This is a genomic window from Streptomyces sp. VTCC 41912, from assembly GCF_045799175.1.
In the GTDB taxonomy this organism is placed as follows: Bacteria; Actinomycetota; Actinomycetes; order Streptomycetales; family Streptomycetaceae; genus Streptomyces; species Streptomyces albulus_C.
This window is the reverse complement of record NZ_JBJMAB010000001.1, coordinates 55,307-167,615: the sequence shown is the minus strand read 5'-3', so window position 1 is coordinate 167,615 and position 112,309 is coordinate 55,307. Positions and strand designations below refer to the sequence as shown.

At 73.2% G+C, this 112,309-nt stretch carries 99 protein-coding genes, 2 pseudogenes and 1 riboswitch (1 of these 102 only partly in view); of the genes and pseudogenes, 32 read left to right on the top strand and 69 right to left on the bottom strand.

The window, feature by feature from the left end:
- Positions 1 to 60: 60 nt before the first annotated feature.
- Positions 61 to 837 (top strand): hypothetical protein, encoded by a 777-nt coding sequence (locus tag ACJ6WD_RS00775; protein WP_407614929.1) that lies wholly within the window; start codon positions 61 to 63, stop codon positions 835 to 837.
- A gap of 184 nt (positions 838 to 1,021) precedes the next feature.
- Positions 1,022 to 2,401, top strand: a complete 1,380-nt coding sequence (locus ACJ6WD_RS00770; protein WP_233656626.1) for a cation:dicarboxylate symporter family transporter — start codon at positions 1,022 to 1,024, stop codon at positions 2,399 to 2,401.
- Between the two features lie 67 nt (positions 2,402 to 2,468).
- On the opposite strand, the gene ACJ6WD_RS00765 is transcribed toward ACJ6WD_RS00770, so the two are convergent.
- Positions 2,469 to 3,902, bottom strand: a complete 1,434-nt coding sequence (locus tag ACJ6WD_RS00765; protein WP_407614928.1) for a Gfo/Idh/MocA family protein — start codon at positions 3,900 to 3,902, stop codon at positions 2,469 to 2,471.
- 328 nt (positions 3,903 to 4,230) lie between these two features.
- On the opposite strand from ACJ6WD_RS00765, the gene ACJ6WD_RS00760 reads away from it, so the two are divergent.
- Complete coding sequence (locus ACJ6WD_RS00760) at positions 4,231 to 5,640, top strand: alpha-amylase (RefSeq protein ID WP_407614927.1); 1,410 nt, start codon at positions 4,231 to 4,233, stop codon at positions 5,638 to 5,640.
- Between the two features lie 42 nt (positions 5,641 to 5,682).
- Here the strand turns inward: ACJ6WD_RS00760 and ACJ6WD_RS00755 are convergent, their stop codons facing one another.
- Together ACJ6WD_RS00755 and ACJ6WD_RS00750 are read right to left on the bottom strand one after the other, a co-directional pair.
- Positions 5,683 to 8,631, bottom strand: a complete 2,949-nt coding sequence (locus ACJ6WD_RS00755; protein WP_407615102.1) for an FAD-binding and (Fe-S)-binding domain-containing protein — start codon at positions 8,629 to 8,631, stop codon at positions 5,683 to 5,685.
- A gap of 36 nt (positions 8,632 to 8,667) precedes the next feature.
- Complete coding sequence (locus ACJ6WD_RS00750; RefSeq protein WP_233656628.1) at positions 8,668 to 9,150, bottom strand: MarR family winged helix-turn-helix transcriptional regulator; 483 nt, start codon at positions 9,148 to 9,150, stop codon at positions 8,668 to 8,670.
- A 139-nt stretch (positions 9,151 to 9,289) separates the two neighbouring features.
- Here ACJ6WD_RS00750 and ACJ6WD_RS00745 point away from each other — a divergent pair, with 139 nt between their 5' ends.
- Positions 9,290 to 11,137 (top strand): ABC transporter ATP-binding protein, encoded by a 1,848-nt coding sequence (locus ACJ6WD_RS00745; RefSeq protein WP_020929374.1) that lies wholly within the window; start codon positions 9,290 to 9,292, stop codon positions 11,135 to 11,137.
- A 57-nt stretch (positions 11,138 to 11,194) separates the two neighbouring features.
- Here the strand turns inward: ACJ6WD_RS00745 and ACJ6WD_RS00740 are convergent, their stop codons facing one another.
- The 4 genes from ACJ6WD_RS00740 to ACJ6WD_RS00725 all read right to left on the bottom strand — a co-directional run bounded on the left by ACJ6WD_RS00740 (position 11,195) and on the right by ACJ6WD_RS00725 (position 15,474).
- Complete coding sequence (locus tag ACJ6WD_RS00740) at positions 11,195 to 12,373, bottom strand: SGNH/GDSL hydrolase family protein (protein WP_407615101.1); 1,179 nt, start codon at positions 12,371 to 12,373, stop codon at positions 11,195 to 11,197.
- A gap of 145 nt (positions 12,374 to 12,518) precedes the next feature.
- A complete protein-coding gene (locus ACJ6WD_RS00735; RefSeq protein ID WP_233656631.1) occupies positions 12,519 to 13,187 on the bottom strand; it encodes an LUD domain-containing protein in 669 nt (222 codons plus the stop codon).
- A complete protein-coding gene (locus ACJ6WD_RS00730) occupies positions 13,184 to 14,677 on the bottom strand; it encodes a lactate utilization protein B (RefSeq protein ID WP_233656632.1) in 1,494 nt (497 codons plus the stop codon). Before ACJ6WD_RS00730 ends, ACJ6WD_RS00735 begins: the two co-directional genes overlap by 4 nt.
- Positions 14,674 to 15,474 (bottom strand): (Fe-S)-binding protein, encoded by an 801-nt coding sequence (locus ACJ6WD_RS00725; RefSeq protein WP_233656633.1) that lies wholly within the window; start codon positions 15,472 to 15,474, stop codon positions 14,674 to 14,676. The genes ACJ6WD_RS00730 and ACJ6WD_RS00725 overlap by 4 nt, the downstream gene beginning before the upstream one ends.
- Positions 15,475 to 15,698: 224 nt before the next feature.
- Between ACJ6WD_RS00725 and ACJ6WD_RS00720 the strand changes: the two genes are divergently transcribed.
- A complete protein-coding gene (locus ACJ6WD_RS00720; RefSeq protein ID WP_407614926.1) occupies positions 15,699 to 17,039 on the top strand; it encodes an MFS transporter in 1,341 nt (446 codons plus the stop codon).
- Positions 17,040 to 17,590: 551 nt separating this feature from the next.
- Positions 17,591 to 18,361, top strand: a complete 771-nt coding sequence (locus ACJ6WD_RS00715; protein WP_233656635.1) for a GntR family transcriptional regulator — start codon at positions 17,591 to 17,593, stop codon at positions 18,359 to 18,361.
- A 79-nt stretch (positions 18,362 to 18,440) separates the two neighbouring features.
- Here the strand turns inward: ACJ6WD_RS00715 and ACJ6WD_RS00710 are convergent, their stop codons facing one another.
- From ACJ6WD_RS00710 to ACJ6WD_RS00685, 6 genes are all read right to left on the bottom strand, one after another.
- Complete coding sequence (locus tag ACJ6WD_RS00710; protein WP_407614925.1) at positions 18,441 to 19,619, bottom strand: NAD(P)-binding domain-containing protein; 1,179 nt, start codon at positions 19,617 to 19,619, stop codon at positions 18,441 to 18,443.
- A gap of 65 nt (positions 19,620 to 19,684) precedes the next feature.
- Positions 19,685 to 20,890 (bottom strand): LLM class flavin-dependent oxidoreductase, encoded by a 1,206-nt coding sequence (locus ACJ6WD_RS00705; RefSeq protein ID WP_407614924.1) that lies wholly within the window; start codon positions 20,888 to 20,890, stop codon positions 19,685 to 19,687.
- Between the two features lies 1 nt (position 20,891).
- Complete coding sequence (locus tag ACJ6WD_RS00700; protein WP_376436133.1) at positions 20,892 to 21,968, bottom strand: ABC transporter substrate-binding protein; 1,077 nt, start codon at positions 21,966 to 21,968, stop codon at positions 20,892 to 20,894.
- A gap of 171 nt (positions 21,969 to 22,139) precedes the next feature.
- Positions 22,140 to 22,952 (bottom strand): ABC transporter ATP-binding protein, encoded by an 813-nt coding sequence (locus ACJ6WD_RS00695; RefSeq protein WP_376436436.1) that lies wholly within the window; start codon positions 22,950 to 22,952, stop codon positions 22,140 to 22,142.
- A gap of 14 nt (positions 22,953 to 22,966) precedes the next feature.
- Entirely contained in the window at positions 22,967 to 23,839 is an 873-nt protein-coding gene (locus tag ACJ6WD_RS00690; protein WP_233656639.1) for an ABC transporter permease, read from the bottom strand.
- Between the two features lie 154 nt (positions 23,840 to 23,993).
- Complete coding sequence (locus ACJ6WD_RS00685) at positions 23,994 to 24,086, bottom strand: putative leader peptide (RefSeq protein WP_317623392.1); 93 nt, start codon at positions 24,084 to 24,086, stop codon at positions 23,994 to 23,996.
- Positions 24,087 to 24,255: 169 nt separating this feature from the next.
- On the opposite strand from ACJ6WD_RS00685, the gene ACJ6WD_RS00680 reads away from it, so the two are divergent.
- The 3 genes from ACJ6WD_RS00680 to ACJ6WD_RS00670 all read left to right on the top strand — a co-directional run bounded on the left by ACJ6WD_RS00680 (position 24,256) and on the right by ACJ6WD_RS00670 (position 25,210).
- The gene (locus ACJ6WD_RS00680; protein WP_233656640.1) at positions 24,256 to 24,678 is read left to right on the top strand and encodes a YjbQ family protein; all 423 of its coding nucleotides are present in this window, start codon (positions 24,256 to 24,258) and stop codon (positions 24,676 to 24,678) included.
- An 83-nt stretch (positions 24,679 to 24,761) separates the two neighbouring features.
- A complete protein-coding gene (locus ACJ6WD_RS00675) occupies positions 24,762 to 25,004 on the top strand; it encodes an integrase (RefSeq protein WP_376436128.1) in 243 nt (80 codons plus the stop codon).
- Positions 25,004 to 25,210 carry a hypothetical protein gene (locus ACJ6WD_RS00670; RefSeq protein WP_407614923.1) on the top strand — a complete coding sequence of 69 codons (207 nt, stop codon included), beginning with the start codon at positions 25,004 to 25,006 and terminating at the stop codon, positions 25,208 to 25,210. The genes ACJ6WD_RS00675 and ACJ6WD_RS00670 overlap by 1 nt, the downstream gene beginning before the upstream one ends.
- A gap of 842 nt (positions 25,211 to 26,052) precedes the next feature.
- Here the strand turns inward: ACJ6WD_RS00670 and ACJ6WD_RS00665 are convergent.
- A complete protein-coding gene (locus ACJ6WD_RS00665) occupies positions 26,053 to 26,499 on the bottom strand; it encodes a pentapeptide repeat-containing protein (protein WP_407614922.1) in 447 nt (148 codons plus the stop codon).
- Complete coding sequence (locus tag ACJ6WD_RS00660) at positions 26,465 to 26,908, bottom strand: hypothetical protein (RefSeq protein ID WP_407615116.1); 444 nt, start codon at positions 26,906 to 26,908, stop codon at positions 26,465 to 26,467. The genes ACJ6WD_RS00665 and ACJ6WD_RS00660 overlap by 35 nt, the downstream gene beginning before the upstream one ends.
- Here ACJ6WD_RS00660 and ACJ6WD_RS00655 point away from each other — a divergent pair.
- The 3 genes from ACJ6WD_RS00655 (at position 26,833) to ACJ6WD_RS00645 (ending at position 30,386) form a co-directional block, all read left to right on the top strand.
- On the top strand, positions 26,833 to 27,669 hold the full coding sequence (locus tag ACJ6WD_RS00655) for a M48 family metalloprotease (protein ID WP_407614921.1): 837 nt from the start codon (positions 26,833 to 26,835) through the stop codon (positions 27,667 to 27,669). The genes ACJ6WD_RS00660 and ACJ6WD_RS00655 overlap by 76 nt on opposite strands.
- Positions 27,670 to 27,673: 4 nt before the next feature.
- Entirely contained in the window at positions 27,674 to 28,066 is a 393-nt protein-coding gene (locus ACJ6WD_RS00650) for a M48 family metalloprotease (protein ID WP_376436113.1), read from the top strand.
- An 835-nt stretch (positions 28,067 to 28,901) separates the two neighbouring features.
- The gene (locus tag ACJ6WD_RS00645; RefSeq protein ID WP_407614920.1) at positions 28,902 to 30,386 is read left to right on the top strand and encodes a HEPN domain-containing protein; all 1,485 of its coding nucleotides are present in this window, start codon (positions 28,902 to 28,904) and stop codon (positions 30,384 to 30,386) included.
- 612 nt (positions 30,387 to 30,998) lie between these two features.
- On the opposite strand, the gene ACJ6WD_RS00640 is transcribed toward ACJ6WD_RS00645, so the two are convergent.
- Positions 30,999 to 32,213, bottom strand: coding sequence for a cytochrome P450 (locus ACJ6WD_RS00640; protein WP_407614919.1), 1,215 nt, complete (start codon positions 32,211 to 32,213; stop codon positions 30,999 to 31,001).
- Positions 32,214 to 32,622: 409 nt separating this feature from the next.
- Positions 32,623 to 33,525: a serine hydrolase gene (locus ACJ6WD_RS00635; protein ID WP_407615100.1), complete on the bottom strand. Its 903-nt coding sequence runs from the start codon at positions 33,523 to 33,525 to the stop codon at positions 32,623 to 32,625.
- 408 nt (positions 33,526 to 33,933) lie between these two features.
- Here ACJ6WD_RS00635 and ACJ6WD_RS00630 point away from each other — a divergent pair, with 408 nt between their 5' ends.
- A complete protein-coding gene (locus ACJ6WD_RS00630; protein WP_407614918.1) occupies positions 33,934 to 34,830 on the top strand; it encodes a DUF4190 domain-containing protein in 897 nt (298 codons plus the stop codon).
- A 56-nt stretch (positions 34,831 to 34,886) separates the two neighbouring features.
- Here the strand turns inward: ACJ6WD_RS00630 and ACJ6WD_RS00625 are convergent, their stop codons facing one another.
- Positions 34,887 to 35,921: an amidohydrolase family protein gene (locus ACJ6WD_RS00625; protein WP_407614917.1), complete on the bottom strand. Its 1,035-nt coding sequence runs from the start codon at positions 35,919 to 35,921 to the stop codon at positions 34,887 to 34,889.
- A 71-nt stretch (positions 35,922 to 35,992) separates the two neighbouring features.
- Here ACJ6WD_RS00625 and ACJ6WD_RS00620 point away from each other — a divergent pair, with 71 nt between their 5' ends.
- The gene (locus tag ACJ6WD_RS00620) at positions 35,993 to 36,571 is read left to right on the top strand and encodes a TetR family transcriptional regulator (RefSeq protein ID WP_331249066.1); all 579 of its coding nucleotides are present in this window, start codon (positions 35,993 to 35,995) and stop codon (positions 36,569 to 36,571) included.
- Here the strand turns inward: ACJ6WD_RS00620 and ACJ6WD_RS00615 are convergent.
- From ACJ6WD_RS00615 to ACJ6WD_RS00580, 8 genes and pseudogenes are all read right to left on the bottom strand, one after another.
- Positions 36,568 to 37,287, bottom strand: a complete 720-nt coding sequence (locus ACJ6WD_RS00615; protein WP_376436099.1) for a VWA domain-containing protein — start codon at positions 37,285 to 37,287, stop codon at positions 36,568 to 36,570. The genes ACJ6WD_RS00620 and ACJ6WD_RS00615 overlap by 4 nt on opposite strands.
- Before the next feature lie 90 nt (positions 37,288 to 37,377).
- Positions 37,378 to 37,926 (bottom strand): hypothetical protein, encoded by a 549-nt coding sequence (locus ACJ6WD_RS00610; protein ID WP_407614916.1) that lies wholly within the window; start codon positions 37,924 to 37,926, stop codon positions 37,378 to 37,380.
- A 122-nt stretch (positions 37,927 to 38,048) separates the two neighbouring features.
- Positions 38,049 to 38,777 (bottom strand): hypothetical protein, encoded by a 729-nt coding sequence (locus ACJ6WD_RS00605; RefSeq protein ID WP_233656649.1) that lies wholly within the window; start codon positions 38,775 to 38,777, stop codon positions 38,049 to 38,051.
- A gap of 118 nt (positions 38,778 to 38,895) precedes the next feature.
- Complete coding sequence (locus tag ACJ6WD_RS00600; RefSeq protein WP_407614915.1) at positions 38,896 to 40,077, bottom strand: serine hydrolase domain-containing protein; 1,182 nt, start codon at positions 40,075 to 40,077, stop codon at positions 38,896 to 38,898.
- A 165-nt stretch (positions 40,078 to 40,242) separates the two neighbouring features.
- Positions 40,243 to 40,596: pseudogene (locus ACJ6WD_RS00595) on the bottom strand (SAM-dependent methyltransferase); the annotation flags it as partial.
- A 139-nt stretch (positions 40,597 to 40,735) separates the two neighbouring features.
- Entirely contained in the window at positions 40,736 to 41,167 is a 432-nt protein-coding gene (locus ACJ6WD_RS00590; protein WP_038523582.1) for a PPOX class F420-dependent oxidoreductase, read from the bottom strand.
- A gap of 72 nt (positions 41,168 to 41,239) precedes the next feature.
- Positions 41,240 to 41,653, bottom strand: a complete 414-nt coding sequence (locus tag ACJ6WD_RS00585; protein ID WP_016579098.1) for a thiol-disulfide oxidoreductase DCC family protein — start codon at positions 41,651 to 41,653, stop codon at positions 41,240 to 41,242.
- A gap of 100 nt (positions 41,654 to 41,753) precedes the next feature.
- The gene (locus ACJ6WD_RS00580) at positions 41,754 to 42,140 is read right to left on the bottom strand and encodes a DUF5997 family protein (protein ID WP_233656650.1); all 387 of its coding nucleotides are present in this window, start codon (positions 42,138 to 42,140) and stop codon (positions 41,754 to 41,756) included.
- A 70-nt stretch (positions 42,141 to 42,210) separates the two neighbouring features.
- Here ACJ6WD_RS00580 and ACJ6WD_RS00575 point away from each other — a divergent pair, with 70 nt between their 5' ends.
- Positions 42,211 to 43,017: a LysR family substrate-binding domain-containing protein gene (locus ACJ6WD_RS00575; RefSeq protein ID WP_331249060.1), complete on the top strand. Its 807-nt coding sequence runs from the start codon at positions 42,211 to 42,213 to the stop codon at positions 43,015 to 43,017.
- Between the two features lie 66 nt (positions 43,018 to 43,083).
- Here the strand turns inward: ACJ6WD_RS00575 and ACJ6WD_RS00570 are convergent, their stop codons facing one another.
- Both ACJ6WD_RS00570 and ACJ6WD_RS00565 read right to left on the bottom strand, forming a co-directional pair.
- Positions 43,084 to 44,163, bottom strand: a complete 1,080-nt coding sequence (locus ACJ6WD_RS00570) for a chitinase (RefSeq protein WP_051661880.1) — start codon at positions 44,161 to 44,163, stop codon at positions 43,084 to 43,086.
- A gap of 168 nt (positions 44,164 to 44,331) precedes the next feature.
- Positions 44,332 to 44,961 (bottom strand): TetR/AcrR family transcriptional regulator, encoded by a 630-nt coding sequence (locus tag ACJ6WD_RS00565; RefSeq protein WP_407614914.1) that lies wholly within the window; start codon positions 44,959 to 44,961, stop codon positions 44,332 to 44,334.
- A gap of 464 nt (positions 44,962 to 45,425) precedes the next feature.
- On the opposite strand from ACJ6WD_RS00565, the gene ACJ6WD_RS00560 reads away from it, so the two are divergent.
- Complete coding sequence (locus ACJ6WD_RS00560; protein WP_233656653.1) at positions 45,426 to 46,166, top strand: hypothetical protein; 741 nt, start codon at positions 45,426 to 45,428, stop codon at positions 46,164 to 46,166.
- A 55-nt stretch (positions 46,167 to 46,221) separates the two neighbouring features.
- On the opposite strand, the gene ACJ6WD_RS00555 is transcribed toward ACJ6WD_RS00560, so the two are convergent.
- The gene (locus tag ACJ6WD_RS00555) at positions 46,222 to 47,112 is read right to left on the bottom strand and encodes a hypothetical protein (protein ID WP_407614913.1); all 891 of its coding nucleotides are present in this window, start codon (positions 47,110 to 47,112) and stop codon (positions 46,222 to 46,224) included.
- 21 nt (positions 47,113 to 47,133) lie between these two features.
- A complete protein-coding gene (locus tag ACJ6WD_RS00550; protein ID WP_407614912.1) occupies positions 47,134 to 47,463 on the bottom strand; it encodes a hypothetical protein in 330 nt (109 codons plus the stop codon).
- 172 nt (positions 47,464 to 47,635) lie between these two features.
- Here ACJ6WD_RS00550 and ACJ6WD_RS00545 point away from each other — a divergent pair, with 172 nt between their 5' ends.
- The gene (locus ACJ6WD_RS00545; RefSeq protein ID WP_407614911.1) at positions 47,636 to 50,920 is read left to right on the top strand and encodes a CHAT domain-containing protein; all 3,285 of its coding nucleotides are present in this window, start codon (positions 47,636 to 47,638) and stop codon (positions 50,918 to 50,920) included.
- Positions 50,921 to 51,063: 143 nt separating this feature from the next.
- Here the strand turns inward: ACJ6WD_RS00545 and ACJ6WD_RS00540 are convergent, their stop codons facing one another.
- Both ACJ6WD_RS00540 and ACJ6WD_RS00535 read right to left on the bottom strand, forming a co-directional pair.
- Positions 51,064 to 52,353: a cytochrome P450 gene (locus tag ACJ6WD_RS00540; RefSeq protein WP_233656656.1), complete on the bottom strand. Its 1,290-nt coding sequence runs from the start codon at positions 52,351 to 52,353 to the stop codon at positions 51,064 to 51,066.
- Between the two features lie 102 nt (positions 52,354 to 52,455).
- Positions 52,456 to 53,214 (bottom strand): TetR/AcrR family transcriptional regulator, encoded by a 759-nt coding sequence (locus ACJ6WD_RS00535; RefSeq protein WP_233656657.1) that lies wholly within the window; start codon positions 53,212 to 53,214, stop codon positions 52,456 to 52,458.
- Positions 53,215 to 53,442: 228 nt separating this feature from the next.
- On the opposite strand from ACJ6WD_RS00535, the pseudogene ACJ6WD_RS00530 reads away from it, so the two are divergent.
- The 3 genes and pseudogenes from ACJ6WD_RS00530 to ACJ6WD_RS00520 all read left to right on the top strand — a co-directional run bounded on the left by ACJ6WD_RS00530 (position 53,443) and on the right by ACJ6WD_RS00520 (position 56,665).
- Positions 53,443 to 54,136: pseudogene (locus ACJ6WD_RS00530) on the top strand (RraA family protein).
- A 533-nt stretch (positions 54,137 to 54,669) separates the two neighbouring features.
- The gene (locus tag ACJ6WD_RS00525) at positions 54,670 to 55,839 is read left to right on the top strand and encodes a PP2C family protein-serine/threonine phosphatase (protein ID WP_331249054.1); all 1,170 of its coding nucleotides are present in this window, start codon (positions 54,670 to 54,672) and stop codon (positions 55,837 to 55,839) included.
- A 385-nt stretch (positions 55,840 to 56,224) separates the two neighbouring features.
- Positions 56,225 to 56,665: an SRPBCC family protein gene (locus tag ACJ6WD_RS00520; RefSeq protein ID WP_233656660.1), complete on the top strand. Its 441-nt coding sequence runs from the start codon at positions 56,225 to 56,227 to the stop codon at positions 56,663 to 56,665.
- Positions 56,666 to 56,687: 22 nt separating this feature from the next.
- Here ACJ6WD_RS00520 and ACJ6WD_RS00515 read toward each other — a convergent pair whose 3' ends face one another.
- On the bottom strand, positions 56,688 to 56,975 hold the full coding sequence (locus ACJ6WD_RS00515; protein ID WP_016572397.1) for a hypothetical protein: 288 nt from the start codon (positions 56,973 to 56,975) through the stop codon (positions 56,688 to 56,690).
- A gap of 387 nt (positions 56,976 to 57,362) precedes the next feature.
- Here ACJ6WD_RS00515 and ACJ6WD_RS00510 point away from each other — a divergent pair, with 387 nt between their 5' ends.
- Together ACJ6WD_RS00510 and ACJ6WD_RS00505 are read left to right on the top strand one after the other, a co-directional pair.
- Complete coding sequence (locus ACJ6WD_RS00510) at positions 57,363 to 58,496, top strand: site-2 protease family protein (RefSeq protein ID WP_376436066.1); 1,134 nt, start codon at positions 57,363 to 57,365, stop codon at positions 58,494 to 58,496.
- 191 nt (positions 58,497 to 58,687) lie between these two features.
- On the top strand, positions 58,688 to 59,443 hold the full coding sequence (locus ACJ6WD_RS00505; RefSeq protein WP_016572395.1) for a PP2C family serine/threonine-protein phosphatase: 756 nt from the start codon (positions 58,688 to 58,690) through the stop codon (positions 59,441 to 59,443).
- A 190-nt stretch (positions 59,444 to 59,633) separates the two neighbouring features.
- Here the strand turns inward: ACJ6WD_RS00505 and ACJ6WD_RS00500 are convergent, their stop codons facing one another.
- A complete protein-coding gene (locus ACJ6WD_RS00500; protein WP_233656662.1) occupies positions 59,634 to 60,521 on the bottom strand; it encodes a phenylalanine 4-monooxygenase in 888 nt (295 codons plus the stop codon).
- A gap of 283 nt (positions 60,522 to 60,804) precedes the next feature.
- Here ACJ6WD_RS00500 and ACJ6WD_RS00495 point away from each other — a divergent pair, with 283 nt between their 5' ends.
- Positions 60,805 to 61,890 (top strand): sugar ABC transporter substrate-binding protein, encoded by a 1,086-nt coding sequence (locus ACJ6WD_RS00495; protein ID WP_233656770.1) that lies wholly within the window; start codon positions 60,805 to 60,807, stop codon positions 61,888 to 61,890.
- A gap of 57 nt (positions 61,891 to 61,947) precedes the next feature.
- Here the strand turns inward: ACJ6WD_RS00495 and ACJ6WD_RS00490 are convergent, their stop codons facing one another.
- On the bottom strand, positions 61,948 to 62,655 hold the full coding sequence (locus ACJ6WD_RS00490; protein WP_407614910.1) for an HAD family hydrolase: 708 nt from the start codon (positions 62,653 to 62,655) through the stop codon (positions 61,948 to 61,950).
- Positions 62,656 to 62,658: 3 nt separating this feature from the next.
- Entirely contained in the window at positions 62,659 to 63,141 is a 483-nt protein-coding gene (locus ACJ6WD_RS00485; protein WP_016572391.1) for an Lrp/AsnC family transcriptional regulator, read from the bottom strand.
- 188 nt (positions 63,142 to 63,329) lie between these two features.
- On the opposite strand from ACJ6WD_RS00485, the gene ACJ6WD_RS00480 reads away from it, so the two are divergent.
- Positions 63,330 to 63,884: a DUF6624 domain-containing protein gene (locus tag ACJ6WD_RS00480; RefSeq protein WP_407614909.1), complete on the top strand. Its 555-nt coding sequence runs from the start codon at positions 63,330 to 63,332 to the stop codon at positions 63,882 to 63,884.
- Positions 63,885 to 63,977: 93 nt separating this feature from the next.
- Here ACJ6WD_RS00480 and ACJ6WD_RS00475 read toward each other — a convergent pair whose 3' ends face one another.
- The gene (locus ACJ6WD_RS00475) at positions 63,978 to 66,293 is read right to left on the bottom strand and encodes a glycoside hydrolase family 3 N-terminal domain-containing protein (RefSeq protein ID WP_407614908.1); all 2,316 of its coding nucleotides are present in this window, start codon (positions 66,291 to 66,293) and stop codon (positions 63,978 to 63,980) included.
- A gap of 191 nt (positions 66,294 to 66,484) precedes the next feature.
- On the opposite strand from ACJ6WD_RS00475, the gene ACJ6WD_RS00470 reads away from it, so the two are divergent.
- Positions 66,485 to 67,012, top strand: a complete 528-nt coding sequence (locus ACJ6WD_RS00470; RefSeq protein ID WP_233656666.1) for a GNAT family N-acetyltransferase — start codon at positions 66,485 to 66,487, stop codon at positions 67,010 to 67,012.
- Positions 67,013 to 67,036: 24 nt separating this feature from the next.
- Here ACJ6WD_RS00470 and ACJ6WD_RS00465 read toward each other — a convergent pair whose 3' ends face one another.
- The 8 genes from ACJ6WD_RS00465 to sigK all read right to left on the bottom strand — a co-directional run bounded on the left by ACJ6WD_RS00465 (position 67,037) and on the right by sigK (position 74,690).
- Positions 67,037 to 67,714 carry an alpha/beta hydrolase gene (locus ACJ6WD_RS00465; RefSeq protein WP_233656667.1) on the bottom strand — a complete coding sequence of 226 codons (678 nt, stop codon included), beginning with the start codon at positions 67,712 to 67,714 and terminating at the stop codon, positions 67,037 to 67,039.
- Positions 67,711 to 68,526 carry a DUF1295 domain-containing protein gene (locus ACJ6WD_RS00460; protein ID WP_407614907.1) on the bottom strand — a complete coding sequence of 272 codons (816 nt, stop codon included), beginning with the start codon at positions 68,524 to 68,526 and terminating at the stop codon, positions 67,711 to 67,713. Before ACJ6WD_RS00460 ends, ACJ6WD_RS00465 begins: the two co-directional genes overlap by 4 nt.
- On the bottom strand, positions 68,523 to 69,818 hold the full coding sequence (locus ACJ6WD_RS00455) for a class I SAM-dependent methyltransferase (protein ID WP_376438307.1): 1,296 nt from the start codon (positions 69,816 to 69,818) through the stop codon (positions 68,523 to 68,525). Before ACJ6WD_RS00455 ends, ACJ6WD_RS00460 begins: the two co-directional genes overlap by 4 nt.
- Complete coding sequence (locus ACJ6WD_RS00450; protein WP_407614906.1) at positions 69,815 to 71,134, bottom strand: class I SAM-dependent methyltransferase; 1,320 nt, start codon at positions 71,132 to 71,134, stop codon at positions 69,815 to 69,817. Before ACJ6WD_RS00450 ends, ACJ6WD_RS00455 begins: the two co-directional genes overlap by 4 nt.
- The gene (locus ACJ6WD_RS00445) at positions 71,131 to 71,898 is read right to left on the bottom strand and encodes a DUF1365 domain-containing protein (protein WP_233656669.1); all 768 of its coding nucleotides are present in this window, start codon (positions 71,896 to 71,898) and stop codon (positions 71,131 to 71,133) included. Before ACJ6WD_RS00445 ends, ACJ6WD_RS00450 begins: the two co-directional genes overlap by 4 nt.
- Complete coding sequence (locus tag ACJ6WD_RS00440; RefSeq protein WP_331249605.1) at positions 71,895 to 73,217, bottom strand: FAD-dependent oxidoreductase; 1,323 nt, start codon at positions 73,215 to 73,217, stop codon at positions 71,895 to 71,897. The genes ACJ6WD_RS00445 and ACJ6WD_RS00440 overlap by 4 nt, the downstream gene beginning before the upstream one ends.
- Positions 73,218 to 73,359: 142 nt before the next feature.
- A complete protein-coding gene (locus ACJ6WD_RS00435; protein WP_331249606.1) occupies positions 73,360 to 74,106 on the bottom strand; it encodes an anti-sigma factor domain-containing protein in 747 nt (248 codons plus the stop codon).
- Positions 74,103 to 74,690, bottom strand: a complete 588-nt coding sequence (gene sigK / locus ACJ6WD_RS00430; RefSeq protein WP_407614905.1) for an ECF RNA polymerase sigma factor SigK — start codon at positions 74,688 to 74,690, stop codon at positions 74,103 to 74,105. The genes ACJ6WD_RS00435 and sigK overlap by 4 nt, the downstream gene beginning before the upstream one ends.
- A gap of 418 nt (positions 74,691 to 75,108) precedes the next feature.
- On the opposite strand from sigK, the gene ACJ6WD_RS00425 reads away from it, so the two are divergent.
- Positions 75,109 to 76,620, top strand: coding sequence for an FUSC family protein (locus tag ACJ6WD_RS00425; protein WP_233656672.1), 1,512 nt, complete (start codon positions 75,109 to 75,111; stop codon positions 76,618 to 76,620).
- 220 nt (positions 76,621 to 76,840) lie between these two features.
- On the top strand, positions 76,841 to 77,932 hold the full coding sequence (locus ACJ6WD_RS00420; protein WP_407614904.1) for a lactonase family protein: 1,092 nt from the start codon (positions 76,841 to 76,843) through the stop codon (positions 77,930 to 77,932).
- Positions 77,933 to 77,977: 45 nt separating this feature from the next.
- On the opposite strand, the gene ACJ6WD_RS00415 is transcribed toward ACJ6WD_RS00420, so the two are convergent.
- The 7 genes from ACJ6WD_RS00415 to ACJ6WD_RS00385 all read right to left on the bottom strand — a co-directional run bounded on the left by ACJ6WD_RS00415 (position 77,978) and on the right by ACJ6WD_RS00385 (position 84,796).
- Positions 77,978 to 78,331 carry a nuclear transport factor 2 family protein gene (locus ACJ6WD_RS00415; protein WP_016579184.1) on the bottom strand — a complete coding sequence of 118 codons (354 nt, stop codon included), beginning with the start codon at positions 78,329 to 78,331 and terminating at the stop codon, positions 77,978 to 77,980.
- 347 nt (positions 78,332 to 78,678) lie between these two features.
- A complete protein-coding gene (locus ACJ6WD_RS00410; RefSeq protein WP_233656674.1) occupies positions 78,679 to 79,614 on the bottom strand; it encodes a sirohydrochlorin chelatase in 936 nt (311 codons plus the stop codon).
- 72 nt (positions 79,615 to 79,686) lie between these two features.
- Positions 79,687 to 80,751 (bottom strand): N-acetylglucosamine kinase, encoded by a 1,065-nt coding sequence (locus ACJ6WD_RS00405; RefSeq protein WP_407614903.1) that lies wholly within the window; start codon positions 80,749 to 80,751, stop codon positions 79,687 to 79,689.
- On the bottom strand, positions 80,744 to 81,742 hold the full coding sequence (locus ACJ6WD_RS00400) for a phospholipid scramblase-related protein (RefSeq protein ID WP_233656676.1): 999 nt from the start codon (positions 81,740 to 81,742) through the stop codon (positions 80,744 to 80,746). The genes ACJ6WD_RS00405 and ACJ6WD_RS00400 overlap by 8 nt, the downstream gene beginning before the upstream one ends.
- Before the next feature lie 40 nt (positions 81,743 to 81,782).
- Positions 81,783 to 82,460 carry a uracil-DNA glycosylase gene (locus ACJ6WD_RS00395; RefSeq protein WP_233656677.1) on the bottom strand — a complete coding sequence of 226 codons (678 nt, stop codon included), beginning with the start codon at positions 82,458 to 82,460 and terminating at the stop codon, positions 81,783 to 81,785.
- A 55-nt stretch (positions 82,461 to 82,515) separates the two neighbouring features.
- Entirely contained in the window at positions 82,516 to 83,601 is a 1,086-nt protein-coding gene (locus ACJ6WD_RS00390; protein ID WP_407614902.1) for a WD40/YVTN/BNR-like repeat-containing protein, read from the bottom strand.
- Between the two features lie 91 nt (positions 83,602 to 83,692).
- A complete protein-coding gene (locus ACJ6WD_RS00385) occupies positions 83,693 to 84,796 on the bottom strand; it encodes an NADH:flavin oxidoreductase/NADH oxidase (protein WP_233656679.1) in 1,104 nt (367 codons plus the stop codon).
- 192 nt (positions 84,797 to 84,988) lie between these two features.
- Between ACJ6WD_RS00385 and ACJ6WD_RS00380 the strand changes: the two genes are divergently transcribed.
- Positions 84,989 to 85,360 carry a helix-turn-helix transcriptional regulator gene (locus ACJ6WD_RS00380; RefSeq protein WP_233656680.1) on the top strand — a complete coding sequence of 124 codons (372 nt, stop codon included), beginning with the start codon at positions 84,989 to 84,991 and terminating at the stop codon, positions 85,358 to 85,360.
- Between the two features lie 107 nt (positions 85,361 to 85,467).
- On the opposite strand, the gene ACJ6WD_RS00375 is transcribed toward ACJ6WD_RS00380, so the two are convergent.
- The gene (locus ACJ6WD_RS00375; protein WP_407614901.1) at positions 85,468 to 86,841 is read right to left on the bottom strand and encodes an FAD-dependent oxidoreductase; all 1,374 of its coding nucleotides are present in this window, start codon (positions 86,839 to 86,841) and stop codon (positions 85,468 to 85,470) included.
- Positions 86,842 to 87,036: 195 nt separating this feature from the next.
- Here ACJ6WD_RS00375 and ACJ6WD_RS00370 point away from each other — a divergent pair, with 195 nt between their 5' ends.
- Positions 87,037 to 87,843, top strand: a complete 807-nt coding sequence (locus tag ACJ6WD_RS00370) for a DUF6214 family protein (RefSeq protein WP_407614900.1) — start codon at positions 87,037 to 87,039, stop codon at positions 87,841 to 87,843.
- Between the two features lie 120 nt (positions 87,844 to 87,963).
- Here ACJ6WD_RS00370 and ACJ6WD_RS00365 read toward each other — a convergent pair whose 3' ends face one another.
- Entirely contained in the window at positions 87,964 to 88,611 is a 648-nt protein-coding gene (locus tag ACJ6WD_RS00365) for a TetR/AcrR family transcriptional regulator (RefSeq protein ID WP_376438286.1), read from the bottom strand.
- A 1,248-nt stretch (positions 88,612 to 89,859) separates the two neighbouring features.
- On the opposite strand from ACJ6WD_RS00365, the gene ACJ6WD_RS00360 reads away from it, so the two are divergent.
- Entirely contained in the window at positions 89,860 to 90,492 is a 633-nt protein-coding gene (locus tag ACJ6WD_RS00360) for a response regulator transcription factor (protein WP_407614899.1), read from the top strand.
- Here ACJ6WD_RS00360 and ACJ6WD_RS00355 read toward each other — a convergent pair.
- The 15 genes from ACJ6WD_RS00355 to ACJ6WD_RS00285 all read right to left on the bottom strand — a co-directional run bounded on the left by ACJ6WD_RS00355 (position 90,465) and on the right by ACJ6WD_RS00285 (position 107,398).
- Positions 90,465 to 92,198 carry a glycoside hydrolase family 13 protein gene (locus tag ACJ6WD_RS00355; protein WP_407614898.1) on the bottom strand — a complete coding sequence of 578 codons (1,734 nt, stop codon included), beginning with the start codon at positions 92,196 to 92,198 and terminating at the stop codon, positions 90,465 to 90,467. The genes ACJ6WD_RS00360 and ACJ6WD_RS00355 overlap by 28 nt on opposite strands.
- Positions 92,195 to 92,962: an HAD-IA family hydrolase gene (locus ACJ6WD_RS00350; RefSeq protein WP_331249613.1), complete on the bottom strand. Its 768-nt coding sequence runs from the start codon at positions 92,960 to 92,962 to the stop codon at positions 92,195 to 92,197. The genes ACJ6WD_RS00355 and ACJ6WD_RS00350 overlap by 4 nt, the downstream gene beginning before the upstream one ends.
- A gap of 5 nt (positions 92,963 to 92,967) precedes the next feature.
- A complete protein-coding gene (locus ACJ6WD_RS00345; RefSeq protein ID WP_376436008.1) occupies positions 92,968 to 93,636 on the bottom strand; it encodes a sugar O-acetyltransferase in 669 nt (222 codons plus the stop codon).
- Between the two features lie 41 nt (positions 93,637 to 93,677).
- The gene (locus ACJ6WD_RS00340; protein ID WP_233656687.1) at positions 93,678 to 94,553 is read right to left on the bottom strand and encodes an endonuclease/exonuclease/phosphatase family protein; all 876 of its coding nucleotides are present in this window, start codon (positions 94,551 to 94,553) and stop codon (positions 93,678 to 93,680) included.
- A complete protein-coding gene (locus ACJ6WD_RS00335) occupies positions 94,550 to 95,545 on the bottom strand; it encodes a methyltransferase (protein ID WP_016576035.1) in 996 nt (331 codons plus the stop codon). The genes ACJ6WD_RS00340 and ACJ6WD_RS00335 overlap by 4 nt, the downstream gene beginning before the upstream one ends.
- On the bottom strand, positions 95,542 to 96,723 hold the full coding sequence (locus tag ACJ6WD_RS00330) for a sugar MFS transporter (RefSeq protein ID WP_233656688.1): 1,182 nt from the start codon (positions 96,721 to 96,723) through the stop codon (positions 95,542 to 95,544). Before ACJ6WD_RS00330 ends, ACJ6WD_RS00335 begins: the two co-directional genes overlap by 4 nt.
- Complete coding sequence (locus ACJ6WD_RS00325) at positions 96,720 to 97,346, bottom strand: DUF1349 domain-containing protein (protein WP_233656689.1); 627 nt, start codon at positions 97,344 to 97,346, stop codon at positions 96,720 to 96,722. Before ACJ6WD_RS00325 ends, ACJ6WD_RS00330 begins: the two co-directional genes overlap by 4 nt.
- Positions 97,343 to 98,170, bottom strand: a complete 828-nt coding sequence (locus tag ACJ6WD_RS00320; protein WP_376435996.1) for an SDR family NAD(P)-dependent oxidoreductase — start codon at positions 98,168 to 98,170, stop codon at positions 97,343 to 97,345. Before ACJ6WD_RS00320 ends, ACJ6WD_RS00325 begins: the two co-directional genes overlap by 4 nt.
- A gap of 5 nt (positions 98,171 to 98,175) precedes the next feature.
- Positions 98,176 to 99,564, bottom strand: coding sequence for a glycosyltransferase (locus ACJ6WD_RS00315; protein WP_331249115.1), 1,389 nt, complete (start codon positions 99,562 to 99,564; stop codon positions 98,176 to 98,178).
- Positions 99,545 to 101,356 (bottom strand): 1-deoxy-D-xylulose-5-phosphate synthase N-terminal domain-containing protein, encoded by a 1,812-nt coding sequence (locus ACJ6WD_RS00310; protein ID WP_376435991.1) that lies wholly within the window; start codon positions 101,354 to 101,356, stop codon positions 99,545 to 99,547. The genes ACJ6WD_RS00315 and ACJ6WD_RS00310 overlap by 20 nt, the downstream gene beginning before the upstream one ends.
- Positions 101,353 to 102,678 carry an aspartate aminotransferase family protein gene (locus ACJ6WD_RS00305; protein WP_376435988.1) on the bottom strand — a complete coding sequence of 442 codons (1,326 nt, stop codon included), beginning with the start codon at positions 102,676 to 102,678 and terminating at the stop codon, positions 101,353 to 101,355. The genes ACJ6WD_RS00310 and ACJ6WD_RS00305 overlap by 4 nt, the downstream gene beginning before the upstream one ends.
- A 152-nt stretch (positions 102,679 to 102,830) precedes the next feature.
- Positions 102,831 to 103,976: an aminoglycoside phosphotransferase family protein gene (locus ACJ6WD_RS00300; RefSeq protein WP_376438264.1), complete on the bottom strand. Its 1,146-nt coding sequence runs from the start codon at positions 103,974 to 103,976 to the stop codon at positions 102,831 to 102,833.
- Between the two features lie 476 nt (positions 103,977 to 104,452).
- Positions 104,453 to 104,830, bottom strand: coding sequence for an effector-associated constant component EACC1 (locus ACJ6WD_RS00295; RefSeq protein WP_407614897.1), 378 nt, complete (start codon positions 104,828 to 104,830; stop codon positions 104,453 to 104,455).
- A 119-nt stretch (positions 104,831 to 104,949) separates the two neighbouring features.
- Entirely contained in the window at positions 104,950 to 105,681 is a 732-nt protein-coding gene (locus ACJ6WD_RS00290; RefSeq protein ID WP_233656695.1) for an MgtC/SapB family protein, read from the bottom strand.
- Positions 105,682 to 105,742: 61 nt separating this feature from the next.
- Complete coding sequence (locus tag ACJ6WD_RS00285) at positions 105,743 to 107,398, bottom strand: NRAMP family divalent metal transporter (RefSeq protein WP_233656696.1); 1,656 nt, start codon at positions 107,396 to 107,398, stop codon at positions 105,743 to 105,745.
- Positions 107,399 to 107,696: 298 nt separating this feature from the next.
- Positions 107,697 to 107,867, bottom strand: a riboswitch (M-box (ykoK) riboswitch).
- A 152-nt stretch (positions 107,868 to 108,019) separates the two neighbouring features.
- Between ACJ6WD_RS00285 and ACJ6WD_RS00280 the strand changes: the two genes are divergently transcribed.
- A complete protein-coding gene (locus ACJ6WD_RS00280; RefSeq protein WP_233656697.1) occupies positions 108,020 to 108,799 on the top strand; it encodes a DUF1345 domain-containing protein in 780 nt (259 codons plus the stop codon).
- Positions 108,800 to 109,247: 448 nt separating this feature from the next.
- Positions 109,248 to 112,309: the 5' portion of an epsilon-poly-L-lysine synthase Pls gene (gene pls, locus ACJ6WD_RS00275; protein ID WP_376435978.1), read on the top strand. The gene runs 898 nt beyond the window's last position; the window shows 3,062 of its 3,960 coding nt (coding positions 1–3,062); it begins with the start codon at positions 109,248 to 109,250; its stop codon lies beyond the right edge, outside the window.

Sequence of the window (112,309 nt, the reverse complement as noted above, 5' to 3'; positions counted from 1 at the left end):
CGTAGCACATCGCAGGGCCGGGGTGAGGGACCGTCAGGGCGCGGTGGGAGCATGGACGTCATGCGAACAGCGGGTGGTGCGGTGCGGGCGGCGGCGGTGGCCGCGGCGGTGACGGTCCTTCTGGCGGGCTGCGGCGCGGGCGGCGCGTCGGGCGTGGACGGTGGTGACGGTGGTGACGGTGGCGCCAAGGGGGACGGGGCCGGCGCGCGCAAGCACCCCGGCGGACCGACCGGTGGGGCGTCGGCGGCCACCCACCTCGACGCCGTCCCCGGGGTGGGCGGCGCCCTGCGGTCCCGGATCCCGGCCGACTCCCGGCAGGTCGTCGCGGTGTACGGCGCCGGGGTGAACTCCCCGGACGCGACGGTGGTGCTGTACGAGAAGGGTGCCGCCGGCTGGGACCGCAAGGGGAGTTGGCCGGCGCACAACGGCCGGCGCGGCTGGACGCCGGACCACCATGAGGACGACCAGCGCAGCCCGATCGGAGTGTTCCGGCTGACCGACGCCGGTGGGGTGCTCCCCGATCCGGGGGCCCGGCTGCCCTACACGCACTCGGCGGCCTTCACCCCGCCCTCTTACTGGTCGAAGAACACCCGGCACGACTTCGACTACGTGGTGGCGATCGACTACAACCGGGTGCCGGGGACGTCCCCGCTGGACCCCACCCGCCCCCAGGGGCAGTCCAAGGGCGGCGGTGTGTGGCTCCACCTGGACCACGGGACCGGGACGTCGGCCTGCGTGAGCGTGGCCAAGTCCGCGATGGCGACGCTGTTGCGCGCACTCGATCCGGCGCGGCACCCGGTGGTGGTGATGGGGGACCGGGCGCACCTCGCCGGCTGAAACCGGGGGCGGCGGGCGCCTCCGTGAGCGGGGGCGGGACGGGGGCGAGGTGCCTCCTTGGATCAAGCTCCAAGATTCTTGCGGAAGTTGCACCGCCTCTTTCGGGGGGAACGGCTACCGGCCATAGTGACGGACCGCGGAAATCCTCTTCCGTATCCCAGAATCCGTCCATGGAGGAGTGCCCGTGCCGCACGCCACCGGAAGTCTCGCCCGCCGCGCCGGGCGCCTGCTGCGCAAAAGCCTGTTCGTCCAGGTGCTGCTCGCCCTGTTGCTCGGTGTCCTGGTCGGACGCCTCTGGCCGCAGGCGGGCAGTTCGCTCCAACCGTTGGGCGACGGCTTCGTCCGCCTCATCAAGGCGGTCATCGCCCCGCTCGTCTTCTGCGTCGTCGTCGCCGGCATCACCAAGGCCGGTGACCTCAAGTCCTTCGGCCGGATCGGCGTCAAGGCCCTGATCTGGTTCGAGGTCGCGACCAGCATCGCCCTGGTCGTGGGCCTGCTGGCGGGCAACATCTTCAGCCCCGGCGCCGGGATGCACGTCGATCCGGCCTCCCTCGACAAGGGCGCGGTGGACGCCACGACCGGTGGCGGGAAACTGCCCTCCGCGGGCCAGTTCATCCTGGAGGCGCTGCCGAACAGCGCGGTCGGCGCGTTCGCCGAGAACTCCCTGCTCCAGGTCCTGGTGCTGGCCTGCCTGGTGGGCGCGGCGCTGCTGCACCTCGGCCAGCAGCGCGTGCCGCAACTGCTGCCGCTGATCGAGCAGGTGCAGGACGTGGTCTTCACCATCGTCGGCTACCTCATGAAGCTCGCCCCGCTCGCGGTCTTCGGCGCCACCGCCCACCTCGTCGGCCAGTACGGGCTGGGCGCCATGTCGACCTACGGCAAGCTGATCGCGGTCTGCTACGGCGTCGCCCTGGTCTTCCTCGTGCTGCTGGGGCTCGCCCTCAAGGCCGTCACCGGGCTCAGCCTCTGGAAGTTCGTCCGCTACACCCGGGAGGAACTGCTGCTGGCGCTGGGCACCGGCTCCAGCGAGACGGTGATGCCGCGGATGATGCAGAAGCTGCGGGCCGCCGGCTGCCGGGACGACGCGGTCGGCCTGGTGCTGCCCACCGGTTACTCCTTCAACCTCGACGGCGCGTCCATCTACCTCTCCATCGGGACGCTCTTCATCGCCCAGGCCATCGGCGTGCACCTCTCGCTCGGCCAGCAGATCACCGTGGTCCTGGTGCTGATGCTGACCAGCAAGGGCATGGCGGGCGTGCCCGGTTCGGCGTTCCTGGCGCTGTCGGCGACCGCCTCCGCGCTGGGCGTCATTCCGGCCGCGGCGGTCGCCCTGCTGCTCGGCGTCGACCGGATCATGGACTCCATGCGGGTGGCGACCAACCTGCTGGGCAACTGCGTCGCGGTGTTCGCGGTGTCCCGCTGGGAGGGCGCACTGGACCGGGTGACGGCCAAGCAGGTGCTGGCCGGCGCGGTCCCGGCCGGGCCGCAGCAGCCGCCGGCGGCCACCGCCCCCGCGGATGCGGAGGAGGCGGACGGCGCGCCCGTCGCGCCCGGCGAGAAGTGAACTGCGGGGCCCGGTGGCGGACGGCCTGCCACCGGGCCCCGGACGGCGCCTCAGGGGCGCACCCCGGCTACTGAGCGGGCTTGTCCGAATCCATCCCCGGACGGGCCTTCCGCCACAGTCCCCGGGTGAAGTCCGGGATCTCCTGCGGTGCGCCCTGCGCCTTGATCGAGCGGTCGCTCAGCGGCACCGGGGCGGACCAGGTGGCCGCGTCGTACACGTCGAAGTCCGGTACCAGGCCCAGCCGCAGGCACTGGGTGAGTCGGAAGACCAGCATGTAGTCCATGCCGCCGTGGCCGCCGGGCGGGTTGGCGTGCTCCTTCCACAACCAGTGGTCCCACTGGGCGTACTTCCCGAAGTCGCCCCACTCGTCGTTGCTCTGGTCCGGCTCCAGGTAGATCCGCTCGGGGTAGTCCTCGAAGAGCCCCTTGGTCCCGCCGAGGCTGTTGATCCGGCTGTACGGGTGCGGGGTGGAGACGTCGTGCTCCAGCCGGATCACCCGGCCCCTCGCGGTCTGCACCAGGCTGATCGTGCGGTCGCTCTCGACGTACGACTCCTTCCAACTGGGGTCGCCGGCGGGCATGTGCTGCTTGCGGTAGGCGGCCAGCCCCAGCGCCGGCGTGCCGAAGCTGGAGATCCGCACCACCCGGTCCCCGCGGTTGACGTCCATGTAGTTGGCGACCGGGCCGAAGCCGTGGTTCGGGTAGAGGTCGCCGCGCAGCCGGGTGTGCCACAGCCGGCGCCAGGGCCCCTCGTAGTACGCCGGGTCGAACATCAGGCCGCGCAGGTCGTGGACGTACGCCCCGGCGCCGTGCAGCAGTTCGCCGAAGAGGCCGGCGTGCGCCATCCGCAGCACCCGCATCTCGTTTCTGCCGTAGCAGCAGTTCTCCAACTGGAGGCAGTGTCTGCGGGTCCGTTCGGAGAGGTTCACCAACTCCCACAACTGGTCCAGGCGCAGTGCCAGGGGGCATTCGGTGCCGACGTGCTTGCCGTTGAGCATGGCGGTCTTCGCCATCTCGAAGTGCCAGTCCCAGGGCGTCGCCGCGTAGACGAAGTCGACGTCGGTGCGCTTGCAGAGGTTCGCGAAGTCGTGGTCGCCGTTGGTGTAGACGGCGGGTGCGGGCTGGCCGGCCTTGGTGACCTTCGCCGCGGCCTTGGCGACCTTGTCCTTCACCGGGTCGCAGAGCGCGACGACCCGCACGTCCGGCATGGCCAGGAACAGGTCGATCATGCTGCCGCCCCGGTTGCCGAGGCCGATGATGCCGACGCGGACCGTGCTGCGCGGCTCGAAGGGCACCCCGATCATGGTCTTGCCGCGCCGCTCGGGTGCCGCGGCGGAGTCCGTGCCCGCCGCGGGTGCCTGGGGTGCGGCCGCGGCCGCCGGTGAGGTGCCCAGACCGGTGAGTCCGAGTCCGGCGCCGGCCGCGCCGGCGGTCCACAGCACCGAACGGCGGCTGGGCCCGGACTCGTCGGGCTCGTGGTTCTGCGGTGTTGCCTCGTGCATCGGTCCTCCAGAGGAGCGGATCGTACGCGGGACAGTCGTGAACCTCGGTGAGGACCCTGACGGTTGGGTGGCCTGGGGCACAAGAGGGCCCATTGGACTCTTGGTGCGCGTACTTGGACTCTTCGTACACCTCGGGTGCCACCGGGACGTGGTGCCCCGCCCGCCCGTGCCGGTGTCTTTCGCAAGAGCCTGAAAAGCCTTGCCGAAGACCTTGACGTGTCCACGCACGAAACGGCAGGCTCCGAAGCGGAATCCCCCCATGGCGGCCTGGCGCGTGGCTGCTCTCGTGGGCGCGGTCCCCGTGCCCCATGACGAAGGAGCCGCAACAGTGCAACGACGAAGGAGCCGCGACCACGCAGCGACGGGGCGGCCGCACCGCCGGCCCCGCACCCGGGCGCTGGGCGGACTGCTGGCCGCCCTCGGCCTCACCGCCCTCGCCCCCTGGCCCGCACAGGCCACCCCGCCCGGCGACCGGACCGTCACCGCCACCCTCTTCGAGTGGAAGTACGCCGACGTCGCCCGGGCCTGCACCGACCAACTGGGCCCGGCCGGCTACGGCTACGTCGAGGTCTCACCCGCCTCCGAGCACATCCAGGGCGACCAGTGGTGGACCTCGTACCAGCCGGTCAGCTACAAGATCGCCGGTCGGCTGGGCGACCGCGCCGCGTTCGCCGCGATGGTCGGCAGCTGCCACGCCGCCGGCGTCAAGGTCATCGCCGACGCCGTCATCAACCACATGGCGGCCGGCTCCGGCACCGGTACCGGCGGCACCCAGTACACCAAGTACACCTACCCCGGCACCTACCAGGACTGGGACTTCCACGGCTGCCGCCGGAACATCTCCGACTACACCAACCGCGACGACGTCCAGAACTGCGAACTGGTCGGGCTCGCCGACCTCGACACCGGCAGCGACTACGTCCGCACCACCCTCGCCGCCTACCTCGACGACCTGCGGTCCCTGGGCGTGGACGGTTTCCGGATCGACGCCGCCAAGCACATCGCCGCCGGCGACCTCGCCGCCATCAAGGGCAAGATGAAGGACCCGGGGTACTGGGTGCAGGAGGTCGTCTACGGCGCCGGCGAGGCGGTCCAACCCGACGAGTACACCGGCACCGGCGACGTCGACGAGTTCCGCTACGGCACCCACCTCAAGAGCGCCTTCCAGGGCCGCAACCTCGCCCAGCTCAAGTCCGTCGCCGACGGCAAGCTCGGCAGCGACCGGGCCCGCACGTTCGTCGACAACTGGGACACCGAACGCAACGGCTCCACGCTGACCTACAAGGACGGCGCGACCTACGCCCTCGCCAACGTCTTCATGCTCGCCTCGCCCTACGGCTCCCCGAACGTCTACTCCGGCTACCAGTGGACCGACAAGGACGCCGGCCCGCCGGCCTCCGGCAGCTCCGCCTGGACCGGCGAACACGCCAAGCGCGAGATCACCGGCATGGTGGGCTTCCGCAACGCGGTGGGGTCGGCGGAGCTGACCGACTGGTGGGACAACGGGGGCGACGCGATCGCCTTCGGGCGCGGCTCCGCCGGGTTCGTCGTCCTCAACGCCGGGGACGGGGCGGTGAACCGGACGTTCACCACGCCGTTGCCGGCCGGGACGTACTGCGACGTGGTCGCCGCGGACCCGCCTTCGTGCGACGGGCACACGGTGACCGTGGGCGGCGACGGGCAGGCGCAGCTCACCGTGCCCGCCCACGGCGCGGTGGCCCTGCACGTCGCCCGCTGACGGCCGCCCGTCCCGACGGGCCGGGCGCCCGGACGCGCCGCCTCACGTGCCGTATGGAATCGAGGGGTTGCCGGGGCGCGTCGCCCATTCCAACGCCAGCAGGGCCGAGCGGTAGCCCCGGCCCCCGGTGGCGTGGTCCATGCCGATCTCGCAGGTGCGGTTCGCCGAGAGGTGGGCGTCGAAGGGGCGGGCGGTGACCTCGGCGGCCTCCTTCGCGGTGGCCGATTCGGTCAGTTCCCGGTGGAGCAGACCGCGGTCGCCGGCGAAGGCGCAGCACCCCGCGTCGTCCGGGACGACCACCTCGCGGGCGCACGCCTCGGCGACCCGCCGCAGCCGGTCCTCGTCCCCCAAGTGCTGCGTGGAGCAGGCGGGGTGGAGGACGGCGGAGCCGAGGGTACGGCGGACCTCCAGGCGGGGGAGGAGGTCCGCGGCCCACACGACGGAGTCGACGACCGTGAGCGCGGCGTGCAGCGAGCGGTTGAACGGGGTCAGGTACGGCACCACCTCGCGGGCCAGGCCGAGCGTGCAGGACGACGCGTCCACGACCAGCGGCAGCCGCCCGCCGGCGGTCCAGCGCCAGGCCGCCTCGACGATCCGGTTGGCCATGAGCCGGTTGCCCCGCTCGTAGCCCTTGGAGTGCCAGATGGTGGCGCAGCAGGTGCCGGCGACGTCCGACGGGATCCACACCGGGCGGTCGGCGCGGCGGGCCAGCGCCACCACCGCCTCGGGGAGGGACGGCCCGTGGTGGTCGGCGGGCGCGCCGAAGATGCGGTTCACGCAGGCCGGGTAGTAGACGGCGACCGCGGCGGTCCGGCGGGTCGCGGGCGGTCGCCGGGCCGCCGGACCGGGGATCTGCGGCAGCCACTCCGGCACCAGGTCGGGCCGGATCGCCCTGCGGGCGGCGCCCGTCGCCCGGGCCAGCAGCCGGTCGTCGAGCCGGGGCGCGACGGCCAGCGCCAGCCGGGCCGCGCGCTCGACGGCGGCGAAGTGCCGGGCGGCCCGCTCGGCGATCCGTTCCTCGCGCGGGGAGTGCCGCCGGTGCCGGAAGTCCTTCATCAGCGCGCCGGTGTCGATGCCGACCGGGCAGGCCAGTTGGCAGGTGGAGTCGCCGGCGCAGGTGTCCACCGCCTCGTAGCCGTAGGCGGCCAGCAGCGCGTCGTTGACCGGTGAGCGGGGTGGCTGGCGCAGCATCTCGCGGCGCAGCACGATGCGTTGGCGGGGCGTGGTGGTCAGGTCCTCGCTGGGGCAGGTCGGTTCGCAGAAGCCGCATTCGATGCACGGATCGGCGACCGCTTCGATCTGGGGGATGGTCTTCAGGCCGCGCAGGTGCGCCCGCGGATCGCGGTCGAGCAGGACCCGCGGGGCGAGGATGCCCCGGGGGTCGACGATCTCCTTGATCCGCCACATCAACTCCGTGGCGCGCGGGCCCCATTCGAGTTCCAGGAACGGCGCGATGTTCCGGCCGGTGGCGTGCTCCGCCTTCAGCGAGCCGTCGAACCGCTCGACGGTCAGCCGGCAGAAGTCGTCCATGAAGGCGGCGTAGCGGGTGACGTCCTCGGGGTCGGCGGCGTCGAAGGCGAGCAGGAAGTGCAGGTTGCCGTGGGCGGCGTGGCCGGCGACCGCCGCGTCGAAGCCGTGCCGGGCCTGGAGCTCCAGCAGCGCGGTGCAGGCGTCGGCGAGCCGGGCCGGCGGGACCGCGAAGTCCTCGGTGATCAGGGTCGTGCCGGCCGGCCGGGAGCCGCCCACGGCGGTGACGAACGCCTTGCGGGCCTTCCAGTAGCCGCCGATCACGGCCGGGTCCCGGGTGACGGCGTTGCTGACCGACGGCACGGGGGCGATGAGCGTCAGCTCCGCCAGCACCCGCGCCGCCGCCTCCTCGTGGGCCCGCTGCGCCGCCTCGTCGGGCGCCCGGAACTCCACCAGCAGGGCGGCGGTCTCCTTGGGCAGCTCCGCCCAGTCGGCGGGGACGCCGGGCACGCTGACCGAGGCGCGCAGGGTGTTGCCGTCCATGAGTTCCACGGCCCGCGCGCCGGCCTCGGTGAAGCGCGGGACGGCGGCGGCCGCGGCGGCGAGGCCGGGGAAGAACAGCAGGGCGGTGGAGGTGTGCCGGTCCAGTGGCACGGTCCGGAAGACCGTCTCGGCGAGGAAGCCGAGCGTCCCCTCGGAGCCGACCATCAGCCCGCGCAGGATCTCCACCGGGGTCCGCCCGTCGAGGAGGGCGTCCAGGCGGTAGCCGTTGGTGTTCTTGAGCGCGTACTTGGCGCGGATCCGGGCGACCAGGTCCGGGTCCGCCTCGATCTCCGCCTTCAGGGCCAGCAGTTCGGTGCACAGCACCGGTTCGGCCCGGGCCAGTCGGACGTCGGCGTCCGGGCGGGCGGTGTCGACGACGGTGCCGGACGGCAGCACGAAGGTCAGCGACTCCAGCGTCCGGTAGGAGTTGCGGGTGGTGCCGGCGGTCATCCCGGAGGCGTTGTTGGCGACCACGCCGCCCACCGTGCAGGCGACGGCGCTGGCCGGGTCCGGGCCCAGCAGCCGGCCGTGCCGGGCGAGGGCGGCGTTGGCCCGCAGCACGGTGGTGCCGGGCCGGATGCGGGCCCGGGCGCCGTCGTCCAGCACCTCGATGCCGGCCCAGTGGCGGCGCACGTCGACGAGGACGTCCTCGCCCTGCGCCTGGCCGTTGAGGGAGGTCCCGGCGGCCCGGAACACCACGTGCCGGCCGTGCGCGCGGGCGTAGGAGAAGACCGCGGCGACGTCCTCGACGGTCTCGGCGAGGACCACGACCTGCGGGACGAACCGGTAGGGGCTGGCGTCGGAGGCGTAGCGCACCAGGTCGGAGACGGTGTGCCGGACCTTCTCCGGGCCGAGCAGGGCGAGCAGGTCCCCGCGCAGCGGCTCGGGGGTGCCGGCCGCCAACCGCTCGGGCACCCGGTCCGGCGCGGGGTGGGTGGTGCGGGGCCGCAGGGCTTCGGGCGTGGGCTCCAGAAGGGGCACGGTCACCTCCGGTTGGCTGCGCGACGGCCCGTCGGGTCAGGCCGGTGCGGCAGAGCGGTGCGGTTCCCCCGGTCCGTCGACGAGGGTGGCGAGCAGGCCGCCGAGCACCTCGCGCTGGGCGGCGGTCAGGGGTGCCAGGATCTCCTCCGCGGCGGCCCGACGGGCGCCGCGCAACGCCCGCAGCGCGGACCGGCCGGTGTCGGTCAGCTCGATCCGCACCACCCGGCGGTTGGTCGGATCGGGCACCCGGCGCACGGCGCCGTTCGACTCCAGCGCGTCCACCAGCGTGGTCACCGCCCGGGGCACCACCTCCAGCCGCTCGGCCAGGTCGGCCATCCGGGGCGGGGCGTCGTGGCAGTGGCCCACGATCCGCAGCAGCCGGGACTGGGCCGGGGTGAAGGGGATGTCCAGGTGGGTCATGTGGCGCTTCTGAGCGCGCTGCATCCGGCGGGTGAGTCGCACCAGTTGTTCGGCGACGTTGGCCTCGTTCGCGCTGGCCGACGGCTCGGGGGAGGGCATGGCCACAGGGTACAGGACAAGATTCATTGTGAGTCTAGGTAACAATGAGCTAGGCTCGGCAAAGTTTTCGTCCTCCCGGCCGGCCAGCCAGCCGGCCGCCCAACGTCGTAGGTCCCGCCCTCCCCCTTCGAAGGAGCCCATGCGTCCCGAAGAACCGAACTGGACCCCGCCTCCCAAGGACCCCGACGCCCCGGTCCAGCTGCGGCGGATCCTCGCGCTGTTCCGCCCCTACCGCGGCCGCCTCGCCCTGGTCGGCCTGCTCGTCGCCGCCTCCTCGCTGGTGTCGGTGGCCTCCCCGTTCCTCCTCCGCGAGATCCTCGACGTCGCCATACCCGGTCGGCGCACCGGCCTGCTGACCCTCCTCGCGCTCGGCATGATCGCCACCGCGGTCACCACCAGCGTCTTCGGCGTCCTACAGACCCTGGTCTCCACCACCGTCGGCCAGCGGGTCATGCACGACCTGCGCACCGCCGTCTACGCCAAGCTCCAACGGATGCCGCTGGCGTTCTTCACCCGCACCCGCACCGGTGAGGTCCAGTCCCGGATCGCCAACGACATCGGCGGCATGCAGGCGACCGTCACGTCCACCGCGACCTCCCTGGTCTCCAACCTGACCTCGGTCGTCGCCACCGTCGTGGCCATGGTCGCCCTCGACTGGCGGCTCACCGTCGTCTCGCTGCTGCTGCTCCCGCTGTTCGTCTGGATCAGCCGCCGGGTCGGCAACGAGCGCAAGAAGATCACCACCAAGCGGCAGAAGCAGATGGCCGCGATGTCCGCGATGGTCACCGAATCCCTCTCGGTCAGCGGCGTCCTGCTCGGCCGCACCATGGGCCGCGCCGACTCCCTCACCAAGAACTTCGCCGACGAGTCCGAGCGCCTGGTCGACCTGGAGGTCCGCGCCAACATGGCCGGCCGCTGGCGGATGGCCACCATCGGCATCGTCATGGCCGCCATGCCCGCACTCATCTACTGGGCGGCCGGCCTGGTCCTCCAACTCGGCGGCCCGGCCTTCTCCCTGGGCACCCTGGTCGCCTTCGTCTCCCTCCAGCAGGGCCTGCTGCGGCCCACCGTCTCCCTGCTGACCACCGGCGTCCAGATGCAGACCTCCCTCGCGCTCTTCCAGCGCATCTTCGAGTACCTCGACCTGCCCGTCGACATCACCGAGCCCGCCGCACCGGTCCGCCTGCCCGCCCCGCGCGGCGAGATCCGCTTCGAGTCGGTGTCCTTCGCCTACGACCCGGAGGCCGCCCCCACCCTCGACGGCGTCGACCTGACCGTCCCGGCCGGCAGCAGCCTCGCCGTCGTCGGCTCGACCGGCAGCGGCAAGACCACCCTGAGCTACCTCGTCCCGCGCCTGTACGACGTCACCGGCGGCCGGGTCACGCTCGACGGCACCGACGTCCGCGACCTCGACTTCGACACCCTCGCCCGCGCGGTCGGCGTGGTCTCCCAGGAGACCTACCTCTTCCACGCCTCGGTCGCCGAGAACCTGCGCTTCGCCAAGCCCGACGCCACCGACGAGGAGATCGAACGCGCCGCCCGGACAGCCCAGATCCACGACCACATCGCGGCCCTCCCCGACGGCTACGACACCGTCGTCGGCGAACGCGGCTACCGCTTCTCCGGCGGCGAGAAGCAGCGCCTGGCCCTCGCCCGCACCATCCTGCGCGACCCGCCGGTGCTCGTCCTCGACGAGGCCACCAGCGCCCTGGACACCCGCACCGAACACGCCGTCCAGCAGGCCGTCGACGCGCTCTCCGCCGGCCGCACCACCGTCACCATCGCGCACCGGCTCTCCACCGTCCGCGACGCCGACCAGATCGTGGTCCTGGACGGCGGCCGGATCGCCGAACGCGGCACCCACGACGAACTGCTGGCCGCCGACGGCCGCTACGCCGCCCTGGTCCGCCGCGACACGCACCAGGTCGCGGTCGACGCCCCGACCGGCACCCCGGACGACGGCCGCGCCCCCGAGGTCCTGGTCTGACCGGACCCCGCGCGGCGCGGCCGGCTCGCCCCGCCCGGAGCACGGTCCGGGCGGGCCTCAGAGCGCGGCCGGATCGACCGCCCGGGCCATCACCCGGTACCCCTCGTCGCCCGGGTGCTTGAAGTCCCCGCTGTCGTAGGCGGACCGCAGCGCCTCCGGGTCGGCCGGATCCGCCAGCGCCGCCGCGAAGTCGGCCACCGCGTCGAACGCGCCCGCCGTGCGGATCCACTCGTTGACCGCCCGGCGCTTCGCCTCCGCGACCGGCGTGTGGTACTCCGACCCCTTGAACGGCAGGATGGTCCCCCCGACGACCCGCACACCGGCCGCGTGCGCCCGCGCGATCAACTCCCGGTAACCCGCCACGAGTCGCTCCACCGCGTTGTCCGGGTTGGGCTTGTACGTCGGCAGGTCGACCTCGCTGAAGCCGATGTCGTTCAGCCCGACCAGCACCACCACCGCGCGCACGCCCGGCTGCGCCAGCACGTCGCGCTCGAAGCGCGCCCCGGCCGACTCGCCGAACCACGGCGAGTCGTTCAGCAGCAGGTTCCCGCCGATGCCCAGGTTGAGGACGCGCAGCGGACGGCCCTCGGCCGCCAACCGCTCGGCCAGCGCGTCCGAGTACCGCCGGTCGGCGTCGACGCTCGACCCGAAGCCGTCGGTGAGCGAGTCGCCGAAGAGCACCACGGCGTCCCGCCGCGCCGGGCCGTCGTCCGCCAACTCCACCGCGGCCAGGTAGTACCAGGACACCGACGTCTCCCCGAAGACCGCCGGATCCACCTCCCCCAACTGCGCGCCGGCGGCCCGGTACGCGGTGGCCCACGCCTGCGCGTGGAAGGTGGCCGGTCCGGTCGGCCCGGCGAAGTGCAGCGAGACGGTCAACGACTCCAGCGCCGCCACGCTCACCTCCGCCGCGTCGCTGTGGACCTCGCCGCCGGCCGGGATCCGCACCGACGCCGCCCCGTCGAAGGTCAGCGGCCGCACCGACCCGGGCGCCACCGCCGCCCCGGCGCCGGCCCGGGCGATGCTCGCGCCGGACACCTCCAGCGGCGCGGTCCCGTACCGGTTGGAGAGCCTGATGCGGGCCCGGGTCCCGGAACCGGTGACCCGCACGGTCTGCCGCACGGTCTGGCCGGCGAACCCCTCCTCGGCCCAGTTCGCGTGGAAGCCCACGCTCGGCCGCTGCATGGCGCTGGCCCAACCTGCGCTCCAGGCAAGGGAGTTGTCGTTGCTGTTCATGGGGGTGGACTGCCTCTCGGTCATCTGCTCGGTGGCGATGACCAGGAGTCTGCCGACCGGCGCACGGCCCACCCAGACACCCGGCGTTGGTACCCACCGGGTGCCTACCAGCGCCGGGGTCACCCTCCGCTGCGGCCGCCCGCCGCTACCCGGCGCCCCCGTGCTCCGCACCCGCCCCGACCAGCACCACCTCCAGCGTCCGCGGACCGTGCACCCCCTCCACCCGGTCCAACTCGATGTCGCTGGTGGCGGACGGCCCCGAGATCCACGTCAACGGGCGCCGCGGGGACAGCCGCGGCAGCGCCTGCGGGACCGAGCCGACGACCTGGTCGGCCACCCGCACCACGCAGACGTGGTGGTCCGGCACCAGGGTGATCCGGCGCCGTCCCTGGTCCGGGCCGCCGTCCAGGACCAGCGTGCCGGTCTCCGCGACGGCCACCGCACACCCCGTCACCACACTGTCCACCGCGTCGAGGTCCCGCGCGGTGTCCGCGGCCCGGTCCGGTACGACGCTGACGTCGGCGGCGGACAGCCAGCGCGGGTCCAGCCCGGGCGGGACCACCACCGTCCGCGCCCCGCGCGCCGCCAACAACCGGCCGATCAGCGACGGCAGTTCGGCGGGCGCACAGCGGTGCACCAGCGCCCGGTAGTCCGCGAGGTTCACCGCGAGCAGCTCCACGGTCTCCTCCGGCGTCCGGGTCCCGTGCACCCGGCGGTAGTCGCGGGGCACCGGCGGATCGTAGGGGCCCTCGCCGCGCGGCACGTCGGCCAGCGCCCGCCGCACCCGCGCCAACACCACGTCCCTGCTGCTCACGTGCGACCTCCTCGCTCGGGCCCGGCGGCGCCGCCCCGGGTGCGTTGCCACCAGTCGCGGAACGATTCCGCGGGCACCGCCGGCAGCGCCCGGGTGTCGGACCAGGCGCGGCCCGGCCCCGGCAGCCGGCGCGGATGCAGCCGACGGGTCCGCGCGGCCAGGCGCATCCCGCCGCGCAGCGCGCCCGGATGGTCGAAGGCCCAGGCGGCGGCGCGCATCGCGGCCCGCTCCGCCGCGTGCCCCTTGGCGGGTTTGAGCACCACCCGGGCCCCGTGCCGGGTGACCGGGCCGCCCTCCACCACCCGCTCCCGCAGGTGCACCAGCACCTCGGGGATGTCGATCGCCACCGGGCACACCTCGTAGCACGCCCCGCACAGCGACGAGGCGTACGGCAGCGACTGCTCCAACGGGCCTGCCACACCGCGCAGTTGAGGGGTGAGGATGGCGCCGATCGGGCCGGGGTAGGGCGATCCGTAGGCGTGTCCGCCGGCCCGCTCGTACACCGGGCAGACGTTCAGGCAGGCCGAGCAGCGGATGCAGCGCAGGGCCTGCCGGCCCACGGTGTCCGCCAGGGTGTCGGTCCGCCCGTTGTCGAGCAGCACGAGGTGGAAGGTCCGCGGCCCGTCGCCGTCCGTCGTCCCGGTCCAGGTGGTGGTGTACGGGTTCATCCGCTCGGCCGTCGACGAGCGCGGCAGCAGTTGGAGGAAGACCTCCAGGTCCTGCCAGGTCGGCACGGTCTTCTCGATCCCGACGACCGAGATCAGGGTCTCCGGCAGGGTCAGGCACATCCGGCCGTTGCCCTCGGACTCCACGACCACCAGGGTGCCGGACTCGGCGACCATGAAGTTGGCGCCGGAGATCCCCACCTTCGCGGTGAGGAACTTCTCCCGCAGGTGCAGCCGGGCCGCCTCCGCCAGTTCGGCGGGGGAGTCGGACAGGCCCTCGGGCGCCGGGCGGCCCCACTTGCCCATCTCCCGGCGGAAGACGTCCCGGATCTCGGCGCGGTTGCGGTGGATCGCCGGCACCAGGATGTGCGACGGCAGGTCGTCGCCGAGCTGCACGATCAGCTCCGCCAGGTCCGTCTCGTACGCCCGGATGCCGGCGTCGGCCAGCGCCTCGTTGAGGCCGATCTCCTGGGTGGCCATCGACTTGACCTTGACGACCTCGCGCTCGCCGGTCTCCCGGACCAGCCGGGCCACGATCCGGTTGGCCTCGTCGGCGTCCGCCGCCCAGTGCACCCGGCCGCCCGCGGCGACCACCGACTCCTCCAACTGCTCCAGATAGTGGTCGAGGTGACGGAGCGTCCGGTCCTTGATCGCGGCGCCCGCGGCCCGCAGCTGCGCCCAGTCGTCCAACTCGGCCACCGCCCTGGCCCGCTTGTCGCGGATGGTGTGGGTGGCGTGGGCGAGGTTGGCCCGCAGCCGGGTGTCGCGGGTGGAGACGGCCGCCGCCCGGGGGAACGCCGGCATGCCCAGGAAACCTCGGCTCATCGCGCACCGCCTCGATCGCCGCCGCCCGGGAGCGCGCGGCCGGCCGGCCCCGCGTCGGCCTCCGTGCTGGCCAGGATCTCCGCGAGGTGCACCGGGCGGACCGGCGAACCCTGCCGGGCGAGCATGCCCCCGACGTGCAGCAGACAGGAGTTGTCGACCGTGCACAGCGCCCGCGCGCCGGTCCCGGTCACCGCGCGGACCTTGTCGGCGCCCATCGCGGCCGACACCGCCGGGTTCTTCACCGCGAACGTCCCGCCGAACCCGCAGCACTCCTCGGCACCCGGCAACTCCTTCAGCGTCAGCCCGCGCACCCGCTCCAGCAGCCGCCGCGGCCGGTCGCCGAGCCCGAGCACCCGCAGCCCGTGGCAGGTGGGGTGGTAGGTGACGGTGTGCGGGTAGTACGCGCCGACGTCGGTCACCCCCAACACGTCCACCAGGAACTCCGTCAGCTCGTACGTCTTGGGCACGGCCCGCGCCGCGGCCTCGGCCAACTCCCGGCCGCGCCCCTCGGCCGCGGCCTTCGCCGCGATCCGCGGGAAGTTGTCGCGCACCATCGCGGCGCAGGAACCCGACGGGGTCACCACGTACGCGTGGTCCGCGAACGCCCGGTCGAAGCGGCGCACCAGCGGCTCGGTGGCGTGCCGGTACCCGGTGTTGAACTGCGGCTGCCCGCAGCAGCTCTGCCCGGCCGGGAAGTCGACGTCGACGCCCAGCCGTTCCAGCAGCGTCACCACCGCCCGCCCGGTCCGTGGCCGGAGCGTGTCGTTGATGCAGGTGACGAACAGTGCTACCCGCACGGTGCCTCCTCCTCGCGGTCCCCTCCCGGCGCGCCGCCGACCCGACGGCGTCCCCGGGTGTTGCGGTCGTGTTGCCGGCGCATGGCCACCGCCTTTCGGAGTGCCGACGGCCGGACTTCGCGCGCCAAGTCCCTGGCGGCCACCCGCCTCGCCGGTACATGATCACCTGTCGGATCATCCTGCCCCAGCGACGGGCCCAGGAGAAGGACCGGGAGTGGAGGACCATGTCGAGCACATCGCCCATAGCCGAGGACCGGGCACCCGAGGGTGACCACCGGCCGTCGCAGCTGCGGCAACTGGCCGCCGCGTCCGTCGGCAACACCGTCGAGTGGTACGACTGGTACGCCTACTCCTTCCTGGCGGTCTACTTCGCCGACCAGGTCTTCCCCAAGGGCGCCGGAAACTCCCTGGTGCCGCTGCTGTCCTCCTTCGCGGTCTTCGCCGTCGGCTTCTTCATGCGCCCGGTCGGCGGGCTGCTGATGGGGGCCGTCGCCGACCGGCGCGGCCGGCGCGCCGCACTGACCCTGACCATCTTGCTGATGGGCGGCGGCAGCCTGCTGGTCGCGCTCACCCCCACCTACGCGGCGACCGGCGTGCTCGCGCCGGTGGTGCTGGTCATCGCCCGCCTGGTGCAGGGCCTTTCGGTGGGCGGCGAGTTCGCCGCGTCCACCACGTTCCTGGTGGAGTCCGCCGGGCCGGGCCGCCGCGGCCTGTTCTCCAGCTTCCAGTACGTCTCCACCACCCTCGGCCAACTGCTCGCCTCCGGCACCGGAGCGCTGCTCGCCGCGCTGCTCACCGAGCACCAGATGGGCCAGTGGGGGTGGCGGATCGCGTTCCTGATCGGTGCCCTGCTGAGCCTGCTCGGGCTGTGGATCCGGCGCGGCGCCCGGGAGACCCTGCCGCAGGCCCCCGGCGCCGACCCGACGGCACACCCCGCCGCCACCGAGCAGCACGCCGCCCGCCCCGGCCTCTTCGAGGGGCTGCGCCGCTATCCGCGGCAGTCGCTCCTGATCTGCGGCATCACCGCCGGCGGCACCATCGCCTACTACACCTGGACGACCTACCTGCCCACCTACGCCCAGGTCAACGCCGGTTTCGACAAGGGCGAAGCGCTGACCGTCGGCACCCTGTCGCTGGTCTTCTTCGCGCTGATCCAGCCGCTCGGCGGGCTGCTCTCGGACCGGATCGGACGCAAGCCGCTGCTGCTCACCTTCGCGCTGGGCTTCGCGGTGCTGGCCGTGCCGCTGCTCCACCTGGTCACCGACTCCTTCGCCGCACTGCTGCTGGTGCAGTGCGCGGGCATGGTGCTGCTCACCGGCTACACCTCGATCGCCGCCGCGGTGAACGCCGAGGTCTTCCCGGCCCGGGTGCGGGCCGCCGGCATCGGCTTCCCGTACTCGCTGACCGTCGCGCTCTTCGGCGGCACCGCCCCGTACGTCGGCACCTGGTTCCAGCAGGCCGGCCACCCGGACCTCTTCCCCTGGTACGTCGCGGTGCTGTGCCTGGTGTCGTTCTTCGTCTACCTGGCGCTGCCGGAGACCGCCCGCCGGCCCCTGGACGGGTAGCCCCCGCCGGCTAACCGGGCGGCCCGCCCGGGTACGCGGAAGGCGCCGCCCCCCTGGGACGAGGGGAGCGGCGCCTGGGGTGCTGCAAGTCCGTCAGACGAGCCAGCCCACGAAGTGGACGATGCCGGCAAGCAGGCTGGTGAGGAAGTTCATCTGGGTCTGTCTCCTAGCGAATTGCGTTGTGGGACCAACTCTCCGGCCCAGCAAGGGATGTCGGCCGGAGGCGCCGTGACGGTCTGCAGCCCGTCGCTTGCGCCCCGTAAGCATCACTCGCCGCCGGGGGAACGGGGAAGCCGTTCCGTGCTCGACCACGCTTTTCGGCGAACACTCGATCCGGCGTTCGCTTGTTCCCATGCGGGGCAGTGCGGCGGACTTCGGGGCACTTCGGCTGTCGGACAAGGTGCCCGGGCGCGGCGCCGACCCGGAGGGTCCGCCGTCGGTCCGGTTCCGGGGTGCGCGGCCCACCGGCGCCGCGCCGGTGGAAGACTGGCCGTACGCGCCCGACCGGGTGCGGTGCGGGCACGTCGGACCACGGACGCGGGGAGACGCGGATGGCTGACAGACAACAGGGCCGGGAGGGCGCTCCGGGCCGGCCCCAGCGCCGGCCGGTCGTCGCGCTGTACGAGCGGATGGTGGAGGCCATCCGGGGCGGCGCCTACCCGCCGGGATCCACCCTGCCGACCGAGCCCCGGCTGGCCGCCGAGTTGGGGGTGAGCCGGCCGGCGCTGCGGGAGGCGTTGATCCTGCTCCAGGAGGACGGCGTGATCACCGTGCGGCGCGGGGTGGGGCGCACCGTCAACCACCACCTTCCGCCACGCGGCTTCGAATTCCTCAAGCCGGTCGAGGCGCTGCTCGGCGAGGGGCGTCAGGTGGTGACGGCACCGCTGGCCCGCACCCGCGAGGAGCCGACGGACTTCTCCACCCAGCACCTGGTCCTGCCGGCCCACGGTGAGGTGCGCTTCTGGGAGAGCGTGATCGAGGTCGGCGGGCTCCCGGCCTGCCTGACCCAGGAGTGGGCCGCGGACGAGACGGTGGCGCAGCTGCTGCCGGACGCCGTGGCGGCGTTCGACGGGCCCGCCGCCCGGACCTCGTCGATGCTGGGCCTGCTCCTGGACGCCGGCCGCGGACTGCCGCTGACCGGCAGCAGCACCATCGTGGCGACCACCCTCGGCCGGCAGCGCGGCGCCCAGCTCGGGCGTTCCGCCGACACCCCCGGGGTGCTGGTCACCCAGGTCGTCCGGCTCGACCGCACGCCGCTGCTGGCGGCCAAGCACATGCTGCCGCCGGGCGCCCCGGCCCTGCCGGTGTGGCAGGCGCGCTGAGCGGCGCCCGAGGCCCGCACCCCACCCGGCGCCGGCGTGCGCCGGCCGGCTCCCGGTCGTCCGGCGCTGCGGTGGCGGCTCACCCCCGCCCTGTCCCGGGAGCCTGTCCGACAAGGTGAGGTCGTGTCCCTCGGCCTTCCGGAGCCTCGGCGTCACGGCCGGCCGCGGCGGACCGCGCCGGTCCGGTCGGCGTCTCCGCCAGGAGCCGGCGGATCCCGCGGACCGCGGCGCGCCCCGCCCGGTTGGCGCCGATGGTGCTGGCGGACGGCCCGTAGCCGACGAGGTGCACCCGGGGGTCCCGCACGACCTGGGTCCCGGCCATCCGGATCCCGCCGCCCGCCTCCCGCAGCCGGAGCGGCGCGAGGTGGTCGACGGCGGCCCGGAACCCGGTCGCGTAGAGCAGCACGTCGGCCGCGACGGTCCGCCCGTCGTCCCAGGCCACGCCCTCCGGGGTGACCCGTGCGAAGAGCGGCAGCCGGTCCAGGACGCCGCTCTCCCGGGCCTGCCGGACGGCCTCGGTCATCGGCAGTCCGGTCACGCTCACCACACTGCGCGGCGGCAGCCCCTGCCGGACCCGCTCGGCCACCAGCGCGACGGCCGCCCGCCCCTCGTCCGCGCCGAACGGCCCGGAGCGGAAGACCGGCGGCCGCCGGGTCACCCAGGTTGTCGCCGCCGCGACCGGCGCGATCTCGGTCAGCTGCTGGACGGCCGAGGTGCCGCCGCCGACCACCACCACCCGGGCGCCGCGGAACTCCACCGGGCCGCGGTACTGCGCGCTGTGCAGCTGCCGCCCGCGGAAGTCTCGCTGGCCGGGGAAGCGCGGCCAGAACGGCCGGTCCCAGGTCCCGGTCGCGTTGATCACCGCCCGCGCCGCGTAGTCGCCCCGCGAGGTCTCCACCCGCAGCCGCCCGTCATCGCCGTCCCGGACCGCGGTGACGCTCACCGGCCGGTGCACCCGCAGCCCGAACCGCCGCTCGTAGGCGGCGAAGTAGCCGCCGATCACCTCGGCCGACGGTCGCGCCGGATCGGCGTCGGTCAGCGTCATGCCGGGCAGCGCGTGCATGCCGTGCACCTTGTCGTAGGTCAGCGTCGGCCACCGGAACTGCCAGGCACCGCCCGGCTGCGGGGAGTGGTCGAGCACCACGAAGTCCACGTCCGGGCGGTAGCCGGTGCGCCGCAGGTGGAAGGCGGCGGCCAGGCCGGCCTGACCGGCGCCGATCACCACGACCTCGATGTCCCGCACCCCGAAGTAGTTCATGCTTCTACTAACTCGGGGTGGGGGCGGGATCTTCCCACCGACCCCACCCCGCCCCCCCGCGCCGGTCAGCGCCCGCCCGCGAGCAGCAGCGGCGCCCCGCCGGGGGCCGAGGCCGGCCGGCCGTTCGCCGCCGGCACCCCGGCCAGCGGGGCCGGCCCAGCGTCCACCAGCCCCCGCGCGGCGAGCTCCGGCCGAACGCCCTCGCCGAACCAGTACGCCTCCTCCAGGTGCGGGTACCCGGACAGCACGAAGTGCTCGACGCCGAGCCCGTGGTACTCCTCGATCCGGTCCGCCACCTCCGCGTGACTGCCGACCAGCGCGGTCCCCGCGCCGCCCCGCACCAGTCCCACGCCCGCCCACAGGTTGGGCGAGATCTCCAGCTTGTCCCGGGAGCCGCCGTGCAGCGCGAGCATCCGCTGCTGCCCGACGGACTCGCTCTTGCCCAGAGCCTGTTGGGCGGCGGCGACGGTGTCCGGGTCGAGGTCGTCCAGCAGCCGGTTCGCCGTTGCCCATGCCTCCTTCGAGGTGTCCCGCGAGAGGGTGTGCAGCCGGATCCCGAACCGGACCGTGCGGCCCTCCCGCTCGGCCAGGCCGCGAATCCAGTCGATCTTCTGCCGCACCTGCTCCGGCGGCTCGCCCCAGGTCAGATAGACGTCGACGTTCCGCGCGGCCACCGGCCCGGCCGCCGCCGACGACCCGCCGAAGAACACCTCCGGCAGCGGGTCCGGCGGCAGGGCCGTCAGCCCGCCCTCGACCTGGTAGTGCGCGCCGTCGAAGTCGAACGGCCGGCCGCTCCACACCCCCCGCACGACCTGGAGGAACTCGTCCGTCCTGGCGTACCGCTGGTCGTGGTCGAGGTGGTCCCCGAACCGCTTCTGCTCGGTCGAGTCCCCGCCGGTGACCACGTTCAGCAGCAGCCGCCCCCGCGAGACCCGCTGGAACGTGGCGGCCATCTGCGCGGCCAGCACCGGCGAGATCACCCCCGGCCGGAACGCCACCAGGAACTTCAGTCGCTCGGTGACCTGAGTCAGCGCCATCGTCGTCAGCCAGGCGTCCTCGCACCACGTGCCGGTCGGGGTGAGCACCGCCTCGAACCCCAACTGCTCGGCGGCCTTGGCGATCTGCGCCAGGTACTCGACGTCCGGGGCGCGCACCCCGCTCACCGGGGTGATCCGCTCCCGCCGGACGCCCCCGTCGGTGTACGCGTGCCGGTCGACGAGGGTCCGGCCGTCCCCGCCGGTCGGCAGGAACCAGTGCAGGTGTACGGACATGTCAGTGGGCCTTTCCGTAGGTGCGCGGCGCCGTTCCCGAAGGCGGCAGACCGCCGTTGAACCGGGGGTCGACCAACTCCCCGAAGTCGAACGAGCTCGGGATCAGCTTCAACGCGGCGAACGCGTCCACGATCCGCTGCTCGGAGGCGATGGCGGCCTTGTCCACGGCCACCGGCACCGCCGTCCCCCTCGTCCGCTTGACCGCGTCCAGTGCCACCTCCTCCGGCAGCCCGGTCGCCTTCGCCCACGCCTTCGCCCAGTCCGTCGGATGCTTGAACACCCAGTTCTGGGCCCGCCGCAGCCGTGTCGTGTAGTCCTTCAGCGCCCCCGCCTTCGCCTTGTCGTCCAGTGCGGCGGGCGCCGCGACCTGGAAGCTCAGGCCGTTCACCAACCCTTGACCGGTCGTCAGAATGCGGGCACCGGACTGGTCGAGCGCCTGCGAGGTGTACGGGTCCCACACCGCCCAGGCATCCACCTTCCCCCGCGTGAAGGCGGCCAGTGCGTCCGCCGGCTGGAGGTAGTTGAGCGTGACGTCCTTCGGCGACAGTCCCGCCGCCTTCAGCGACGCGACCAACTGGTAGTGGGCCGAACTGCCCTGCGCCACCGCGATCGACTTGCCCTTCAGCTCCGCCGGGCTCTTCAGCGGCGAGTCCTTCTTCACCAGGATCGCCTCGCCGTCCGACCGGCTGTGCGATCCCGCGATCACCTTGATCTTCGAATGCGCGGCCCCCGCGAAGACGGGGGGCGTGTTGCCGACTGCCCCGACGTCCACCGCCCCCGCGTTGACGGCCTCCAGCAGCGGCGGCCCCGAGGTGAACGTCGACCACTTGATCTTGTAGGGCAGGTCGTCCAACTCGCCCGCGGCCCGCAGCATCGCCTCCGAACCGCCCTTCTGGTCACCGACGTTGAGGGTCAGCGACCCCTTGCCGTCGGTGTGCCCGCCCACGCCGCCCCCGGCCCCGTCGGCGCGCGAGGCGCCCCCGCAGGCCGTCAGTGCCATGCCGAGGGGCAGCGCCGCCAGCGCGAGGGCGAGCCGACGGCGTCCCGCCGCCCGACCGCCGGTGAGTGCAGGTCTCATGAGAGGTCCGTCCGTTCTGCCGAGCTGTGGTGGGAAAGAGGGAGGGGCGAAGGGGGAGTGGGAGTGGGAGTGGGAGTGGGGTGACGGGGGTCGAGGTGGTGCCGGGGCGGTGACGGGGACGGTGACCGGGGCTCGGGGCCGTGCCGCACGCGGAGCGCGCGGCCGGACGCCTCAGGCAGCCACCGTCGTCCGCTCCTTCGTCGGTGCATCGGCCGCCCCCTCCCCGTCGCCGTCCGCGTCCGTGACGCCCAGACGGGCGAGCAGTCGGGTGCGCAGCGCGGCGCACCGCGGATCGGCGACATCCCGGGGCCGGGGCAGGTCCACCACCGTCTCGGACGTGATCCGGCCGTCCTCCATGACCAGGACGCGATCGGCCAGCAACAACGCCTCCTCCACGTCATGGGTGACCAGCAGCACCGCGCACCCCCGCTCCTGCCACACCTCGGACACCAGGCGTTGCGCCTTGATCCGGGTCAGTGCGTCCAGCGCGCCGAACGGCTCGTCGAGCAGCAGCAGATCCGGATCGCGCACCAGCGCCCGTGCCAGCGACGCCCGCTGCGCCTCGCCCCCGGAGAGCGTCTTGGGCCAGGCATCCGCCCGGTGATCGAGCCCGACCTCCGCCAACGCCCGTTCGGCCGCGGCCCGTTCGGGGCGACCGGGAAGCCCCAGCAGGACGTTCCGCCAGACCCGCTTCCACGGCATCAGCCGCGGTGCCTGGAACGCCACCGCCTTGCGCCGCGGGACCCACACCTCGCCCCGGATCTCCCGATCCAGCCCGGCCAACACCCGCAACAGGGTCGACTTCCCGCACCCACTGCGTCCCAGCAACGCCACGAACTCGCCTGCCTGTAGCTCCAGTTGAAGCCCGTCGATGACCGGTCGCCCGTCGAACTCCCGCACGAGTTCCGCGACCCGCACGGCGAGCCGCACGCCGCCCGGGGCATCCGCGGGCGGCGGCGCACCGGTTCCGCTCCCGTGGGGGATTCCTGCCTCGGGGCTCACTGCCCCGTGAACGTCGGTCGCCACTGCAACAACAGCCTTTCGAGGGTACGGACGAGGAAATCGGCGAGCAGCCCGAGGACCGCGTAGACCACCAGGCACACGACGATCACGTCGGTGCGGAAGAACTCCCGTGCCTGGTTCATCAGGAAGCCCAACCCGTCGTCGGCGTTGACCTGTTCACCGAAGACCAGCGCCAGCCAGGCGGTCGCCAACGCGTACCGCAACCCGGTCATGGCGCCGGGCAGCGCCCCGGGCAGCACCACGTGCCGCACCAACCCCCACCGGCCCAGCCCGAGCGCGTTCCCGGCCTCCACCAACTGCGCGTCCACGCCCCGAATGCCGGCGTACACGTTCAGATACAGATGGAACGCCACCCCGACCGCGATCAGCGCGATCTTCGGGGCCTCACCGATCCCCAACCAGATGATGAAGAGCGGGATCACCCCCACCCACGGGATCGACCGCAACATCTGCACCGTCGCGTCGACCAGATCCTCACCCAGCCGCGAGAGCCCCGACACCAACGCCAACGCGATCCCGACGACCGCGCCCAACAACAGCCCCACGAGCACCCGTTGCAGCGACACCCCCATCGCCGACGGCAACGTCCCGTCCGCGACCAGACCGCCGCCCGTCCGGGCGATGTCCACCGGCGACGCCAACAGGTCCGCCGGCAGCACCCCGCCGGCGCTCAACGCCTGCCACACCACGACCAGCCCGACGGGCCCCACGGCCCGCCGCACCCACCGCGGCACCACCCACCGCCGTCCCGACACCGGCACCACCCGGGACAGCTCGACGGCCCCGCCCGGCACCACCGACGCCCCGACCGCAACCCGCCCGGCCACGGCAGCCTGCTCACCGCTCATACACACCCCAGACACACGGGCACCGGGCGAGCACATCACGCCGCACCGCGAGGCCGCGTCATCGCGCACGCATCACGGATCCGGCGCCCGAGGCACCCGGCACGCACAGGAAGGAAAACTCAGCGAGAACCGCAGAACGCGAACGGAGGGAACGTCAGCAACAGCGGCCGCGCCGGCAACACGCGGCGGAGGCCACCCGCAGCAGGTCGATGTGACCGCGCGTGGTGAGCAGGGCTGACGTAGACATGCCGCCGAACGTAGCGCCGCCCGCAGAGACCGGTCAAACCCCCGTCTCGGCCACTGGACCTTTGTTGCCACAGCATTGCCCGCCCGCCACCACCACCCGCAACCGGCTACCCCCACTCCCCGCCGGTGGCGTCCGACGCGCGCCCGCCACCGTTTGGGAAGATCGCCGCATGGCTGCAACCTTCACGACACGAGAAATCGACGTACACACCGGCTCCACGGAGACGGTCCACGACCTGACCGCGGCGTGCCTGTCCTTCCTCCGGGACACCGCACAGGGCCGCGACGGCCTGCTCAACATCTTCACCCCGCACGCGACGACGGGCGTGGCCCTCCTGGAAACCGGCGCCGGCAGCGACGACGACCTCCTGTCCGCCCTCCGCGACCTCCTCCCCGCGGACGACCGCTGGCACCACCGCCACGGCACCCCCGGCCACGGCCGCGACCACGTCCTCCCCGCCCTCGTCCCCCCACACGCCACCCTCCCCGTCCTCGCGGGCGAACTCGCCCTAGGGACCTGGCAGTCGGTGTGTTTGGTGGACACGAACGTGGACAATCCGCGGCGGCGGGTGCGGTTGAGTTTCCTCGGCTAACCAAGATCGCCCTGGGGCGGCCGCGCTTTCTCCGTACCCTTCGCACCCGAGACGGGGAAGCCTTGCACGGTACGGACCAGATCGTGTTCGAACGCCCCTGTGTCGGTTGCGGAAAATGCCTGCTCGGGGTGCGCCGGCTCTCCTGCGTCAAGGCGGCCGCGTCCTCTCCCGAGCGCCAGCGGCAAGACGTGCTGGTGGCCGCGTCAGTCGGGGCGCACATCATCGGCTGGGCCGACGACTGGGAGGTGTCGGGCGCCACCGACCCGATGACCCGGCCCAAGCTGGCCCCTGGCTCCGTGACGAGCGGGGCTCGTACGACGGTCTGATGGCTGCCGCCGTCGACCGCCTCGGCCACAACGTCGTCGACTGCCTGAACACCGGCTACAAGATGCGTGACGAGGGCAAGCTGCTCGTCACGTACGGCCACGACGGCCCGTGGGATCTGGACGACCCCACCGACGAGAACCGCTTCACCATGGAGGCATGGGGCGTGCACTCCAGCGTGACGGCGCCCGGATCAAGGCTGAGGTAGACGAGAATCACCTCGTGCTTCGGGCGAAAGATCACCGATGCTGCGTTCACCAACCGCCGGTAGGGGATGTAGTGACGAAGGGGCGCCACCTCGACTTCGCCCCACGCCGTGAGAGCGTCGTCCAGCTCCGCGTACAGGTTCCGCAGGCAGTCCGGGACGAGGCCAGGCCCCGGCGATGCGGCAACCACCGGAACTGTCGGCACACTGTCGGCTGCTGCGTCCCGCCCCCTCCTCCGCCGAGACGAAGCAGCGCTCGGCGAACCAGGCGAGGAGTCCACGAGCAGCAGACTCAACAGGTCCCCCTCGAAGACGCGATAGCGCACCAAGTCGATCCGCTCGGGCAGCCGCTGCACGGCCACTTGATCGTGATGGGAGAAGCTGGCCGCGATGCAGACCATATGGGGACGACGCCAGTCGATGGACTCGGCATCCTCCGGGCCCAACACCTTCCGGACGAGCGCCTCGACCTCACGGTGCGCCGACTCCAACCATGACAGGGAGGAAACGGCCTGCGACAGCACGCCGCTGTCGGAACCCTCCTTGTACTCGATCACCACTGGGGCGCTAGCCGGGCGGGCCGAAGCCTCAGTACGCGTCAGCTGTCATCTTCCTGCTGGTCTTCCTGAGACGTATGAGGGCCTTCCAGGGGCTTTCTTGAGATAACGTTCACATTTCCACCCTTCTCCCGGATCCAACATTCAAGATCAGCACTGCTGACCTCCTGAGCTACCCCCGCTCTCCGATGAATTCGGCTGGTCCAAAAATTGAACCCGAGAATCCGTGCAGGATCGTTCTTTCGTCAACCCTGACGTGAAAAGAGGTTTTCTGAACTGCAGCATTCGTCAGGTCTGCTCCGCAGATACTCGCGTCCAGAATGGAGATGCGCCCATCAGTCGAGCGTCGCGGAAGCTTGCATCCGAAGCGTCCACCCCATAGAGTGATGCTTTTACGAAATCGGCTGCGTCTAGGTTTGCGCCCCGCAGGACCGCATCATCTAGATTGGTGCGAATTAGTGAGGCGCCAGCCAGATTGGCCCCTGAAAGATCGGCGCGGTAGAAGTCCGCCCCCGCAAGGTTCACATTGGTCAGTTTCGCGTCGGTGAACCACGACTCGCGGAAGCTGCCACCTGACAGGTCTGCGCCGCTGAAGTCCAGACCTACCGCGTCGAGTCCTTGTTCATCAGTCGCAAGCAGCCATTCCTGCAGGCGCTCCGAGGCAACGGGGTCGGCAGGAAGCGCGCGCGGCGCCCAGCCGTTACGGGTACCAGATGACATCATCTTCCCAGCCATTCTTCCGGACGATGGACTTAATGTCGTCGATCGCCCCTTGATGTGCATTGCGGGCGTCCAGGATAGAGATACGCCCCTTGTCGACGATCTGCTCGGAAAGCTTCTTTACCCACCTTCCGTTGTTGGATGGGTTATAGGCGCCCCTCAATGGCTGTGACTTATCTCGAACATTACTGAACGGTGGCCAGTCGGAATGAACTCCCTTGATGTCGTAGTACTTTTCAGGAGTCGGTGAGTGGAACTCTCCGCGATCAGCTTCTGTGGGACGCTGAATGTCGTCAGGAAGTCGGTCCTGCTTACGAAGGTCCAGCCCTGCCTTGGCTTCATCCTTCGATGGCTCTGAGATCCCGCCGTTCTTATCCGGGTCGCGCTGTAGGTGATCGAAATCGTCACGGTTGTGCTGCTCCACGACATCGAGGTGGCCCCAGTGGTCGGCCCGCTCTTGTGCCGTCAGTTCCGGAAGTGGCTCGTTCGGACGACCAGCATCATGGCCTGAGGGAGGCTGTTTCCCTTCGCTCCCTCGTGCTGCATCGGAGTCGATGCCCCCGGGCGATGGCTCATGCGGCGCATCTCCAGCACCTGGTCCAGCCACGGCCTCATGAACTGAACCACCGCTCTGGTGCGGGACAGAGGGCCCCTCACGGGAGTTGTGTCCGCCGCTGCCCGTGTGGCCCGCTTCAGCGGGGTGGCCGGCGCCGCTCGTGGAATTGTCCAGTCCACCTGCCCGATGTGGGGGTTCCCCGGCATAGGTTGGCTGGGGATCCTGCTCTGGCTTGCCTCAGGCGCCATGGCGTTTCACCGGCCCACCGAGAGAGCCTGGCCCGTCATCTGCTGAATCTCCGTCATCCCACCCCCGGAGAATTGAACCGGCTGGAACCGCTGTGGCGTGAAGTGACGGCGCGGACAGGTGTGGACGGCCGCGCCTACGAGCTGTGGATCGAGGACAGTGATCACCTCAACTCCCTGGCCGCGGCCAGTCATATCTTGGGCGTCACCCGGTTTTCACTGGAGCGTCTGTCTGATGGTCAGCTGGCCGCCGTCCTCGCTCATGAGCTGGGGCACCATGTCCGCGGTCATGCGTGGTCCTTCATTCTGGGGAGTGGTATGCGGCGCCGGGGCGGTTTGCGTGGCCGGGGGGCTGATCCGGCTCATCACCGTCATGGGCCGTGAGCGCATGAGCCTCTGGGCAGCAGCGCTGCTTCTTGCGGTGGGCGCCATCGTGCTGGCGGTCGCGTGGGAGTACTGGTTCCTCACCCTGACACTGGTGGCCGCTCCGTATCTGCTCGCTGCCGTGACCCGTCGGACCGAACTGAGGGCGGATCACCATGCAGTAGTGGCTGGCTTCGGGCCGATGCTCGCCGAGGTGTTGCACATGATGCAGGCGGCGGAGCGGGAGAGCGGGCATGCGACGGCTTCCGTTCTGTCCGGGTGCGGCAAGACGGTTGGGATTGACCCGGGAACTGCCGCTCGCGGCGGTAGCCGGAGTCTTTCGGGCAAGCTCCTGTCCTCGCACCCGGACTACCACACACGCCTGCACCACCTGGCACCGCATCTGGAGCGGCGATGAATCTACTCCAAGTCGGATTCTGGGCTGCGCTGCCACCGCACCCTCGCGGGCCCTGTGCTGCTCAGCCGACGGGTGGCTGCCGCAGGTGCCGTCTATGTGCGGGCCAGATCGACACCGGTCCTGGTGCACAACAGGGGCAGCTACTTCACCGGCCAAGCCGACTCGTGCACATGCGAAGGCGCCGGCGAGATCACCTACCAAGGCATCGACGGTGCCATGTGCGTGGCGGACGCCGCCGACAGCCGCACCTTTCGCGCGATCCAGGGCCTTCGGCAGCGGGTGTCTCGGACGCGGACGCCAAGCGGTTCTGGCCAGGGAAACGTTCTCCTACTACCGCGGCGGCCAGGACAGTCTGGGCGACCACCGTCCCGAGCCCCAGCTGACACGGCACGTGCTCGACGTGGTCCGACGGCTGGACGCTGGCGAGGTGTGAGGCGGCCCTCCATGAGTACGCCGTCGGGTACGGGCCCGAGCCCGTACCCGACGGCATCGTGTCAGCCCGTCGTCAGCCGGACCTCACACCACAGCTGACGCCCCGTCCCTGTCAGATCAACGGGACAGTGTGGCGGATGTCCAGGTGGAATGCTCCCACCTATCGAGTTCGAGATGAGGACGATCCCTGGATCGCACAGCGTCCAGCAAATCGAGTCCACGTAAGCCGGGACACAACCAAGCCTCTATCAGAACGGGAGTGGTTCAATCAGCGCCCGGAGCCGCGCCTTGTCGCCAGCCCAAGTTGATTTCTTCTGCGTGGCACAACCCAGGGATAAATTGGGTAGAGCACCGTGCGCGAACTTGCGAACGCACGCTTCTGTATGACAGGAAGGCGGTCACGATGGGCAGCGACCCGCTGAATCTCGATGCGTCAGGCGAGTGGGCTGGTTGGTGGTGGCTGCCGGAAGACCCTGCGGACCAGGTGCCAGGCGTGCTCCGCTACGAGCCCGAGTGCGGCTTGACACTCTCTTTGATCGGCGCGTTCGAGGACCGAGTCACGACGAAGCCCGCTCCCGGTGTGCTGATGGTTCATGAGGGCCGTCGAACGTGGAGTGTGATCCATGGCGCCGCAAATCAGCGTGAGATCAGTCTCTTCGGCTGTCTTCCCAGCGGTAGCCAGCGGACCTTCGGCGCGCGGGTGAAGACCCCCGACAAGCAGACCGTCTTGGCAACGACGGCACTCATCGGGGCGCACGTCGGCGGTGAAGACGAGGCGGCGTTCTCCACGACAGAGGTGTCGGTGGAGGACCTTGGACATTGGGCGGCATCGTCTGTTCTCGAGGGGTTCATCGGTGCGCCCGGCGGGTGTCCTGATGGGAGTGGCACCATTTCCGTTAAGCCCGTGGAGGCGCAGTCGGTCGAAGTCGACGGGACTGAGTTCGTGCTCACGCACCGCCACACGCTCCCGTTCTTCGACCAGCGTCGGGGCGGAACCGTTGGTCGCATGCGAGATACCGCGTACATGCAGATCACCCGGCGCGAGGCGTCCTCATTGAATGATGCCATTGGCTATGCCCGGTTGATGCAAGACCTGATCTCCCTTGCCACTCACCGTGCTGCAGGCATGATCTGGGTACGCCTGAAACTGGCCTCGGACGATGCTGCGTCGGAGTCCGGCGGGCCGCAGTTGGAGCGGAATGTTGACGTGCTGTACTCGCCCTTTGTGATCGGGAAGCACGATGCGAAGGCAGTCGCTCATCATCGTGTGTTCTTCACGTGCGAGGCTCTAGCCTTTGAGGAGATCATCCCTCGCTGGTGTGATATTCATGAGCAGCTGCAGCCCGCGATGAACATGGTTCTGGGGCTTCGATACGCGCCAGCACGGTATGTTGAAAACAATCTTCTGACGGCGGTAGGAGCGGCTGAGGTGCTGCACCGTGGCTTTGACATGGATGAACCGCCGATCCCACCAGAGGATTTCAAGCCGATGCGGGAAGCGATGCTGGCTCAAGTGCCTGAGGAGCACAGGAAGCGGATCCGCGGCTCCCTCCGCAATGACCCGACGCTTAGAGACCGGTTGTACGCACTCGCGGCCCGTCCCGACCAGGAAGCGTTGGCCACGCTCGTGCCTGACGTGGACCGGTGGGCCAGGCGCACGACTCGAGCGCGAAACGATCTGGCCCATGAGGGGCGAACCCCCAACCACGAGCTCGAAGAGCTGATCGCCATTGTGGACGTGACCACTGCGGTGGTTATTCTGAATCTGCTGAACGAACTCGGGTTGTCAGCCGAACGTCAACGAGAGGTCGTGCGTGACCACCCGCAGTTGCGCGCTACGGCCAGGAGTGCACGGGACTGGCTGAGCATATCCGGGGTGGACTCCTAAGCCGGCTCTTTCGACCCGCGGGTGGAGTAAACGTCCAAGCTGCCGGTAACTCATCCACTTGTTCCGGTCCTATCCCGTTGATATCGGCTCCCCAGTCACTGTCGCATTTGCCTCACGTACGTAGTCAGTCTTGTAGGTAGCCCGCGCCAGGAGCTTCATCGTGCTGATGTAAATCGGCCTTACTGCCTGGATCCGGGAAGATCCGGCAACCGCCGCCGAGTGCGGAACCTCGGGAGGCCATTGATCGCTCACCTGGCAAGCCGGATGGCCAGGTTGTTCAAGCCCACGGCAAAGTCCGCGTAGACATCGACTTCTCGCACTTCGGTAATGTCGCGAGACAGTCCGACGCCTCCTCGGCGGCCCACATCGTAGGGTGCCTTACCTGGGCGGGCGCCTACCAACTAAAGCGGCCTGCGTGTCGCTATCCTGGGGTTGCCCCAACGGAGCTTCACGGACACGAACGTGGACAATCCGCGGCGGCGGGTGCGGTTGAGTTTTCTCGCCTAGGTTCTGCCTGTTTGCTCGAAGCCGCGTCCAGTTCGGCCGGCCGCGGGAGCTTTCGAGTGTGTTGGCTGCGCTTCGTCGTCCGGTCGTCCTTCGTCGCCGGCCGGATCAAGGCGTGGTGTCGACCTCCACGACGCAGTGGCGTAGTTCGTAGCTTGCGATGCCGTCGATGAAGCCGATGGTGGGTGGTGTTGCCATGCGGAGTCCTGGCAGGGCGAACAGGCTGGTGAGGAGGATGTCCGTTTCCAGGAGTGCGATGTGCATTCCGGGGCACTTGTGCGGGCCGTCGCCGAAGGACAGGCCGGGAGGACGGGCGCCCTCGCGCATGGCGCGTCCGGGGCGGATGTGTTGGGGGCGTGGTCCGATGGTCCGTTCGTCGAGGTTGGTGTGGTCGAGGAGGATGTCGATGCGTTCTCCGGCCGGCACCGTCAGGGGCTCGTCGCCGTTGCGGGGCACGTCGAGAGGTCCGGTGGTGCGGCGGCTGAGGCGGCCGATGACCGGGTCGATGCGGAGGATCTCGTTGAGGACCGCGATCCTGCCGGGTTCGTCCGCTGCCTGATAGTGCGTCAGCAGTTCGGCGTCGGAGAACAGGTGCCAGGCGGCCGCGCTGATGAATTCGCGGGTGGTCACCATGCCGGCCGCGGCGAAGGTGAGGCATTCACCGAGGATCTCGCTGGTCGAGCAGCCCTCGTCGAGCAGGTGGGAGATGAGGTCGTCGCGGCGACGGCGGCGGCGGGCTCGCACGGCGGGTCGTACGTCTCCCAGGTGGACGCGCAGCCAGTTGGTGCTCTGCCGGATCGTCCAGTAGATGCCGTGCAGGCTCCTCAGCCCAGGCGTCCCGAACTCCTCGGGGAAGAAGCGTTCCAGCCGTTGCTTGATGCCGGGTCGGCTCTCGGTCAGGCCGATGACGGCACAGGCCACTTCGATCGCCACGTTGAAGGCCAGGTCGGACAGTGTGGCCCGGCCGGTGGCCGTGAGGCGGCCCAGTTGGGTCCGTGTGGCGCGGGCCATGACGTCGCGGTAGTGCTGGTCGACGTGGCGCGGTGTGAAGAAGCGGGCGGTCTGTCGACGGTGCTCACGGTGTTCCGGCCCGTCCCGGTAGAGCACCGGTCGCCGGATGCGCGAGGGGAGTCCCTCGACGCTCTCGATGCCGAGGCCGGCCTGCACGGTGGTGGTGCTGCGCAGCACGGCGCGCGCCTCGTCGTAGCCACGCACCTGCCAACTGCCGTCCGCCGCGCGCGATACGGGGCAACCCGTCGCCGGCGTCTCCCGCTCGATCTTGCGGCGACCGTAGTCCCTGTCCTCGCCGTCCACGTGCAGCACCTCCGTTGTCCGAAGACGGTGCCGGGCGCGCCGCCGTCCCTCCGCGGCTCCGTCCTTGGCCCCATGCCTGCGTGCCTGTCCCGTGCCTCGGCGTGAGCGCGGTGCGTCGGACGCCGGGGCCGTGCGGTCGGCTCGGTGCATCCTTCCCGCCGAGGGCCTTCCCGTACCCTCAGCGGCGCTCGGTACGCGCCGGGGTGATCCGTTGGTTCTGGGCGGTCGCGCCGTCGTGGGCGCCCAGATCGCCGTTCTGCGGCATCGAGGCGAGTGATGTCGGCCGGGCCGGCTCCTGGTTGGTGCCGGTGAGGGCGCCAACCAGGAGGTGTGGGACCGGGGTGTACGGGTTCGCTGCCCATGGAGGGCGGGCGGGTTCGTCGCACCGCTCGGTCTCACGTGAGGTGTGGCAGGTGGACTACCGGGCGTTCTCGGGGACGAGCGAGCCGTCGGAGACGGTGGGCAGGGTCCGGCTGCGCAGCTTCTGGCTGGTGATCACCCGGGTTCCGTTGAGGTCCGCGTGGACCTTGCGGGCGAGGTTCTCGATCACGTCCACGCCGGCCTGCATGCTCGCGTGGTCCGAGGTCAGGACGGCGATCCCGTAGTCGTGGCCCTGTCCCGTGAAGGCGCCCACGCTGTGCACCCGCCAGCCGCCGCCGGTGCGTTGCAGCCAGCCGTTCTTCACGTGGACCGTCGCCCCGCTCGGCGCGCCGGCCGGCACCCCCCAGCGCTGACTGGGGATGACCTTGTTCATCAGGTCCAGTGCATAGGTCCGGGAGTCGTCGACGAGGACGGGGTTCGAGGCTGTGAAGAGCTTCATCAGGGTGAGTTGGTCGGTGGCGTTGATCTGGGTCAGACCCCAGTAGCCGTCCGGATCGGGGACGGTGCGCTGCATGTCCGCCAGGCGCAGGAACTCCCTGATGCGGTCGAGGCCGAGTTGCTTCCACAACGTCGTGGTGGCGTCGTTGTCGGACTCGGTGATCATTTTTGTCGTGAGGGCGCGCTCGGTGTCCGTCAGCGCACGGTGCTCGTCCTGGGTCTGCCGCAGCAGGGCGCCCAGCACGATGACCTTGACGGCGCTGGCCGAGTCGTGCTGACGGTCGGCGTCGTAGGTGCAACTGGTCTCGGTGACCCGGTCGTACAAGGCGATCGAGGTGCTTCCCGTCACCTCCGGGGACGTCACCACCGTCCTTATGTCGTGGGTGAGTTGGTCGGCGAGGCCGGGCTTGGCGGAGGTGCAGACGACCTGCGGGCCCGCCTGGTCCTTCGTCGAGACCGGCGCTGCGCTCGCCGGGGTGGCGGCCACGAGGGTCGACGTCATCGCCGCGGCGAGGGCTGTCGCTGCCGAGGCACGCTGTAATCCGCGGACGCGGATCCGTATTCGGTTGGGCAAGAGTGTGGTTCCTTGTCGCTTCATGCCTGCGGGGCCCGGCCGGTCATGGGTCCGGGCCCCGCGCAGTACGGTCGTTCATGTGTTCAACACGCCTGGCGGTGGAAGGCGGTTCCATGGCTCGGAGGTGCACATGCGGTGCCACCTCCCGGTTGTGCCGCCCCTGGTTGTGCCACCCCCCGGTTGTGCGCCCCCCGGTTCTGTCGTCACCGGGGGCTTGGCGGGCTCCAGGAGTGAGGCGGCTGGCTGCGGACGCGCCCCCTCGCGCGAAGTAATGAGAAAGTAAAAACCCTGGTATGGTCTGACAATTCACCCAGAAGTACGGCTGAAGGACTCTGCATGACCACGCCCGTCTCCCCGGACGGTTCGCCGTCCGCGGACCCGCAGGTGCCGGAGCGCGACCCGTGGGCGCCGCCGGCCACCGAGGACGCCGCTGCGCCGGCGCCGGTGCCGGCGTACCCGGCACCGACCTGGGGCCGGCGGCCCTCCAACGGCATGCCCATCGCCGCCCTGGTGCTCGGTCTGGTGGGCATGGTGCTCGGGCTGTTCATCGTGCTGTTCTGGTTGTCGTGGTTGCCGGCCCTGTTGGCGGTGATCTTCGGTGGCGTCGGGCTGAGTCAGGTGCGTGCCGGTCGGGCCACCAGTAAGGGCATGGCGCTCGCCGGCGTGATCACGGGCATCCTGGGGTTGGTGATGGCGGCGGCCGCCGGGGTGTTCACCGTGGTGATCGTCAAGGAAGCCGTCGACGACGCCCGTCGGGAGGTCAAGGAGGTCACCGACGAGGCGAGCAGGAAGGCGGAGGCGGCCGAGAAGGAGGCGGCTGCTGCCGAGAAGGCGCGCCATCTGACCTTCGGTCAGTCGTATGCCTTCGGTGACGGCCTGAAGGTGACGGTCGCCAAGCCGGAGCCGTTCACTCCGGACGCCTTCGCCAACGGCCATGCCGAGGGCAACAAGGCGTTCCAGGTGACCATCACCGTGGAGAACGCCGGCAGCAAGCGGGCCTCCATCACCACCGGACTGCCCGACGTCAACGACGCGGACGGCGCGTCGACGCAGTTGGTGATCGACGGGAGCGGGCGGCAGAAGGTCCTCGACGGCTACCTCCTCCCCGGGCGGAAGGCCGTGGGCGTCTACGCCTTCTCCCTGCCGCCCGGCGCCGCCGACCGGATGGAGGTCGAGTTCACTCCCGACGTCGCGAAGTGGGATGACGCGTACTGGAGCGGGCCCACCTCCTGAGCGGGACGGCGGGGAACCGGGGTGCCGATCGGCGAGCGTCTGGCGCGTTGCGGCGTTCAGGACCGCTCGGCGGTGCGTGCCGCCTCGTCGTCAGCGCAGAGCGAAGGGGACTCCAGGCGGTAGAGGGCCTCGGCGTTGGCGTGGGCGATCCGGTGCCGGTCCTCGGGGTCGGGCAGCGTGCCGAGGAAGTCGGCGAGCGCCGCGGCGTCGAAGCGGTGGAAGGGGTAGTCGCCGGAGAGCAGGATCCGGTCGATGGTCGTGAAGTCCAGCGCGTGGCGGAGCAGCCGGGGTGTCAACATGCCGCTGGTCGCGAGGTGGACGTTGGTGCGGAAGTAGTCGGCGACGCGGCGGTCGAGGTGGGTCGCGACGTGCGAGAGGCCGTCCACGCGGTCGAGGGCGAACAGCACCATCTCGCCCCAGTGCCCCAGGATGATCTGCAGGTCCGGGTGGCGGTCGAAGGTGCCGCGCAGGATCAGTCGGAGCGCCGCGAGCCCCGCCTCGATGTGCCAACCCCAGCCGAAGGTGGCGAGCGCGAGCTCGACGGTCGGGTCGAAGCCTCGGTAGGAGGCGTCCCGGACCGCGTTCGGTGGGATCTGCGGGTGGAGGAACACCGGCCGGCCCAACGCGGCCGCGGTGCCCAGCAGTTCGTCGTAGGCGGGGTCGTCCAGCGGACGGTCGCCGCTGCGGCCGTAGGACATGATTCCGATGTGTGCGGCGCTGCCCGCGGTCCGCTCCAGCTCGCGCACGGCGGCGTCCGGATCCGACATCGGGAGCGTCGTCATCGCCCGCAGCCGCGCCGGATGGCGACCGACCGCCTCGCTGGCGAGGTCGTTGGCCTCGCGGCTCAGCGCGACGGCTTCGCGGGGCGGGAGTCCGTGGGTGCCCGGCGGGGCGAGCGAGAGGACTTGCAGGTCGATGCCTGCGGCGTCCATCGCGGCGATCCGCTGCTCGCCGATGTCGAACAGTCGGGCAGGGATGTCGCCGCGGTCGTTCAACGCCACGCTCTCGTCGCGGAACGCGGGCGGCTGGGTGCGCAGGGCCCGGTCGATGCCGGGGGTGGTCCAGTGCTCCTCGATGGTGATGACGCGCATCGACGCTCCTTTGGCTCATGCTCTGTTGAGTGAACGTAACAGACTCGCTCAACGACTGTAGAGTCAAATGTGTGGACGAACCGATGACACGCGCCGCCAAACGCGCCGCCACCGCCCGACGGATCCTCGAAGCAGCGCAGGCCGAGTTCGGCGAGCACGGACTCGAAGGGACGACCGTGCGCGCCATCGCGCAACGGGCCGGCGTCGACCCCTCCCTGGTCATCCAGCACTACGGCTCGAAGGACGACCTCTTCGCCCTCGCCATCCGACTGGACCGCGACAGCACCGACGACGACGTCGCGGAACACCTCGCCGACGTCCTCGACGTCCGCCTCGGCGGGCTCCCGCCGGAAACCCGCGCCCTGGTCCGCTCGATGCTGACCGCGCCGGAGGCGACGCGGACGATGAAGCAGTTCCTCGACGAGCGGGTCCGCAACCTCGCCCGCACCAGTGACGCCGGCGACGCCGAACTCCGCGCGGCGCTGACCGTCAGCAGCATCCTCGGACTCACGCTCGCGCGGCACTTCCTCGACCTGGAGGCGCTCGCCGACATCTCCCCGCGGCAGCGGGAGGAGGTGCTGCGGCCGTGGCTCACCACGGTCCTCGGCGCGGACCTGGCCGCCGCGGAACGGCCGCCGCACGCCCGCTAGTCGACGATGCCCCGCTCCCGGGCGGCGGCGAGCCAGCTGGGGAACTCGCCCAGCAGCCGGTCGTAGAGTTCGGCGTCCGGCAGCTGGCGGGGGGTGGCGCCGGCGGGGAAGAAGCCGGCGTTGTCGACGACCCGCCGGCCGGGCACCGGGAGTTCGTCGAGCCGGCGCAGGAAGTCGAACTCCCGGTGGTCGGGGTCGCCGAAGCCGATGAACTGCCAGAACAACGGCAGCGCGGCCGCCTTGCACAGCCACTTCTCGGCGGCGGCCCGGCTGGTGGGGCCGCCGTCGGTCTGGAACACCACCAGCGCCGGGGCGCTCGCCCCGGAGGCCAGGTAGTGGTCCAGTACGGCGTCCATCCCGGCCTCGTAGTGGGTGCGCCCCATGTGCCCCAACTGCTCGTGGCAGGCGGCCACCTGGCCCCGGTAGTGATCGAGGCTGATCTCGTGCACCCCGTCGACGTCGGTGGAGAAGAAGACCAGCGGGACGACCGCGTCGTCGTCGAGGTGCGCGGAGACGGCCAGGACCTGCTCGGCGAGGTGCTGCATCGTGCCGTCCTTGTAGTACGGCCGCATCGAACCCGAGCGGTCCAGCACCAGGTACACCGCGGCCCGCTGCCCGTGCAGCCCGTGCTTGCGCAGGCTCACCCCGGCCTGCTTGTAGAGGTTCACCAGCGGCGGCGCCGTCTGCTGCACCTTCTCCAGACCCAACGGACTCATCGATCGTGCTCCTTTCCCTCCCGGGAGCCTACGCACCCCGGGCGGCGCAGCGACACGGGGACGCCGGGCGGGGCCACCTCCCGGTGCGGCTCAGGGAGCGGCACGTCCGCCGGTGGTGCGTCGGTGGGCGAGCAGCTCCTCCACGGCCTGTTCCAGGACGGCGGCCCTGCGCTCCGGGGGGCTCCGCTTGACCAGGGCGTTCACGCGCTGGGCCGCCTCGGTCGTGGGCAGCAGACCCACCAGGAGGACCGGCAACAGCAGGCGCCTGGCGAGGACTTCGTCGGCGGAGCTGAACTGGGGCCGCCGCACCACCGAGACGTTGACCCGGACGGCGTGTTCGTTGCCCGGGACGACGCCCGGCCGGTCCGTTTCGATCGCGGCGTAGCGGAATCCGTGCGCCAGGTCGCAGGCGGGGCAGCCGACGGGGCCGCGGCTCAGGCGGTCTCCGCACGTCGAGCAGCGGAGCCGGTCGAGCGCGGCGTCCACCACCCGCCAGTCATGACGGTCGGGTTCCGACACCACCAGCTCCGCCAGTGCCACCTCGTCGTCGTGCGGCGCGCTCGGGTCGGTCGGGTGGTCACCGCCGAGGTCCCACCGGCGCAGGAACGCGGCCCACGCGGCTTCCAGGATGCCGTCCACCAGGTCGCGACAGGCACCGCAGGCCGGTGCACCTCCGTACGCGTACCCGCCGCACTCCGCGCAGCGCCGCGGGGCGGCCCCGACCGCCGGTCTGCCCGTCCCCGACGGTGGCTCGTACGTGCTCACTGCGGTGCCGGGGCGTCGCGCCGGCCGTCCGCCGGTGCGGTCGCGGTGGGGACGCCCGCGGCCGGTACGGGCGGGTGCGGCAGCCGGCGGGCGAGCGGGAGGACGACGGCGCCGACGGCGAAGCCGTAGCAGGCCACCAGGCCGTGGCCGTTCTCCTGGGCGAGCCACATCGCGAGTCCGGCCGCGGGCACCGCCAGCGCCAGCAGTCGTTCCTTGGCCCGGGGGCCGGTCAGCAACAGGCCCGCCGCGAGGGTGGCGGCCAGGAAGTACGTCGCGCCGGAGCTGCCCGCGAAGTTGCGCGGGTCGGTGCTGCGGGCGGCCTCGCCGAAGAGCGCGTCGATGCGTTGGGGCAGCAGCACGCCCGCGGCGAACAGCACCAGCATCAGCGGGCCGCGCCAGAACCACTGCGCCAGCGCGGCGATCACCGCCAGGGTGACGATGTTCCAGGCGCCGCCGGAGAAACCGCCGTTCTGAAGGAACACCGAGGTCACCACGCGCCACCAGCCGGACTTGCGCGGATCGTCGTCCAGGGCGTCCATCGCGCCGGACCAGGCCAGTTGGAGCACCACGGCGGCGACGGCCACGAGGGTGAGCGCGATCGCCGCCCACGGAACCGGCCGGCGGCGCACCGTTCCCTCACCCACCAACAGCAGGCCGCACTTGAACGTCAGCACCATCAGCGCCGCCGTCGTGAGGTTGAAGACTATGGCGTCCACGTCACGCATCCCCCGTTGAAAAACCCTGGTCACAGGCTGGCAGTCACCCTAGTCCACGGTGCGCGCGCCCGGTCCGGGGATGGGGGAGGCCGGTCACGGCCGGCACCGTGCGGCGGGCCGTCGGCCGCTAGGCGCACAGGGCGGTGTCCAGGAGGGACAGGGCGTGGTCGGGCGTCTTGGGGGCGGGAGCGGGGTCGGCGGTGACCGCGACCGTGACGGCCCGGCCGTCGTCGGTGACGCCGGTGCGCGTGCGGTATCCGGGGATGTCACCGCCGTGACCCCACATCACGCCGCCGCACCGCAGTGGCGTGCCGATCAGCCCGAGCCCGTACCTGGCGCCGGGCCACAGACCGGAGGCGGCGGCGACCGTGCGGCGCATCTCGGCGAGCTGCGCGGGACGCAGGAGTGCGCCGTCGAGCAGGGCGCGGAAGAAGCGGTTGAGGTCGCCCGGGGTGGAGACGAGCGCACCGGCGGCCCCGGCCCAGGCGGGGTCCTCCTCCGTGACGTCGGTCAGCGGGCCCGCGGTCCCGGACGGCTGGTAGCCCTCGGGGTGGGGCTCCCGGAGGCGTTCGTCGCCCGGGCCGGGGACGTAGGTGTGGCGCAGGCCGATGCGGTCGATGACCCGGTGGGTGAGCGCTTCGGCCAACGGGCGGCCGGTGACCCGCTCGACGAGCAGGCCGGCCAGGAGGTAGTTGGTGTTGCTGTACGACCAGCTCGTCCCGGGGGCGAACAGCGCCCGGTGCGCCAGGGCCAGGTCGAGCAGTGCGCGTGGCGGGAGGTGGGTGTGGCGGTATGCGGCGAAGTCGCCCAGGTAGTCCGTGTAGTTGGGCAGTCCGCTGGTGTGCTGCAGGAGCTGACGGACCGTGATGTGGCGGCCGTCGGCGGTTGCGCCGCGCACCAGCTTCGGCAGGTAGCGCTCGATGGGTGCGTCGAGTGCCACCCTGCCCTCGCCGACCAGTTGCAGGACGACCGTGGCGGTGAACGCCTTGGTGTTGCTGCCCGCCCGCACCTGGCCGTCCGCCGGCACCTTCGCCCCGGTCGTCACGTCCGCCACACCCGCCGCGTAGGTGTGGGCGCGGCCGTCCCGGTCGGTGGTGGTCGCCAGTGCGGCGGGGAAACGGTCGTCCTGCACCAGGCGGCGCAGTCCCTCGCGCACGACGTCGCCGGAGTCCCTGGCCGGCCCGGCCGGCGTGGGCAGCGCCCCGCTCACCGTCAGGGCGAAGGCCGCCGCCATCACCGTCGCGATCCCCCGGCGCCCGGTCCCGGACGGAACGCGGACCCGCGGGGCCCGCCGAAGACGCTCGGTCATCGCGACCCCTCCCGCGGCGACCCTGCGGCCGCGCCTCGGAAACCCGGACCCGCTCAGACTGCGCCGCCACGGCCCGCCGCGCCATCCGGGCAGCCGGCCCGGGCCCGGTGGGGACAGCCCCCGGTGGTCAGCCGGCGGCCCGTCCGCGCGGCGGCTCCGCCCCGGTCACGCTCCGCGACGGGCGATGCGGAGTTGGGTGAGGTAGCGCTTGGTGACCGTGCCGCCGTGCCGCCGGTCGATCAGGTCGCCGATGCACTCCAACAGGCCGTCGCGGGCGGCGGCGGGCAGGGCGCGGTGTCCGGAGTAGGTCCGCAGGAGGTCCAGGTACTCCTGGGTGGAGTAGGTCAGTTCACGTGCGTAGCGGCGGAAGCGGGCCGGCGCGAAGCGGCTGGACGCGGCCAACTCGCCGCCGTCCTCGGGGACGTCGCCGGCCGACGGCAGCCGCAACCCCGGTGGCGTGGCCGGGTCGAACCGTTCGTAGCAGTCCTGGACCCGGGCGAAGAACGACGCGCTGCCGCCGGCGGGGCGGACGCGGTCGTAGAGGTCCGCGTCCTCGGTGAACGTTCCGCGCAGCCGCTCCCGGTTCGGTTCGGTCACCCGCCCACCCTCCGAGGACGGCCGTCGGGCACGGTGGCGGTCGCCGGCCGCGGCGTCCCGTTCAGCGCAGCTTGGCGCCGTACACGTGGTCCACCGGCATGGTCATCAGCACCCGGCGGTCGGACACCATGGCGGCGCGGTACTCGTCCCAGTCGGGGTGCTCGCCGGCGGCGCGGCGGTAGTAGCGCACCAGCGCCTCCACCTCGGGGCCGTGCGGGTCCGTGCCGGGGCCGATGAGCGTGGCGGTGCCCTCGGCCGTGGCCCAGGAGGCGCCGTCGGCGCTGGTGACCTCCAGGGTGGCGCGGGGGTCGCGGCGCAGGTTCGCCGTCTTGGCCCGTCCCTCGGTCATCGAGACGTGGAGGAGGCCGGTCTCCGGGTCGTAGAAGGGCATGACGGGGGAGAGCTGCGGCCGGCCGTCCGCCTTGATCGTGGCGAGCACTCCGAGCCGGCTCTCCGCGAGGAGGGCGCGCGGGTCGAACGGGGTAGCGGTCATGTCTGGGCAAGGCCCGGCCGCCGCCGTCTATTCCCGACGGACCGCCCCGCCGTCAGCGGCCGCCGCGGGCCGTCAAGCGCCCGGCGCCGGACGGTCGTTGGCGGGCAGGGCGCAGGCCGGCGTGCCGCCGGGCATCCGGTGCCGGTTGTCGGCGATCACGCGGTAGACGGCGTGCGCGAGCCAGCGCACCGGGGGGAGGGTGAGGACCGCGCCGGCGACGGCCCAGGGGCCGCCCGCGCTCAGCAGGAGCTTGGCGACGGCCTGGGCACCGCCGTGAACCGCCCCGGTCGGGGTGATCCACAGCACTTCGTGCTCGGCGCGCTGCTGGGTGACCCCGAGTTCCGCCAGGTCAGCGAACTGCCAGGCGGTGATCCGGCAGCGGGGCCGCAGGTGCCGTTCGGCGAAGTTCACGGAGGTGGTGCAGAAGCCGCAGTCGCCGTCGTAGACGAGCACGGGGCGGGTCCTCGGGTTCTTCGGGGTCGGCATGTGCCCATCATGGCGGAGGGGCCCGTCGCCGAGTGCGACGGGTGGCGGTCGGTGGTCGTGGGGGAGCGGCGAGACGGCGTCGCCCGCCGTCGCGGAGTGGTTACGCCGCGCCGTCGGTGCGCTTCTTCTCCTTGATGCGGACGGTCTCCTTGCGGACCTCCGACTGGGTGGCGCGCTCCTTCTGCAGCCACTCGGGGTTCTCCGTCTTGAGCGCGTCGATCTGCTCGGTGGTGAGGGCCTCGGTGACCCCGCCACGGGCGAGACCGGAGATGGAGACGCCCAGCTTCGCCGCGACCACCGGGCGCGGGTGGGGGCCGTTGTCCCGCAGCTCGCGCAGCCACGCGGGCGGGTCCGTCTGGAGGGCGTTGAGCTCGGTGCGGGAGACGACGCCCTCCTGGAACTCTGCGGGCGTGGCCGGGAGGTACACGCCCAGCTTCTTCGCCGCGGTGGCGGGCTTCATCGTCTGGGCGGTCTGGTGCGACTTCATGGTTCCAGGGTATCTAGCGTGCGCACCGCCGCTGACCACGGCCTCCGGCCACGGCGGGTAACCTGGCGGGGTGACAGGCTCGGATGCATCCCCTTCGTTCCGGCTCGCGTACGTCCCCGGAGTGACACCCGCCAAGTGGGTGCGGATCTGGCACGAGCGCCTGCCGGAGGTCCCGCTCACCCTGGTCCAGGTGTCGGCCGGCGAGGCCGCCGACGCGCTGCGGGACGGCGGCGCCGACGCGGGATTCCTGCGCCTGCCGGTCGACCGCACGGACCTCAGCGCGATCCCGATGTACACCGAGACGTCGGTGGTCGTGGTGCCGAAGGACCACCTCGTGGCCGCCTTCGACGAGGTGTCCGTGGCGGACCTCGCCGACGAGATCATGCTGCATCCGCTCGACGACACCCTGGACTGGGCGCAACCGCCGGGCCGGCCCGCGTTCGAGCGCCCGGCCACGACACCGGACGCCATCGAACTGGTGGCGGCGGGCATCGGGCTGCTCGTCGTCCCGCAGTCGCTCGCGCGCCTGTACCACCGGCGGGACCTCACCTACCGGACGATCACCGACACCCCGCAGTCCCAGGTCGCACTGTCGTGGCGCGAGGACCGGACCACCGACCAGGTGGAGGACTTCATCGGGATCGTCCGCGGGCGGACCGTGAACAGCAGCCGGGGCCGTCGTCCGGCCGAACCGGCCAAGCAGCGGCCGGCCGGCAAGAAGGACCAGCAGTCCGGGAAGAAGGACCAGCCGGCCGGCAAGGGCGGCGGGGCGGCGCGGGGCAAGGCGCCGGCCGGGCGGGGCGGCGCGCGGCGCGGTGCCGGTGCCGGTGCCCCCAAGGACGCGGGCCGGCGCGGTCGGCCGCGCCGGCGGTCGTAGCGCACCGCGGGACCGTCCGTGGTCCGGCGGCTGCCCGCCGGACCACGGGGTTCAGTGCCCCGGGGGTCAGCGTCCCTGGGCGGCCTTGACGTTGTCGCCGAAGGTCCAGCCCTTGGCGCCGTCCCAGTTCAGGGACCACGTCATCAGGCCCTTCAGCCCGTTGTGGTAGGTGTTCCACGCCTGGGTCACCTGGCCCGGGGCCAGGTAGCCGCCGCCGGCGCCCGGCTGGGCGGGCAGGCCGGGGACCTGCTTGTCGTAGGGGACCTTGATGGTGGTGCCCTGGACGGTCAGCCCCTTGTCGAGGCAGTCGGTCTGCCGGGTGAAGCCCTCGACCGTGCCGGCCTCGTAGGAGTCGCCGGAACACCCGTACATGCTGCCGTTGTAGTACTGCATGTTCAGCCACCAGAGGCGGCCGTTGTCGGCGTACTTCTTGATGATCGGCAGGTAGGCGCCCCAGATGGAGCCGTAGGTCACGCTGCCGCCGGTGACGTAGGCGGTCTCGGGGGCCATGGTGAGGCCGAAGCCCGCCGGCATCTGGGCGAGGATGCCGTCGATGATGCGGATGAGGTTGGACTGCGAGGGCGACGGCTGGTTGATGTTGCCGCTGCCGCTGAGGCCGGTCTCGATGTCGATGTCGATGCCGTCGAAGTTGTACTTCTTGAGGAGCGGCACGATCGTCGCGACGAAACGGTCGGCCACGGCCGTGGAGTTGAGGTCGATGCCGGCGGTGGCGCCGCCGATGGACATCAGGATGGTGGCGCCGTCGCTCTTCGCCTGGCACATCTCGGCGGGCGTCGGCACCTTCACCGTCGCGTCCATGCCGTCCTCCCAGAGGGCGGTGCCGTCCGAGCTGATGACGGGGAACGCGGCGTTGAGGACGTTGTAGCCGTGGGCGCGGATCTGCGGGTCGGTGATCGAGGTCCAGCCGAACGGCGGGTGGACGCCGTTGGCCGCGCCGTCCCAGTTCTCCCAGTACCCCTGGAGGACCTTGCCGGTGGGCTTCGGCTTCACGGCGCAGGTATCGCTCCGCGGGGCTGCGGTCGCGGGCGCCGCGACGCCCAGCATGGGCAGGAGGCAGGCGGCCGCCAGGCCGGTTTTCAGCAGACGCGCTATCCGACCGGTCACGCTGTGCTCCCTTCGAGCCATGACGGGGCTTCGTCAGTGGCGGGGGATCGGGGGGTGGTGCGCACACCGTAGATTGGTCCATACCTTTCGTCAATGGGTCTGGACCGTAGGGGAGTTGGTCGCCTGAGCGCTCGGGGAGAGGTGCTTCGAGGCCGGGTGCTGAGGGTGGGGCGCTTCGCCCGTAGGGGCTCAGGAATCCGTGCGGCGGGTGCGGCGGGCGCGGGAGGCGGCGTGGATCACCAACGGGAGGTAGGTGCCGGGGAGTTCTCCCGGAGGGAGCTGGTCCGGTTCGACCAGGCTCTGGGCCAGGGAGCCCTCGTGGAGGGCGGTGACCAGACGGGCCAGGGAGTCGAGGTCGACGGTGGGCCGACGCCCCAGTCGGTCGAACAGCACGGCCAGGAGGCGCGCGATCTCCTCACGGAGGCGGCGGTCGTGGGCGGCGAGGGTGCGGGCGGTGTCGGGATGGCGGATGGCGTGGAGGGTGAACTCCGTCGACAGCAGGTACCAGCGGCGCTCGGCCTCGTCCAACGCGCTGGCGCGGGCGATCAGTGCGCGCAGCGGGTCCTCGGCGTCCTGCATCTCGTCGACGGCCGCCGCCAGTCGGTCGACCACGCGCCGGGCATGCAGGTCGAAGAGGGCGAAGAACAGCTCCTCCTTGGTGCGGTAGTTCGAGTAGAACGCACCCCGGGTGAAGCCGGCGCGGTCGCAGATCTCCTCGATGGAGGCACCGTGGAAGCCGCGCTCGGTGAAGGTCTCCAGCGCCGCGTCGAGCAGCCGCGCGGTGGTCTGCGGGCGGCGTTTGGTCGGTCCCTTGGGCAACGCATTCCTCCACAGGCCTGGACACGCCGACGTGACCTGCGCACGCTACAACACCGTATGCGATGCATATCCACATCCGATACGGATCCGCATCTGATACGGATCGGTGTCCGCTACGCATCGATGTCCGCCACGGAGCAGGGCCGGGGCGGGGCTGGTGGCTGCGGAGGGGTGGGGCTTCCGGCGACGTCATACCGGTGGACGGCTGCCGTACCTGGGGTCTACCGGCACGGCCCGGCAAGTCCCCACCACGGGTTGACGTCGGATGTCCGCCGCGTCGGGCACCGTTGAGGCATGAACACAGCGACTCGACAGACCAAGTCCCCTCGTCGGCGACGGCGACCGTTGACTGGCGCGCACCGGCCGCCGCCGACGCCCCGCACCGGAACGGGCGCCCCTGCCTCCGCGCGCATCGGTACGACGCGGGCGGCGCCGGACGGCTCGGGCGCGGGTAGCCTCCCGCCATGGGCCTCTTCCGACGCAAGCCCCGCCCGGCCGCCGCCCCGCCGTCGACGCCGGACGTTGCGGAGTCCCGCGACGACGTGTTCGCCGGAGGGCTCGAAGCGGTGCGGCCGTTACTGATACCGCGGTTGCGGCGCGCTGACCAGTTACCTGACCGGCAGGACTGCGTCGTCCGTGAAATCGGCGGGGGCTTCCTGGCCGTTCTGGGAGCGCGCACCCCCTCGGGCCTGTACTTCCTGCGGACCGGGCAGATGCACCAGTGGGGCGCCGACCCGGCCGAGCTGTGGTCGGTGGGGTTGCACAACCTCCGTCGCGAGCCACGGGAAGTGACGGTGTTTCAACCGGATGCGGGGCCCGTTTACCAGGTCAAGGGTGGCGCATGGACCGCGACCCAGCTCCTGAGGGCCGAGGAACTGATCGAGGTGGCGACACCGCACGGCTGTGTCGTCGCCATGCCCGGCGAGAACCTCCTCGTCCTCCACCCGCTGATCGACGTCAACAGCTATCTGCGGATCATGGAGTTGCAGAAGATGCTGCCGCGGCTGTGCGGGCCGCAGGGCGGGTTCAGCGACGGGCTGTTCCATTGGCACCGGGGCGTGCTGGCACCGCTGCGGGTCGTTGAGCAGCACGATCCGGACGGGACGCTCGTGCACAGCATCCAGGGCGGCGCGGAGCTGGCCGCGATCCTGCGGGCGTTCGGCAAGGTGCCCGGACCGCCGCCCGGCCGGGGCGACTCGGCCTGACGGGCACCTCGGCCTGACGGGCGGTCCCGCTCGACTGCGCGCCACCGCCCTGGCGTCAACTGCCCTTCTTCATGAGGCGGGTGAGCGCCGCGCCCCGCTCCGTGGTCCACTCCGTCCCCTCCGCGGCCTTGGCCGCCAGTTCGCCCGCATAGACGTCCACCGCCGATTCCAGAAGGAGGGCATAGGTCGCCACCGCCGCCCGGCCGCGCCGCCAGCCGGACACCGCGGGCACCGCCGCCACCAGCAGCGCGGGCCACCAGGCGAGCGCCACGGCCGCGAACAGCACCGCCCAGGTGGCGAGTTGGGCGGCCGCCTCGATCCGACGGCGGGCCGCGGTGACCTCGTCGCGCACCTCCTGCGGGAGCACCAGCCACAGTCTCGGCCACACCGCGGCGAGGTCCAGTCCGTACTGGTGCAGCACGCGGAGGTCGGCGCCGGCGACGCGGTCCCCCATCCAGGTCGGTCGGGTCGGCCGGGCCGGGGCGATCGCCTCCCGGTCCTCCGCCGCCTGGTCGATCGCCCGCGCCTCGGCCGGTTCCCGGGGTGCCGGCAGCGCGGCCCGGAGCTCCGTCACCCGTCGCTGCGCGCTCTCCCAACGAGCCTCGCGGCGGGCCGCCAGCACCCGGGCCGGGCGGTTCAGGGCCTGCGGCCACTGCCCGAGCCAGAGCCGCAGCGTGCCGCCGGCCGCCGACTCCACCGCGACCCCGACCGCCGCCACCGCCAACAACAATCCACCGACGTAGAGGAGTTGCACCGATGAAGGACGGGTCGCGAACGCGTCCGCCCACGGGACGACGCGCTGCGCCAACCGCGCACGGTCGAACGGATGCCGCTGTCCGAGCGCCAGTCCCAGCAACGCGGTGCCCGCCAACAACAGCCCGGGCAGGGCGAGCCGGCCGACCCACCGCTGGGCGAGCTGCCGGCCCAGATCCCCCAGTACCGGCATCACAGGAGGTGGTCCATCGGATCAGTCCGCCAGCAGCCGCATGGCCGCGCCGAGCACCAGGCAGTGCGGCCGCTCGCCGCCCGGCTCCCGGACGACCGCGCGCCCGCACCGGCCCGCCGGGCAGCCGTACCGTTCGTCGTGACTGTGTCCGGAACCCAGCCCCGCGACGGTCGCGGCGCCACACCAGGCGTCGCGGTCCTGACCGGCCGGCGCGATGCCCAGCCGCGCCAGCAGCGGTGCGGCCGGCGCCCCGTCGCGCACCGCGGTCAGGCCGTCCGCGAGCGCCTCCGCCAGCGGGGTGCCGTGCACCGCCCGGCGCAGCGCGCCGAGTTGGGAGCAGAGGGCGGACATATCGGGATCGTCACGACCGTCCGCGAGTGACGTCGAGGCCATGGGCTGCCCTTCCGGTCGGGCTTATGCTGTGCTGCCTGAAGAGGCCGTCGGGACCGCACGGGGGAGGAACTCCCCGCGGGACCGCAGGGGTGAGAATCGGACACCTCATTCTCGGGCCAACGGGGGCGTGATGCGAGAGCTTTCACGGGATCCGGCGCGTGATCCCTCACGGAACGGTTCGCGGGACCAACTGCTCGTCGCGGTACGGCAGGGCATCGCCGCCGCCCGCGACACCGGTGACCTCGGCCCCCTGCGGGCCCTGGAACGCCAAGGGGCCCTCACCCGCCTGGTGATCAGCATGGACGATGCCCGGTGGCCGGACCTGGCCGCGCTGCACGCCGTCGGCATGGCCCGCTGGCTGCAGTACGTCACCGGGGCCGAGGGCGCTCACCAGGCCGAATGGGAGGCGTCCCTGCAACCGCTGTCCTGCGTGTACGCCGGCGAACGGGACGCGGTGCCGCCGGAGGCCGCCGCCGTCCTGGAAGCGGTGCGGTCCGGGCGCCGGTTGGGCGGCCCCCGGATACCGCGGGAGGTGCGCCGCTGGGTGCTGTCCGGACTGCGGCTGCGCGAGGAGTTGTCACCGGACTTCGTCGAGGTGGTCCGCGGGCTCGATCCGCGCGGCGGCCAGCCGCACCGCGACGCCCGCGCCCTCCGCCCCTTCCTCGACCGGACACCGCGCCACCTGCCGTCGCGGGTGCGGGCCCTGCGCCTGCTGACGGTCACCCTCCAACTGGGGTACCGGGCCACCGGTGACGCCGCGACCTTGGCCGAAGCGGTACGGCTCGGCCGGGAACTCCTGCTGCTCGTCCCGGCCGGCGGGGCGCGTTGGGCCGACGCCGTGGCCCAGCACGCCCGCGTGGTCGGCGACCACTACCGGCACACCAACGACCGACGGGACGTCGACGAGGCGGTCGACTGCGGCCGCGAAGCGCTCCGGCACACCCCGCCGGACAGCGAGTGGCTGGCGTCACGGCTCGACGAGTTCGGCCTCCACCTGTCGCTGCGGTACGACGTCAGCGGCGCCGCCACCGACCTCAACGCGGCGATCGACGCCAGTCGCGGTGCGGTGCGGGCCACCCCCGCCGGGGCTTCGGACGCGACGTCCTACCGGGCCCGGCTGGCCGGTCTGCTGGTGAAGCGCCACCGGGTCACCGGGGACGGGGCCGCGCTGGACGAGGCGGTGCGACTGGTCCGCGGGGAAGCCCAGCCGCTTCCGCCGCAGGGCCGTGGCGGGGTGCTGCTCGACCACGCCGAGGTGTTGCACGCCCAGTACCGACGGACCGGGTTGGCGAGCGTGCTGCACGACGCCCTCGCGCTCTACCGCGAGGCGGTCGACGACCGGCGGGCCCGCGGCGGCAACCCCACCGACCTCGCGATCGCCCTCAGCCACTGGGGAAACGCGCTCTACGACCTGTACGCCGACTTCCCGGGGGAGGACCGCCCCGCACCCGGCGGGCCGCCCCCGGCAAAACCGTCCGCCCTGGGCGAGGCGGTCGCCGTCCACCGGGAGGCGGTGGCGGTGAGCGCGCCGGACGACCCGCAGCGCCCCGGCTACCTGAACAACCTCGCCCGCACCCTGCGCGAGCGGGCCCGCCGGGACGACGACCCGGACGCCCTCGACGAGGCGATCTCCCTGCTGCGGGAGGCCATCGAGAGCGCGCGCCCCGGGCACGTCTTCCGCTCGGCCATGCTCTCCCACCTCTCCGCAGCCCTGCTGGAACGGCAACGGCACAGCGGGGCCGACGAGCCGGAGCCCAAGCTCATCCGCGAGGCGTACGCCTTCGCCGAGGCCGCCACCCGGAGCGCTGCCGGGCCGCCCGGCGAACTGATCCGGCTGCACCGCGCGCTGGCGGAGTTGGCGAGTTCCACCGGCCGCCACCGGGAGGCCGCCGCGGCCTACGCCCGCGCCGTCGCCCTGCTGCCCCAGGCGGTCCCGCACCAACTCCACGGCAGCGAATCGGAGACCCAACTCGCCCGCCACGGAAGGGGACTGGCGGCCGACGCCGCGGCCGCGGTCCTCCAGGCGGGCGGTCCCGACGCCCCCGCCCGCGCCTTGGAGATCCTCGAACAGGGCCGTGGCATCCTGCTGGCCCGCACGCTCGGGCTGCACGGAGAGGAGGAGGCGCTCCGGGACGCCGCCCCGGCCCTCGCGGACCGGCTGGCGGCCCTGCGCGCCGCCCTCGACACCGCCCCGACCGGTGCGGACCCGGCCGACCGCCGGCACCAACTGGCCGACGCGTGGGAACTGGTGGTCGCCGAGGCCCGTCGGCTCCCCGGCCTGGAGGGCTTCCTCAAACCGCCACGGCTGGCCACGCTGCGACCGGCGGCCGCCGGCGGGCCGGTGGTGACCGTCAACACCAGCCCGTTGCGCTGCGACGCGCTGATCCTCACCAGCGGGGGAGTGGCCGCGGTCCCGCTGCCCGCGCTCACCCACGCCGAGGCCGCGTCCCGTGCGGAGCGGTTCGCCGAGGCACTGCGCGCCGCGGAGGCGCACGGCACCGCACTCGTGGACCGCCTCGCGGCCCAGACCTCCCTCCGCGAAACGCTGAAGTGGCTCTGGGAAGCCGCCGCGGCCCCCGTCCTCACCCACCTCACCCGGACCACCACCCTCCCCCCTCACACCACGGCCACCACGGCCATCACGGCAGCCCCACCCCACCCGCCCCGCATCTGGCTCTCCACCACCGGGCCCCTGGCCCAACTCCCCCTGCACGCCGCCGGCGACCACGACGACCCCAGCGGCACCCGCTCCCTCCTCGACCACGCCGTCCCCTCCTACACCCCGACCGTGGCCGCCCTCGCCGCGGCCGTCCGCACCGCCGCCCGCCGCGGCGCACGGCCCCAGCGGCCCGTTCCTCTGGTCGTGGCGATGCCGCGCACGGCCGGCTTCGCCCCGCTGGCCGGCGCCCTCACCGAGGCCCGCGCCGCCGCCGACCGCTACGGGACGGACACGGTCCTGCTGACCGGTGACGAGGCCACCCGCACACGGCTGTTGGCGGCCCTGCCGGCCAGCACCCACGTCCACTTCGCCTGTCACGCGGTCGCCGACCCGACCAGTCCCTACGGCAGCCACCTGATCCTCGACGACCAGCCGCTGACCGTGTCCGAGATCTCCCGACTCCGGCTCGCCCGCGGCGAGTTCTGCTACCTCTCGGCCTGCGCGACCGCCCGGTCCGGGCGGCTCCCCGACGAGTCCGTCCACCTCGGCGGCGCCTTCCACCTCGCCGGGTTCGGCCAGGTCGTCGCGACCCTCTGGCCCGTCGAGGACACCACCGCCGCCGAGACCGCCCGGCTCTTCCACACCAGCCCGCACCCCACCCCCGCCCACGCCCTCCACCAGGCCGTGTGCAGCCTGCGGGCGAACGCACCCCTGTTGCCGAGTCGATGGGCGGGCCATGTCCACATCGGGCCGTAGCGCACAGCCACGAGAGGGCTCGGCGACGCCCCACGGGCGACGCTCCACCGGGCGACGCCCCCCCGCGAGGCGCCGCCCGGCACTGCCGGCCACCGCCCTGGTCCGCCGGGCGCCACCCCGTGCGGACCCGGTGCGGTCGCCTCTCAGTTCAACCGCAGCGGCAGCGAGGCCAGCCGCCAACTGCCCGGCAACGGGACCCGCCGGAGGTCCTCCGGCGCCACCGCCAGCGCCACGTCCGGATAGTGCGCGAGCAGCTTCCCGAAGGCGACCTCGGCCTCCTGACGGGCCAGGGTGGCGCCCAGGCAGTAGTGCATGCCGTGGCCGAAGCCGACGTGGTTCTCGGCCCGGCCCGCCGGCTGGCGGGTGAGGTCGAGCCGGTCAGGGTCGGCGAAGTGGCGCGGATCGTGGTTCGCCGCGACCAGGACGGGCGTGACGGCCTCGCCCTTCTTGATCCGCACGCCGGCCAGCTCGACGTCCTCGGTGGCGTACCGCATCTGGGTCAGGTGCACCGGACCGCACCAGCGCATCAGCTCGTGCACCGCACGGGGCAGCAACGCCGGCTCGGACTTGAGCAGTCGCAGCTGGTCGGGATGGGTGAGCAGGGCGGCGACGCCGTTGGTGATCAGGTGGGCGGTGGTTTCGTGACCGGCCAGGACGAGGGTCAGGACCAACGTCACCATCTCGACGTCGCTGAGGCGGCTGCCGTCGTCGTCGTGCACCCGGATCAGCTCGCTGAGCAGGTCGTCGGTGAGCGCCGCCCGCCGCTCCCGGATCAGCGCGTGGATGTGGTCGATCATCTCCGGGAACGTCTCGGGGTGCAGCTCCGGCCGCAGGGAGACCAGGTGCGTGCTCCATTCCCGCCACTGCGGCCGGTCGGCCTCCGGAATCCCCACCAATTCGCAGATGACGGTGATGGGCAGCGGATAGGCGAAGTGCGGAATGAGGTCGACGACGCCGTCCACGGCGTGTTCGGGCAGCCGGCGCAGCGCGTCTTCCGCGATGTCCGCCACCCGGGGACGCAGATCGGTGATCTTGCGGGCGGTGAAGGCCCGGGAGACCAACCGCCGGAGCCGGGTGTGGTCGGGGGCGTCCATGTTGAGGATGGTGCCGGAGAGGTATGCCCGGTAGTGCTCGGGCAGTCCCATGATCTCCAGCAGCCGGTCGATGGGGGTGTCCGCGCTCCCGCCGCCCGCCGAGTGCGCGGGACTGTTGGCGAACCGCTGGTCGCGCAGCACCTCCCGGGCCTCCTCGAAGCGGGTGATGAACCACACCGGCGTGTCGTCCACGAACCGGCCGCGGACCACCGGGCCCTGCTCGCGCAGCGCGCCGTAGCCGGCGAACGGGTCCGTGAGCAGGGCCGGTTCCATCACGTTCGGTTCGCCGGGGTGCTTTCCGACGAACTCGCTGAACGGGGAGTCCGTTAGTTCGGTCATGTCGCTCTCCTGTGGCGTGCAGTGAAATGAGCTGGGCTCGAAGACGAATCGAGGGTGAATCGAAGGCGTGACGGGCCGCGGTCGTGCGCGCCGGCCGGTACTTCAGCCCCGCAACTGCCGGCGCATCTCCCGTGCGCCGTACTCCTCCGCCTGCTCGTACAGCGGGAGGACGTCACGCCTGGCGGCCACCAGCGCCTCCTCCACGGTCCTGGCCCGGGGAGCACCGGAGCGGCCCGGCGGCCCGACGGCCCGCGCACCGAACCCCTCCACGGGCATGTCCACCGCGCTGCGGATCGTCGCGGCGAGCAGGTCGGCCCGCACCTCCGGCGTGTCGGGCGCGTGGTCCGCCAACATCGCCTCGGCCATGAAGAATCCGGTGGCCGTGGACATCAGCACGTACTGCTGGTGCCGCACGTCGATGTCGGTGCGCACCAGCCCGTGCTCCCGCAGCACCGCGAGATAGCGCAGCAGGATCCCGTCGTTGAACGCCATGAGTTCGGCGAGTTCCTTCTTGGCGACGTCGTTGAGCCGACCGAGGACGTCGACGTCGTCGGTGTAGAGGGCGCGCAGCACCGGTTCTGCCAGGAAGTCCAGGTAGTAGCCGCGCATCATCCGGCTCGGCAGGATCTCCCGCGGATCGGCCCGCATCCTCGCCAACTGGGCATGCAGACTACGGGATTTCGCCCTCAGCACCACGGCCAGCAGCAAGGCGTCCTTGGTCTTCCAGTGCAGGTAGACGGTGCCCTTGCCGACCGCGGCCCGGCGGGCGATCTCGTCGATCGTCACCCGCCGATAGCCCCAGGCGACCAGGAGTTCCCCGGCGGCCTCCAGGATGCGCTCCCCGCGCTCGGCACGCTCCACGCGCTCTCTCCCTCCCTGTGCGTGACCAGATTTCGAATCTGGTCACGCGGTCAAAGGTAGGGACCGAGCGGCCGTCGAATAAGGCGGTTTCCGGTCACGCGCGGCCGACGGCACCGCAGTTGGCCGATGGCTTGTCCGGGCCGCAACGGCGGGAGATCATGACCTCGTTCGCCGCTCCCCGCGCCGACCGCTCCCCGGCGGTGACGGGACCGAATCGAGGAGAACGCCATGCTCAGGACCTTCGCCGAGCTGTCCACGCCCCTGGTGGCCGACGCCTGCGTGCGGCTCGGCGTACCACTGCGCACCGCACCGCCCGGCATCGGCGCGGTGGTTCCCGGCCACCGGATCGCCGGGCGGGCCCTGCCGACCCGCCACTACGGGAGCGTCGACGTCTTCCTGGAGGCGTTCACCGACGCCCGACCGGGCGACGTCCTGGTCATCGACAACGGGGGCCGCCAGGACGAGGCGTGCGTCGGCGATCTGCTGTGCCTCGAAGCACAGGCCGCGGGGCTGGCCGGCGCGGTGATCTGGGGGGCTCCACCGGGACACTCCGGAACTGGTCGGGATCGGACTGCCCGTCTTCAGCTACGGCCGCACCGCGCCGGGCCCGGTCCGGCTCGCCGAACGGGAGCCGGACGCCCTGGTCAGCGCGCGCTTCGGCGCCCACCTGGTCACCGCGGACGACCTGGTCTTCGGCGACGACGACGGGGTGCTCTTCGTCCCCGCGGACCGTGCCGACGAGGTGCTCGCGACGGCACGCACCATCTGGGCGACGGAGCGCGCACAGGCCGACCGGATCCGCGCCGGGCAGACCCTGCGTCGGCAGGCCGCCTTCGACGACTTCCTCGCGCGCCGCGCCGCCGACCCGTCGTACACGTTCCGTCAGCACCTCCGGCGCATCGGCGGCGCCGTGGAGGAGTAGCCGGAACGGGCACGACCCGGTCACGGGGCGGTCGAGCCGGCCACGGGCGTGGGGCGGACACGGCGCGGGCAGGGCGCTCCGAGGCCCCGTAGACCTCCGGCATGCGCCGCTGCCTGAGGTCGTACCTGGGGGTGATGTCGGGGTGCACCCCTCGGGTTGATGCCGCCGGGCGCTGGATGGCGGACAGTGGAACACGTCACGACGTGGCACGGGCCCGCGTCGGGCACACACAGTCAACTGTTCGGAAAGAGGGGGCGTCATGAGGAGCAGGTTCAGCGGACGACGGGCGGTGCCGTCGACGGCCCTCGCGCGGTGGCTGCCCACGGGCGGGGAACATGCTGCCGATGGCGTAATCGTCGGGTTGGCTGCCCGGGCGCGTCAGGCTGTGGGCCTTGAGCACGGTCGTGACAGGAGTCCGTGAACGGGAGCCCGAGTGAACAGGTCGCGTGAGTGGGTCGTTGAGCGGTGACGCTGAGGACGAGGGGCACGGGGCCGGCCGGCCCGGTCCCGACGGCACGGTGGGAGCCGCCGCCGTGAGGCCGCCGGGCCAAGCCCGCCCGGGCCAGCGGCTCACCGGACTCGTGGACAGCAACGGGTTCGAGGCGCCGCGGGTCCCCCGGTGGATGCGGTGGCTGCCCGGCCTCTACGTCCTGCTGGTGCTGCTGCTGGAGTTCGTCACGCCCACCCAGTGGGCGGTCAGTTCGCTGCTCATCGCGGTGCCCGTGCTGGCGGCCTTCACCCACGGCCCGATCGGCGTCGCCGTCGTCACCGCCTTCGCCGTCGGCCTGGAGGGCGTGCTCGCGGGGACTCCGTGCTGCACGGGCCACAACATCCATCAGTTATGGGGGAACCACTATGTCGCGACGTACATCTCCACCTTGATCGTGGGGATCATGGGCGTGGCCCTGGCCGGGTACCGCCAGCGTCAGCAACGACGCCTGGTGCAGGTCAACTCGGTGGCGGAGGCGCTGATGCGCACGCTGCTGCGGCCGGTGCCGCACCGGGTCGGCGGGGTGCTGGCGGCCGGTCTCTACCGGTCGGCCGAGGTCGGCACGATGGTGGGCGGCGACCTCTACGACATCCGGGCCACCCAGGCCGGCGAGCGGGCCATCATCGGTGACGTCCGGGGCAAGGGGCTCCAGGCGGTCCGTACCGTCGCCGACATCCTCGGCAGCTTCCGCGAGGCGGTCTACGACCCCGGGGACCTCCTGGCGGTGGCGTCCCGGATGGAACGGCGGCTGGCCCACGAGGCGTCGGAGATCCCCGACGACGAGCTGTTCGTGACCGCGGCCCTGATCGAGTACGACGCCGGCGCCCGCCAGCTGACGATCATCAACCACGGGCACATCGAGCCGGTGCTGATCTCGGACGGAGAGGTGGTCGCCCTCACGGGGCCGCCGGCCCTGCCACTGGGATTGGGCGGGCTGGCGGCCGAAGTCCCCGTGTCGTACACGCACCCCTTCGGTGAGGGGGACGTGCTGCTGCTCTGCACCGACGGACTGATCGAGGCCCGCGATCAGACGGGAGCGTTCTATCCGCTGCTTGACCGGCTGACCCTCCGGTTCGGGGGCCGGCCCGCGCCCGGACCGGTCGACGTCATCGACTTCCTCAACACCGACCTCCCCCGCCACACCCGCGTACTCCACGACGACGTGGCGATCCTCGCCGTCGCCCCGTGCGGCCGGGAATCCGAGCCCGCGTAGAGCGGCTGACCCGTACCGCGTCCGGGGCGGGGCCGCCAGCGCGGCAGCAACGGAAAGACGGGGCGGGCACGGTCTACGGCAGACGAGTCCAACAGCCTCCAGCCTCGCCGAAGCGGAAGGAAGCAAGGAGAGCGGGCGAGCAGGGGGAAGCCGCGGGGAGCAGCAGGGAGAGAGGAGGGGAGGGGGAAGGAGGGAGGGGGGAGGGGGGAGGTGGGGAGGGGCGATGACGGTGCGGCCAAAAGCACGGACCGCAGAGGAGCGCGATCCGGTGCCGTCGGCACGGCCGGGGCGCCCTGGGAGACCGGGGGACTCGGGTCGCTTACGGGGGCGGGGCGGAGGACCCTGGAGACGTGGTGGGGGTCGGGTAGAAGTTGTGAGGTGTCCGATGAGCACGCTCGAAGAACACATCGACATCAACGTTCCGCTGGAGACCGCGTGGGCTTGCCTCCATCGTGCGGAGACCTATCCACGGTTCCTGAACGGCGTCCGCCAGGCCCGAGCGGCGGGTGAACGGCGGGCGCGCCTGGACGTCGACGCGGGTGGCCGGGCGCAGGAGCTCCAGGTCGAGATCGTCGACCGGGAGATGGAGAACGTGATGACGTGGCAGACCACGAGCGGTCCTGATCTGGCGGGGACGTTCTCGCTGCTGCCCATCGACCGCGGGCACACCCGGATCCAGGCCCGGTTCGAGTACGACCCGGGCACGATCAAGGAGACCTTCGGCGGGCCGCAGGGCTTCGCGCAGGCGGTCGCCATCGAGCGGGGCGTCCGCATCGATCTCCAACAGTTCAAGGAGCTGGTGGAAGCCGAGCGCGCGGCCACGTGAGCCGGGCGCACGCTGCCGGACGTCAGACGAGGTGGCGTTCGGGCATCGGGCGCTCCACCCCGTCCAGTTCCAGGGTGCAGCGGGGCGCGGTCGGGACGAGCCGTGGCTCGCGGACGCGGACGCGGAAGAGCCGGACGGGGTCGTCGGGGAGTTCGCCGGTGAGGAGGTTCAAGCCGGTGTCGTGTGCCTCCTGGTAGGCGACGACCTTGCCGTTGACCAGGAGTTCTATCTCGCCGTCGCGCCCCGGGCCGATGTTCACGGTGATCGAGTGGCCGCCCTGATCGAGGTGGAAGTGGTGACTGCGTCCCATGGCCCTCGCCTCCCGTGGCCAGGCGGTGCGCGGTGCGACCGGCGCCCGCGTCCGACGGCTGCGTGCCTCGGGACGTCGGGTACGTCCCGACGTCCGCACTTCCAGGTTAGGGCGTGTCCGATGGGTCAGGGTCGGCGAGGCCGCGGTGTCCGGTGCGGTGCATCGCAAGGCGTTGTGCCGAAGCGCGTGCCAGGGCGCCGCGGACGGCCCGGCCCTGACCCGTCGGACACGCCCTAGTCGTGTTGCTCGGGCCGGTCCGGTTCGAGGGCGAGGAGGAGGGGAAGGCGAGTGACAATGGGGGGTGAGTGCCGTGCCGGGTGGTTCGCGGAGTGCGGGGCGCGAGGCCCCGCCCGGAGGAAGCACCGTCCGGGCCGGCGGGAGACGCTGATGAACGGCTCGGTCCGGATCGGGCGTGTGGTCGGGGTGCCGCTGCGCATGCACTGGAGCGTGCCGCTGCTGGTGGTGCTGTTCGCGTACGGCCTCGGGCGGCAGACGCTGCCGGTGATCGCTCCGGGGCGCTCCGCCGTCGTCTACGCCGTTGCCGGGGTCGTCGGGGCCGCGCTGCTCACCGGGAGCCTGCTGCTGCACGAGACGGCGCACGCCGCGATCGCGCGGCGCAAGCAGATCTCCGTGGAGGACGTGACCCTGTGGGCCTTGGGTGGGATGACGCGGATGGGCCGGCCGCAGACCGCGGCCGCGGCGTTCGCGGTCGCCGTCAGCGGTCCCCTGACCAGTCTGCTCATCGGGGGCGTCGCGCTGGGGGCCGGATTCGGACTCAGTGAGTTGTCGGGGTGGGCGGTGCCCACGGTCGTGCTGGTGTGGTTGGGCTGGGCCAACGTCTTCCTGGGGGTGTTCAACCTGCTGCCGGCCGTGCCCCTGGACGGGGGGCGGGTGGTCCAGGCACTGATGTGGTGGCGCACCGGCGACCGGGACCGCGCGGACCTGGTGGCCTCCCGGGGCGGTCAGGTGATGGGCGGGTTGATGGTGGCCGCCGGCTGGTTCCTCGTCCTGCGCGGTGCGGCGAGCGGGCTGTGGTTGGCGTTCGTCGGGCTGTTCATCATGGTGGTCGCCGGGGCGGAGCGTCGCCGGGCGACGCTGGAGGCGTCGCTGCGCGGGTTGCGGGTGAGCGAGGCGATGTCCAGTCCCGTGGTGACCGGCGCGGACTGGTTGACCGTCCAACGCTTCATCGACGAGGTGGCCGTGCAGACCGGGCACTCCGCGGTGGCGCTGCTGGATTTCGAGGGGCGGCCGAGCGGCCTCGTCCAGCTCCGCAGGCTCGCGGCGATACCGCTCGCCCAACGCGCGGAACTCCGCGTGCGGGACGTGGCGACGCCGCTGTCGCAGTGCGCGGTGGCCGCGCCCGACGACCTGCTGATCGAGGCGTTGGAGAAGCCGTCCCTGCGGACCGGGATGCGGATCCTGGTCGTGGACGCGGGACACCTGGTGGGGATCGTCACCGCCAAGGACGTCTCCCGGATGATGCAGCGGCGCACGCTGAGCGGCCGGACGGGCGCCGGGTGAGCGCGCGGGCCCCGGCAGGACGGCGCACCCACGGCGCAGCTCCGTCGGGCGTCGGCAGGGACGGCGGTCACCGCTGCCGGCAGTGACCGGCCGGCGGCGACCGGGACAGGGACGACCGGAACAGGAGCGACGGGGACAGGAGCGACCAGGACAGGGACGACCGAGACGGGAGCGACCAGGAAGGAGCGACGGTGAGGGAGACGGCGACGCGGTACGTCACGGTGACGGCGCTCAGCCACACCGGTCTGGTCCGGGAGCACAACGAGGACAGCCTGGTCGCCGGTCCCTGGACGCTGTGCGGCACGGTCACCGCCAACCCGCAGACGCTGCTGTTCCCGCTGGGCAGTCCCCTGGTGGTGGCGGTCGCCGACGGCATCGGCGGGCAGCCCGGCGGTGAGGTGGCGAGCGCGCTGACCGTGGCGCACCTGGCGGCGCTGGGGCCGTCGCTGGACAGCGAGGAAGCCGTGCGGGAGGCGCTGACCCGCTGCAACCGGGCGGTGTACGCCGCCGCCGAGCGGAACCGCGCGCTGCTCGCGATGGGGACCACGGTGGCCGGCGCGGTCGTCCTGCCCGACTCCCTGCTGGTCTTCAACGTCGGCGACAGCCGGGTCCTGGAGGCGGAGGGCGACGGGCTGCGTCAGGTGAGCGTGGACGACAGCCCGCCGCTCCAGGCCGGGCAGCGGACCACGTCGCTGGTGACCCAGGCGATCGGTGGCGCGGCCCGGTTCAGTGCGATCGCACCGCATGTGCGGCGCGTCCCGTTGGACCGTGAGCGGCGGTACGTGGTGTGCACGGACGGGCTGACGGACCCGGTCCTGGAGGAGGAGATCGCCGCGATCCTGCGCGCCCACGACGGTGCCCGGGCCGCCTTCGAGCTGTGGAAGGCGGCCATCGAGGCCGGCGCCCCGGACAACATCACGATGGCGTTGGTGGGTGTCGGGGAGTGACGCGGGTGCGCGCGTCCAACTCCCCTGCTGCCGCGTTCTTTTGAGGGGAATGCGGCTGCGCGGGGAGCACCGCGGTGTCGGCCGGTTCGCGCGGGTCCACCACCGCCGCGCCTCGATCCTCGGGCCGAGACGGCGGCGCGCCGTGCATCGGGCCACCGGCGTACCGGGGGCCGCCCGCGTCGCCGCCGGGCTATCCCCGGTCGCGGGGGAGCGACGGCAGCCGCAGTCGATGTCCGGTGTCGTCGTCGAATTCCGCGCAGAACGCGCCGAGGGCGTCCTCCAGATGGGAGAAGGAGCGCGCGGCGAACAATACGGGCTGATAGCTGGAAATGCGGTACTGAGTGCTGGCTGCGGCACACATGTCCAGTTCGCGGACTTCCCGGCCCTCGTGCGCGGCGATCTCCCCGTACGAGGACAGCAATGCCGCGCCGAAGGCTTTCGGGGCGCCGGATTCGGTGATCAGCCCGAATTCGAGGGTGTACCAATACACCCGGCTGAGGATGTCCAGCGCCTCAGGGCTCCGGACCCGGTTCGCGGCCCGCCCGATCACCCGGTACAGCTCGGCGATGCGTGGCGACGACAGGTGGATCCCGTGTCCGAACACGTCGTGCAGCACGTCGGGTTCGGGGGTGTACAGCGGCACGGCCGGATGGCGGACGAACTGCACCGCGTGGAAGTAGCCGTGTTCCATCGCGCCCAGGAACCGCTCGTTGGGCACCACCCCGCCGGCCAGCGTGAGCGCGAAACCGGTGCGGGCCCGCAGCCCGACGGTCACGTCGGCGTGCTGCGGCACCCGCTCGGCCGGGACGTCCGTGTCCTCGCCGGCCTCCAGCACCGCCCGGCAGGCGTGCGCCCGGTGCGCCGGGGCCAGCGCGTCGTGCACCGTCCGCCACGTGCGGTCCTCGTCCTCGGTGTACGCGACGTCCGCGTACGGCGCCCCCACCGGATGGTTCTCGGCGCGGGCGGCCAGGGCGTCGCGCCGCCGCCGGTACTCCCGGTCGCAGCGCCCGGGGTGGTCGTTCGCCCGGCCCAGCCGCCCGTCGGCGGAGAGGGGGGTCCGCTTCCGCATCGTGCTCATGGCCCTGTACCTGCCCCGCGGCCGGACGAAGATCACCTGACGTGGCGGACGTTTCACGCTGCGCCGCGGACCGGGCTCCGCAGGGGAGGCGAACGGCCGTCGGGCCGCCCTCGCTGCCTTCGACATCTCAACGCTTACCGCGCAACCCGTGGCGTTATTGCTTCGTTTCTTGACGATTCCGCCTCTGGTGACGTTCACTCAGCCCTTCATGGGCCGAGTCAGGGCGGCCCCTGTGGAGGTACTTTTCATGAGGCCGATGAAGGCAATGGGCGCAGTGAACGTGATGAATGCAACAATACGTCGCCGCGTCGTCGTCAGTGCGCTGACGCTTTCCCTCGCCGCCCCCTTGGCGGCCTGCGGAAGTGATCATCAAGAAGCGTCCGAAGGGAAGGACCACATCGGCCTCCTCCTTCCCGAGAACAAATCCACCCGGTACGAGAAATTCGATCACCGCATCATTTCCCGACGCATCGCGGCGCTCTGCCTCGCCTGCAAGGTCGACTACGGGAACGCCCAGTCCAGCGCCGAGACCCAGCGCACCCAGTTCGAGGACATGGTGAAGAAGGGCGTCAAGGTCATCATCCTCGACCCGGTCGACGCCCGGGCCGCGAAGGACTGGGTGGACTCCGCCGCACGTCAGGGCGTGCAGGTCATCGCCTACGACCGGCTCGCCGAGGGCGACGTCAAGGCGTACGTCTCCTACGACAACGAGAAGATCGGCCGCCTCCAGGGCGAGGCGATCCTCGCCGCCCTGGGCCCGCGCGCCGCCAGCGCCAACGTCGTCATGTTCAACGGTTCCCCGGACGACCCGAACGCCCCGTCCTTCAAGAAGGGCGCGCACGCCGCCCTGGACGGCAAGGTCCGTAAAATCGTCTACGAGAAGGACGTTCCCGAATGGTCCGCGGCGATCGCGAAGAAGGACATGACCGACGTCATCAACTCCCTCGGTCCGCAGGGCTTCGACGCGGTCTACTCGGCGAATGACGGGATGGCCGACGGAATCACCGAGGCGCTGAAGTCGGCCGGTCTGAAGAATGTTCCGGTCGGCGGTCAGGACGCCGAACTCCCCGCATTGCAAAGGTTGTTGAACGGCACTCAGGCGTTCACCCTCTACAAGGAGGTGCGGCCGGAGGCGGAGACCGCCGCGCAGCTCGCCTTCCGCCTGCTGCGCGGGCAGAGCATCACCTCGCTCACCTCCACCACCGCCGACAGCCCGAGCACGGCCCACGTCCCCGCCAAGCTCTTCAAGGCCACGGTGGTCACCAAGGAGAACCTCAAGGACACCGTCGTCAGCGACGGCGTGGTCCGCACCGACTGGCTCTGCACCCCGGCCCTCGCCGCGGAGTGCGCCACCCTCGGCCTCACCTGAGCCGTCCCCGGGGCCGGCCGGCGCACCCCGCCCCGGCCGACCCCGAGCCCACCGCGGTCACCCGGACCGGTCGGCCCGCCCGATCCACGCGTACGCCGTCCGCGCGCTGAACTCCCGCTGGCCGCCCGGGAACACCAGGCCCGCCCCGGCGAAGCCCGGGTCGTCGGCGCCGCCGGCCACGTAGGGCACCGCGATGCACCGCATCCCGGCCCGGCGCGCCGCCACGACCCCCGGCGCCGCGTCCTCCACCACCACGCACGCCGCCGGTTCGACCCGCAGTCGGCGCGCGGCCGCCAAGAACACGTCGGGCTCCGGCTTGCCGTGCGGCACTTCCTCGGCCGACACCACCGTGGCCAGCAGCGCGTCCAGCCCGGTGCCGGCCAGCACCGCCTCGATCGCGGCTCGGGACGACCCCGACGCCACCGCCATCGGGTGCCCGCCCGCGGCCAGTCGCCCCACCAACTCCCGCATCTGGGGGAAGACCGCGGTCCCCGCCCGCGCCAGCTCCAGGTAGAGGCGGTTCTTCCGGGCCAGCAACTCCTCCACCGGCGCGTGGAGCCCGTACTCCCGCGCGAGGATCTCCAGGGTCTCGCGGGTGCCGATCCCGATGAAGCGGGCGTGCCGCTCCCAGGTGAAGTCCGTGACGCCGTACTGGGCCAGCAGGCGCCGCCCCGCCTCGAAGTAGGTGGGCTCGCTGTCCACCAGCGTCCCGTCCAGGTCGAACAGGACGGGCGCCGGGCCGCCGCGCGCCGCCCTGTCCGGCACCGTTCAGCCCGCCCGGCCGGCCGTGCCGCCGACGGCCTCGACCAGGGGCAGCATCCGGTGCGGCACCCGCTCGCGCAGCGCCATCTCGGTCCGCGTGCGGACCACCCCGGGCAGGCTGATCAGCCGCTGGATGACGTCCTCCAGGTGGGCGGCGTCCCGGGCCACCACCCGCGTCAGCAGGTCCCCGCCGCCGGTCGTGGAGAACGCCTCGATGATCTGCGGCACCTCGGCCAGCGCGGTGGCGACCTCCTCCAGGTGCCCCTGCGTCACCTCGATGTGCACGAAGGCCAACACCGGATGGTCCAGCGCGGCGGGCGAGAGCCGCGGGCCGTAGGCGGTGATCACGCCGTCCCGCTCCAGGCGGTCGAGCCGGGCCTGCACCGTCCCGCGGGCGACTCCCAGCACCCGGGCGTACTCGCGCACGCTCGTGCGGGGTTGCTCCAGCAGCAACCGGAGGATCTTCGCGTCCAGCGCGTCCACGGCCATCGGCGCACGGCCTCCTCGCGGTCCGGGGTGTCGGAAGGACGGTCGGAGCGTCCCGGGCATAGATCCATTATCCAGGCGCGAGGCCCCTCCCGTCACCGCCCTCAAGAACGATCTTTCGTGGTGATTCATCCACTTACCGTGGAGGCCGCCGACCCGCCGCAGGGTCACCACCGACGTCTGGAGCCCGGATGACGCACGACGCGCAGCAGCGCAGCACCGACCACGGCGACGGCCCCGGCCGGCCGGCACCCGAACTCGCCGCGGTGGCGACGGAACTCGTCGCCATGGCCGCCGTGGACCAGCAGGCCGCCCCGCGCGCCAACGCCGCCGACTTCGCCGACCAGTTGGCCTGGCGTCGGCTGACCGCCCGGCACGCCGACCGGCTCACCGAGATCGTCGACGCCCACGGCTGGCCCACCGCGGACCGCTTCGGCGCGGACGCCGCCCGCGGCGCCTGGCTGATAGCCCAGCACGCCGACCGGCAGCTGGAGGTCCAGCGGCGCGCCGTGCACCTGCTCGAACGCGCCGTCGCGGACGGCCTGGCGAGCCCCCGGGACCTGGCCTTCCTCACGGACCGCACGCTGGTCAACGACGGGCGCGAGCAGATCTACGGCACCCAGATCGCCGGGGTCCGCGACGGTTCGCCGGTGCCGTGGCCGTGTCGCGAACCGGAGCGGATCGACGAGCTGCGTGCCGAGGTGGGCATCCCGCCGTTCGACGAGTACGTCGCCCGGTTCGCCTGAGTGGCGGCCGGCACCCCGGCCCGGCCCGTGGGCCCGCGGGGAGTCCCGGACGGCGGTACCGGCGGCCCGGGGCTCCCCCCGTTCGGGACCGCCTCAGGTGAGGGTCAGCGTGGCCTTCTGGTCGGCGGCCGAACTGCCGCCCACGTAGAGGTCGATGGCGCCCGGCTCCAACCGGAACTCGCCGTGCGGGTCGTTGCTCCAGAAGCCGAGGTCCGCGGCGGCCAGCCGGAACCGCACCGTCCGGCTCTTGCCCGGCGCCAGCGCCACCCGTCGGAAACCCCGCAGGCGGCGGACCGGCTGGGCGATGCTGGCGACCCGGTCGTGGACGTAGAGCTGGACCACCTCGTCGCCGGGCCGGGAGCCGGTGTTGGTGACGGTCGCGGCCACCTCGACGGTGTCGCCCTCGCGCAGGGCGCCCACCGCGATCCGCCCCGTGCTCAACTCGGGCGCCCCGGTGCGGAAGGTGGTGTAGCTCAGGCCGTGGCCGAACGGGAACTGCGGGCCGTCGGGCAGGTCGAGGTACTTCGAGGTGTACTTGTCGTCGGGGGAGTAGGGGCGGCCGGTGTTCTCGTGGTTGTAGTGGACGGGGATCTGACCGGCCGACCGCGGGAAGGAGACCGGCAGCTTGCCGCCGGGGTTGACCGCGCCGAACAGCACGTCGGCGAGGGCGGGGCCGGCCTCGATCCCGGGGTGCCAGGCCACGAGCACGGCCGGCGTGCGCTCCACCCAGTCGGCCACCGTCAGCGGCCGCCCGTTGACCAGGACCACCACGAACGGTTTGCCGGTCCCCGCGACGGCCTCGACCAACTGCCGTTGCGCGCCCGGCAACCCGATGTCGCTGCGCGCGGCGGCCTCCCCGCTGAGCGCCGGGGGTTCACCCACCACCACGACGGTCACCTCGCAGGCTTCGGCGGCCGCGACGGCCGCCGGGATGCCGCTGGTGTCGTCGCCCTGCGGAGCGACGCCGCGGGCGTGCCGCACGGTGCTGCCCGGCGCCGCCCGCCGCACCGCGTCCAACACCGTGCCGGCCGGGAACTTCTCCGCCGCGGGCGGCATCACCCACGTCCCGAGCAGGTCGGTGGAGTCGCCGAACGGCCCCACCACCGCGAGCGAACCGACCGAACGGGCGAGCGGCAGCACCCCGCGGTCGTTCTTCAGCAGCACCATCGACCGGCTCGCCGCCGCCCGGGCCGCCGCCCGGCTCTTCGCGGACGGCGCACCGATCGCCCCGTCCTCGTCGGCGTACGGGTGCGCGAACAGCCCGAGCGCGAACTTCAGGCGCAGCACCCGGGCGACCGCGTCGTCCACCCGCCGCGCGCTGATCCGCCCCTCCCGCAGGAGCCGCCTGCCGTGGGTGACCAGATGGGTGCTGGTCATCTCCATGTCGACCCCGGCGTTCAGCGCCAGCCGCGCGGCGTCCGCGCCGTCCTCGGCGACCCCGTGCGGGATCAGCTCCTGCACGCCGTTCCAGTCGCTCACCACCATGCCGTCGAAGCCCCACTCCCGCCGCAGGAGGTCGGTGAGGGTGTGCGGGTTGGCGTGCGCCGGGACGCCGCCGATCGTGTTGAACGCGGCCATCACGGTGGCCGCCCCGGCGTCCAACGCGGCCTTGAACGGCGGGAGGTAGAGGTTCCGCAGCCGGGACTCGGAGACGTCCACGGTGTTGTAGTCCCGGCCGCCCTCGGCGCCGCCGTACGCCACGAAGTGCTTGGCGCAGGCCGCGATCCGGTCGCCGGCGGACAGTCGGTCCCCCTGGTAGCCGCGGACCTTGGCGGCGGCGAACGCGGCCGTCAGGTACGGGTCCTCGCCGTTGCCCTCGGCGATCCGGCCCCAGCGCGGTTCGTGCGTCACGTCCATCATCGGCGCGAAGGTCCAGTGCACGCCGTTGGACCGGGCCTCGCGCGCCGACACCTCCGCGTCCCGCGCCGCGACCTGCGGATCGAAGCTCGCCGCCTGCGCCAGCGGGATCGGGAAGGTCGTCCAGAAGCCGTGGATGACGTCGAGCCCGAACAGCAGCGGGATGCCCAGCCGCGACTCCTCGACGGCGATCCGCTGGAGCGCGTTGCAGGTCCGTGCGCCGAAGATGCTGAGCACCGAGCCCAACCGCCCGGCCCGCGCGGCCTCTTCGACGGCCTTGGTCCCCGGCCCGCCCGGCCCGGTGTCGTAGGCCCAGGGGAGCTGCTGCAACTGCCCCAGCTTCTCTTCGAGAGTCATACGCGCCAGCAGTGCGTCGACCTTCCGGTCGTACGGTCCCGGCCGGCGCCCGGACGGTGCCGGTGCCTCGGTGGCACCCGCCGCGGCGGCGCGCGGGACCGCCTGTGCCGGGGACGGCCCGGTGCTCGTCAGGCCGGCGGCCGCTGCGGTACCACCCGCGGCGGCCAACAGGGAACGACGTCGCAGCCCACCCATGCCTTCACCTTTTTCATCCATCGAGGGGTAAAGGTTCTCTCAAGGCGCCAAGAGCTGAAGTGACGGTAAGTGGCAGGCAGTTGGTCGTCAAGGAGGCGTGCACGGGCCCGTCCACCGCATCGTGCCCCGGCCCGCAGAGCCCGGAGAGCCCGGAGTGGCCCCCGGCCGGTGCGGCGGCGATGATGCACGGCATGACCGATGTCTCCGCTGTCCCCGCCGCCGTACGCCTCGACGACTTCACCGGCGCCGACCTGACCGAGATCCTCGGTCCCGGCCCCGACCCCTTCGGTGTCGCCGCCACCGGCCTGACCTGGCTGCCGAAGGAGGAACACTTCGGCATCCGGCTCGGCGGGCGGTTGGTGGCCCACGCCGGTCTGCGCAGGCTGCCCGTCGACCTCGGCGGGACACCGACCCCGGTGATCGGCGTCGGCGGGGTCGCCGTGGCGGCCGACGTGCGCGGCCGGGGGCTGGCCCGACGGGTGGTGGCGGCCGCCCTCGACCACGCCCGCACCATGGGGCCGCGGCACGCCCTCCTCTTCTGCCGCCCGGCGCTCCTCCCGCTCTACCTGCGGCTCGGCTGGCGCGAGGTGCCGGCCGAGGTGCGGGTCGAGCAGCCCACCGGACCCGTCGTCATGCCGCTGCGCACCCTGTGGACCCCGCTGCACGACGCCGCCACCTGGCCGCCCGGCCCGGTGCGGGTGCGCTCGCTGCCCATGTGAGGCGCACCGCCACGGGGCACCGGGTCACGGCCCTTTGCCGGCGAGCATGGCGCGGGCGAGCCGGGCCGTGGTCCGGTGCCACTTCCCGGCCTCCTGGAGCATGGTGTGGCGCCCCCGCGGCATCGTGAGGAACTGCACGTCCGCGCCGGCCAGTCGGGCACGCTCACCGTACGCGCGCGAGCCCTGGTAGTCGGTGACGCGGTCGTGGACGTCGTGCAGCAGCGCCAGGGGTTTTCCCCGGAGGTGGTCCACCGGGTCCTCGGGCGGGCACCAGGGCGCGAGGGCGACGATGCCGCGGACCGCGGGGTGGCCGCCGGCGTGGAGCGCCGCCCGCCCGCCCATGGAGTGGCCGACGAGGACGATCCGCAGCCCGGGGTGGTCGGCCACCAGTGCCTCGATGGCCCACCGGGCGTCGCGGGCGGCGTCCGCCGCCGCGCCGTTCCAGCCGCGGCAGCGGTAGCGCACGGACGCGAGCAGCGGCACTTCGCCCGCCGCCGCCCGGGCCACCGCGCGGCGGAACGGCCGCATGCGCAGCGCGGGGAGGTTCAGCAGCGGCGGCGGTCGGGTGCCGTCGGCCTGGCCGCCGTGGAGGAACAGCACCGCGGAGCGCGGCGCGGCCGGGCTGCGGTGGACGACGAGCGGCCGGTGTGCCGGGTCCGCCGACGGATCGTGGGTGCGGGTGGCGCGGTCGGCGGTGGTCATCGGTGCGGTCCCTTGCGTCGCGGGGGGAGCGGGAGGAATCCACTGGTGTGTGCCCGGTAGGCGGCGTAGCCGGGACGGTGCGCCAGGTGGTTCTCCAGCAGGCGTTTGCCGCTGCCGCCGATGAGAAGGTACGACATCACCAGCGGTGACGCGCACGCGACGGCGGCGGCCTGCCAGTCGCCGCAGGTCAGGGCGAACAGCCCCCACCAGACGAGGAAGTCGCCGAAGTAGTTGGGGTGGCGGGTCCAACTCCACAACCCCCGGTCCATGATGAGCCCGCGGTGGCGCGGATCGGCCTTGAACCGGGCGAGTTGGAAGTCGCCGACGGTCTCGAAGACGAACCCCGTCGTCCACAGCAGCACGGCGACGACCGCTTCGCCGCCCAGCGGCGCGGAAACGTACTGCGCGGCCTGGACGGGGAGGGAGACCAGCCAGACCAGGCCGGCCTGGAGGAGGTAGACGGTGCGCAGGGCGTACAGGGCGGGGTTGCCGCGGGCCCTGGCGAGCATCCGCGCGTAGCGGGGGTCCTCGCCGTGGCCCCGGCCGCGCCAGGCGATGTGGCCGGCCAGCCGGGCCCCCCACACCACGGTGAGCACGGTCACGACGAGGCGCCGCGCCGCGTCGCCGTGCCCCGCGGACAGGCCGTACGTGACGAGGGCGACGGCGGCGAACGCCGTGCCCCAGGCGACGTCCACCACCCGGTGCCGGCCGGTGCGGAGCCCGACGGCGAAGGTCACGAGCAGCACGGCGAGCGCCGCGCCGGCGGCCGCGGCGAGGTTGCCGCCGAAGGCGCTCCAGGCGAATCCGTTCACCGGGCGCTCTCCGGTCGCGGTCCGTGGGGTGGTGCGGGCGGCATCCCGGAGTCGCCGTCGGGGGTGGGGCGCACCGCGAGGATCTGGTCGACGCCCATCCGGCGTTCGCGGAAGGCCAGCCCGCCGCCGGCCAGGTAGAGCCGCCAGACCCGGGCGGTCGCCTCGCCGCCCAGGGCGACGAACTCCGCCCAGCGGCGCTCCAGAGTGGCGTGCCAGGCGGCGATGGTGCGGTCGTAGTGCTCGCGCAGGGACTGCACCGACCGCACCTCCAGCCCGGCGCCCTCCAGCATGCCGACGGTCTCGCCGACCGGGCGCATGTGCATGTCGGGGGCGATGTAGGACTCGATGAACGCGCCGCCGCCCGGGGCGTTCGCCCCGCGGGACATCTGCTGGACGAGCAGGCGTCCGCGGGGGCGCAGGAAGGAGTGCAGGCGGGCGGCGAAGTCGGGGTAGGCGGTGTCGCCGACGTGTTCGCCCATCTCGACGGTGCTGACCGCGTCGTAGCCCCCGCCGGCGAGGTCCCGGTAGTGGCACAGCTCGACGTCGACGAGCCCGCCCAGGTCCCGCTCCCGGACGCGGGCCGCGACGAAGTCCCGCTGCGCGCGGGAGAGGGTGACGGCGGTGACGTGGGTGCGGTGGTGGGCGGCGGCGTGCAGGGCGAGCGCGCCCCAGCCGCAGCCGACGTCCAACAGGCGCTGCCCGGGCGCCAGGTCGAGCTTGCGGCAGATGAGGTCCAGCTTGTCCCGTTGGGCCTCGGCCAGGCCGTACCCGGGGTCGTGGGGGCGGGTCCAGTAGGCGCACGAGTAGGCCATGGACGGGTCGAGCAGCAGGCGGTACCAGTCGTTGGACAGGTCGTAGTGGTGGCTGATGGCGGCCCGGTCGCGCGCGGTGCTGTGCTTGTCGCCCGCCAACTGGGCCAGGGGCGCCGGGGGAGCGGGCGGGCGGGGGCCGAGCGCGCCGAGCCGCAGTGCGGTGGACGCGGCCCGGGCCCGGTCCGCCGGGCGGGGGGCGGCGGGGCGCAGGCCGCGTTCCCGCACGGCCTGCCACACGCTGCGCAGCCCCTCCGTCAGATCGCCCTCGACGTCGAGGTCGCCGGCGATGTACGCCTGGGCCAGGCCCAGTTCGTTCGGCTGCCACAGCAGGCGGCGCAGGGCCCGGCGGGAGCGCAGGACGACGACGGGTGCGTCGTCGGGACCGGTTTCGCTGCCGTCCCAGGCCCGCAGTCGGACCGGGAGTCGGCCGGTGGTGAACTGCTGGAGCAGTCCTTCGAGTTGGGGGGCGACGGGGGTCAACGGGAGCCTCCGTGGGGTGCGGCGGGGTGGGCGGCGGTCAGGGTGAACTGGCGGACGTCGAGGTAGCGGGCGCGGAATCCGGCTTCGGAGTAGGCGAGGTAGAACTCCCACATCCGGCGGAAGGTCGCGTCGAAGCCCAGCGCGGCCACCTGCGGGGCGCGCGCGGTGAAGCGTTCGCGCCACAGGCGCAGGGTTTCGGCGTAGTGCGCGCCGAAGCCGTCGTCGGTCGCGACCCGCAGCCCCGCGGCGCCGGCGTGCTGGGCGATCGCCTCGGTGGAGGGGATGATGCCGCCGGGGAACACGTACTTGTGGATCCAGGTGTGGGTGCGCCGGGTGGCGAGCATCCGCCGGTGCGGCATGGTGATGGCCTGGAGGGCGATCCGGCCGCCGGGGGCCAGCAGCCGCGCCAGGGTGGCGAAGTAGACGGGCCAGTACTCCGCGCCGACGGCCTCGATCATCTCCACGCTCACCACGGCGTCGTGGGAACCGGTGGCGTGCCGGTAGTCGCAGAGTTCCACCGCCACCCGGTCCGCGCATCCGGCGTCCGCGATGCGCCGCCGGGCGAGGTCGCGCTGCTGGTCGGAGAGGGTGAGGGTGACGACGTCGGCGCCGCGCCGGGCGGCGCGCAGGGCCAGTTCGCCCCAGCCGGTGCCGATCTCCAGCAGCCGGGTGCCCGCGCCGACCCCGGCCAGGTCCAGGAGCCGGTCGATCTTGCGGTGCTGCGCGGCCGCCAGCCCCTCCCGGTCACCGGGCAACCCGTCGAAGACCGCGGAGGAATAGCTCATGGTCTCGTCGAGGAAGGCCGCGAACAGGTCGTTGGACAGGTCGTAGTGGCGGTGGATGTTCTCCCGGGCGCCGGTTGGGGTGTTGCGCTGGGCAGTGGGATGGCGGCGGGCCCAGACGCCGCGCAGCCGCTGGGCGGGCTTCGGCACCAGCTCGGTGACGTGCGAGGCGAGCACCGTCAGCACGCCGACCAGGTCGTCGGCGTCCCACTCCCCGGCCATGTAGGACTCGCCGAACCCGATCAGTCCGTCCCGCCCCAGCCGGCCGAGGAAGGCCCGCGGCGCGTGTATGCGCAGCAGCGGCCCCTCCCGCCCGGTGATCGGCCCGTCCTCCCACCGGACCCGCAGCGGAAGCGCGGCGAGGGCCCGTCGGACGACGAGACCGGCCACGGCGGTGCGGGCCGCCGACGCCGGTGGCGGGCAGAAGACGTCGGGCCACCGGGCGGAGTCCTTCCCGGCGGCCGGGGACGGGCCGGCGGGGCGCGGCACGTGGTCGAGGGGCCGGTGGCGGGGGCCGGTGGCAGGGGTGTTCACGTCATGCCTTCCTGGGATCGGTGGCGCGGGCGGGCGTGGACCGGCAGACCGCGCAGGAACAGGGCGATGCCGTGGCGCCGGATCCCCACGCTGACGGCGGCCGTCGACCACGGGTGCCGGAGGGCGGCCCGCAGCAGTGCCGCGGGGGTGGCCGGGCGGCGGACGCCGCGGACCGTCGCGGTCAGCGGCCGGGTGTCGCCGCGGCGCAGTTGGACGGTCACGTCGAGGCGGTCGCCCGGTTCGGGCAGCCGCATCCGGTAGGAGCCGTCGACGGGGAAGAACGGCGAGACGTGGAACTCCTTGGGCGTCCGCGCCCGTCCCGCCTCGTCGGTGCGCAGGACGTAGCAGTGGCGCTCGCCGTAGGTGTTGTGGACCTCGGCCACCACGCAGACCGGTGTGCCGCCGGCGTCGTGGCACCAGTACAGGGTCAGCGGGTTGAAGACGTGTCCCAGGACGCGGGCGTGGGCGAGCATCACCACCCGCCCGCCGTCCAGGTGGACGTCGTGGGCGGCCAGCAGGCGCTCCAGTCCGGCGCGCAGCGTCCCGGCGGTGCCGGCGAAGTGGTCACGGGCCTCGAAACGGGCCAGTGGGCGCAGCAGCCGCGGCAGCCGCGGCGGGTGGTCGATGTCGATCAGCCACAGGTAGGTGCGGTGCCGCAGGGAGTACGACACGGGGGCGGTGCGGGTGTGGCCGACCGCGCACTCGTACAGCGCCGGCGTGCGGATTTCGGCGGCGGGGGCGCGGCGGCGGCCGTCGGCGGTCACCAGCGCACCCCCAGCGCGGCCGCGGCCGCCACCCCGGACCGGCAGCCGTCCTCGTGGAAGCCCCAACCGTGGTAGGCGCCGGCGTAGGCGGTCACGGCGGTGTTCAGCAGCGGCAGGTCCTGCTGCGCGGCCACCGATGCGCGGGTGTAGACGGGGTGTTCGTACACCATGCGTGCCAGGACGCGGTCCGCGTCGATGCGGTCGGTGGCGTTGAGGGTGACCAGGAAGTCCCGGCGTGCGGCGAGCCGTTGCAGCCGGTTCATGTCGTAGCTGACCTGGACGGTGTCCACCGATGCGCGGCAGGACGGCAGCAGGTAGTTCCACGAGGCGCGCGCTCCGCGGGCCCGGGGCAGCACCCCGGGATCGCTGTGCAACACGGTGACGTTGCGCGCGTAGGCGAACGCCCCCAGCACCCGGCGCTCGTCCTCGGTCGGCTCGGCCAGCAGCCGCAGCGCCTGGTCGGGGTGGACGGCGATCACCACCGCGTCGACGGCCCGTTCGGTGCCGTCCTCCGCCACCACCCGCGCGCCCCGCCCCGACCGGTGCACCGCCCGGACCGGTGTGCCGGTGTGCACGCGGTGGAGCTGTTTGGCGATCCGGTCGACGTACTGCGCGGAGCCGCCGCCGACCGTCTTCCACTGCGGCGAGCCGCCGACCGACAGCATCCCGTGGTGGTCGAGGAACCGGAAGAGGTACCCGGCCGGGTACTGCATGGCCGTCTCCGGCGGGCACGACCACACGGCGGAGACCAGCGGGATGACGAAGTGCGCGACGAAGTACCGCGAGAAGCCGCCCTCGGCCAGGAACGCGCCCAGGGTCCGCGGGTCGTCACCGCGGTCGCCGGCCAACGTGGCGCGCGCCGCCCGGTGGAAGGCCCGCACTTCGCTCAGCATCCGCAGGTAGCGGCCGCGCAGGACGTTGCCCGGGCGGGCGAACAGCCCGACCGGGCCGCGCGCCCCGGCGTACTCCAGCCCGCATCCCTCGCACCGCACCGACATGCTCATCTCCGCGTCCTGGGTGGTCACCCCCAGTTCGGCGAACAGGCGCAGCAGCAGCGGATAGGTGCGTGCGTTGTGCACGATGAAGCCGGTGTCGACGCGGACCGGCCGACCGTCGACGTCGGCCGTGTCGTGGGTGTGCGCGTGACCGCCGAGGCGGTCGTCCGCCTCGTACAGCGTCACCTCGCAGCCACCCCGTTGCAGCACGTGGGCGGCGGTCAGACCCGCCACGCCACTGCCCACCACAGCGATTTCCCGGTGATGCACCCGTGCCCCTTCCTCGTCGGCCGTCGCGGACGCGAAGCCGTCCTCACCAGGCATTCGGAGCAGTCGGATCCACGGATTGGCGCGCGGGTCGCGGAAGTCGGAAATCCGGTCCGGGCGGTGGCGGGCCGGCCGGCGTGGTGGGGCCGCTCGCGGCGGAGCGGCCCCACCGGGGCAGGGCATCGGGCCGGCGCGTGCCCTAGACGCCGAGCAGGCCCAGCGGGGCGCTCGTCGGGCGGGCGGAGCCGCCTGGCGGTTCGGTGGTCACCCCGACGCCGTCCGCGCCGCCCACGCCACCAGTCAGCAGCAGCGCACCCGAGGCGCGGCCGGTCTGGACGAGTCCGGCGGGCACCATCGAGCCGCCGCGGCTGTACCAGAGCTGGTAGACCTTGCCGCCGGGCAGCTCGGGCAGTTGGTGGTAGACGAACGCGGCGCGGCCGATCGTCTTGGAGGCGACCACGGTGGCGCTGCCGCCGCCCTTGAGCGCGGCGGTGTGGAAGGTCGCGTCCGGGGCCGCCATCAGCGCGTTGAGGACACTGGCCTGGGCCTCGGCGCGGGCGGTGCGCGCCCGCTCCTGATCGGCCTGGTGCCGGGCGTCGACGGCCAGCCCCCCGGCGACCGCGGCGAGGACCAGGCACGCGGCCGCGACGAGGTGGGGCAGCCGCCGCCGCAGCCGGCGGGCCAACGGGATCACCGGGGTCGCCGGCTGTATCGGGGGCAGTTGCCGGACCTCGGGCAGCGCCGTCATCACCCGCTCCCGCAGCCCGGCCGGCGGCACCTCGGCGACCGCCAGCGCGAGCCGGGCCGCGGTCTCCTTGAGCTCCCTGACCTCCTGTGCGCACGCCGGGCACTGGGCCAGGTGCCGGGCGAACTCGCCGGCCTCGTGCCCGGAGAGCGCCCCGAGCGCGTAGGCGCCGGTCAGCGTGTGCAGGTCGACGGCGCTCATGCGGTCACCCCCAGGCAGTCGCGGAGTCGGATGAGGCCGTCGCGGAGCCTGGTCTTGACCGTGCCGAGGGCGGCGCCGAGCATGTCGGCGGTCTCCCGGTAGGTGTAGCCCCGGTAGTAGGCGAGGGTCACCGATTCCCGCTGGAGGTCGGTGAGTTGTTCCAGGCAGCGGCGGACCTGCTCGCGTTCCAGGCGCCGCTCGACCTGTTCGCTGACCTCGTCGAAGGGGGCGGTGTACTCCCCGAGGCCGGCGCGGTGCTCGCGGTCGGCGGCCGCCTGCGCGGAGCGGACGCGGTCCACCGCGCGCCGGTGGGCGAGCGTCATGATCCAGGCCAGTGCGCTGCCCCGTCCGGCATCGAAGCGGGCGGCCGAACGCCACACGTCGATGAGGACCTCCTGGGCGACCTCCTCGGACTGGGCCGGGTCCCGCACCACCCGCCGCACCAGGCCCACGACGGCGCCGGCCACCGCGGTGTAGAGGTTCTCGAACGCCTGCTGATCGCCGCGGGCGACCCGGTCGAGCAGGGATTCCAGGGCGCCGGGCTGGGGCGCCGGGGACGGTTCGCCGCGGGCTGCGACGTGCATGAACACCTCCGGGGAGAGACGGGGTCACCCTTGGTTCGGCGCCGGGCGCAGCGTGGATTGGTCGGGAACGGACGGGGGTGCGGCCGACGCTAGCGGCGAACCGCGGAGGCGTCGCGCAGGCCCGACCGGCGGGCCGCCGCACGGGGCCTTCCCGGCGCGCGGGACGGCCACGCGCGCGGGCCGCGTGGCCGACGCGCTCGCACCCGCTCCGCGCGCCACGTGCGACGGGGAGTGCTCCATTGGCCTCCCGGTGGCAGTCCAAGAAGATCCAAAACTGTGCCATTGGCCCAGTTATTTAGTTGACTGTTGAGCAATCGGCCGTGTCGATGCTGAGATGTACGAGTCGATGGCGCTGCGGGATCCCCGCGGCGCCTTTCTCATGTCGTGGTGCACCTGTGCACGGAAGGGGCGGGGCAACTTGCTGAAGAAGGCGTTCGTGGCGCCGGATCCGGGGCGGATCCGGCTGCGGTTCGCGGTCCGGGGCGTGATCGGGATCGGCTGCGCCGTGGCGTTGTGCGGAGCGGCCGGACACTCGCTGGTCGCGGCGATCACCGGCGGCCTGGCCGCGCTGCTCGCCTTGTTCACGGTGACCGATCCGACGGTGCGCGGCCAGGCCGCGACGACCGCGCTGCTGCCGCTCGTCGGGCTCCCGGTGCTCGGCCTCGCGGCCCTGCTGCACGACGTGCCCGTCGCACGCGACCTGGCGTTCCTCGCCGTCGTGGGGGCCGGGGTGTACGCGCGGCGGTGGGGGCCGCGCGGGCACGCACTGGGCGTCTTCGCCTTCATGATCTTCTTTGCCGCGCAGTTCCTGCACACCGTCCCCGGCCAGCTCCCCGAGCTGTACGCGGCGGTGCTGCTCGGCCTCGCGGCGTCGTCGGCGGTGCGGTTCGCCGCCTGGTGCTACGAACGGCGGTTGCCGGCCCCCGTCGCGCCGCCCGTGCCGGCCGGCGGGACGGGGTTCGCACGGATCACCACGCGGCAAGCGGTGCAGGCGACCGTGGGCGCCGCCCTCGCGCTCGGCGCCGGGCAACTCCTGTCCGACCAGCGCTGGTACTGGGCCGTGGGCGCCGCCTGGTGGGTGTTCGTGAACACCACCTCACGGGGCGAGACGATCGTCCGCGGGTTCCGGCGGTTCCTGGGCACGGTGCTCGGGGTCGCCCTCGGCTTCGCCGTCGCCGTCCCGCTGCACGACGAACCGGTCGCGGCCGCGGCGGTCCTCGCCCTCAGCGTCTTCGGGATCTTCTACGCCGCCGCCGTCTCCTACACCTGGATGATGCTCGCCGTCACGGTGCTGGCGAGCATGCTCTACGGGCTGCTCGGCGTGCTCGACCCGGCGCTGCTGGCGCTGCGGGTGGGCGAGACGGCCGTCGGCGCGCTGGGCGCCCTGCTCGCGGTGCTCCTCGTGCTGCCGGTGACCACGCACGCCGTCACCGACGACCGGGTCGAGCAGGCCGTGCGGTGCGTGCACGCGTGCACGGCCGCGGCCGCCGCCCGGCTGGCCGGCGACGCGGCGGCCGACCCGGCCCCGCGGGTCGCCGAACTGGAGGCGATCCTCGCCCGCGTGCGGCTGTCCCTCGTCCCGCTGCTGCATCCGCTCAGCCCTTCGCGGGCGCGCAAGCGACGGGCCCGGCAGATCGTCGCACTGCTCGACGCCTGCGCGCGCGAGGTGCGCGGGCTCGCCTCGATCGCCGCCGACCCGGTGGCCTCGCACGACGCCCGGCTCGTCGCGGCGTGCTGGCGGGTGGAAGCCGCCGTCGAGGCCCTCACCGACGCCCCGATCGACGCGCGCCGTCGGCAGGCCGGAGCCGAGACCGTCGCGCACGCCACCGACGGCGAACCCGTCCTGGCCCACCTGCACGCCCTGGAACAGGCGCTCCTCGCCCTCGCCGGGCCCCTCGGCAGGTCCGGCCGCGTGACGGCGGGGGCCTGACCTCCCACGGCCCCGCGACGCGGACGGCGACACCCGCCCGCGTCGCGCCGGCCGGCCGGCCACGGTCCACTCCCGGCCACTCCCGGCCACTCCCGGCGCCGCACCCACCCGTGCTGTTAGCGTCGCCCGGACAGCGCGAGGCCGTCCCAGAAAGAGCCGCGGCGGGCACGCCGCCCCTCAAGGACGGCCCGACGGGCAGGCGGACGAAGGGCGGCGACCCATGGCGACGACGCAACCAGGGACCGGGCGGACCACCGGCGGACCCGCCGACGGCGCGGGCCTCCGCGCCTACCTCGGCTCCTTCACCGCCGCCGGCGGCCACGGCATCACCACCGCGGCCGTCGACCCGGAGACCGGCGCGCTGACGCCGCTGCGCTCCACCGACGCCGTCCCCAACCCCTCCTACCTGGTGCCCGACCGGGCCGGCCGTCGCCTCTACGCCGTCAGCGAGACCCCGCACGGCGCCGTCGCCGCCTTCCGCCTCACGCCCGAAGGGCCGGACCTGCTCGCCCCGGCCGTCCCCGTGGGCGGCGCCGACCCCACCCACCTCACCCTGGCCGCCGGCCACTTGGTCACCGCCAACTACAGCTCCGGCGACGTCAGCACCCTGCCCGTACGGGACGACGGCACCCTCGACGGCCCGGCGCGGATCCTCGCCCACCAGGGCAACGGCCCCCGGACCGACCGCCAGGAGGGACCGCACGCCCACGCCGTGCTGCCCGACCCCAGCGGTCGCTGGCTGCTCGGCGTCGACCTGGGCACCGACTCGGTCCGCACCTACGCCCTCGCCCCCGCGAGCGGCACGCTCACCGTGCACGACGAGGCGCCCCTGCGCCCCGGCAGCGGCCCCCGCCACCTCGCCTTCCACCCGGCCGGCCACCTCGCCTGCGTCATCAACGAACTCGACCCGACCCTGACGCTCTGCCGCTGGGACGCCGACCGGGGCACGCTGACGCCGCTGGGGGAGACCTCCCTGCTGCCGGTCGGCGCCGAGGGCACCGACCCGACGTTCCCCTCCGCTCTCGTCATCTCCCCGGACGGCCGGTTCGCCTGGGCCGCCAACCGCGGCCACGACAGCATCGCGGTGCTCTCCCTCGACGCCCGGGCCGGGACCGCCACCCTGCACGCCACCGTGCCGTGCGGCGGCCACTGGCCGCGCGACCTCGCGCTCCACCCCGACGGGCGCCACCTCTACGCCGCCAACGAACGCTCCGGCGACGTCACCTGGTTCACCGTCGACCCCGAGACCGGCCTCCCCGTGCGCGGCGGCTCCGTCGAGGCACCGGCCGTCTCCTGCGTGGTCTTCGCCTGACGGGACCCTGCCGGGCGCACCCCGGACGGCCGGTCGGCGCGGCCGTCACCCCTCGGGGAAGCGCCCGCCGAAGTACACCTGGGTCTCGGTGAGCCGCCCGTCCCGCACCGTCATCACCTCGACGTTGCGGTGCCGTTCGCCGCTCAGGAGCTCGTACGCGTAGCGGACGAAGACCTGGCCGTCGCCGAACGGGACGGCGTCCAGGACCACCTGGGAGCGGACCCGGTCCGCGGTGGGGAAGCAGACCTCCAGGAACGCGGCCCGGTCGATGTGGTCGTCCTGCGGACTGGTGAAGACGAACTCCTCGGCGAGCAGCCGCTCCATGGCCGGCCGGTCCTGGGCCAGGTACGCGGCGAAGCAGGCGCGGGCGACGTCCTCGGGTGCGGTGGTGTCCGGCATGGTGTCCTCCTCGTGGTGCCGACGGGCGGGCCATGACGGTAGACGGGGCGGCGCGGCCCGTTTCATCGGCCGCGCGGGAACGGGGACCGCCGGGCGGAGCACACAGGGGCGCACGACGGCCGCTGAGCGCCCCTACGCCGCCCGCGGCCGGCCTGCCGCCGCTCCCGGCCCACGCCGCCCGCCCGGCCCGCCCAGCGGGCGTCTGCGCCGCTCAGCGGGGGTGCGGGTGGCGGACCGGGGCCGGAGCGCGCGACGGGCCGCCCCGCGCGTGCGGCGCGGGACGGCCCTCGGTGAACGGGTGCGGGGCTCCGGTCGTCCTGCCGGTGCCGCGCGACGGTGACGCGGCCTTACCGGACGGCCGCCCCCAGCCCCTGGCCCGGCAGGGTGATCCCCATCTTGGCCGCGTAGTTCGACAGCACCAGCCGGCCCACCGCGCCGTACGCGCCCAGCGCCTCGGCGGACGCGCAGCCCGCCTCCGCCGCGGCCGCCCCCAGCAGGCCGTCGGCGAGTTCCGGGCCGATCAGGTACGGGGCCAGCGCCAACTGCTGCGAACCGGAGGTGCGCAGCTGCTCGGCGGTGCGGGCGATGGCGCCCTCCTCGTCCAGGCCGGCGGCCAGCACCGGCACCGCCAGCCGGGCGGAGAGCAGCATGCCGGTGATGCCGGCGGCCTGCACCGCCTCCTCGCCGCCGACGGTGGCCAGGATGATGCCGTCCGCGGCGGTCGCGACGGTGAACAGCCGCGCCCGGTCGGCCCGGGCCAGACCGGCCTCGGACAGCCGGACGTGCAGCGCCTCGGCGAGCAGCGGGTGCGGGCCGAGGACGTCGGTCAGTTCGGCCCCGGAGCCGCTGTTCATGATGGCCTGACGTATCCGGCGCAGCAGGGCGCTGTCCGGCCCGGCCAGCAGCGGGACGACGACCGCGCCGGGACCGGGATCGGGCTGGCCGGCCTCGACCGCCCGCGCCTTCTGCTCGGCGGCGGCCTGCGTCAGCACTGCCTCCAGCGACGGGAACGCGTCGTCCCCGCCGTCGACGTAGCCGATCCGGGCGTCGAGGCCGGGCAGTTCGGACCGGGCGATGCTGGAGACCTCCTCCGCCAGGCTGCGCGAGGCGGAGGAGGGTGCGCCGGGCACGGCCAGCACCAGGGCGGGTGCGCCCTCGGGTGCGGCGAGCGGTTCCGGCTTGCGGTGGCGGCCGGGCTGACGGCGCGGCATGCGGACGGGCAGGCCGGGGGCTGCGGCGTCGATACGGGGCGAGCCAGGTGCGGGCCCAGTGGGGGAACTCATGGCGCCGCATGCTAACGCCTCGTCGTGCCCGGCTGCCGAGGGAGGGTTCCGCCACGAGGTATCCGTCCCGATTTATCCCGCGCGTCGGGGTGGCGAGTCCGCCACATGCCCTGTGATCTGCAACAACTTCCCGTCGACCGGGAGCGCCAGCCGGTCCTCGGCCAGCGCCGCGGCGATCGCCAGCGCACCGTCGAGCGGGCTCCCGAGGGCCTCGGCGGGCCGGGCGTCGGGGAGCCGGGCGGCGAGCGCCGCGCGCAACGGGTCCCGCAGCGGGGCGCCGAGCGCCAGCAGGCCCCCGGTGAGCGCGACCGCCGCGTCCGGGACCGGCGGGCAGACCGCGGCCGCGGCGTCCGCGATGTGGCGCGCGGCGTCGGTCAGGATGCCGGCGGCGACCGCGTCCCGCGCCGCGCACCGGGCGACCTCGGGGGCGAACGAGGCCAGTACGGCGGGCCGGTCGGGCCGCGGATAGAGCGCGGCGGGCAGCCCGGCGACCGGTCCGAACACGGCCTCCGCCCGGGCCAGCAGCGCGCGTGAGCCGCCGGGACGGCCGTCGTGGGCGCGCAGCGCCGCCTCCAGCCCGGCCCGCCCGATCCAGGCGCCGCTGCCGCAGTCGCCCAGCAGGTGCCCCCAGCCGTCGGCCCGGCGCCAGCCGCCCGACGGCGTCAGGTCGGTGCCCAGGGCGACCAGGCCGGTGCCGGCGGCGACCACGACGCCCGGCCGTTGGCCGAGCGTCCCGGCGTAGGCGGTCACCGCGTCCGCGGCGAGGGCGAGGCGCCGCACCCCGAAGGCGGCGGACAGCGCCCCGGGCAGCCGGGCGCGCAGGGCGTCGCCGAGGGTGCCCATGCCGGCGGCGCCGACGCACCCCGCGGCGAACCCGGCCGCCCCCACCTGTCGCGCCAACTCCGTTGCGGCCGACAGGAGTTGTTCGAGCATGTGGTCCGCGTCGATGCCGGCCGGGCCGGTGCGGACCGGTTCGTGCGAGGTGAACGTGGCGGCCGGCCGGGGCCGTCCACCGTCCGGCGCGATCCGGGCCACCGCGATCCGCAGGCCGGACCCGCCCGAGTCCACGCCCAGCACGTGGTCGCCGTCGCCCGCGCCGTCGCTGTCGCCGTCGCCGTCGCCGTCGGGCTCAGCCAAGGCCGCGGGCGTCCTGCTTGAGGGCGGTGTCGACGGTCAGCGCGGTGGCCACGACCAGGCTCAGCAGCGGGTCGGGCAGCTGCCGGTGGATCTGCAGCACGTAGTTGTCCGCGGTGGTGAACATCGTCTTCGCCAGGCCCTCCCAGGTCTTGGTGATCCGGGCGATCTCGGTCTCGGTGTGGTCGACGATGGCGAAGTTCCAGGCGCGCCAGTTCTCCGCCTTGATGGCGCCGACCTGCTGGCCGTTGACCTGCATCGCGAAGTTGATCTTCCCGATGGCGTTCTGCTGGACGATCTCGCCGACCGGCTGGCCGTCCGGACGCGCCACCAGGACCTTGGACTTGATCAGCTTCGCGGGCCGGGTCAGCACCAGCTGGGGCTGGCCGTAGGCGTCCCGGATCTCCAGCTTGTGGGTCATGTACTGGTCCAGGCTGGAGACCACCCGGAGCACCTTCCTCGCGGTGCTCTGGCCGATCTCGACGACCGAACCGAGGGCGTTGCCGTGCTGGTCGTAGACCGCGTACTCGTTGCTCACCTCGATGAGCTTGGCCTTCTGGTTGACCACCAGCACGGGCTCGGTGAAGAGCGAGCCGCCGCCCGGCCCGGTGGGGGCCACGCCGGCCTGCTGCTGCGCCTGGTGCCGGATGCCGGCCTGCTGCTGCGCCTGGTGGTGCGCCTCGGCGGAGTGCGCGCCCGGCTGACCGGCCTGCCCCGGCATCTGCTGCGGGTACCCGCCCTGCTGACCGTACGGGGCGCCGCCGGGCTGCTGGCCGTACGCGGCCTGGGCCGGCTGCTGCTGCGGTGCGTACTGCTGGGGCGCCTGCTGCTGGGCGGGCAGCGGCTGGCCGGGGTGACCGGCCTGTGCCGCGGGCTGGGCCTGCTGACCGGGGTGTGTGTGACCGGTCCACTGGGCGCCGTCCCACCAGCGGAGCAGGTGGGGGGTGCCCTGCGGGTCGGCGTACCAACCCGCAGGGATGTTCGCATTCGTCATGCGGGGAACACTATCCCCCGCCCCCAAGGCCCGCTCCGGCTCAGGGCAGGCGCCAGTCCACCGGCTGGGCGCCCTGCCCGACGAGGAGCTCGTTGACCCGGCTGAACGGCCGTGAGCCGAAGAACCCGCGGTCGGCGGACATCGGGGAGGGGTGGGCGGACTCGACCGCCGGGAGGCTGCCCAGCAGCGGTCGCAGATTGCGCGCGTCGCGTCCCCAGAGCACCGCCACCAGCGGGCCGCCGCGCGCCACCAGGGCCCGGATGGCCTGCTCGGTGACCTGCTCCCAGCCCTTGCCGCGGTGCGCGGCGGGCTTGCGCGGGGCGGTGGTCAGCGCTCTGTTCAGCAGCAGTACGCCCTGCTGGGTCCACGGGGTGAGGTCGCCGTTGGCGGGGCGGGGCAGCCCGAGGTCGGAGTGCATCTCGCGGAAGATGTTCTCCAGGCTCCCGGGCAGCGGGCGGACGTCCGGCGCCACGGAGAAGCTCAGCCCGACGGCATGGCCCGGGGTGGGGTAGGGGTCCTGCCCGACGATGAGCACCCGCACCTCATCGAAGGGTTGCTGGAAGGCGCGCAGCACATTGCTGCCGGCGGGGAGGTAGGTCCGGCCGGCGGCGATCTCCGCCCGCAGGAAGTCGCCCATCGCGGCGATCTGTCCGGCGACCGGCTCAAGTGCCTTGGCCCAGCCTGGTTCGACGATGTCTTGGAGAGGTCGTGCAGCCACGGGGTCACCCTACTGGCCGAGGCCCGCCCCCCTTCAACTTCCGGCCGACCGCCGCTCAGCCCACCGCCGCCGCCCGCACGCACAGCACGTCGGGTAGGTGGGCGGCGAGTTGCCGCCAGCTGTCGCCGTCGTCGGCGCTGGCGTAGAGCTCGCCGTTGCGGTTGCCGAAGTACACCCCCGCGGGGTCGGCGTCGTCGACGCAGAGGGCGTCCCGCAGCACCGTGCCGTAGTGGTCCTCGGCCGGCAGCCCGGCCTCCAGCGGCTCCCAGCTCGCGCCGGCGTCGCAGGTGCGGAAGACCCGGCAGCGGTGTCCGGCCGGGACCCGGTCGATGTCCGCGGTGATCGGGAAGAGGTAGGCGACGCCGGACCGGTGGGGGTGCGCGGCCACCGTGAAGCCGAAGTCCGAGGGCAGTCCGGAGCCGATGTCCGTCCAGCTCGCCCCGGCGTCGTCGCTGCGGTAGACGCCCCAGTGGTTCTGGAGGTAGAGCCGGTCGTGCTCGACCGGATCCGGCGCGATCTTGTGGACGCACTGCCCGAACTCGGGGTGCTGGTCGGGCAGGAAGACGGCCTTGACGCCCTTGTTGGACGGCGCCCAGCTGGCGCCGCCGTCGTGGCTGCGGAACACCCCGGCCGCGGAGACCGCGACGGTCACCGCGGCGGCGTCCCGCGGGTCGGTGACCACGGTGTGCACGGCCAGCCCGCCGCCGCCCGGCACCCACTTCGTGCGGCTGGGGTGCTCCCACAACGCCCGGACCAGCTCGAAGGTCTCGCCGCGGTCCGCGGACCGGAAGAGGCCGCCGGGCTCGGTGCCGGCGTACACCACCTCGGGCGCGGCGGGGCCCGCGGGGTGCAGCTGCCACACCCGCTCCAGCGAAGTGCCGGTGTGCTTCGGGTACGTGACGGCCGGTCGGGCCGGCTCGCGCCAGCTCTCGCCCAGGTCGTCGGAGTGGAAGACCGACGGGCCCCAGTGCGCGCTGTCGGCTCCGGCCAGCACCCGTGGCCGCGGACCACGGGTGTCGATCGCGAGGGAGTACACCGCCTGCGCGGGGAAGTGCGGGCCGCCCAACTGCCAGCCGCCGCGCCGCCGGCGGCCGAGGAACAAGCCTTTGCGGGTGCCCACCGCGAGGAGCACGTCTGTCATGCCGGAACACCTCCAAGACGCCGTTGTCTCAGCTGGTCGTCAGTGTGCACCCGGCCACTGACAACGGCGCGCCGGTCGGTGTCCGCGCAGGTCAGACGGCCCGGTGGTACTGCTGCGGGAGGTGCGTGGCGGCGCCGAGTTCGCGCGCCGCGTGCTGGGCGAAGCTCGGCGAGCGCAGCAGTTCCCGGCCGAGCAGCACCGCGTCGGCCTGGCCGTCCGCGACGATCTTCTCGGCCTGCCGGGCCTCGGTGATCAGGCCGACGGCGCCCACCGCGAGGCCGGCCTCCTTCTTGACCCGCTCGGCGAACGGCACCTGGTAGCCCGGTGCGACCGCGATCTTCGCGTCCGGGGCGTTGCCGCCGGTGGAGGTGTCCAACAGGTCGACGCCGTGCTCCCGCAGGTCGCCGGCGAACCGCACGGTCTCGTCGGCGGTCCAGCCCTCGCGGTCGTCGCTGGCGTCCTCGCTGAGCCAGTCCGTCGCCGAGATCCGGAAGAACACCGGCAGCTCGTCGGGCCAGACCGCGCGCACCGCGTCGACGACCTCCAGGGCCAGCCGCGTCCGGTTCTCGTACGAGCCGCCGTAGGCGTCGGTGCGCCGGTTGCTGTACGGGGAGAGGAACTGGTTGATCAGGTAGCCGTGCGCGCCGTGGATCTCGGCCACCTGGAAGCCGGCGGCCAGCGCCCGGCGAGCGGTCTCGGCGAACTTTTCGACCAGCTCGGCGATCTGCTCGCCGGTCAGCTCGGCGGGCGTGGTGTACCGCTCGTCGAACGCCACCGGGCTCGGGCCGACCGGCCGCCAGCCGTACTGCTCCTCGGGGCGCAGGGCGCGGCCGCGGTCCACCCAGGTGCGTTCGGTGGACGCCTTGCGGCCGGCGTGCGCGATCTGGATGCCGGGAACGCTGTTCTGGGCCTTGATCGCGTCGGTGATCCGACGGAACGCCGCCGTCTGGGTGTCGTTCCACAGCCCGAGGTCGTAGGGGCTGATCCGGCCTTCGGGGCTGACCGCGGTCGCCTCGGTCAGGATCAGGCCGGTGCCGCCGGCCGCCCGCGCCGCCAGGTGCTGGAAGTGCCAGTCGCCGGGCGCGCCCTCGGCCGGACCTTCGGGAGCCGCCGAGTATTGGCACATGGGCGCCATCCAGAGGCGGTTCGGGACGGTCAGCGACCGAAGGGTGAGGGGCTCGAAGAGTGCGCTCACGGCAGGCTCCTGTACCTGGACGGGGCGGGGCCGATCGACCCCACGTTCATACGATAGGCATCGTAGTACGGCAGGTGTCAAACTACGAAGGGTCTCGTACAATGGGGGCTTCGGAGGCTGCGGCGACCCCCTTCGGGCGCCTCACGTGCGAGCGCGCCGCCGGCCCAACAGAACCGCAGGTCAGGAGCCACCATGTCGACCGATACGCCAGCCGCCGGGCCCGTCTCGGGCGCCCGGTCGCTCCCGCATCCGGCCCGCGAGGAGATCCGGCTCGCCCAGGTCCTGCACGCCCTCGCCGACCCGATGCGCCTGCGGATCGTCTGCGCACTGGCCGCCGCCGAGGGCGAGTTGAACTGCGCGGACATCGAGCTCCCGGTCAGCAAGTCGACCTGCACGCACCACTTCCGGGTGCTGCGCGAGCACGGCGTGATCCAGCAGTTCTACCGCGGCACCGCCAAGATGAACGGCCTGCGCCGGGGCGACCTCGAAGCGCTGTTCCCGGGCCTGATCGACGGCGTGCTGCGGGCCGCCGGCCTCCAGGAGCGCCGCCTCGGCGAGCTCTGAACGGGCCGGCGCCCGACGCGCCGTCCCCGAGGCGCGCGTGCCTGCCCGCCCGGACCTGCCCGGGCGGTGAACTCCCGCCCGGCGGGAGGGAGTTCACCCGGGGCGACTCAACGCCCCACCATCACCGACCGCGCGGCACGCAACAGCTCCGTCCAGTCCGCCAGCTTGACCGTGCCGCGCCCCAGGCCGCGCCCCCACTGCGCTTCCGCCGCCTCGATGGCCAGCCACCCCCGCCAGGGCACCGGCCGCGCCCCGGCCCGCTCCAGTGCCGCCACCGGGTCCACCGCGACCGTCCGCCGGGCCAGTCGCGCCGCGTCCGCCAGCAGGGAGGTCGCGGTCTCCTTCGCGCACGGGCGGTTGGTGCCGATCACCCCCGTCGGGCCGCGCTTGATCCACCCCGCCACGTAGACCCCCGGGTACGGCTCCCCGTCCCGCAGCACCCGCCCGGCCGCGTGCGGCACGGTGCCCGTCGTCTCGTCGAACGGCAGACCCGGCTGCGGCGAGCCCCGGTAGCCGACCGAGCGCAGCACCAACTGCCCCTCGATCTCCTCGTACTCGCCCGTTCCCGTGACCCCGCCGCGCCCGTCGGGCACGGTCCGCTCGAACCGCACCGCGCGCACCCCGGCGGCCGGATCCCCGAGGAGCTCCACGGGCCGCAGGAAGAACCGCAGGTGGATCCGGCGGGCCCGGCCCATCCCCGCCGCCCGCTCCACCGGCCGCTCGGCCCAGTCGCGCAGCACCTCGACGTTCCGCCGCACCGGGGCCGGCAGCCCGGCCGGATCGCGAAACGCCGGGTCCAGCGCCAACTCCTCGGGGTGGACGAGTACCTGCGTGCCGGGCAGCGCCCCCAGCTCCCGCAGCTCCTTGGTGGTGAACTTGGCCTGCGAGGGGCCGCGCCGCCCCACCATCCACACGTCCTCGACCCGGCTGTCGGCGAGCGCCCCGAGCGCGCCCTGAGGCATGTCGGTGGCGGCGAGTTCGGCGGGGCCTCGGGACAGCATCCGGGCCACGTCCACCGCCACGTTGCCCACCCCGATGACCACCGCCGAACGGGCGGTCAGCGCGAAGCCGTCGGCCGCCGCGTCCGGGTGCGCGCTGTACCAGGCGACGAAGTCCGTCGCCGGGTGGCTGCCCGGCAGCTCCTCGCCGGGGACGTTCAGGTGCCGGTCGGTGGCGGCCCCCACGCAGAACACCACGGCGTGGAACAGCTCCCGCAACTCCCGCAGCCCCACCCCGGCGTCGCCCACCGCGACGTTCCCCAGGAAGTGCACCCGGGGGTGCTCCAGCACCGTCCGCAGGTTGTTCTGCAGCGACTTGATCTTCTCGTGATCGGGTGCCACGCCGTAGCGCACCAGGCCGTACGGACAGGGCAGCCGGTCCAGGACGTAGACCTCGATGTCCGGGACGGCTTCCTGCTCGACCAGCGTTTGGGCGGTGTAGACACCGCTCGGTCCGGAACCGATCACTGCGACACGAAGCACGGGTGGCCCCTTCCGCGGAGTACCCCCAGCATCGCACCGGCGGGCGTGCGGCGGGAGAGCTGCGCTATCGGGGTTGCTCCCGGTCCGCTGAGCGTGCCGCGCCCCGTGGCCGGGTGAGCGGGGGGCTAGGTTTTGTTTGTGTCGGAAAGTGAGTTTTATACCGATAACCACCGATATAAAGCGCAGGGCGGGGCATTGGAGTGGCCCGATTGGGAGCTTCAGGCGCATGGCTCGGCCGCGTCCGAACTGGGCCCCTGGTTCAGCGCCCGGCTGACCTTCCCCCACGGGGCCCGCGTCGACGTCCTGGTGACGGCCACCGGCGACCGCCTCACCGTCGAGGACGTCCGCGCCGACCCGCCCCTGACACTGGACGCCCTCGCCTCCCTCGCGCACTGGATCGAGGGCCCCCTCGACGACGCGTGCCGCGCGGCCACCGGACGCCCGCCCAAGGACCGCCCCGGCGCCGTCGCACCGTCGGGCCCGGCACCCGGACCGCCCCCCCGCGCCTCCGTGGGGGAAGCCGGCCCGGCCCGGCCCCGGGAGGCCCGCGCGGAAACCGCCCCACCGAAGGGCGCGGTCGTGCGCGGCGCAGGCCGCCTCTGCGGTACGGACGCCGCACCCGCGGTCGGGAGCCCGGCGGCCGGGACCGCCGAGGCGCCGGCGACCACCCCGACCGACGGCACCTCCGACGCCGTCGCGCCCCCGGCGCCGGACGCCGCAGCGGCGCCGGAACCCGGCCCGCCCGCCACCGAGGACGGCCCCGCCGCCCAGGAACCGGCGGCGACCCCGCCGCCCGCCGCCCGTTCGGCCGTTCTCGTGCGCTCGCGCGCCGGCGAACGCCGCAAGATCGCCGCGGCCGCCTACCGCGAGGCCCAGCAGGAGGGGCGGGACCCCGTCCTGGCCGTCATGAACGCCACCGGCCGCAACCGGCGCCGGGCCCTCCGCCTGATCGCCGGCGCCCGCGACGCCGGCCTGCTGACGCCGCGGCACAACAAGCGCTAGCGGGGCCGGTCGCGGCCGGTCCGGCGGCGGACGGCCGGGCGTGGCGTGCCGGCCCACGGGCGGGGCGCGACGGGCGGAGGTGCGACGGCGGGGCGGTGCCCGGTTCGCCGTCGCCGCGCCTCATCCGGCCGGACGCCCCTGCGTCACCGCGTTCTCGGACGGCGGCTCGCCCGGTGGCACGCCCATCTCCCAGGCCAGCCCGTACCGCTGGAACAACTCGGTGCGCAGCCGTACCCGGGGCATCTGCGCCCCCGGGAGCAGCATGGGCACCACCGACCCCATGAGCAGGGCCCGCAGCAGCGGGTAGTCGGTGTCCGGGTCCGCCGACCCGTAGGCCACCACCGTCTCGCGCAGCAACTCGGCGAGCCGCTGCTGCTCCGGGCATTGGATGAACCCCGGGGACGTGAGGATGCCGGCCATGTGCGTCCGCATCAGCAGCGGCTCGTCGTGCGCCAGCCCCAGGATCGCGTCGATGGCCCGGGCCATCAGCTCCCGCCCGGCGTCCGGTCCGGTCGGCCGCGGCTGCCGCTCCAGCGCGGCCTGGAGGGTGCGGTGCATCAGCCGGTGCACCGCCGACTGCAGCAGTTGGTGCTTGCTCGGGAAGTAGTACGAGATCAGACCGCGCGCCGCCCCCGCGCGCCGGGCGATGTCGCCGAGCGTCGTGGCCTCGTATCCGTGCTCGCCCACCAGCTCGACCGTCGCCTGTAGCAGTCGCTCGCGGGAACGCCGCCGCAATTCTTCATTGACCGATGCGCTGCGGGGGGACATCCTGTAACTCCTGCGTTGACTGGCTGAGAGCCAATATACTCAGCACAGGATCGGATGCCCGCCCGCCAGGGCGGCAAATCCGGTCAGGCTGCCTGATTCGGGCGACGCGGGGGATCGCCCGAATCGGGTGGACGCGGGGCCGGGGTCGACCTCGTGGCCGGCGTCTTCGCAGGCCGAGGGGCCGGCCCCGGTGCGCGTCGGACGGCGGCTTCTCCACGGAGCCCCGCCTCGTGGGGCGGACCGGTGCTGACGAAGGGTTGCCGGTGCGCGCCCGCGTCGTACGTTCCCGGGTCCCGGTCGGTGGTTCCGGCAATTGTCGGAGAGCGACGGCCCGCATCCGTGGTTCCGTCGGGAGTGCGTTCCCGGGCGCTGTTCGAGAGGGTCCCGGACGCCGCGGGCGTCCCTGCGTGGTGCGCCCTGTCTTCCACGTCCTCCCGGCGCACGCGTGCGCGCGAAAAGCGCGCAAGTCCTCCCCGGCGTCGATGAGGGCGGAGCGTGCCGAGGTCGCTGCGGGACGGACAATCCCGTGCCCGTGGAGTTCTGCGGAAATTACCAGTCGGACGGCTGGTATTGGCGCGGATCGACGGGCTTCCGTAATGGCTGACGGTGATGCCCCTTCTCGGGCGGGTACTTCGGCCGTTCTTTGGGCGGGTGGGGGTGCGAGGGAGGCTTGGTGTCCTGCGCGCCAGTGGCTCGTTTTTCTACGGGCGGGGTGCGGCGCGGGGGCGGTGTTCCGCGGATAGGCGGGGTGTCATGTCGACGGCGGTTTTATGCCGGCGGGTTGTCGGCTCGGGCCTGAGGTGCGGAGCGTGCCGGACCAGGGACACGGTCGGGGCGAGAAGGGCGCCGAGGGTGTGCTCGGCTCGGCCGTGGACGTGCCGTAACGGCGGGCGTGGAGCGCGCCGCACGTCCCGGGCCCGCGCTGTCCCGAATCAGCCGAAAGCGGAGAGCGAGGCGGGCGGGAAATCCCCTGGGAGACTTGCCGCTTTGCGGGGCGCGGAGAAGAACGAGGGAACGGATCGCGCCAGTTGGACGTGAGTGACTTGACCATCTCTTGATCATTATCCGGAGTCCGGAGAGAATCACGTCAGCATCGTCCCACCGCGTCGGCCTTACCAGAGGTGTGCCCTACCCCATTCCCGCCCCCACATTTCCTACTGGTTCACCGACGGTTTAGCCGACCGGAAAATCCTTGCCGCATCGGTTGTTCCCGCGCTCACCCACGGCGTGGGACCTGTCAGGAAACCCATGCCAGTGAAGCGCATATCCGTAACCGTCCACACGTCCGATCCGCTGACCGAAACCGGAATTCTCAGTTTCCTACGCGACGATCCCTGCCTCGAAGTCATCGGCCGCGAGGAGACCCCTGCCGGTGGCGTCGCCGTCGTCCTCACCGGCCGTCTGCACGAGTTGGCGGCGACCAAACTGCGCCGGTTGTCGCGCAGTACCGACCAGGCCGTCGTGCTCATCGCCGAACGACTGCGGGAGCCGGAGATGATGGCCGTCGTCGAGTGCGGGGTACGGGTGGTCGTCTGGCGTCACCAGGCCACCGCCCCCCGGCTGGTGGAGGCGATCCACACCGCCGCGCGCGGCGAGAGCCAGATCCCGCCGGACCTGCTGGGCCGCGTGCTGGCGCAGACCAGCCGCCTGTACCGGCACACGATGAGCGACGGCGACCAGCCACCGACGCTGGGGCTCACGCCCCGGGAGGTGGACGTCATCAAGCTCGTCGCGGAGGGGCTGGGCACCCGTGAGATCGCGGACCGGCTGGCCTATTCGGAACGGACGGTCAAGAACGTCCTGCACGCGATGATGACCCGCATGCACCTGCGCAACCGGGCCCACGCGGTCGCCTACGCCCTCCGGGAGGGCCACATCTGAGCGGTCGTCGATCCCGGTTCGCCGGGGCCGGGGGCGCGCAGCCAGGCGGCGGTGTCGGGCGGCAGGCCGCGGTCGGGAACGGGACCGCTGGCGAGGAGCAGGGCGTGCTCCGCGGGCAGGGCGACCGGCCGCTCCCCGAAGTTGACCACGCACAGCAGGTCGCCGCGCCGGAAGGCGAGGACGTCGGGCCCGCTGGGCAGCCACCGCATCGGGGCGTCCGGCGCGGCCGGGCCCGTGCGGCGCAGCCGCAGGGCGGCGCGGTACAGCTCCAGCATCGAATCCGCGGCACCGTCCTGGGCCGCCACCGTCAGGTCGCTCCACCGCTCGGGTTGCGGCAGCCAGGGCTCGGTGCCGTCCGGGGCGAAGCCGAACGGCGGGGCGGTGCCGGACCAGGGGAGCGGGACCCGGCAGCCGTCGCGCCCCGGGTCGGTGCCGCCGGAGCGGAAGTGGATCGGGTCGCGCAGCCGGTCCGCGGGGAGGTCCTCGACCTCCGGCAGGCCCAGTTCCTCGCCCTGGTAGAGGTAGACGGAGCCGGGCAGGGCCAGCGTGAGCAGGGCGGCGGCCCGGGCGCGGCGGGTCCCCAGGGACAGGTCGGTGGGGATGCCGTGGGTCTTGGCGGTGAGGTCGAACGAGGTGTCGGCGCGGCCGTAGCGGGTGACGGTGCGCGTCACGTCGTGGTTGCACAGCACCCAGGTCGCGGGGGCGCCGACGCCCGCGTGGGTGGTGAGGGTGGCGTCGATGCGGGCGCGCAGCGGTCCGGCGGCCCACGGGCTGCTCAGGAAGTCGAAGTTGAAGGCGGTGTGGAGTTCTGCGGGGCGCAGGTAGCGGGCGAACCGCTCGGGGGCGTCGGGCAGCCAGAGCTCGCCGACCAGGACGCGTGGGTCCGGGTAGGAGTCGGCGAGGGCGCGCCACGAGCGGTACAGGTCGTGGAGCTCGTCGCGGTCGATGTAGGGGTGCGGCCGGGGGGTGTCCGTCAGGTCGGGCAGGTCCGGGTCCTTGGCCAGGGCGATCGCGGTGTCGACGCGCACGCCGGCGGCGCCCCGGTCGAACCAGAAGCGCAGCACGGCCTCGTACTCCGACCTGACCTCGGGGTGGCTCCAGTTGAGGTCGGGCTGCTCCGGGGTGAACAGGTGCAGGTACCACTCGCCGGGGGTGCCGTCGGGGGTGGCGGTGCGGGTCCAGGCGGGGCCGCCGAACTCGGAGGTCCAGTTGTTGGGCGGCTCCTGGCCGCCCGGGCCGCGGCCCGGGCGGAAGTGGAACAGGGCGCGCTCGGGGCTGCCGGGGGGCGCGGCGAGCGCCGCGCGGAACCACGGGTGGGCGCTGGAGACGTGGTTGGGCACGACGTCGACGAGGGTGCGCAACCCCAACTCGCGCGCCGCGGCGATGAGCCGCTCGGCCTCGTCGAGGGTCCCGAAGTCGGGGTGGATGCCGCGGTAGTCCGCCACGTCGTAGCCGCCGTCGGCCATCGGGGAGGGGTACCAGGGCGTGAACCACAGTGCGTCGACGCCCAGTTGGGCCAGGTACGGCAGGCGGTCCAGGACGCCGGCGAGGTCGCCGGTGCCGTCGCCGTTCCCGTCGGCGAAGCTGCGCGGGTACACCTGGTAGATGACCGCGTGGCGCCACCAGCCGGCCCCGGGGGCGGACCCCGTCGGGAGGGCGTCCTGCGCCGTGGTGGTCGGCGCCCCGGGCGGGGTCCCGGGGCTCATCGGGCGGTCCACGGCGGGCGGCTCAGGTCCACGGCCCACAGGCCGGGCAGCACGTGGTCGGCCGCGGAGTAGTCCAGGGAACGGGTCAGCCCGGTGGGGACGGCGGTCACGGTGATCCCGGCGGCCCGCGCGGCGGCGACCCCGGTCAGCGAGTCCTCGAAGGCGACGCAGCGCGCCGGCGGTACGCCGAGCCGGGCCGCGGCCGCCAAGTAGACGGCGGGATCGGGCTTGCGGCGCGGCACCTCGTCGCCGCCCACCACGGTGTCGACGTACTCCTCGATGCCGAAGTGGCCCAGCCAGCGCCGCACCCACTCGGCGTCGGCGGCCGAGGCGACGGCCACCGGCAGCCCGGCGGCGCGCAGCCGCGTCAGCAACTCCCGCACGCCCGGCAGGAGGCGGACGTGCTCCGGGGTCATGAAGCGCTCCCACAGCTGCGACAGGCGCTCCTGGAGCGCCGCGTGGCCGCCCGGACCGGTCGTGCCGCGGTCCGCGGAGTGCGACGGGCCCGATCCGGCCGGTGCGCCGACGGAGTCCAGCAGGACGTCGAACAGGCGCGGGTAGCCGTCCGGCCGCCCGCACACCTCCTGCGCCCACATCCGTGCGGGCAGGGTCGCGCCGTGCTCCTCGAACAGGGCCGAGCAGGCCAGGTAGTCGGGCCGGATCGTGTCGACCAGGATGCCGTCGTGGTCGAAGACGACCGCCTCGGCCGCGTACCGCGCGGACGGCTGCGGAGCCTCGGGGGAGGGCGTGGGGGAGTGGGTCACGGCGGTCACAGCTCCCGGACGATGCGGGCGGGGTTGCCGACGGCGAGCACCTTCGGCGGGAGGTCCTTGGTGACGACGCTGCCGGCGCCCACCACGGTGTCCGCGCCGATCGTCACGCCCGGCAGGACGGTCACGCCGCCGCCGAGCCAGACCCGGTCCCCCACGGCGATGGGCTTGGCGTACTCCCACATGGTGCGGCGCAGGTCGGGGTCGAAGGGGTGGTTGGCGGTGAAGAGCTGGCAGCGGGGGGCGACCAGGACGTCCGCGCCGAGGGTGATGGGGGCGCAGTCCAGCATCATCACGTCGAAGTTGACCCTCGTCCTGGGGCCGAGCTCGATGAAGAACCCGAACTCGCACAGGAAGCGGGGCATCACCCAGCCGCCCGGTTCGATGCGGCCCAGCAGGTCGCCCAGGAGCCGCTCGCGGGTGCGGACGTCGCCGAGCGCGGTGCTGTTGACCTGGTCCAGCAGCTCCATGCAGCGCTGGCGGTAGGGGAGCAGGTCGGGGTCGTGGGCCGAGTACAGCTCACCGCTGGCGAGCCGGGCCTTGATCCGGTCCAGTGCGGCGTCCTGGGCACCGGTGGACGGCTCGGTGGCCGTGGTCGGCCCGGGGCGCGCCGCCGGTGGCGTGGGGAGGCCGGGGGCGGGCGGGGTGTCGGGGGGCGTCGGTTTCATCGGGTGCGGGGTGCCTTTCTGCGGGCGGGCGTCCGGGCCGCTCAGTGACGGCGCAGCCGGAGGGTGATCGGCCGGTGGTCGGAGGCCGCCGGCCGCTCGCCCTGCGGGTGCAGCCGGGGGTCGTCCAGGGCCCGGTACGCGATCAGGTCCGGGGCGAGGGAGGGGGTCAGCAGGAACAGGTCGATGCGCCGGGGCGCCTCGCCCGGCGGGTGGAAGCCGAACGTCGGGGACCGGTCGCCGCGGTGGGCGCCCGCGTCGACGAACAGCGGTTCCTCCGCGGTGCCGAGCAGGCGCCGCAGCGGGGCCCGGTCCGCCTGGTCCTCGCCGGGCACCGTGTGGTCGGCGCGCCGGTGGCGGGGCGCGGTGGACCAGTCCGGCTCGGGGTCCCCCGGCGGCACCGTGTTGGCGTCCATGGCCAGCAGCGTGGGGTGGGGCGCCTCGGGGTCGGCGTACTGGCGCAGGTGGTCGGATTCGATGCGCCGGTTCGTCGCGCTGAACGGGTCGAGGTGGGCCACGACGAACCGCACGGGCGCCGACCGGCCGGGCAGCCGCAAGGTGGCGCTGCCGTGGCCGTGCCACTGGGCGAGTTCCGGCGCGACCTCCTCCACCGCGACCAGGTCCACGTCGTGCTGCCAGAACACGGCCAGGTTGCAGCCGGTCTTGGCGGGGAAGAGCACGCCGTCCATGTCGAGGGCGGACTTGGCGTCCTCGAAGAAGGCACGGTCGTTGAACTGCCAGGCCCACCCCTCGGTGGTCATCAGCACCCGGGGGCGGTGCTCCCGCACCAGGTCCCGTTGCAGGTGCCAGCGTTCGTCGCGGCCGTAGTGGCGGTCGACGCCCGCTTCGTAGAGGTTCCAGAACATCACCAGGTCGTCGGCGCCGGCCGCGTCCCGGCCCGGCTCTTCGGGGTGGCTCATTTGATGCCCACGACCATGGACTCGGGGCCTTCCAGGTGCTCGACGTACGTCTGGGAGAAGCCCGCCTCGCGCAGCCACGCCCGGCACTCGGCGCCGGTGTAGTCGAAGCCGCCGGGGACCTCGGCGTGCATGATGAGGCTGAGGATCAGCCCGATGGCGTTGCTGCGCCGCTCGTCGTCGATGAGCGTCTCGTAGACCAGTACCGCCCCGCCGTCCGGCAGCGCCCGGTGGGCGGCGCGCAGCAGCCGCAGCTTCTCCTCCTGCCCCCAGTTGTGCAGGACGTGGCCGAAGACCAGCACGTCGGCGGAGGGGAGCGGGTCGTGGAAGAAGTCGCCCTCCTGGAAGGTGACGCGGTCGGCGACCCCGAGGCGTTCGGTGTACTCCGCGAAGCCCGCCCGCGCCGGGGGCAGGTCGAAGCCGACGGCGGTCAGGTGGGGGTGACGGGCCAGGACGTGGCCGGGCAACGCGCCCTCGGCGCACCCGATGTCGGCCAGCGAACGGTAGCGCTCCCAGGGGAACTTCTCCGCGATGGCCCGCGCCGGGCCCATGCTGAGCGCGGTCATGTCCTTCTGGAAGGCGCGCACCGAGTCCGACGCGGCGTACATGGCCCGGTAGAAGTCCCGGCCGTCCCGGGCCTGACGGGCGGCCCGGCCGGTGCGCAGCACCTCGGTGAGGTCGTCGGCCAGGCCGGCGCACTGGGTGAGGAAGCTGCCGCCGAGGTAGCTCGCCGGCCGGTGGCGGTCCAAGTACTCCGCCGCCTCGGGTGCGTTGGCGTACCGGTCGTCGGAGCGCACCAGCAGCCCGAGGGCCACCAGGGCGTCGAAGAAGTCGGTGGCGGGCCGCGGGTGCAGGCCCAGCCGGTCGCGGAGCACGGGGCCGGGCAGCGGCTCCTTGGCCAGTTCGGTGAAGACCCCGACCTCGACGGCGCTGAGCATCGTCTTGGTCTTCCAGTGGGCCCACATCAGGTCGGTGACGGGCTGCGGTGAGGTCATGGGGAGGTCTCCAGTTCGTTGTGGGGCGCCGGTCGCGGTGCCGGGGGCACGGGCCTGCGGGCCAGGCGGGCGGCGACGGCGATGGTCAGACCGCACAGCAGCGTCAGACCGGCGAGCGCGAGGGGGATCGTGGCCCGGCTGCCGGGGGCCGCCGCCAGGCCGATGAGGTAGGGCAGGACGGTGCTGCCGACGAGGTTGGCCACCAGCAGTGCGGAGTTGACCCGATGGGGATCGGGCAGCAGGGCGTTCGCCCAGGCCAGCGCGGTGGGGAAGACCGCGGCCAGGGCCAGCCCGGCCAGTCCGTACGCCACCGGCGCCAGGGAGCCGAGCAGGGTGGCGGCCAGCGCCCCGGTGGCGGCGAGCAGGCACAGGCCGATCAGCCGGGGGTGGTGGAGCCGGCGCGCCGCCACCGGCAGGACCAGCCGGCCGACGGTGAGCCCGGCCCAGAACAGTGCCGTGGCCCGCGCCGCGTCGGCCGGTGCGTATCCGGAGGAGGTCAGGTGGGTCGACTCCAGCGCGCCGATCCCGGCCTCGACGCCCGCGTACAGCAGCGCCAGGAGGGCGAGGACGGCGAGCAGCGGGCCCGACGGGCGCCGGGCGGCGGCCCCCTCGGGACGGTCGACGGGCTCCCCGGTGGCCGCCGCGGCCCGGAACAGCAGTAGGGACAGTGCGCCGGCGACCAGCAGCAGTCCGGACGTCCCGCCCCACTGGCCCACCAGCAGCGGGCCGACCGTGGCCCCCGCGCCGAAGCAGGCGTGCAGCACGTTGAGCAGCAACGCCGGCCGGGGCCGGGAGGGGTGGGCGAAGTAGCTGTTCAGGTGCAGGATCAGCCCGCCGTAGCCGGCACCGGCGACCAGGGCGAAGCCGCACAGCAGGCCCCAGGTCGGCGCCAGGGCCATGCCCGCGCTGCTGCCCGCGAACGCCAGCAGCAGGGCGGGCGGCAGCGCCCGGCCCAGCAGGCGGCGGGGGCCGATCCCGCAGAGGACGATGGCGAGCAGCGCGCCGAGGTTGTAGAGCACGACCAGTTCGGTGCCGCTGCCGTCGTCCAGCCCGTAGGCCGACCGCAGCAGCGGCAGCGCCGCCCCCAGCGCGCCGGTGACCACACCGAGGAGCAGGGAGAGCGCCAGCGCCGCCGCGATCAGCGGGTCGCGCCCGGGCCGGGGGGTGCGCCGGGTCACCGGCGGTCGCCCAGCGGCACGGGGCTCAGGTGCAGCGGCCCGAAGAGGGCCGCCGCGGACGGCGAGAAGGGCGCCTGGACGAACACGCCGAGCCGCAGCTCCGGGTCCGCGAAGCCGTGGAAGGTGCGGACGAACCGCCAGTCCTCCTGCGGCCGTTGGCGGAAGAGGACCGCGTGCCGACGGCCCTCGCGGGTCACCAGCAGCTCGGCGGCGGGGCCGTCCAACGCGGGGCCCATGGCCTCGTCGGACGCCGGGCGGGACAGTACGGTGACCACCGCCCAGCCACCGGCCTTGGTGCGCTCCACGCACACCTTCAGCCAGCCGTCGCCGCCGTGCAGCGCCAGGCCCGCCGCGTCCCCGAACGCCGAACCCTCGACGCTGATCCGGGTCCGGGCGGTGAAGTCGCCGGTGACGGTCCGTTGCAGCAACGGCAGGGAGTCGGCCTGGTACGAGCCGGGCAGGGCGTACAGGTCCGCTCCGCCCGGGGCCTCGATGTGCAGGGACTCCCCGGTGCGCGACCAGGACCGCGGCCGGCCCCGCCACTGCCAGCCGGCCCCGGCCCCGGCGTCGGAGGCGTCGCCGACTCCGACGCCGGGCCACGGTGCTGTGGTGCCGAGCGTCACGGGGCCGTCATCCCGCCGTCGACGCTGATCGCCTGACCGGTGACCTTGGTCGCCCCGGCCAGGTACACCACCAGCTCCGCGAGGTCCTTGGGGGTTTGGAACTCGCGCTGGGGGATCATCGACCGCATCCGCTCCCAGCACTCGTCCTCGGTCTCGCCGGGCCGGACGAACTCCGAGAGCAGGTAGCGCCACATGTTGGAGCGGACGATGCCGGGGCAGACGGCGTTGACGCGGATGCCGTCGCGGGCGACCTCCTGGGCCAGCGCCGCGGTGAAGCCGACCACCCCGAACTTGCCGGCGCAGTAGTGCGCGACCTTGGCGAACCCCGAACGGCCCGACACCGACGAGAAGTTGATGATGGCACCGCCGCCGGAGTCGCGCAGCAGCGGCACGGCGTGCTTCGACGACAGGAAGACGCCGTCGAGGTTGCCGGACACCACGCGCTGGAACTCGGCCAGTTCCATCCTCTCCACCGGGCAGACGTGGGTGACGCCGAAGGCGTTGACGACCACGTCCAGGCGGCCGGCCTGCTCGGCGAGGCCCGCGTACAGCCGACTGACCTGGTCCTCGTCGGTGGCGTCCGCCTGCGCCGCGGTGACCTGGAGTCCCTCCTCGGTCAGCCGGGCGGCGAGCTTCTGGGCGTCGGCGTATCCGCTGACCTGCGTGGACTGGTAGTGGTTGTACTGCGAGGGCAGGGTGTCGGTGTCGGCGACCACGACGCGCGCCCCGCGCCGGGCGAGCTCCTCGACCACGGCCGAGCCGATGCCCCGGCCACCCCCCACGACCAGCGCCACCTTGTCGGCGAATCCCGTTGCGAAGTCCATGTTCCTCATTCCTTTCCGGCGTTCGCGCGCACCGGCTGCGGCGCGAGGCGATAGGTCAGCGGCGGTAGCACCAGGGCGTCCAGGAGCCGGGGGAACGCCCGGTAGTCGGCGAGGTTGCGGCCCGGCCGGTCGACCAGGTCGTGCAGTGCGGCCCACTCACCGGGGGCCGTGCCGTCGGAGCCGTGCTCGGCGGCGTGGGCGTCCAGCGCGTCGTGCACGGCCCGGTCGCGGTGCCCGAAGAAGTCGGTGAACAGCCGCTCGGCCTGCGCCACGGCGCGTTGCGGGTCGAAGTCGGCGCGGGCGGGTACGCGCAGCGCCTCGGGCAGCGTGGTGTCGTGCTCCAGGGCGTGCGCGTCCGGTGCGCCGGCCAGGGCGTGCAGGAACGCTTCGTCCTGGAAGGGGGCGGCGCTGCGGATGGCGGCCGGTGCGTAGTCGCGGTGCAGAAGCTTGCGGGTCAGGACGTCCTCGTCGATCCGGCCCAGCGGACCGACCCGGCTCATGGTGAACTCGCTGGTCGTGTCGAGGACGGTGGGCACCAGGTTGCGGGCGGGCAGCAGTTCCACGGCGGGGCCGACGTCGGCGGCCACCACCGGTACGCCGTGGGCCAGTGCCTCCAGCACGACCCGGCCGAGGGTCTCCCGGGAGGCCGTGCTGGGGAAGAGCAGCACGTCGATCCGGGCGAAGAAGTCGGCGAGCTGGTGCTGTCCGAGGACGCCGAGCAGGTCGACGGCGCCGGGCGGGACGCCCTGCCCGGCCAGGGCCGTGCGGACGGCGTCCGCCTCCCAGCGGGGGTGGTTGGGCTTGCCCGCGCACACCAGGCTCGCCCGCCCGCCGCTCTCGCGGTGGCAGCGGGCGAAGACGTCGACCACCTGGTCGAAGTTCTTGGCCAGCGACAGCGCACCGAGGTAGCCGATGCGCAGCGCCTCTCCCGGCTCCGGCGCGGGCACGGGCCCGTTGCGGGGCAGCCGGTCCAGCATGGGGTAGGCCACCGCCGAGTTCTCCTCGGTGACGGCGGGGAAGTGGCGGACGAACAGGCGCCGGGTGTACTCCGTGGGGAAGAGCACCAGGTCACCGGGGCGCACCAGCGGCGCGCACAGCTCCTCCTGCGCCCAGTAGCCCGACCACAGGGCGGTGTGCACCTCGCGGACGATCCGGAAGCGGCCGCCGGTGCGCTGCCGCCAGTGGTGGTAGAGGAAGGCGTACGGACCCGATCCGGCGTACACCACGTCGCCGGGTCCGGCCGCGGTGACGCACCCGGGCCCGCCGGTCAGGTCGTGCCAGGCCACCGACTGACGCCGGGTCAGCAGCTCGGCCATCTCGCGGTGCATCAGGATGGCGCCGTCGACGATGCCGTCGGTCTCCGGGGCGCGGTAGTCATGCGTGTGCAGTCGCACGGGCGCCCTCCTCGAAGCCGTCGGCCGTCGTCGCGGTGGCGTCGGGCCGGCCGGTGAGGCCGCGCAGCAACGCGTCGAGCTGCTCGGGGCCCATGCCGTGCAACCGCAACTGCCGGTCGTGCACGCGGTTGGCGATGTCCTGGCGGACGCCGTGCACCCGGGCGGGCAGCAGGTACGTGGTGCGCAGCCGCTCGCCGAAGCCGCCGTGCACGCCGTTGTACTCGACGGTCAACAGGTCTTCGCAGGCGCCGAGTTGGGCGAGCGTGCGGGCGTCCAGGTCGGGCTCCAGGGCCGCGCAGTGCAGGTGCGGCACGCCCAGGTCGCGGTTGGCCTCGGCGACGAGCACCCCGGCGTAGCCGAAGGTGACCACGGCCGCTCGCGGCGGTCCGTCGCCGGGCGGGGTGAGCCAGGTCCCCCCGTCCACGTCGCCGGCGCAGTCCGCCGGGGGCGGGTCGAACTTGGCGTCGACGGTGCTGATCACGTGGGTGGTGTCCGGGTGCCGGTCGAGCCGGTCCAGGCAGGCGGCGAACTCGGCCGCGGTGACCGGCTCGTAGACCCGGGTGTGCAGCAACTGCCCCAGCAGGTTGGTGGCGTTGTGGGCGCCGCCCCAGGCGCCCCAGCTGCGCCCGGCCAGCACCAGCAGGTTGCGGACGCTGGTGGTGGCCTCGGTGAGCATGCTCAGGGAGTCCATGTAGTACATCGCGTCCGTCGCGACGACCTTGACGGTCTCCTCCGGCAGGGACAGGGTCAGGCCCAGGCTCAGCGTCTCCGCGAGCCCGGTGTTGGTGTAGGGGACCTTGTCGCGCAGCCCGAAGCGGGCGGCCATGTCGGCGGTGAAGACGGCCAGTTCGCGTCCGGTGCGCTCCCGGTAGGCGGCCAGCGCCGCGCCGGAGGTGTTGGCGAAGGAGACCTTGGCCGGGCGGGGTGCGGTGGCCGGCGCGGTGGTGGCGGGTTTGAAGCTGTGGTCGCCCTTGCGGGTGCGGCACACCAGCGCGGCGGAGGTCGGCGCGGCCAGCAGCGCGCCGAGGGAGTCGCGGACGGTGGCGGTGTCCAGGCCGTCGACCTCCTCGACCCGGTCCAGGTAGCTGGCCAGGTAGCCGCGGCTGAGCGGCTTGAGGAGCGGCTCGATGCCCTTGTCGTTGGTGTCGACGACCAGGATGAGGTTCTTCAGGTCCGCCTCGTGGGCGAAGCGCAGGCACTCGAAGACCACGCCCTCCTGCAACTCGCCGTCGCCGGCCAGGCAGACCACCTTGCGGTCCTCGCCGCGGCGGGTCAGCTCCCAGGCGAGGCTGACGGCCTGGGCCACGCCCACCCCCAGGCTGTAGCGCATGGTGTTGGTGAAGCCCAGGTCCTGGTGGACGACGCCGGTCAGACCGCCCTGGTGGAGGGTGGCCAACGGGGCGAAGGGGAAGGTGCCGCGGACGTAGTGCTCGGCGTAGAACGCGGGCGCGATGTGCCCGCGCCCGACGATGAGTTCGGCCGGTCCCGGCCCGTCTTCGGGCACCAGGCCGAGGTCGAAGCAGGCCCGTACGAGCGGCAGCGACGACAGGTTGCTCTGGTAGTTGCCGGACCTGGCGATCTCGTGCATCCGCAACAGCACCCGCGCACTGTCGTCGTAGAGCCGCTCGGGCACGGCGGCGGCCAGCTTGCGCAGGCTCTCCAGCAGCGGGCCGGTGTAGCCGCCCCGGGCGAGCTCGTCGAGTTCGCGCTGGACCACGGCCCGCTCCGGCTCGGTGAGGCGGGGCGCCGCGGCCGTGGCCGGGCCCTGCACGAGGGCGTGCAGGGCGCTCATCGGGCCGCCCCGCAGACCTCGTCCAGGGCCTCGCCGAGGATCCCCAGGGCCTCGTCCGCCTCGGCGCGGGTGGTCACGAACGCCGGGGCCAGCACGAACCAGTCGTCCTGACCGCGCAGGATCAGGCCCCGCCGCAGACAGGCGCGGGCGACCCGCTCGCCGATCGGGCCCTGCCCGCCGTCGTCGGCATCGGCGAGCTTGGCGCCGTACAGCAGGCCGATGGCGCGCAGCGTGCCGCGCCCCGCGACCAGTTGCCGCAGCCGGGGCTCGATGTACTGCGCCAACTCGCGCACCTTGGTGAGGTAGTCGCCGTCGTGGAACAGGGTCACCGCGGCCAGGCCCGCCGCCGACGCCATGGGGTTGGCGGCGTAGGTGTGGGAGGGGGCGAAGGCGCGCGCTCCGTCGGCGTCACCGAGCACGGCGGCGATCCGCTCGCCGATCAGGACCGCGGCCAGCGGCGCGTAGCCGCCGGAGATGCCCTTGCCGACGCACATCAGGTCGGGGGTGACGCCGAAGGTCTGCGCGGCGAAGGGCTGGCCGGTGCGGCCGAAGCCGGTGACGATCTCGTCGAACACGAGCAGGATGTCGTGCCGGTCGCAGATGTCGCGGAGCCGGGCGAAGTAGTCGGCCGACGGGATGGCCATCCCGCGCAGGTGGATGACCGGTTCGATGACCAGGGCGGCCACCGAGTCGGCGCCCTCGGCCTCGATGGTCCGCTCGATCATCTCCGCGGCCAGCGCGGCGGAGCGGTCCGGTGCGACGCCCCAGAACTCCTCCAGGCAGTCCGGCGGCCAGACGTGGACGACGCCGGGCAGCCCCGGGCCGAAGCGGCTGACGTCGGGCCGGCCGGTCAGGGTGAGCGAGCCGAAGGTGGCCCCGTGGTAGCCGTGGTAGTGGCTGAGCACCTTGACCTTGTCGGGCCGGCCGTGCGAGCGGTGGTAGAGGCGGGCGAGCCGGATGGCGGCCTCGATGCTCTCCGAGCCGCCGTTGACCAGCTTGGCGGCCGTGATGCCCTCGGGGGCCAGGTCGACCAGGGCCCGGGCCAGGTCGAGCGCGGCCTGGTTGGCGCCGTGCAGCGGGGGGTTGAACGGCATGGTGTGCAGCTGCTGTTGGACGGCCTGGGCGATGGGCTCGCAGTCGTACCCGAAGCAGGACACGAACACGCCCGACATGGCGTCCAGGAAGCTGCGCCCGGTCGCGTCGGTCAGGCGGACGCCCTTGGCGGAGCTGAAGAGCAGCGAGTCGTCGGAGTGGGGGACCTCGAAGCAGTAGGCGGACAGGTCGGTCGGCCACGGCGAAGCCGCGGACTCCTGTGCGGGCATGCGGGATCTCTTTCTGTGCGGGGGATGAGCAACGGAGCACTCTGCGGAGGCGACCGCGATGAGTGACGAGGCGTCAGAAAGATGGGGGGAGGACGGTACCGAGTCGCCGCGGGGGCCCGGTCAGCGGCGGTCCGGGTACCGGTCCGGCGTCCTCACCGGGCGGGCGCCGACGGGGCGGGAGCGGTCAGCAGGCGGTGGATCTCCCCGCGGCGCGCCGGCGACAGCAGGTCGAAGTAGCCGAGCCAGACGGGGCTGAGGATGTTCCGTTCCAGGATGTCCTTGGCGATGTCGACGATCACCGGCAGCGAGTGGGCCACGAGCAGCGGCATCAACAGCCGTTCCTCGCCCGGTCGCAGCAGCCCGCGGTCGGTCGCGGTCCGGGTGAACGCGGTCAGCGACCGGCGCCGTTCCGCGGGATCGGCGACGCGTCCGGCGGCCTCGGCCAGCCAGGCCAGGTCCAGGAGCCGGTCGCCGACGTGCACGTTGTCGAAGTCGAGGACGCCCTGGACCCGCGGCCCGCCGCCGGGACCGTCGTCGGTGAGCACGAAGTGGTGGTGGTGCAGGTCGCTGTGGACGACCGCGGGCCGGGGCACGGGGTCCCCGACGGCGGGCACGTCGGCCTCCCGCGGGAGGTGTCCGGCCGCCACCGTCTCGCGCAGCACCGAGGCCGCCGCGCGGTGCCAGTCGCCCTCGCCCTCCTCGGCCAGGGGCAGCAGCCGCTCCTCGGCGTCCCGGAGCGCCGTCGGCCAGTGCTCCTCGTCGACCAGTCGGGGCAGCGGGATCGGTGCCAGTTCCTCCGACCACCCCGGCGGCAACCGGTCCAGGGCGGTGCGCAGGTCCAGCCCGGTGCGGACCACCTCCTGTGCCTCGGCGGGGGTGAACCACGCCACGGCGGCGCCGTCCAGGCAGGGGCTGAGTTCGCACACCAGGCCCTGGCACCACACGCTGGTGGCGCCGTCCGCCGCCGGCACGGCCGCCGGAACGGGGACTCCCAGGCCCCGGCAGTGTGCCGCGATCCGTTCCTTGAGCGGGTAGAAGCGGCGCCGTCGCGCGGCGTCGGGGTTCAACTGGACCTTCAGCACATGACCGTTGCCGGGCAGGTCGACGTGCCACAGTCCGGCGGTGTGGCTGAGCGGCGCGGCCCCGTCGGACACGAGGGGCCGGACCGGCAGTCCGGCCCAGGGCCCGCCCCAGGCCGCCGCCAGCACGCCGCGCACCCACTCCGCGCTGCCCGGCGGCGCGTCACCGGGCACCGAGAGGACCTCCCGGTCGTGCTCCTGCCGTTCCTGACTGTGCATGTCGTCCCTGTTCGCGAGGCGGCTACGGGTGCCACTCCACCGCATTCGTCCGCCCCCGGACCAGATCCGAACGGTCCCTTCCCCGGGGCAGGGGCCGCTGCCCGATCGTCGCCCGCCTGCCCGCCGACCGACCCGTCCCGCGCCCGGCCGCGGAGTCCTGCTCGCCCCGCCCGGCGTCCGCGGCCACCCCGTGCCGCCGCCGGTCGCGGCTGCGCAGGGGCGATGGCCTTACGGTCCTCGACCGGCCGGCCACCCGCCCTGCCCTCCCGTCAGGACCGAACGGCCCGCCGGCGTTGCCCGAACGGCCCTCATCCGGTTGCCCGATCGTCGGCGACGGCCCCGGCCGCAGCCACCCCGCCCACCCGGCAGGCGGTCGTGCCGGCCCGCCGGACCTGCCCCGAGCGGGCGGAGCGCACGGCACCTGATGGGCCACGCCCCAGGTCAGGCGCCGTTCCGCGCCCCTCGGCGGCCTGCGGCTACCGGTCGGTCCCCGCACCGGGGTCGTCGAGGAGGCGCTCGATGTCGCGCACCAGCGCCCGCGGGTCGACGCCCTTGGCGTCCACCTCAAGGGTGCGGCCGTCCCGGGTGCTCAGGGTGATCCGGACGTCGGAGCGCCGTTGGGCGATCCAGGTGGCCAGGCAGTTGGCCAGCACCGCGCCCACGCCTCCGGACCCGACGGCCACCGCGAGCACGTCCAGCGCCCCGCCCATCTCGCCGGGTGCGGGCGGGGAGTGCACCGCCCGCACCCGGCCGCGCAGCCCGTCCTCATGGCGCAACCAGTCCATCAGGGAAGGCAGTTGGTCCGCGGCGCCCGGTAGGCGCAACCGCAGTTCCGGTACTCCGTCGGTCGTCACGCGACCATCCTGGCCGATGCGCGCGCCGCCCGGTCGTGGTCCGCGAAAAACGGTCGTGCCGCAGTGCTTTCGGGGTCCGGGTGGGGCGGTCGCGGCTCCGGACGGCTCTCTCCGCCGCCTCACGCCAACGCGGACTGTTCCGGGGCGACCTCGGACGCGTCGAGGTGCCAGTGCAGGTCGCGGACGTCCGGTTCCAGGGAGAGCCGAGCGATGACCTGTTCCAGGGCCTGGGCGAGGTCGCCGGAGACGGTCACCGAGGCGCGGATGCCGGTGGTGTCCTCGGCGTCGCGCCGGGCCCGCAGGCCGATCGGGGTCAGGCCGGACGAGGTGAGCGCCTGGAGCAGGAGGGCGCGGATGTGCGTCTCCGCGCGGCGCTCGCAGACCACGTGCACGGTGGCGAGGACGGCCGCGTCGGGGTCGGATCCGGACGCCGGGGCCCGGTCCAGCAGCCGTCCCGCCGGGCGCAGCACGAGGTGCACGGCGAGGACGGCGAGGGTGCCGAGGACGGCGAGTTCGAGGCGCCCGGAGGCGGCCAGCACGCCGACCGCCGCCGAACACCACAGGGTGGCGGCGGTGTTCAGGCCGCGCACCCCCGCCCCGTCGCGCAGGATCACCCCGCCGCCGAGGAAGCCGATGCCGGAGACCACGTACGAGGCGACGCGGGTGGGGCTGCCGGAGTCCCCGACGGCGGTGCTGTAGAGGACGAAGAGCGTGGCCCCGGCCGCGACCAGGGCGTTGGTGCGCAGTCCCGCCATCCTGGCGCGCCACTGGCGCTCGACACCGATGAGCGCTCCGCAGGCCACGCCGGTGGCGAGTCGGACGAGGAAGTCGACGACGGTCAGGGTGTGCATGGGAGCACCTCCTCGGGAACGGATAGGGTGGGGGACGGGTGCCGGCGGCGGGCCGGAAACCTCACTGGCCGAGCGCCACTTGGACGAGCTTGATGACGACCAGGACCATGGCGAGCAGCAGGTACGTCCGCAGCGCGGTCAGGCCGATCTTGTGCCCGGTGGAGAGCACCGGCCGGGTCAGCTCCGCCAGGGGCGGCATCCGCCAGTCCTCGCGGCCGGCGCGGTCCACCGGACGCCTGCCGCGCGCCCAGCCCTTGCGGCGCCGCCGCAGTTCCGCGTACCCGAGCGCCAGCACCCCGGCCGCGCCGCAGCCCGCCATGAGCGTGAGGATGCTGCCCGCGTCGATGTCCGGGAAGAGCACCGCGGCGGTGAGGATCACCGAGAGGGTGACCAGGACGCCGACGACGGCGGCGGTGAAGGCGTTGGTGCGGGGGCCGTTGACCCACGGGCCGAGCACCGCCCGGTCGTTGCACAGGAGCAGCAGGAAGACGGAGGCGGACGGCAGCAGCACCCCGGCCAGGGTCTGCACGCCCTCGGTGAGCAGGCCCAGCGGCGACCCGGGGATCAGCACGATCGTGGCGGCCGCGGCGACCAGACCCGCGTAGACGGCGTAGAAGCCCTTGGCGCCGCCGACGCCGCGGTGCAGGGAGTGCCGGATGCCGAAGACGTCGCCGATGGCGTACGCGGTGGACAGCGACACCGCGAAGGCGCCGATGATCGAGGCGTCCAGCAGGGCGACGGCGAACAGCACCCCGGCGAGCTTGCCGGCGTGGGCGGCCAGGCCGTGCGCGATGCCGGCGGTGTCGGTGAAGGCTCCTTCGCCCGCGGTGCCGGCGAAGGCGGCGGCGGTGCACCCCATCAGGGCGGCGGCGCCGAGCACCACGATGGCGATGCCGATCCACAGGTCGGCCTTCTCGTAGCCCATGAAGCGCGGGGTGATCCGCTTGTCGATGACGTAGGACTGCTGGAAGAAGAGCTGCCAGGGGGCGACGGTGGTGCCGACGATGCCGATGATCAGCAGCATCACCGCGGACGGTCCGCCGGGTCCGCCGGGCAGGTGCGGGACGACGAAGTCGTGGGCCATCTGGCCGGTGGACGGGTGGACCAGGAAGTACAGCGGGACGAGCAGCAGGGACGCCGCGCACAGGGCGATCGCGATCCGTTCGAACCTGCGGAACGACCCGGTGAAGGCGGAGGCGATGATGACGGCCGCGGCCAGCAGGACCGCGCCGACCTTGGGCAGTCCCAGGTACCCGGCGGCCAGGGTGATGCCGATGAACTCCGTGACCAGCGTCAGCGCGTTGAGCAGGAACAGGTCGATGACGGAGAAGGCGCCCCAGAACTTCCCGAACCGCTCCAGGATGAGCCGGGCGTGCCCCACTCCGGTGACGGCGCCGAGCCGGAGCACCATCTCCTGGTTGACGTAGAGCACCGGGACGAGCAGCAGCAGGGTCCACAGCAGGTGGGTGCCGTAGTTCTGGCCGGCCTGGCCGTAGGTGGTGAAGGCGCCGGCGTCGTTGTCGCCGACCATCACGATCAGGCCGGGGCCGACGACGGCGAGCAGGGTCTTGAGCTTGGCGGACAGGCCCCGGCGCGGGGCGGTGTCGTCGTGCCGGATGGTGCCGAGCGCGCCGCGGATGTCACCGGTGTGCGCGTCGTCGAGCACGGCGGTGGGGTGCGGTGCCGGGGCCGTGGCGCGGACGGTGGTCTCGGTCATGGCGACCTCCCAAGTCCCCCGGGCGGGGGAGGTGTTGGGGGCGCGAGGCAGCCGTCTTCCCTGCGCGGGGGCGCAGCACGGCGACCCGTGTCGGCGGGTGGCCGTACGGGGGCGTGGTGCGGCGGGGAGGCCGCGCAGGGAAGGTGGCTACCGCGTGCCGGAAGAATGCGAGGGCAAGCGGAGGTGGGGCCGATGATGGCCCGGACTACTGCAATCCATGTCTCTCGCCTCCTTCCGGCCGGGGCGCACGGGACGCGCCGTCGTCGATCCGGCAAGGAGCGGCCGGTCACCGTCGACCGGCTCACCCCCACTCGTCAGAGCTTTGGCACGTCACGGCGTAGCCCCGGGTGGGGCAGCCACTTGGAGTCACCCCTTGGGCCGGGGAGACCTGTCCTGATCCGGAGCGTCTCTCGACGGGTGGGATCAGTGGCCTGTGTCCGTGACGACGCCTCACCGAACGAGGTGCGTGCTTCGTCAAACCTCTAGGAGTCTAGACCCAGTCGAGGGATACTTGCGCAATCGTGCAAGTTTTTGACCGACTCTTAACCCCTCGGCGGACCGCCCGGCCGCCCCGCTGTGACGTGCTGGACACCGCGCCGACCTCGGGTGAGCATGAGCCGCATGTCCCAGGACCCCGAGCCCGGCACGCCGGGCGAATCCGGTACCGAAGCCGAGCGGTTGGACCGCATCGAGGCGCTGCTGGCGCCCGCCGCCGCGGGGGTGGCGGAGGCGGGGCACCTGCTGCGCCCGGCCTGGCGGCGGGTCACCCGCGGTGAGCCCCGCTGGCCCTCGACGTGCGCGGTGCTGCTGGCGGCGGCGTTGCAGTGGCTGCTGCCGGAGCGGTTGGCGATCCATCCGGAGTGGCTGCTGCCGGGGCTGGAGATCGCGCTGCTGCTCGTGCTGGTGCTGGCCGACCCGTACCGCATCGAGCGGGTCTCGTGGCTCTACCGGTGGGCGGGGCTGGCGCTGATCGCGATGATCAGCACCGCGAACGGCTGGTCCGCGGTGCACCTGGTGATCGGCCTGGTCCGCGGCACGGAGGGCGGCGACGCCGGACCGCTGCTGGCGACCGGCGGCAGCATCTGGGCCACCAACGTCATCGTCTTCGCGCTCTGGTACTGGGAGTGGGACCGCGGCGGGCCGGTCGCCCGGGTCCACGCGGTGCGCCGCTACCCGGACTTCCTCTTCCCGCAGATGGCGACGCCGGAGCTGGCCCCGGAGCACTGGGAGCCGCAGTTCGCCGACTACCTGTACCTGTCGTTCACCAACGCCACCGCCTTCAGCCCCACCGACGTGATGCCGCTGACCCGCTGGGCGAAGCTGCTGATGCTGGTGCAGTCGGCGGTCTCGCTGCTGACCGTCGTCCTGGTGGTGGCCCGGGCCGTGAACATCCTCAAGTAGGCCGCGCTGGTGCCCCGTTGGTCGACGTCCGCGGGTGTCTCGGGGTGTACCGGACGCACGGCGAGGGTATGGCCGTGTCATGACACCGCGATGAGGTCGGCGTGAGAAGTCGATGAATATGTGCTCAGTTGCGCAATCATTTAGACAAGGCTTGACCGGTTGACCCGTGACCGATCGGGATCACGGTCCTGACCTGCGGTTTTATCGGCGCGGGGAAGCGGTGCCGAAAACAATCCCCGGCCGGAGTCAATTTTTTCCCACGCCGTGGTCAGGTGCCGCGGCCGCTTTCCCGGTGCCGCCTGCCCAAGCGCCCGATGGCCGCTTTCACAGCACGTTCGAATTGCGGAACAGACCGCCCGGCAGGCGAACCCGCTGCCTGAGCAGCGACATCTCTAGGGGCGAACGTCCGAGGGTCATCCACCCACCGGCACCGAACAGAGGCATATCGATGTCGTCGCCCCTTCTCGAATCGTCCTTCGAGCCGTCCGAGCCAGCGCCCCAACAGGCTCTGTACCGCACCGCCGGCACCCCGGCCCCGCGGACCCTGCTCGACGTGCTCGATGCCACCGCCGCCGCACATCCCCAGGCGATCGCCCTGGACACGGGCTCCGAGGCGCTCACCTACCGCGACCTGTGTATCGAGATCGAACGCCGCGCACGGCAGCTCAGGGACCGTGGCGTCGGTCCCGGCGACCGGGTCGGAGTCCGCGTCCCCTCCGGGACCGCCGAGCTGTACCTGTCCATCCTCGCCGTCCTGCGCAGCGGAGCGGCGTATGTGCCGGTCGACGCCGACGACCCCGACGAGCGGGCCGCCACCGTCTTCCGCGAGGCCGCCGTCTGCGCCGTCCTCGGCCCCGACGGCCCGCTGCCCGGCCCGGCCCGGCCCCTCGGCGACCCGCGTTCCGCGGGCCCCCAGGACGACGCCTGGATCATCTTCACTTCGGGTTCGACCGGCGCGCCCAAGGGCGTGGCGGTCAGCCACCGCTCCGCCGCCGCCTTCGTCGACGCCGAGGCCGACCTGTTCTGCCAGGACCGGCCGTTGGGCCCCGGCGACCGGGTGCTGGCCGGGCTGTCCGTCGCCTTCGACGCCTCCTGCGAGGAGATGTGGCTCGCCTGGCGGTACGGCGCCTGCCTGGTGCCCGCACCCCGCGCGCTGGTCCGGGCCGGCCACGAACTCGGCCCCTGGCTCGTCGAGCGCGGCATCACCGTCGTCTCCACCGTGCCCACCCTCGCCGCGCTCTGGCCGGACGAGGCGATGCGCCGGGTCCGCCTGCTGATCGTCGGCGGCGAATCCTGCCCGGCCGGGCTCGTCGACCGCTTCGCCGGACCCGGCCGCGAGATGTGGAACACCTACGGCCCGACCGAGACCACCGTCGTCGCCTGCGCCGCCCGCCTGCTGCCGGGCGAGCCGGTCCGCATCGGCCTGCCCCTGAAGGGCTGGCAGCTCGCCGTCGTCGACCGCACCGGGCAGCCGGTGCCCTTCGGCGCCGAGGGCGAACTGCTGATCAGCGGCGTCGGCACGGCCCGCTACCTCGACCCCGCCAAGGACGCCGAACGGTTCCGGCCCGATGACGCCCTGGGGGCCGCCCGCGTCTACCGCACCGGCGACCTGGTCCGGGCCGAACCCGAGGGCCTGCTCTTCGTCGGCCGCGCCGACGACCAGATCAAACTCGGCGGCCGCCGCATCGAGCTGGGCGAGATCGACGCCGCCCTGGCCGCCCTGCCCGGCGTCCGCGGGGCCGCCGCGGCCGTCCAGACGACGCCGGCCGGCACCCAGGTGCTGGTCGGCTACGTCGTCCCCGAGCAGCGCACCGCCGACGGTTCCAGCTTCCAGCAGGACAAGGCCCGCGCACTGCTCCAGGAACGCCTGCCCGCGCAGTTGGTCCCGGTCCTCGCGGAGGTCGAGTCCCTGCCCACCCGGACCTCCGGCAAGGTCGACCGCAAGGCGCTGCCCTGGCCCCTGCCGTCCGCCCCGGTCGACTCCGCCACCGGCGATCCGGCCGCGGCGCTGGACGGCACCGCCGCCCGGGTCGCCGGGATCTGGGAGGAACTCCTCGGCGTCCGGCCCGGCCCGGACAGCGACTTCGTCTCCCTCGGCGGCACCAGCCTGGTCGCCGCCCGCATGGCGTCCCAGCTCCGCATCCACCACCCCGGCGTCTCGGTCGCCGACCTCTACCGCCACCCGGTGCTGCGCGACATGGCCGAGCACCTCGACTCGCTCGGCGGCCCGGTGGACGAGGTCCGCCCGGTCCGCCCCGTCCCGCGCCGCACCGGACTCGTCCAACTCCTCGTCCAGACCGGCCTGTACGGCATCGCCGGCCTGCGCGGACTGGTCGGGCTCGCGCTCGCGGACAACATCCTCGGCCTGCTCGCCCCGCAGGTCTGGGCCCCGCACACCGCGTGGTGGCTGATCGTCGTCGGCTGGGTGGTGCTCTACAGCGCCCCGATGCGCTGCGCCCTCGGCGCACTGGCCGCCCGCGCGCTCGCCGGCACCATCAAGCCCGGCGCCTACCCGCGCGGCGGCGCCACCCACCTGCGCCTGTGGACCGCCGAACGCGTCGTCGCCGCCTTCGGCGTCCCCTCCCTGCTCGGCACCCCCTGGGCGCCGCTCTACGCCCGGACCCTGGGCTGCACCACTGGGCGGAACGTGGCGCTGCACACCATGCCGCCGGTCACCGGCCTCGCCGAACTCGGCGACGGCTGCAGCGTCGAACCCGAGGCCGACATCTCCGGCTGGTGGCTCGACGGCGACACCCTGCACATCGGCGCGGTCCGGATCGGCGCCGGCGCCCGGGTCGCCCACCGCAGCATGCTGATGCCCGGCGCCGTCGTCGGCCGGGGCGCCGAACTCGCCTCCGGCGCCTGCCTGGACGGAGAGATCCCCGACGGCGCCTCGTGGTCCGGCTCCCCGGCCCGCCCGGCCGGCGCCGCCGAGCGGATGGCCGGCGCCGCCTGGCCCGCCCCCGCCTGGCAGCGCTCGCGCCGCTGGAGCGCCGCCTACGGACTGGCCCTGCTGGGCCTGCCGCTGCTGGCCCTGCTGTCCACCGCGCCCGCCCTGGTCGGCGCGTACTTCCTGCTCCGCGACAGCGGCACCCTCGCCACCGCCGGACTCCGCCTGCTGCTGGCCGTCCCGGTCTTCACGCTCCTGACCACCGGCTGCTCCCTCCTCGTCACCGCCGCCGTGGTGCGCCTCCTCGGCCGCGGCATCACGCCGGGACTGCACCCCGCGAGCGGTGGCGTCGCCTGGCGCGCCTGGCTGGTCACCCGCCTCCTGGACGGCGCCCGCGGCAGCCTCTTCCCGCTCTACGCCAGCCTCGGCACCCCGCACTGGCTGCGGCTGCTCGGCGCCAAGGTCGGCCGGCACGCGGAGATCTCCACCGTGCTGCCGCTGCCCTCCCTGCTGCACGTCGAGGACGGCGCGTTCCTCGCCGACGACACCCTGGTGGCGCCCTTCGAACTCCGCGGCGGTTGGCTGCGGTTGGGGACCGTCCGGATCGGTCGCCGGGCCTT

Bases quoted from the DNA above. Each gene is read 5' to 3' on its own strand.
- ACJ6WD_RS00360 (WP_407614899.1), top strand. From the start codon at position 89,860: ATGCCAGTGAAGCGCATATCCGTAACCGTCCACACGTCCGATCCGCTG.
- ACJ6WD_RS00715 (WP_233656635.1), top strand. From the start codon at position 17,591: ATGGCTGACAGACAACAGGGCCGGGAGGGCGCTCCGGGCCGGCCCCAG.
- ACJ6WD_RS00720 (WP_407614926.1), top strand. From the start codon at position 15,699: ATGTCGAGCACATCGCCCATAGCCGAGGACCGGGCACCCGAGGGTGAC.
- ACJ6WD_RS00540 (WP_233656656.1), bottom strand. From the start codon at position 52,353: ATGACCGAACTAACGGACTCCCCGTTCAGCGAGTTCGTCGGAAAGCAC.
- ACJ6WD_RS00285 (WP_233656696.1), bottom strand. From the start codon at position 107,398: ATGACCGAGACCACCGTCCGCGCCACGGCCCCGGCACCGCACCCCACC.
- ACJ6WD_RS00410 (WP_233656674.1), bottom strand. From the start codon at position 79,614: ATGAGTTCCCCCACTGGGCCCGCACCTGGCTCGCCCCGTATCGACGCC.
- ACJ6WD_RS00495 (WP_233656770.1), top strand. From the start codon at position 60,805: ATGAATGCAACAATACGTCGCCGCGTCGTCGTCAGTGCGCTGACGCTT.
- ACJ6WD_RS00655 (WP_407614921.1), top strand. From the start codon at position 26,833: ATGGCTCTGAGATCCCGCCGTTCTTATCCGGGTCGCGCTGTAGGTGAT.
- ACJ6WD_RS00585 (WP_016579098.1), bottom strand. From the start codon at position 41,653: ATGCCGACCCCGAAGAACCCGAGGACCCGCCCCGTGCTCGTCTACGAC.
- ACJ6WD_RS00305 (WP_376435988.1), bottom strand. From the start codon at position 102,678: ATGCCCGCACAGGAGTCCGCGGCTTCGCCGTGGCCGACCGACCTGTCC.
- ACJ6WD_RS00665 (WP_407614922.1), bottom strand. From the start codon at position 26,499: ATGGCTGGGAAGATGATGTCATCTGGTACCCGTAACGGCTGGGCGCCG.
- ACJ6WD_RS00465 (WP_233656667.1), bottom strand. From the start codon at position 67,714: ATGACCACCGCCGACCGCGCCACCCGCACCCACGATCCGTCGGCGGAC.
- ACJ6WD_RS00335 (WP_016576035.1), bottom strand. From the start codon at position 95,545: ATGACCTCACCGCAGCCCGTCACCGACCTGATGTGGGCCCACTGGAAG.
- ACJ6WD_RS00515 (WP_016572397.1), bottom strand. From the start codon at position 56,975: ATGGGACGCAGTCACCACTTCCACCTCGATCAGGGCGGCCACTCGATC.
- ACJ6WD_RS00520 (WP_233656660.1), top strand. From the start codon at position 56,225: ATGAGCACGCTCGAAGAACACATCGACATCAACGTTCCGCTGGAGACC.
- ACJ6WD_RS00570 (WP_051661880.1), bottom strand. From the start codon at position 44,163: ATGGCTCGAAGGGAGCACAGCGTGACCGGTCGGATAGCGCGTCTGCTG.
- ACJ6WD_RS00670 (WP_407614923.1), top strand. From the start codon at position 25,004: ATGGCTGCCGCCGTCGACCGCCTCGGCCACAACGTCGTCGACTGCCTG.
- ACJ6WD_RS00615 (WP_376436099.1), bottom strand. From the start codon at position 37,287: ATGAGTCCGTTGGGTCTGGAGAAGGTGCAGCAGACGGCGCCGCCGCTG.
- ACJ6WD_RS00630 (WP_407614918.1), top strand. From the start codon at position 33,934: ATGACCACGCCCGTCTCCCCGGACGGTTCGCCGTCCGCGGACCCGCAG.
- ACJ6WD_RS00555 (WP_407614913.1), bottom strand. From the start codon at position 47,112: ATGCCGGTACTGGGGGATCTGGGCCGGCAGCTCGCCCAGCGGTGGGTC.
- ACJ6WD_RS00390 (WP_407614902.1), bottom strand. From the start codon at position 83,601: ATGACAGACGTGCTCCTCGCGGTGGGCACCCGCAAAGGCTTGTTCCTC.
- ACJ6WD_RS00580 (WP_233656650.1), bottom strand. From the start codon at position 42,140: ATGAAGTCGCACCAGACCGCCCAGACGATGAAGCCCGCCACCGCGGCG.
- ACJ6WD_RS00340 (WP_233656687.1), bottom strand. From the start codon at position 94,553: ATGAGCCACCCCGAAGAGCCGGGCCGGGACGCGGCCGGCGCCGACGAC.
- ACJ6WD_RS00600 (WP_407614915.1), bottom strand. From the start codon at position 40,077: ATGACCGAGCGTCTTCGGCGGGCCCCGCGGGTCCGCGTTCCGTCCGGG.
- ACJ6WD_RS00300 (WP_376438264.1), bottom strand. From the start codon at position 103,976: ATGCACAGTCAGGAACGGCAGGAGCACGACCGGGAGGTCCTCTCGGTG.
- ACJ6WD_RS00485 (WP_016572391.1), bottom strand. From the start codon at position 63,141: ATGGCCGTGGACGCGCTGGACGCGAAGATCCTCCGGTTGCTGCTGGAG.
- ACJ6WD_RS00475 (WP_407614908.1), bottom strand. From the start codon at position 66,293: ATGGGTGGGCTGCGACGTCGTTCCCTGTTGGCCGCCGCGGGTGGTACC.
- ACJ6WD_RS00510 (WP_376436066.1), top strand. From the start codon at position 57,363: ATGAACGGCTCGGTCCGGATCGGGCGTGTGGTCGGGGTGCCGCTGCGC.
- ACJ6WD_RS00690 (WP_233656639.1), bottom strand. From the start codon at position 23,839: ATGAGCGGTGAGCAGGCTGCCGTGGCCGGGCGGGTTGCGGTCGGGGCG.
- ACJ6WD_RS00440 (WP_331249605.1), bottom strand. From the start codon at position 73,217: ATGCCTGGTGAGGACGGCTTCGCGTCCGCGACGGCCGACGAGGAAGGG.
- ACJ6WD_RS00415 (WP_016579184.1), bottom strand. From the start codon at position 78,331: ATGCCGGACACCACCGCACCCGAGGACGTCGCCCGCGCCTGCTTCGCC.
- ACJ6WD_RS00365 (WP_376438286.1), bottom strand. From the start codon at position 88,611: ATGTCCCCCCGCAGCGCATCGGTCAATGAAGAATTGCGGCGGCGTTCC.
- ACJ6WD_RS00310 (WP_376435991.1), bottom strand. From the start codon at position 101,356: ATGAGCGCCCTGCACGCCCTCGTGCAGGGCCCGGCCACGGCCGCGGCG.
- ACJ6WD_RS00710 (WP_407614925.1), bottom strand. From the start codon at position 19,619: ATGAACTACTTCGGGGTGCGGGACATCGAGGTCGTGGTGATCGGCGCC.
- ACJ6WD_RS00400 (WP_233656676.1), bottom strand. From the start codon at position 81,742: ATGACGAATGCGAACATCCCTGCGGGTTGGTACGCCGACCCGCAGGGC.
- ACJ6WD_RS00765 (WP_407614928.1), bottom strand. From the start codon at position 3,902: ATGCACGAGGCAACACCGCAGAACCACGAGCCCGACGAGTCCGGGCCC.
- ACJ6WD_RS00380 (WP_233656680.1), top strand. From the start codon at position 84,989: ATGTCGACCGATACGCCAGCCGCCGGGCCCGTCTCGGGCGCCCGGTCG.
- ACJ6WD_RS00550 (WP_407614912.1), bottom strand. From the start codon at position 47,463: ATGTCCGCCCTCTGCTCCCAACTCGGCGCGCTGCGCCGGGCGGTGCAC.
- ACJ6WD_RS00645 (WP_407614920.1), top strand. From the start codon at position 28,902: ATGGGCAGCGACCCGCTGAATCTCGATGCGTCAGGCGAGTGGGCTGGT.
- ACJ6WD_RS00745 (WP_020929374.1), top strand. From the start codon at position 9,290: ATGCGTCCCGAAGAACCGAACTGGACCCCGCCTCCCAAGGACCCCGAC.
- ACJ6WD_RS00545 (WP_407614911.1), top strand. From the start codon at position 47,636: ATGCGAGAGCTTTCACGGGATCCGGCGCGTGATCCCTCACGGAACGGT.
- ACJ6WD_RS00470 (WP_233656666.1), top strand. From the start codon at position 66,485: ATGACCGATGTCTCCGCTGTCCCCGCCGCCGTACGCCTCGACGACTTC.
- ACJ6WD_RS00685 (WP_317623392.1), bottom strand. From the start codon at position 24,086: ATGTCTACGTCAGCCCTGCTCACCACGCGCGGTCACATCGACCTGCTG.
- ACJ6WD_RS00345 (WP_376436008.1), bottom strand. From the start codon at position 93,636: ATGAAACCGACGCCCCCCGACACCCCGCCCGCCCCCGGCCTCCCCACG.
- ACJ6WD_RS00500 (WP_233656662.1), bottom strand. From the start codon at position 60,521: ATGAGCACGATGCGGAAGCGGACCCCCCTCTCCGCCGACGGGCGGCTG.
- ACJ6WD_RS00605 (WP_233656649.1), bottom strand. From the start codon at position 38,777: ATGCGTGACGTGGACGCCATAGTCTTCAACCTCACGACGGCGGCGCTG.
- ACJ6WD_RS00435 (WP_331249606.1), bottom strand. From the start codon at position 74,106: ATGAGCGCCGTCGACCTGCACACGCTGACCGGCGCCTACGCGCTCGGG.
- ACJ6WD_RS00680 (WP_233656640.1), top strand. From the start codon at position 24,256: ATGGCTGCAACCTTCACGACACGAGAAATCGACGTACACACCGGCTCC.
- ACJ6WD_RS00290 (WP_233656695.1), bottom strand. From the start codon at position 105,681: ATGCACACCCTGACCGTCGTCGACTTCCTCGTCCGACTCGCCACCGGC.
- sigK (WP_407614905.1), bottom strand. From the start codon at position 74,690: ATGCACGTCGCAGCCCGCGGCGAACCGTCCCCGGCGCCCCAGCCCGGC.
- ACJ6WD_RS00590 (WP_038523582.1), bottom strand. From the start codon at position 41,167: ATGACCGCTACCCCGTTCGACCCGCGCGCCCTCCTCGCGGAGAGCCGG.
- ACJ6WD_RS00280 (WP_233656697.1), top strand. From the start codon at position 108,020: ATGTCCCAGGACCCCGAGCCCGGCACGCCGGGCGAATCCGGTACCGAA.
- ACJ6WD_RS00730 (WP_233656632.1), bottom strand. From the start codon at position 14,677: ATGAGCCGAGGTTTCCTGGGCATGCCGGCGTTCCCCCGGGCGGCGGCC.
- ACJ6WD_RS00625 (WP_407614917.1), bottom strand. From the start codon at position 35,921: ATGCGCGTCATCACCATCGAGGAGCACTGGACCACCCCCGGCATCGAC.
- ACJ6WD_RS00775 (WP_407614929.1), top strand. From the start codon at position 61: ATGCGAACAGCGGGTGGTGCGGTGCGGGCGGCGGCGGTGGCCGCGGCG.
- ACJ6WD_RS00420 (WP_407614904.1), top strand. From the start codon at position 76,841: ATGGCGACGACGCAACCAGGGACCGGGCGGACCACCGGCGGACCCGCC.
- ACJ6WD_RS00480 (WP_407614909.1), top strand. From the start codon at position 63,330: ATGACGCACGACGCGCAGCAGCGCAGCACCGACCACGGCGACGGCCCC.
- ACJ6WD_RS00355 (WP_407614898.1), bottom strand. From the start codon at position 92,198: ATGAGCCCCGGGACCCCGCCCGGGGCGCCGACCACCACGGCGCAGGAC.
- ACJ6WD_RS00740 (WP_407615101.1), bottom strand. From the start codon at position 12,373: ATGAACAGCAACGACAACTCCCTTGCCTGGAGCGCAGGTTGGGCCAGC.
- ACJ6WD_RS00750 (WP_233656628.1), bottom strand. From the start codon at position 9,150: ATGCCCTCCCCCGAGCCGTCGGCCAGCGCGAACGAGGCCAACGTCGCC.
- ACJ6WD_RS00650 (WP_376436113.1), top strand. From the start codon at position 27,674: ATGAGCCTCTGGGCAGCAGCGCTGCTTCTTGCGGTGGGCGCCATCGTG.
- ACJ6WD_RS00700 (WP_376436133.1), bottom strand. From the start codon at position 21,968: ATGAGACCTGCACTCACCGGCGGTCGGGCGGCGGGACGCCGTCGGCTC.
- ACJ6WD_RS00320 (WP_376435996.1), bottom strand. From the start codon at position 98,170: ATGGACTTCGCAACGGGATTCGCCGACAAGGTGGCGCTGGTCGTGGGG.
- ACJ6WD_RS00560 (WP_233656653.1), top strand. From the start codon at position 45,426: ATGGGCCTCTTCCGACGCAAGCCCCGCCCGGCCGCCGCCCCGCCGTCG.
- ACJ6WD_RS00635 (WP_407615100.1), bottom strand. From the start codon at position 33,525: ATGACGTCGACCCTCGTGGCCGCCACCCCGGCGAGCGCAGCGCCGGTC.
- ACJ6WD_RS00705 (WP_407614924.1), bottom strand. From the start codon at position 20,890: ATGTCCGTACACCTGCACTGGTTCCTGCCGACCGGCGGGGACGGCCGG.